Here is a 111130-nt window from a genome sequence, read left to right as displayed (position 1 = left end):
AACTCCTGCGCGATGCGGTTCAAGCGAGAACGGGTAAGGCCCGTTCTGGTTCCGGGCGCTGCCAAAGGGACCTTCCAGCCGTGCGCACGGAAATTTCGCTGGCGTCGCCGAAATTGAAACAGAAGCGCGCCCAAGCGACATCCAGACGAAACATATGTGATGCAAAAGTCACATTGGCCGGAAAGGACTCAAAAGGCTCTGAAAGACCCCGAAACAGCCGCATTCCGGCCACGAAGCGACGGGTTTTCGACCGAAGATTAACATCGTGTTCACCGACTATTCACGCCTCGACGTTATGATCCCCGCAATCGGACGGGACATCCGAAAATTGGGACAGGGACTTAAGAAAATGAAATTCTGGGGCCACATCGCCGGCTACGCCGCCGCCATCCGCGAATTCATCGCGCCGACCTATCGGCCGGAGCGCTATTACATGCGCGGCCCGGGCCCGGCCTGCGCCCGTCGCGGCAGTTCGCTCGGCGCGCACTGATCATGATGTTCGAAATGCGTCACGACAGCCGGATCTGCAGGCCGGCCGCCGACCACCGCGCAACCACCTACCGCGCCGAGCGCCCCGCGCTGGCCGCGAGAGGCCGTGCGACAACGCCGCGGCTTTGATCCCGCTGCCGGCAGGCTTAGTGTCGCCTGACATGAGCCACCGGATGTCCCGTGACTTCTTCTCCTGAACCCTTCGATGCCAACCAGCCATTGATCGTTTTCGATGGCGTCTGCGTGCTGTGCTCGGGCTTCGTGCGCACCGTGGTCAGGCTTGACCGCAAAAACCGTTTCCGCTTCGCCACGGCGCAGTCGCCCTTCGGCGAGGCGCTGTTCCACAAATACGGACTGCGCACCGACAGTTACGAGAACAATCTGGTCCTCATCGACGGCGCTCCTTTCGTGCGGCTGGACAGTTTCATTGCCGTGATGGCCGAGCTCGGCTGGCCGTGGCGCGCGGCGAGAGCCCTGCTGCTGTTGCCGCGCCCTTTGCGCGACTGGCTCTACGAACGCATCGCCAGAAACCGCTACGTCATCTTCGGCCGCAAGGACAGTTGCGACATCCCGTCCGCCGCGATGCGTGCGCGCATGATCGGCTAATCCCATGTCGCCCAAAAGTGACCTCGGTTTTGGGGAAACGACATGCATGGAGGCAACGGCGCAATGAGGCTCCTGGTCGTCGGCGGCTATGGCAAAGCTGAGCCTTTCCGCAGCCTCAGTCCGGAAGCGCCGCAACGGCGACGATCTCGATGACGATGTCGGCCTGGGCAAGCGCTGCGACGCCGATCACCTCCGAGGGCGGCGGATTGTTGTAGCTGCAATGCTTCGGACAATGCTCGGCGAAGAACGCGTCCAGCACGTCGAGGCGAAAATTGGGAGAGCTGAGGACGCCGCCATCGGGAAATGGCCCTCTGACGAAGAAGGTCAGCCTGATGAGGTGGTCGAGGCCGCTGCCCAGCTCCTCCAGATCCGATTTGATGTTGCCGAGAACTTCACGCCACTGCGCCGCCGCATCGCCGGCGAAGCCGCCGCCCTTCTTGCCGGCCGGATCGTAGTCGGCCGATGTCGCGGTGTTGCCGCAGAGATAGACGGTGCCTTTCGCGCCGCTGACGACTGTGCCTTTGCCCCACGGCATCAGCCGGCCGTTCTTGAACTTCTTGTGGGTTACGAGTTCCATTCTCTCCTCCCATGCCTCGCGTGACGCCCCCTGCCAACGCCAGAGGATAGTGCTGCGCAAAACTGCTGCCAGTCTGCTGGTCATTGTCCAGCAGACGGCCCTTGCGAAACCTCGTGGCGAAGGCGAAAGTTTTTTCAGGAGCCTTGTCGAAATCGGGCATGGCCGCGCGACATACGTTCGGCCCGCAACGGAGCGGCCCTCGAGAAAACGGGAGAAGACCATGCGATACATGCTTTTGATTTACGCAAACGAAGCCGCGATGGCGGCCGCGCCGAGCGACAAGACCTACGAGATCAGCGCCGCCTATGGCGCCTACACCGAAGCATTGAAGAAATCCGGAGCGTGGCTCGCCGGTGACCGGCTGAAGCCGACCCAGCTAGCCACCGCGGTGCGGACGGCCAACGGCAAGACCAATGTGCTCGATGGTCCCTATGCCGACACCAAGGAGCAGCTTGCCGGCTTCTACATGATCGAGGCTGACGACGCCGATGCGGCAATCGCGTGGGCAGCGCGCTGTCCGGGCGCCAGCGCCGGCACGATCGAGGTACGGCCGATCTGGGAAATGACCGAGTACATATCCGAGAAGTGACCCTGTGATGGACAGTCGCCCGGAGATCGTGCGGGCGGCGGCCGAGGCGGCCGCCCGGCAAGGCTACGGCAAACTGATTGCCTGGCTCGCGGCGCGCACGCGCGACGTGGCGGGGGCGGAGGATGCGTTGGCCGATGCCTTCGCGGCGGCGTTGGAGCGCTGGCCGCAGACCGGCGTGCCCGAGAAGCCTGAGGCATGGCTGCTGGCCGTCGCGCGCCGCCGTGGTGTCGATGCGGTGCGCCGTCGGCTGACCAGCGAGGCGAGCCGCGACCATCTCAAGCTGATGGCCGAGGAGATGGAGGCGAGCATGGAAGACGAAGACCTTCCCGACGAGCGTCTCAGGCTGATGTTTGCCTGCGCGCATCCGGTGATCGAAGCCAGCGTGCGGGCGCCGCTGATCCTGCAGACGGTTCTGGGTTTCGACGCGGCGACCATCGCCTCGGCCTTCCTGGTTTCGCCGGCAACGATGGGCCAGCGCCTGGTGCGCGCCAAGAGCCGCATCCGCGAGATCGGCATTCCGTTTCGCGTACCGGAGCGGGCCGAACTCAGCGAGCGGCTGGATACGGTGCTGGAGGCGATCTACGCCGCTTTCGCCGAAGGCTGGACCGACCCCGCCGGCACGGAGACCCGGACACGCAACCTGGCGACGGAAGGCATCTGGCTCGGACGGCTGGTGGCGTCGCTGATGCCGGACGAGCCGGAAGCGCTCGGCCTGCTGGCGCTGATGCTGTTTGCGGAGGCGCGGCGCGCGGCGCGGCGCAATGACGACGGCGACTATGTGCCGCTGGCCGATCAGGATTGCCGGCTTTGGGATCACGCCCTGATCGATGAAGCCGAAGCGCTGCTCGGCCATGCCGCGACCAAGGGGATCATCGGCCGCTACCAGCTCGAGGCCGCCGTGCAGTCGGTGCACGCGACGCGGCGGCGGACTGGCCAGACCGACTGGGCGGCGATCCGCAATTTCTACGATGCGCTGTCGGTGATATCAGGCTCGCCGGTGGTGGCGATCAACCGCGCCGTGGCGATCGCCGAGGCCGATGGGGCGACGGCGGGGCTGGCTGCGCTCTACGTGCTTGGCGACGACAAGCGGCTCGCCGACTATCAGCCCTACTGGGCGGCCCGCGCCGGACTGCTGGCCAGGCTCGGCAATGCGGCGCAGGCGGTCGAAGCCTACGACCGGGCGATCGGCCTCGAACGCGACCCGGCCGTGCGCCGATTTTTGCAGGCGAAACGGGCAATCCTGCAAAATTGAGCTTCGCCGCGCCCGCTCAGGCCGGCCACATCTCATGCGCCGTGTTGAGCCGCGTCATCAGCGGATGCGCCCGCAACACCGACCACAGGCGTTCGATGTTCGGCCAGCCCGTGCGGGCCTTGTCGATATCGGGGCGCCAGGCCACCAGCATGACGAGATAGATGTCGGCCAGCGACATCCCGCCGCCGACCAGCCAGTCTCGTCCCTCAAGTGCGGCATCGACAATGGTGAAGCCACGGTCCATCTCGGCAATGGCTGCCTGCTTGACGGCTTCCTTGCCATCGGCATCGGTGGTATAGCGATGGGCATAATACAGGCGCAGGATGGCCGGATAGAGCGCCGACGACATGAACGCCATCCAGCGCAGGAAGTCGGCGCGGTCCGGCGAACCTATAGCCGGTGCCAGACCCGCTTCCGGGTGACGCTCGGCAAGCAGGATGCAGATCGCCGCGGATTCGGTTATCGACTGACCGTTGGGCAAGGTCAGCACCGGAACCTGGTTCATCGGGCTGATGTCGAGAAACGCTGGATCGGGCCGGTCAGTCTTGGGGACGTCGATCTGCTCGAATGGCGCGTTTGCCAGCGCCAGAGCCGCCTCGACAACGAAGCCGGCGCTGCCCGGGCGCGTATAAAGTCTGTACATTAAAATCCTCCGCTGGCCGCACGAAGCAGGCCGGGGCGATTTGACCCGGAAGCCGTCCTCCGCTCAAGCCGGTGGCTGAAGCCACCAGCGGTTTTTCGGCTGTCCAGCGGGGACGGTCGTTTGCAGACGCGAGGCCTAAGCTCCCAACCCGTCGAACAGGATGGTCGAGAGATAGCGCTCGGCGAAGGACGGGATGATCACCACCAGGTTCTTGCCTTTGTTCTCCGGCCGCGAGCCGACGACGATGGCCGCCTGCAGCGCGGCGCCCGACGAGATACCGACGGGGACGCCTTCGAGGCGGGCGACGAGGCGGGCATTGGCGACCGAATCCTCATTGGAGACCTTGACGATCTCGTCATAGATCGAGGTGTCGAGGATCTTTGGCGCGAAGCCGGCGCCGATGCCCTGGATCTTGTGCGGGCCGGGCTGGCCGCCCGACAGAACGGGCGAGGCCTCCGGCTCGACGGCGACGACATGCACCGAAGGCTTGCGCTGCTTCAGCACCTGGCCGACGCCGGTGATGGTGCCGCCGGTGCCGATCCCGGCGACGAAGATGTCGACCCCGCCATCAGTGTCGTTCCAGATCTCTTCGGCCGTGGTGCGGCGGTGGATCTCCGGATTGGCCGGGTTCTCGAACTGCTGCGGAATGACGGCGTCGGGCAGAGTGGCGGCCAGTTCGTCGGCCTTGGCGATGGCGCCCTTCATGCCCTTGGGACCTTCGGTCAGCACCAGTTCGGCGCCGAGCAGCGCCAGCATCTTGCGGCGCTCCACCGACATGGTTTCGGGCATGGTCAGGATCAGCTTGTAGCCCTTGGCGGCTGCGGCGAAGGCGAGGGCGATGCCGGTATTCCCGGAGGTCGGCTCGATCAGCGTCGTCTTGCCGGGCTTGATGCGGCCCGACGCTTCCAGCGCCTCGATCATCGAAACGCCGATACGGTCCTTGACCGAGGCGATCGGGTTGAAGAATTCGAGTTTGGCCAGAAGGTTGGCGACGACGCCTTTCTCCCTGGCGAATTTGTCGAGCCGCACCAACGGCGTGTCGCCGATCGTCTCGGTGATCGAATTGTAGACGCGGCCGCGGCCGGGCACGCGCGGCGAAGAGACGGGCTTGTTCATTGGTTTCGCTCCCAGATCAGGCAATTGGCATCGGCGGACAGAATAGGGCTTTCGACCGCGCAAGATAGGCTGCCGGCCGAAAATATCGAGTGGGACGCTTGCTGAAAACGCTTGCCCTCCGGAAACGCATTTTCCGGATGGCCCGATTGGCGGAATGGATTGGCTGAAGCCGACCTATTGCCGGGCGGCAATGGCTGCCACGGCGCCAACCATGAAGCCGGCGGCGGTGCGGTTCAGCGCCTTCAGCGCGCGCGGCGATTTCAGGAACCAGCGCGCCTTGGCCGCCAGCGCCAGATAGGGCACCAGCACCACGAAGAGCACGATCACGGTGAGCATGACCAGGATGCCGTAGTCGGCAAGCGTGATGGTCTTCAGGTCGACGATGGTCGGCGTGATGGCGAGGTAGAAGATCATCGTCTTCGGATTGCCGAGCGTGACGGTGAGGCCGGCAAGGAAGCTCGACACCAGGCCGCCCTTGCCCTTGCGCGCCTCGACAGTCTCGGGGGTGATCCCGGCGGTCCAGAAACGCCAGCCGAGGAAGGCGAGATAGGCGACGCCCAGCCATTTGACGGCGAGGAAGACCATGCCGAATGTCTGGGCGACGAAGGCAAGGCCGAGCACCACGGCGGTGAGGTAGGTGAGGTCGCCGAGCATCAGGCCGAAGGACATGGCCAGCGACGAGCGAAAGCCGGAGCCCAGCGCCCGCGCCACAAGCGCGGTGACGCCAGGGCCGGGAATGGCGGCGGCGATGCCAAGTGCGGCGCTGTAGGCGAGAAAGCCGGTGAGGGTCATGACGGTTGCACCCCGTGAACGGACCCCTGATGCCATGAAAGCCGCCGGGGGCAAAACGGATTCGATTGCGCCAGAGGGTCGAACGGTCGTCCGGGCGCGGCCGACAACGAGAGATGGTTCACTTACGCGCCCGGGAAGAGCGGCTATCCCCCATCCGCCCCACCGCACGTTGCAATCCTTAATAGCTACGCTGTTGCGCGGCTACACCGGCAGGAGCCAGCCATGCTGGCGAAACGACTTCACATCCAGTTCATGCAATGGATGCCCAACAACTATTCGGAAGCGCGCGGTCACGTCCACGAGCTGGAATGGTACCTGTGGTTCGAGGGGCGGCAGGCTTTCAGCCTGTTCGACAAGGGCGCCAGCGATATCGTGCCTGCGCCCGGCTACTTCACCGACAGCCGGAACCCCTGCGCCCATCCGGTTCGTCCGATGATCTATCCGCTGGTCGTCAACAACCGCTTCAAGGTGCGGCTGGTCGCGTTGGAGCGCGACGCCCCGGACCCTGACGATTCCGCCAAGGGCGAATTCACCATCGACCTCGACACAAAATATCCGCCGGTGTCCGACTGGCGCATCATTGCTGCCGATCCGCGCAACACCGACCTCAACGTCGAAGCGTCGTTTCAGCTGCAATGGCTGGATTATGTCGACACCAATGAGATCCCCGACAGCGGCGTGCCGCGCATCGTCGACAAGTCCAACTATCCCTACCCGTGGGGCGCCGAGGTGATGGTATTCGAGCACTGGCTCGGGCTTGGCCGCAAGGCAGCGCTCAAGCTTGTCGACCGAAACCGCGCATCGCGCCGTGAATACTGGATGATCAACGGCAATGCGGCCCGGCGCATGGTGCAGGACGTCTATCGCTTCAACGTCAACCAGTTGGGCGTCGCCAACGACACGATCAGCAGTGTTTACGTGCCGAAGCTCAAGGATGGCCACGCCACGGTGACGCTCTACGAACACGACTTCAGCGACAGCCGCTTCGCGCAAGGGGCGAAGAAGTCGTTCGGCTCGGTCGGCCTCTTCAATCTCAGGGATACCGGTTTCGATGACCGCGTCTCATCGGCGGAGGTGATCCATACCTATCCCAAGGCGATCCATCGGGACGTGCACTGGGGCAGCGCTTTGCCAAATCAATCGGCTCAGGACGGCCCGTCGACATGAGTGATGCGCCAGATGGTGCCGTTTGCGTCCTCGGTGAGGATGAGCGCGCCGTCCCTGGCTACCGCCACGCCGACCGGTCGGCCCCAGACCGCATCATCGGAGAGGACGAAGCCGGTCATGAAATCCTGATATTCGCCGGTCGGCTTGCCGTCGCTGAATCTCAGCCGCACCACCTTGTAGCCGGTGCGCACACCACGGTTCCATGAGCCGTGCAGGGCGACGAAGGCATCGCCCCTATACTCGGCTGGAAAATTGCCGCCGTCATAGAAGGCGATGTTGAGCGGCGCCGAATGTGCCTGCATCAGCACGTCGGGCACGGTGACCGAGCCGGCGAGGTCAGGCCGCGCGCCCTTGTGGCGTGGATCCTCATTGGCGCCGATATAGTACCAGGGCCAGCCATAGAAGGCGCCGTCCTTGACCGAGGTGGCGTATTCGAACGGCACATTGTCGCCCAGCCCATCGCGCTCGTTGACGACGCACCAGAGCGCGCCGGTTGCCGGCTGCACAGTCATGCCCGAACAATTGCGCAGGCCGGTGGCGACGATGCGTCCATTCTTGCCGTCGGGATCGAAGGCCAGCACGTCGGCGCGGCCGCCCTCCCGGCCCCAGGCGGCGCCTGGAGGCATGGATTTGGCCCAGGCGTCGAGGCCGCCACGCGGTTCCTTCCCCATGCCCTCAGCGACATTCGATTTAGAACCGACCGAGACATACAGCGTCTTGCCGTCGGGCGAGAAGGCGATGTCGCGGGTCCAGTGGCCGCCCGGCGGGATCTCGGAGACGATTGTCTCCGCTTCGCCTGAGGCTTTCAGGTCGCCGTCGCGATAGGCAAAACGCACCACGCTGTCGGTGTTGGCGACATAGACCCATTGCGGCTTGTCGCCCGGCGGATAGAAGGCGATGCCGTAGGGCTGGTTGAGATCGCCGGCGAAAATGCTGTCCTCGGCCGGCTTCGCACTGCCCTTGGCCAGCCGATAGACGCGGACCTGGTTGGCATCGCTGTCGGCGACGAACAAATCACCATTCGGCGCCACGCACACGACGCGCGGATTGGCGATGCCGGAGGCGATCAATTCGGCCGAAAAGCCGGGCGGCAGGACAGGCTTGGCGCCTTCCGGCCGATCGCCAACGCCGGGGCCGTTGGAGGCGGATTCGGTGAGATAGGGCTTTTTCAGATCATCCGGTTTGATCAGACGGCGCACGCCCGGTCTGTCGGCCTTCCAATCGCCGAAAGCGTCCTTGCCGGTCAGCAACGGCTGGTCCTGGGCGAAGGCGCTGGTGGCCAGAAACAGGGCAAGGCCCGCCAAGCCGGCACTCCGGATCATGCTGTCCTCCTCGAATTCACACCGGTCGGCGCGTCATGCAAAGAGGAGATATTGTGCGTGTGCCGCAAATGAGAAGCGTGCGCGCACAGATTTGAGGTAGAGCCACTCAACTTTCCTCTTCGACGTCAAGGTCGTCATCGAGACGCTTTTCCAGCTTCACCAGATCGTCCGGCAGCGGCAGGCCCATGGCACGCATTTCGCGGAGCTTTTCACGCAGCTGCTCCTGGATTTCGTGCTCGTCCTCAGGCTGGTTGACCATTTCCTCGAGCAGCATACTGATCTGGGCCTTGAACGATTCAAGCGCCATTCTGCGCCCTCCTTTGCGGTGATCCCGGCTTTGGAATTATCTCAACATCCGGGTAATCAATTGGGCAGTGTAGTCGACCATCGGCACGATGCGGGCATAATTCAGCCTGGTCGGGCCGATGACGCCGAGCGCGCCGACGACGCGAGCGTCCTTGTCGCGGTAGGGCGCCACCACCAGCGACGAGCCGGAGAGCGAGAACAGCTTGTTTTCCGAACCGATGAAAATGCGCACGCCCGGCCCCTCTTCGGCGAGGTCGAGCAGCTGGATCAGTCCGTCCTGCGTCTCCAGATCCTCGAACAGGTGCCTGAGCAATTCGATGTCGGCCTGGGCGGTGACGTTTTCGAGCAGATTCGCGCGGCCGCGCACGATGAGGCGCGCCGGCAGGCCGCTGTCGGCCCCGGCCCACACCGCCAGGCCTTTCTCGACCAGATCCTGCGACAGCGTGTCGAGGGCGGCCCTGGTCTCGTCCTTGATGCGGGCGATCTCGATGCGCGCCTCGGCCAGCGTGCGGCCCCTGATATGGGCGTTGAGGAAATTGGAGGCCTCGTGCAGCTGCGAGACGGTGATGCCGGCCGGCAGGTCGACGACGCGGTTCTCGACATCGCCGTTCTGCGACACCATCACGGCCAGCGCCTTGGTCGCCTCGAGCTGGATGAACTCGATGTGCTTCAGCGCCACCTCGTTCTTGGTGGCGAGCACCAGGCCGGCGCCGCGCGACATGCCCGACAGCATCTGGCTGGCCTCGGTCAGCATGTGCTCCAGCGTGGCGCCCGAGCCGGAGGCGCGCACCTGCGCCTCGATGACACGGCGTTCCTCGTCGGAGAGATCGCCGAGCTCCATGAAGGCGTCGACGAAGAAGCGCAGGCCGGTCTGTGTCGGCAGGCGCCCGGCCGAGATGTGCGGGGCATAGATCAGGCCGAGATGTTCGAGGTCGCTCATCACGTTGCGGATGGTGGCCGGCGACAAAGACGACGGCAGGATGCGCGACAGGCTGCGCGATCCCACAGGTTCACCGTCCTTCAGATAGGACTCGACGATGCGCCGGAAGATGTCGCGCGAGCGCATGTCGAGCGACTGCAGCGCGGGCGCCAGCAGACTGGGTTCGGTGACTGCCTTGGTCATTCGGGCCAAAAACCTCCGCCCCAAGGATATAGACTTCCATCACCCCCGCGCAACCCGGTGCCGCACTTGCGGTCGCCAGTGTCGCTCTTGCGATCGCCCGGTGCCGCACTTGCGGTCACGGCGCGCCGCGCTTGCGGCCATTTTCCTTTGCGCCATGGCGTGCATGCGTCTACAAGCCGCCGACGCAACCGCAAAAAGAACAGAAAGAGGCCTCGATGCGCCCCTCCAAACGCCAAGCCGACGAAATGCGCGCCATCTCCTTCGAGCGCGGCGTGTCCAAGCACGCCGAAGGGTCGTGCCTGGTGAAATTCGGCGACACGCACGTCCTGTGCACGGCAAGCCTGGAGGAAAAAGTACCGGGCTGGATGCGCAATTCCGGCAAGGGCTGGGTGACCGCCGAATACGGCATGTTGCCGCGCTCGACCGGCGAACGCATGCGCCGCGAGGCTTCGGCCGGCAAGCAAGGCGGCCGCACGCTGGAAATCCAGCGGCTGATTGGCCGCAGCTTGCGCGCCGTCGTCGATTTGCAGGCGCTGGGCGAACAGCAGATCACCGTCGACTGCGATGTCATCCAGGCCGATGGCGGCACCCGCACGGCCTCGATCACCGGCGGCTGGGTGGCGCTTTACGATTGCCTGCGCTGGATGGAAGCGCGGCAGATGGCTAGCGTTGCCAAGGTGCTGAAGGACCATGTCGCGGCGATTTCCTGCGGTATCCATGACGGCCAGCCGGTCATCGACCTCGACTATGTCGAGGATTCGTCCGCCGGCACCGACGCCAATTTCGTCATGACCGGCAAGGGCGGCATCGTCGAGATCCAGGGCACCGCCGAGGGCGAGCCTTTCTCCGAAGGGCAGTTCGCGGAGCTGATGGGACTCGCGAAGAAGGGCATTCAGCGACTGGTCAGCTTGCAGCAGATGGCTGTTGCCTGACATTGAATGGGATGACGTTGGCGATCCTGCACACCCCCCTCTGGCCTGTCGGGCATCTCCCCCGCAAGGGGGGAGATCGGATGTCGCCTTGGGTTTCGCCAACCATTAACGTTGAAGCGTTGTCAGCGGGACTGCCAATCTCCCCCCTTGCGGGGGAGATGGCCGGCAGGCCAGAGGGGGGTGCCTGATGCAGCCCTCCGCTATTCTCGAATCGGCCCTCTACGTCACCGACTTGCATGCCGCCGAAACCTTCTACCGCGATGTGATAGGCCTCGAACCACTCGGCAAAGTCGAGAACCGTCACGTCTTCTTCCGCTGCGGCGCTGGCGTTCTCCTCCTCTTCAACGCCGAAGCCACAAAAATCCCTCCGGCGCCCGATGCGCGGCTGAAAGTGCCGCCGCATGGCACGGTCGGCGAGGGCCATCTTTGCTTTGCCGCGAGCGCCGACGAGCTTGCGGGCTGGAAGGAACACCTCCAGGCGAAAAAGATCGCCATCGAAAGCGAATTCGAATGGCCGCAAGGCGGACGCTCGATCTACATACGCGACCCCTCGGGCAATTCGATCGAATTCGCCGAGCCACGGATCTGGGGCCTTTGATGCATTCTCTCGATGGAAAAAAGATTGTCGTCGCGAGCCACAATGCAGGCAAGCTGCGTGAATTCGCCGATTTGATGGGTCCGTTCGGCTTCGAGGCGAAGTCGGCCAAGGACTTCGGCCTGCCGGAGCCGGACGAGACCGGCACAACTTTCGAGGAAAACGCCTACATCAAGGCTTTTGCGGCGGCTAAAGCCACAGGCCTGCCGGCGCTGTCGGACGATTCGGGCCTCTGCGTCGATGCGCTCGACGGCGCGCCCGGCGTCTACACCGCCAACTGGGCCGAAACCCCGGAAGGCACGCGCGATTTCGGCATGGCCATGCAGCGCACGGAAGTTGCCTTGCAGGAGGTTGGCGCCGCCCAGCCGGCGCAGCGCAAGGGCCGCTTCGTCGCCGTCATCTGCCTCGCCTTTCCCGATGGCGAGGCCGAATATTATCGCGGCGAGGCGGAAGGCACACTGGTCTGGCCGCCGCGCGGCGAACTCGGTTTCGGCTACGACCCGGTGTTTTTGCCCGACGGTTTCGACAAGACGTTTGGCGAGATGAGCGCTGAGAAAAAGCACGGCTGGAAGCCCGGCCAGCCGACCGCGCTGTCGCACCGCGCCCGCGCCTTCCAGAAGTTCGCCCGCGCGCGGCTTGGTTCGGTCTGAGATGCCGCTGGATCGCAGCCCGGGCTTCGGCGTCTATATCCATTGGCCGTTCTGCGCGGCCAAATGCCCGTATTGCGACTTCAACAGCCATGTCCGCCACCAGCCGGTCGACCAGGAACGCTTTGCCCGCGCCTTCGAAACGGAGCTTGCGACCATGCGGGCGCGCACCGGGCCACGCGACGTCACCAGCATCTTTCTCGGCGGCGGCACGCCGTCGCTGATGCAGCCGCGGACGGTGGCGGCGGTGCTGGACGCCGTGGCGAAGAACTGGACGGTCCCTGATGGCATCGAGGTGACGCTTGAAGCCAACCCGTCCTCGGTCGAGGCCGAGCGTTTTCGTGGCTATCGCGCCGCCGGCGTCAACCGTGTGTCGCTCGGCGTGCAGGCGCTGAACGACAAGGATTTGCGCTTCCTCGGCCGGCTGCACAATGTCGACGAAGCGTTGCATGCCATTGGACTGGCGCGCGAGATTTTTCCGCGCCTTTCCTTCGATCTGATCTACGCGCGCCCCGGCCAGACGCTCGACGCATGGCAGGCGGAGCTCGAGCAGGCGATCGGCCACGCCGCCGATCATCTGTCGCTCTACCAGCTGACCATCGAGGAAGGCACGCCGTTCCATGCGCTGCATGCGGCACACAAATTCACCATTCCCGACAATGACCGGGCGGCCGACCTCTATGCCCTGACGCAGGAGGTCACCGCCTCGCATGGCTTGCCGGCCTACGAGATTTCCAACCACGCCAGGCCGGGCGCCGAGAGCCGTCACAATCTGACTTACTGGCGCTACGGCGAATATGTCGGCGTGGGGCCGGGCGCACATGGCCGTTTCATCGAGAACGGCCACCGCACCGTCACCATCGCCGAGCGAATGCCGGAAACCTGGGCCAATCTGGTCGAAACCAAAGGCCATGGCGTCACCGGCGGCGAGGTCTTGACGCGCTCGGAGGAGGCCGACGAGTTCCTGCTGATGGGATTGCGACTGGCCGAGGGCATCGACCTTTCGCGCTACGAAGCGTTTTCCGGACGCGGCCTGTCGAGCGCGCGACTGACCGTGCTGCAGGATGAAGGGCTCGTGGCGCCGATCGGCAACGCCCGCCTGCGCGCCACGCCGGCCGGCATGATCGTGCTCGACGCCGTGGTGGCGGATCTGGCGCGGTAATCCCTTGAAGAACGTCCTCTTCGTCTGCAGCCAGAACCGCTTGCGCAGCCCGACCGCCGAGCAGGTGTTTTCCAAGCGCCCGGATGTCGCGGTTGCCTCGGCCGGGACCAATCACGACGCCGACACGCCGCTGACGCATGAACTGGTGGCCTGGGCCGACATCATCTTCGTCATGGAAAAGGCGCACCGCACCAAATTGCAGAAGAAGTTCAAGGTAAGCCTGAAGAAGGCGCGGGTGATCTGCCTCGACATTCCGGACGACTATGAATTCATGGATGCGGAGCTGGTCCGATTGCTCGAAGTGAGGGTAACGCGATTCCTGGGTTAGTGGGTTTCTTCCAGGCGGCGTATCAACCACGCGGTCGTCATCCTAGGGCGGAGCAGGAGCGAAGCTCCGTCGCGCAGACCCTAGGATCCATTCCGTTACATCAGCCGAAGAGTGCGGCGGTGCAGAATTCTGGATCGCCGCAACGCTTCAACGTCACGGAATGGATCCTCGGGTCTGCGCCGCGTCGCTACGCTCCTTGCTCCGCCCGTGGATGACGAAGGGCGCGGATGGCGAAGCCAATCGCCAAGCGTTGCAGATTGCGCTTCTGATGGTGCGCGTTTCTGTGCGATCAAGCGTCGTGCTTGAAGCGGCGCTTGCCGCGGTCCTTTTCGGCATGAGCGTCGCCTGGTCGGGCCGGCTTGGCGTCGGCCTTGTCGCGGCGGACGCTGTGCTGGTCGTTCATAGGATGCGGCTGCACGCCTTCTCTGGCGCTCTTGGTTTCAAGACGGGTGATGAAGATATCAAAGCGATTGGGCATCGTCCGGTCAGTGCTCCGTCGTGCTGCTCTGCAGGTTATCGGGCTGATTGTCGGAAAGCCTGACATTCGTCGGCAAAAGGGTGGTGGCCCTGGTGTCGCTCTTGGCAAGCAGACGCTTGTCCTTCGGTGTGGGCACGCGCTTGCGCCCGGCATAGTAGGGCTCGAAAACGTCCTGCAATTTCAGGCTGTCCATCCTGTCCTCCTCCTCAAGAGACTCAGGTATTCAATCCGCCGGCCACGGTTTCGTTCCCTACTATGGCAAAGACATGGCGGCCGGATTACATCGACGTGAGGTTCGGGCCCGGACGCCGGGCGTTTTGCAACCGCGCCTGCGCCATGCCAAACAGGGCTGAACGGAGATGTGAGCGGTGACCGGCGAAAAACGCAGCTATGTGATCGGCCAGACCGAGATGCCGGTCCGGCCGCTCGAGCCAGCGCTCTATCTGGTGGCGACGCCGATCGGCAATCTCGCCGACATCACGCTGCGCGCGCTGGAAACGCTGGCCGCCGCCGACATCGTCGCCTGCGAGGACACCCGCGTGTCGCGCGTGCTGCTCGACCGCTACGGCATCCGCCGCCGTACCACTGCCTATCACGAACACAATGCCGGCGAGGCCGGGCCGAAGCTGATCGCAGCGCTCGAGGCCGGACAGAGTGTGGCGCTGATTTCGGATGCCGGGACGCCGCTGATCTCCGATCCCGGCTACAGGCTGGTCGGCGAGGCTCAGGAGCGCGGCCTGCGCGTCGTGCCGATCCCCGGCCCATCGGCGCCGCTGGCGGCGCTGACGGCGTCTGGCCTGCCGTCGGACGCCTTCCTGTTCGCCGGCTTTCTGCCGGTGAAGACCGGGCAGCGGCTGACCAAGCTGGAAACGTTCAAGGCGGTGCCGGCGACGCTGATCTTCTTCGAATCGCCGCGCCGGCTGGCAGAGACGCTGGTCGCCATGGTCGAGGCGATGGGCGGTGAGCGGAAAGCCGCGATCGGCCGCGAGCTGACCAAGACCTTCGAGGAAATGCGCACCGGAACGTTGCAGGCGCTGGCCGACCACTATGCCGCGGCCGACACGCCGAAGGGCGAGATCGTCATTTGCGTCGGCCCGGCCGAGGCAAAGGCCGACCAACCCGCCGACATCGACCGGCTGCTTCTGTCGCTGGCCGCCGAAATGCCGGCCTCGAAGGCGGCGGCGGAAGCCGCGAAAATGACCGGCGGGCAGAAACAGGCGCTTTACCGGCGCTTGCTCGAACTCAAGGATGCCGGCGATGGCTAAGCGCCCGAGCGCCAGCCGCCAGAAAGCCTATCGGCGCGGCCATCGCGGCGAGTGGCTGGCAGCAGTGGCGCTGATGCTGAAGGGCTACCGGATTCTCGCGCGCCGCCATCGCACCCGCTTCGGCGAAATCGACCTGATCGCAAAGCGCGGCGATCTCGTGCTGTTCGTCGAGGTCAAGGCGCGGCGCACGCTGATGGAAGCAATGGAGGCGATCGGCCACGAATCCGAACGCCGCATCGAGGGCGCCGCCGACATCTGGCTGTCGCGGCAGCCGGACTATGGAAAACTGTCGATGCGGTTCGACATGGTGGCGGTGCTGCCCTGGCGCTGGCCGGTGCATGTCGAGAATGCGTTTTATGGAAGGGGTTGAGGGCGGCTTACTGACAAGCGTTGAACGCCCTTCGCTGGCTCAGGGCGTTCGTCGCTCGGAAAGCCAAGCAGTTGGCTTTCCGTCCGCTGCGCGGACCGCTCCTCACCCCCAAACCATCAACGCCACCAGCCCGACGCCGCCCACCACCAGGCGCCACCAGCCGAACAGCGCGTAGCCGTTGCGCGAGACGTAATCGAGCAGGAAGCGAACGACGAAGAGCGCGGTGACGAAGGCGGCGACGAAGCCGATGGCGATGATCGGCAGGTCGGCCGTGGTCAAGACGTTGCGGTTCTTGAAGAGGTCGAAGGCGAAGGCGCCGACCATGGTCGGTATGGCGAGGAAGAAGGAGAATTCCGCGGCCGCCCGCTTGTCGACGCCCAGAAGCAGCGCGCCGACGATGGTCGAGCCGGAACGCGACGTCCCGGGGATCAGCGACAGGCACTGGAACAGGCCGATCTGCAGATAAAGCCTTGTCGGGAAGCGCTCGACGTCGCGGTAGACCGGCTGCAGCTTCATGCGGTCGACGACCAGCAGCACGACGCCGCCGATGATCAGCATGATGCAGATCAGCCTTGGCGATTCGAACAGCACGGTCTTGATGAAATCATGCCCCAGCGCGCCGATGATGGCCGCCGGCAGGAAGGCGATCAGGATGCCGAGGACGAAATGCCGCGTCAGCCGGTCATGCGGCAGGTCGAGCAGCATCTGCCACAAGCGGCGGAAATAGACACTGAGGATCGCCAGGATGGCGCCGAGCTGGATCAGGATCTCGAAAGCTTTGCCTGTGGAATGGAAGCCGAGGAAATGGCCGGCGAGCAGGATGTGGCCTGTCGAGGAGACCGGGATGAACTCGGTCAGCCCCTCGAGCAGGCCGAGCAGCAGGGCTTCGACGATGGTGTGGCTATCCATGGCAACCTCGGCATTCAAATGACGGAAGGAAACGACTAGCAAAGGGCTTGCTTGTCACGGCGTGGAAGTCCCCCTATAGGTCGCAACACCGTGACGGTCGCATGACGGGCCGCCAAGACTTACCGGTGCGCCCTGCGATTCGCCAGTGCGCTTAATTATCGCGGAACCATGCTGACGCTTTTCCATCATCCGATGTTCGCCACCTGCCGCTTCGTTCGCCTCGCCTTTGGCGAGTATGGCGAGGAGCTGGCGCTGATCGAGGAAAAGCCGTGGACGCGGCGCAAGGAGTTTCTGGCGCTGAACCCGGCCGGCACCTTGCCGATCCTGCTTGCCGAGGGCGACGTGCCGATCGTCGGCGCCATGGTGATTGCCGAATATCTCGACGAGACGCGCGGCGTGCTGAAACGCGACAAACGGTTGTTTGCCGAGGACCCGATGCAACGCGCGGAAATCCGCCGGCTGACCGACTGGTATCTCAACAAGGCCGAGAGCGAAGTGACCCGGCATCTGGTGCGCGAGCGCGTGCTGAAGCCGGTCATGCCGGAAACGGCGGGCGGTGGCTCGCCCGATTCGGCGGCGATCCGTGCTGCCCGCGCCAACATCCGCCAACATATGAAATACACCAACTGGCTGGCCGGCACCCGCCACTGGCTGGCCGGCAACAAGGTGACCTATGCCGACCTCGCGGCAGCGGCGACGCTGTCGGTGCTGGATTATCTCGGCGAGATCGACTGGCGCGAGCACGCCGCCGCGCGCGAATGGTACACGCGGGTGAAATCGCGGCCGTCGTTTCGGCCGCTGCTTTCGGACCGGGTGCGCGGCCTGTCGCCGGTGTCGCATTATGCGGACCTCGACTTCTAAAAGCCAAACCTTGCGCGCGCTGATCGACGCCGAGGCGCGGCGCGCCGGCTTCGATGCGATCGCCGTCACCACCCCCCATGCAATCCCGCTGGCGCCCGCACGTCTGGCCGAATTCGTCGCCGACGGCTTTCATGGCTCGATGGCGTGGATTGCCGAGACGCTCGAGCGCCGCAGCGAACCCTCGGCGCTGTGGCCCGACGTGCGCTCGATCATCGTGCTGGCGATGAATTACGGCCCGGACCACGATCCGCGTGCGCTGCAGGCAAGACGCGATCGCGGCGCGATCTCGGTCTATGCGCAAAACCGCGACTATCACGAGGTGATGAAGGGCCGGCTGAAGGAGATCGCCGGCAAGATCGTGGCGCGGGCCGGCGGCGACGTGAAGGTTTTCGTCGATACCGCACCGGTGATGGAAAAGCCGCTGGCCGAGGCCGCCGGGCTCGGCTGGCAAGGCAAGCACACCAATCTGGTCAGCCGCGAGCACGGCTCGTGGCTGTTCCTCGGCACCATCTTCACCACAGCGGAATTGGCACCCGATGCAGCCGAGATAGACCATTGCGGCTCCTGCCGCGCCTGCCTCGATGCCTGCCCGACCGATGCCTTTCCGGCACCCTACCGGCTCGATGCCAGGCGCTGCATTTCCTACCTCACCATCGAGAGCAAAGGCCCGATCCCGCGCGAATTCCGCGAAAAGATGGGCAACCGTATCTATGGCTGCGACGATTGCCTGGCCGCCTGTCCATGGAACAAGTTCGCCCGCGCCGCCTCCGAAGCAAAGCTTGCCGCGCGCGACGAATTGCGCGAGCCGCCGCTGGCCGAGCTGCTGAGTCTGGACGACGCGGCGTTCAGGGCTTTCTTCTCGGGCTCGCCGATCAAGCGCATCGGCCGCGACCGCTTTGTCCGCAATGTGCTGACCGCCGCCGGCAATTCCGCCGATGTTTCGCTGGCCGATCCGGTCCGCGCCTTGCTGGACGATCCGTCGCCGCTGGTGCGGGGTGCTGCCATCTGGGCGCTGGCCCGGCTGGCGCCGGCTGACGAATTCAGGGAGCTGGCCGCCATCAGCTTGAAAAGCGAAACCGAGGCTACAGTGCGGGACGAATGGCTGTCCGCGCTGCCAATTGAGGCGCATGCATGAGCGAAAAGCAGATCTTCATCTTCGGCGCCGGCTATTCGGGCAAGGCGTTTGCCCGGGCGAACACGGAAACGGTGACGATTTTCGGCACCACGCGCTCGGCTGAAAAATTCGAATCGCTCAAACGGGCCGGCATTGCGCCGTTGCTGTTCGACGGCGCGCTGACGGGCGAAATCGGCGATGCGCTGGAGAAAACGACCCATCTCGTCATCTCGGTCGCCCCGGAAGAGGCCGGGGACCCCGTGCTCAATGCGGCGCGCCAGGCGATTGCGGCGATGCCGGCGCTTGAATGGATCGGCTATCTCTCGACCGTTGGCGTCTACGGCAATTATGACGGCGCCTGGGTCGATGAGACGGCCGCTTGCCGGCCGGTGTCGAAACGCTCGGCCATGCGGGTGGCGGCCGAGCAGGAGTGGCTGGAGCTTGGCGGGCAGATCGGCAAGCCGGTGGCAATCCTGCGGCTTTCCGGCATTTACGGGCCGGGCCGCAATGCGCTGATCAATCTGGAGAATGGCACCGCACGGCGGCTGGTCAAGCCCGACCAGGTCTTCAACCGCATCCATTGCGACGATATTGCCGGCGCGCTGTGGCATCTCGCCGAGGGCAACTTATCAGGCATTTTCAACGTCACCGATGATGAGCCGGCGCCACCGCAGGATGTCGTCACCTATGCCGCATCGCTGATGGGCGTCGAGCCGCCACCGGAAATTCCCTTCGAGACCGCCCAACTTTCGCCCATGGCGCGGTCCTTCTATGGCGAGAACAAGCGCGTCGCCAACACCGCGATCAAGGCCGAGGGCTATCGGTTCCGCTTTCCGGACTATCGCCAGGCATTCGACCGGATGTGGGCCGATGGGACCTGGCGCGACGGCGAGCCGCGCAGCCCTATGAAGCGACCGTGATCGAAACCAAGCGGCGGGCGTGGTATGATTCGCCCGGTAGCGCGGCTTGTTGCAGTGGGGGCTCATGACGATTTCGATGCGATCCTTGCCCGGCAGACGGCCGTTCCTGACGGCGACGCTGGCGATCGTTGCCTTGGCAGGGCTGGTGGCGGGTGCAATCACGGCCGAGCCGCGGGCAAAGGACCTGTTCGGGGCCAAGAAGCTGCCTGCGGTGGCGGCTGCGCAATCCTTCGGCTTCTATTCCAAGGGCTGCTTCACCGGCGGCGTCGCCATTCCGATGGACGGCCAGAACTGGGAAGTGATGCGTCCGTCGCGCAACCGCCGCTGGGGCCATCCGACGATGATCGCGCTGATCGAGAAACTGTCGCGCGATGCCGCCGCCGACGGCTGGCCCGGGCTTCTGATCGGCGACATCTCGCAGCCGCGCGGCGGGCCGATGCTGACCGGGCATGCCTCACACCAGATCGGCCTCGACGCCGACATCTGGCTGACGCCGATGCCCGACCGCAAGCTCACGACCCAGGAGCGCGAAAACATCAGCGCCACGTTGATGGTCGATGACAAGACGCATCTGGTGAAGGACCGGCTGTGGAAGCCGATGCATACGCAGCTGTTGAAGCGGGCGGCGAGCTATCCGGAAGTCGAGCGCATCCTGGTCAATCCCGGCATCAAGAAGAAGCTGTGCGACACCGTGACCGGCGACCGCTCATGGCTGCGCAAGATCCGGCCGTTCTGGGGCCATGACTACCATTTCCACATCCGCATCGGCTGCCAGCCGGGTTCGCCCAACTGCAAGGGACAGGAAGCGACGCCCGACGATGATGGCTGCGGCAAGCCCTTGGCCTGGTGGTTCACCGAGGAGCCGTGGCGTCCCAACAAGAACCCGGACGCGCCCAAGGCGCGCGACGTGATGACGATGGCGAACCTGCCGAAACAGTGCCAGTTCGTTCTCGACCAGCCCGACGCGGATTCGGCCGAAGCCGTCACCTATCGCAGCGGCGGCGGCGTTCCGATCGCCGCCAGGGCGCCCGAACCCGACACGCCTTCGCCGCCCGCCGTGAGCAACGCGGCCGCACTGCCAAGCGCCGTCAACGCTTTTGCCGAGACGCCGGAGATCGGCGTACCTTTGCCGAGACCACGGCCGTGAGGCTGACCGCTGCTTCACGTCTGACCACCGGCGCTTTACCGCCGGTCACTCAAGGTGCAATGATCCTGCCATAGCGCGGGCAGGAGGTACGGCATTGCAGACGGAGGATACCGGCCTTCTCCGCGTCGTCCGGCGGGTAGCTCTTCTCAATCTGGGATACTTCGTCGTCGAGTTCGCCGTGGCATCTGCGATCGGCTCCGTGTCGCTGTTCGCGGACAGTGTTGATTTCCTGGAAGATACCTCGGTCAATTTTCTTATTCTGGTTGCCCTGAGCTGGGCCGCACCTGGCCGTGCGAAGGTTGGCATGGCCCTGGCGGCCATTCTTCTGGTGCCTGGGTTGGCAACGCTCTGGACGGCCTGGGCCAAGTTCAGCCTGCCGGTCGCGCCGGCGCCGTTGCCGCTGTCCCTGACAGGCGCCGGCGCCTTGGCCGTGAACCTGTCTTGCGCGTTCATGTTGGCACCCTTCCGCCAGTCCAGCGGCAGCCTGACAAAGGCGGCGTTCCTTTCCGCGCGCAACGACGCCTTTGCCAACGTAGCCATTATCGGCGCTGGCCTTGTCACTGCTGTGATCTGGCATTCTGCTTGGCCCGACCTGATTGTCGGTCTGGGAATTGCCGCCATGAATGTCGATGCGGCTCGCGAAGTCTGGTCCGCGGCTCGCGAGGAGCACAAAGCGTCCGCCTAGTGGCGAGATCGTGGCCGTTTGGCCGCAGAGTCGACCTCAGTGCGCCGCTGGGCTCGAAAAGCGTTTCCCTTTTCAAACCCATGCGCTAGTCAATCGATTGAAACGGCGCAACGGCATCGCAAAGGGGACGACCAAGGCATGGCAGGCGACGACGACGACGCGTTGCGGTTTCCAGTGTTGATCGGCGACATCGGCGGAACGAATGCGCGCTTTTCGATCGTGCTCGACGCGAATTCGGACGGCGGCGAGCCGCATATCGTGCAGACGGCCAATTTCAACACCATAGACGAGGCAATCCAGGCGGCGGTGCTCGACCGCTCGTCCATCCGGCCGAATTCGGCGGTGCTGGCGATCGCCGGGCCGGTCGATGGCGACGAGATCCCGCTCACCAACTGTCCCTGGGTGGTGAAGCCGAAGCAGATGTTTTCCAATCTTGGCCTGAGCGACATCGTCGTGCTCAACGATTTTGAGGCGCAGGCGCTGGCAGTCGTGGCGCTCGGCGAAGAGCATATGGAAAAGATCGGCGGCGGCACGCCGGAGCCCAATGCCGGGCGCGTCGTGCTCGGCCCCGGCACCGGGCTTGGGGTGGCCGGTCTGGTTCATGCGCTGAACCACTGGATACCGGTGCCCGGCGAGGGCGGCCACATGGACATCGGCCCGCGCTCTCAGCGCGATTTCGAGGTGTTCCCACATATCGAGAAGCTCGAAGGCCGCATTTCGGGCGAGCAGATCCTGTGCGGGCGCGGCCTGGTCAATGTCTACCGCGCCGTGGCCAAGGCCGACGGCAAGCCGACGCCGTTCACCACGCCGGCCGAAATCACCGGCGCGGCGCTAGCCAAGACCGATGCGGTTGCCGAGGAAGCGCTGGCGCTGTTCGTCACCTGCCTTGGCCGCACCGCCGGTGACCTGGCGCTGGTGTTCATGAGCCGCGGCGGCGTGTTTTTGACCGGCGGCATTGCGCAAAAGATCGTGCCGGCGCTGAAGCAGGGCAATTTCCGCGCCGCCTTCGAGGACAAGGCGCCGCACAGCGCGCTGATGGCCTCGATGCCGGTCTATGTCATCACCCACCCGCTGGCGGCCCTTTCCGGCCTGGCCGCCTATGCCAGAAACCCGTCGCTGTTCGGCGTCCAGACGCAGGGACGGCGTTGGCGGGCGTGATCCGCACTGCAAAAAGTGGCGATCAACTCTAAATCGTGAACTAAGCCGCGACGAAGTTTCGCCGCCTTGGCCATAGGCAAGCCACGGCCGGAGCGTTAAGAGGAGGCCGAATTCCAGCCCGCCCTACGACGCGGAAACCGACGAAGTGCAGCAAATTTGACATTTCAAAGCCCAAACAGAGCCAAGGTGAGGCCGGCCGAGGTCACGGCCGTGCTGCGCCGCATCCTGGCTGAAAACAGCCGCGACTATCGCTCGTCCTATGCCGTCGCCATCATCTGCTCGCTGCTGGTTTCGGGCACCACAGCCTTCAGCGCCTGGATCATGGCGCCGATGGTCAACCAGATATTCTACGAACGGCAGGGCGGCGCCGTGGTGTGGATCTGCGCCGGTTTCATGGGCGCCTTCATGATCCGCGGCTTCGCCGGTTACGGCCAGGCAGTGGCGCTCGCCACAATTGGCAACAATCTGGTGGCGCGCTACCAGAGACGCATCTTCGACCACCTGATGAAGCTCGGTGTCGACTTCTTCAACGACACGCGTTCCGGCCGGCTGGCGGCACAGGTCAACGAGAATGTCGGCGGCATTCGCGACCTGCTGTCGCTGACCCTGGTCTCGATCACCCGCGACGCGGTCACGCTGGTCGGCCTTGTCGGCGTCATGATCTACCAGGATCCGGTGCTATCGCTGAGTTCGCTGCTGATCGGGCCGCCGCTGATCTGGGCTGTCGTCTACATCACGCGCCGGGTGCGCAAGATCAATCGCGAATCGGTGCTGATCAATGCGCGGCTGATCGGCGCCGTGCAGGAGGCGACCCAAGGCATCGCCATCGTCAAGGCCTTCACCATGGAGGACGAACTGTCGCGCCGCATCGGCGAGCTTGCCGCTACAGCGGAGCAGCGCAGCAACAAGATCGCCCGCGTCTCGGAACGGTTGTCGCCGATTTCCGACATGCTGGCTGGCCTCGCGGTCACCGCGGTCATCGGCTATTCCGGCTATCGGGCACTGGTCCTCGGCCAGCCTCCGGGTGCGGTGTTTTCGTTCATCACCGCGCTGATCCTGGCCTATGACCCGGCGCGCCGTCTGGCGCGCATGCAGGTCTCGATGGAGCGGGCACTGGTCAATGCGCGCATGATCTACGAGCTGCTCGACCGCGAGCCGAAGCAGGGCGACGCGCCAGGCGCCGCAGAGGCTCATTTCACCACCGGCGCCGTGCGGTTCAACAACGTGTCCTTCCGCTATGTCGAGGAAGTGCCGGTGCTGCAGGATCTGAGCTTCACCGCCGCCGCCGGCAAGATGACGGCCATCGTCGGCGCCTCGGGCGCCGGCAAGACGACGCTGGTGGCGCTGCTGCAGCGTTTCTACGATGTCGATGCAGGGACGATCGAAATCGACGGCCAGGACATTTCCAAAGTCACCAAACACTCGCTGCGCGGCTCGATCGCCTATGTCTCGCAGTCGCCCTATCTGTTCGAAGGCACCATCCGCGACAACATCAGGTATGGCCGGCTTTCGGCCACCGACGCCGAGATCGAACAGGCGGCGATCCTGGCCGCGGCCGACGACTTCATCCGCCAGCAGCCTGAAGGCTACGACACGCCGGTCGGCGAAGGCGGCTCGACGCTGTCGGGCGGCCAGCGCCAGCGCGTCTCGATCGCCCGCGCCATTGTGCGCAATGCGCCGATCCTGCTGCTCGACGAAGCGACCTCGGCGCTCGACAACGAGGCAGAGGCCCGCGTTCAGGAAGCGCTGAGCCATGTCATGCAAGGCCGCACGACGATCGTCATCGCGCACCGGCTGTCGACGGTCGTCAATGCCGACCATATCATCGTGCTCGAAGAGGGCCGGCTGGTCGAGGAAGGCACGCACGCCTCGCTTATGGCCGATCCGCACAGCGTCTATGCCCGCTTCCACCGGGTGCAGGGCAAGAAGGGGCTGGGGCTTGTCGACGACGCCAAGCCCATTCAAACTCCGCTGCCGCGTACGCGCGCAAAGAAGGTAGTGAGGAACGCATGAGCGAAACGGGCGATATGGGCCTGGTGGTGGTCGGAGCGGCCGGTCGCATGGGCCAGACGCTGATCCGTACCATCCATTCGATGCCGGGCGCGCGCGTGGTCGGCGCAGTCGAGCGGGCCGGATCGCCCTATCTCGGCAAGGATGCGGGTGAACTGGCAGGCATCGGTATCATCAACGTGGCGATATCGGACGATCCGCTGCCGGTCTTCGCCAAGGCCGACGGCGTGCTCGACTTCACCGCCCCGGCGGCCACCGTCGAATTCGCCGGCTATGCCGCGCAGGCGCGCATTGCCCATGTCATCGGCACCACGGGCTGCTCGGCGGACGACAATGCCAGGATAGAAGCGGCGGCACGCCATGCGACGATCGTCAAATCCGGCAATATGAGCCTCGGCGTCAATCTGCTGGCGGTGCTGGTCGAACAGGCCGCGCGCGCGCTCGACGCCGACGATTACGACATCGAGATCCTCGAAATGCACCACAAGCACAAGGTCGATGCGCCGTCGGGCACCGCATTGCTTCTCGGCGAAGCGGCTGCGGCGGGACGCGGCATTGCGCTTGCCGGCAACGATGTGCGGGTGCGCGATGGCCATACCGGCGTGCGCAAGCCTGGAACGATCGGTTTCGCCTCGCTTCGCGGCGGCTCGGTGGTCGGCGACCACAGCGTCATCCTGGCCGGCACCGGCGAGCGCATCACGCTGGCGCACCATGCCGAAGACCGCGCGATCTTTGCCCGCGGCGCGGTCAAGGCAGCCCTTTGGGCGCGCGGCAAAAAGCCCGGACTGTATTCCATGCGGGACGTGCTCGGCCTGAGCTGAGGCGTCTATTTTCTTACGCAATTCCGGAGGGAAAACCGCTATTTTCCTGGAATTGCTCAAATCCAACCCATCCCTGAAGGAGCAAACATGTCGGGAACTCTCGTGCTCGTGCGCCACGGCCAGAGCGAATGGAACCTGAAGAACCTGTTCACCGGCTGGCGTGATGTCGACCTGACCGAACAGGGCCACAAGGAGGCCAAGGAGGCCGGCCAGAAGCTCAAGGCGCGCGGCCTGAAATTCGACATCGCCTTTACTTCGGCGCTGATCCGGGCACAGAAGACCTGCCAGCACATTCTCGATGCCGTCGGCCAGAGCGATCTGAAGACGATCCGCGACCAGGCGCTGAACGAGCGTGACTATGGCGACCTCTCCGGCCTCAACAAGGACGATGCGCGCAAGAAATGGGGCGAGGACCAGGTGCATATCTGGCGCCGCTCCTACGACGTGCCGCCGCCCGGCGGCGAAAGCCTGAAGGACACCGGCGCCCGCGTCTGGCCCTATTATCTGCACGACATGCAGTCGCATGTGCTGAGGGGCGGCACCGTGCTGGTCGCCGCGCACGGCAATTCGCTGCGCGCGCTGATCATGGCGCTGGACGGCAAGAGCGGCGAGGAGATCGTCAAGCTCGAACTCGGCACCGGCGTACCGGTGATCTACAAGCTCAACGCCGATTCGACCGTGGCATCGAAGGACATGCTGGAAAACTGAGCCGGCGCGCCACTGCGGGTGTTTCTTGATTGAGCATGATCTTTTCCGAAAACCGGTTCCCACTTTTCGGGATCATGCTCTAAAACCGCGTTGACACCCGCCGCTTGCCCGCTTACATGAGCCCGCACCAGCCCAGATGGCGGAATTGGTAGACGCGCACGGTTCAGGTCCGTGTTCCGCAAGGAGTGGAGGTTCGAGTCCTCTTCTGGGCACCACCCTTCGCTCTTCGAGCTTCGGGTGGCAGGCCATCCGGAGCTCCAAGAGCGAAGGGTGTCCTCCGAAGCCTTGGCGAAGGAGGACAGTCAAAAAGCCCGGTTCGTCCGGGCTTTTTTGTTGCTCACATTCAGCTGCAGCAGGGTTTGCCGTCATTTGCCGGTTGGCAGCATGAGGCGCTGGCCTTCTGTTGCGCCTCGAGCCAGCGGTCGCGCGGCTTGCAGCTCGCCGGGCGTGGCGACAGCTCGACATGCACGGCGCCAGCAACGATCTCGGGCTGGGCTGCACGGTAGAGCTGCATCGGCCGTACGCCGTCACTAACCTCGAAGGTCAGCTTGGCCGAATGGTCGAGCCCGACATGCTCGGTGACCTTGCGGATGATGGCCGAGAATTTGGCGGCCGGCATATGCGTGCGGTCTTCGGTCACGTCCCATAGCTGCACAAAGATTTCCGACCAGGATTCCGGGTTGGCGCCGCAATCCAGCGCCGCGAACTGGCCGGCCTTCACCTCGGTGACGTGATAGCCAGGCTGAACGGCGCGGCCGTCATAGAAAAACACCAAAGGCTTTTCCTTGTGTGCCGCCAGGAACCCCAACAGGCTGTCAATGGTGATGTCGGCGGGATCTGGTATCGCGGCACGGTCAAATTCGGTGTTGTCAGCGGCGAGCATTTGCGATAATCCTCATTTCGATATTTTTAGGATTATTGAAATATGGATGAACGTCAAGCCCTTTCCGCCTTCGGGGCCCTGTCCCAGGAAACGCGGCTGAAGCTGCTGCGGCTGCTGGTTGTTGCCGGGCCCGACGGCATCGCCGCCGGCGCGCTGGCCGAGCAGGTGGAGGTCTCGGCCTCCAATGTCAGCTTTCACCTGAAGGAGCTGGAGCGGGCGGGCCTGGTCTCCACCCGGCGCGACTCGCGGTCGATTGTCTACAGCGCCGAATATGACGCGCTGACCGGCCTTATCCGGTTCCTGACGGAGGACTGCTGCTCGGGCCGGCCGGAAATCTGTTCGCCGGCGCTAAACCCGACATGCTGCGTGCCGAACAAGGGAAGCCGTGCCGATGCCTGAATACAGTGTGCCGCGCCGTGTCGCGGCCGAGGCGCTCGGCACTGCTTTCCTCGTCGCCACCGTGGTCGGCTCCGGCATCATGGCCGAGACGCTGACTGCGGACAAAGCGGTGGCGCTGCTTGGCAACACGCTGCCGACAGGCGCTATTCTCGTCGTGCTCATCACCATTCTCGGGCCAATTTCCGGGGCCCATTTCAACCCGGCGGTCACGCTGGTCTTCACGGTTTGGCGGCAGCTGCCGATGCGCTCGGCCGGGCTGTACATCGTGGCCCAGACCCTCGGCGGCATTGCCGGTACGATGACGGCGCACGCCATGTTCGGCCAGTCGCTCGTGCAGGCCTCAACGCACATACGCACCGGCGCGGCGCAGTGGCTCTCCGAAGGGATTGCCGCCTTCGGTCTGGTGGCCGTCATCCTGGCCGGCTTGCGCTTCGAGCGAAGCGCCATTCCATGGCTGGTCGGCCTCTACATCACGGCCGCGTACTGGTTCACGGCTTCGACTTCCTTCGCCAATCCGGCCGTGGCTGTCGCCCGCTCGCTGACCAACAGCTTTTCCGGCATCCGACCGGCCGACCTTCCCGGCTTCATCCTTGCCGAGATTGCCGGCGCACTCATCGCCGCCGCCGTAATGCGCTGGTTGCTCATTCCCGCCGACACCACATCACAGACCGAAAGGGCAGGGCCGTGACCGTCACCATCTATCACAACCCCGATTGCGGGACGTCGCGCAACACGCTTGCTCTCATCGTGGCGAGTGGCGAAACACCTGTCGTTATCGAGTATCTGAAAAATCCGCCGTCGCGATCTCGCCTGGTCGGCCTGCTCAAGGCCATGGGGATGTCGGCGCGGGCACTGTTGCGCGAAAAGGGCGCGCCCTATGCCGAGCTTGGCCTGGCCGACGAGCAATGGAGCGAGGAGAACCTGATCGACCAGATGCTCGCCCACCCCATCCTCATCAATCGGCCGATTGTCGAAACGCCGCGCGGAACGCGGCTTTGCCGGCCATCCGAGCTGGTGCTGGATCTGCTCGACCACCCTGTTCGGGATTTCGTGAAGGAAGACGGCGAGAAGGTCGCCTATCGGCCTAAAGCGGCAGATGCTTCATGAAATAGATGGAGACTTTCGGCTGGCCATGCGGGTCGACAAAGTGATGCGGGACAGAGCCAACCTCGTGCCAGTCGAGCCGCCTGTAGAGTCGCTCGCTGGCCCCGCCCTCGACCGTGTCGAGGAGGAGCAGAGACCGTTTTCTGCTGATGGCCTCACGCTCGACAGCCTGCATCAGAGCGAGACCGATGCCTTGCCGCTGGAAGTCGCGATGAACGAGGAGTTTGTAGACTTCGGCCCGGTGCGGCGCGTTCGGCTCCGGCGACAGATAAAGTTGAACCGTGCCGACGACACGGCCGTCGATATCGGCGCAGATGAGGAGCCGTTCGCCTTCACTCACCGAACGGAAAACATCCTCCCAATGTGCCAGCGCCTGGGGCTCATCGAAAGGCAGCACGAAGCCAACGAGCGCGCCGTCTTCGACGCTCTGGGCCAGCATCTCGGCAAGGGCTCGCACATGGAGCCTTGCCTCATTCTCATCAAACACGGCGATGCGCATCAGATCTTTCCTTTTGAGGGATCAGAAATAGCGGGCTTTGATGGGCGCGTGAAGGCACCGACGATGGCCGCTCCTCCCGTTTCCCGGGGGCATGCCTGAGTGGCTTCAATCCCAAGTCGACCTGTCATCGTCACAACGCTCGGCCTGACGCAAATCATGGCGTGGGGATCCTCCTACTATCTGCCGGCCGTCATTGGCCCTGCCGTGTCGGCTCAGAGCGGCTGGCCGTTTCCCTGGGTGATCGGCAGCCTGTCGCTCGGGCTTTTGGTCGCGGGCCTGATATCGCCGCATGTCGGGGCCGCAATCGAACGCCATGGCGGCCGCATGACGCTGGCCTTCAGCGCTGTCTGCCTCGGCATCGGCCAGGCGGTGGTGGCGGCGTCGCCGACCCTTTCCGTCTTCGTCGCCGGCTGGCTGATCATGGGTTTCGGCATGGGCGCCGGCCTTTATGACGCCGCCTTCGGCACGCTCGGACGGCTGTATGGGCGCAGCGCCCGTTCGACCATCACCAGCCTGACGCTGTTTGGCGGTTTCGCCAGCACCATCTGCTGGCCGATTTCGGCCTTTCTGCTCGACGCGTTCGGCTGGCGCGGCGTATGCCTGGCCTACGCGGCAATCCAGCTTCTGGTGGCATTGCCCGCCTATCTGCTTGTCCTGCCGCGCGGCATTCCCGCCGAAGCGTCTGCCCGGACGGCTGCTGCGCCGGAAACGGGCCAGGCGCCGCGCAGCCTGCCCCTGATGGCCACGCTGGCCGCAAGCATCACGCTGTCGGCGGTCATATCCTCGACCTTGTCTGTGCATCTGCTGACCGTGCTGCAATCCACCGGCCTGGCGCTGGGCGCGGCCGTCGGCCTCGGCGCCCTGGTCGGTCCTTTCCAGGTCGGCGCCCGCGCCGTCGAGATGGTCATCGCCCGCTACCACCATCCGATCTGGACCAAACTCGCCTCGGTGATTTTTGTGGTCATAGGTGTGGCGACGCTCTGGACCGGCCTGCCGGTTCTGCCGGTGGCTCTGATGTTTTACGGCGCCGGCATCGGCCTGGAATCGATCGCGCGCGGCACGCTGCCGCTCGCCCTGTTTGGCGCCACCGGCTATGCGAAACTGATGGGACGGCTCGCCATGCCGAGCCTGATCGCCCAAGCCGCGGCGCCGTCCGTCGGCGCGCTGCTCCTGCAACATACGGGTGAGCGCGGATTGCTGGCCGTACTGCTCGGACTCGCCCTGACAAACGTCGCGCTGGTCGGCGCGCTGTTTGCCTTGCAGCGCGGGGCCATGCGACGCATCCGCATCAGCTAGCGGCCGCCATGGGTTCGCCCGCGGGGAACAGCTCTGTCAGACCAAGGTCCGACAAGACGCCGATCAAAAGTCTAACCCCGCGCTTCTAAGGCCCGATGAGAGGAACACCGGTGTCGAGCGGGCGTTCATCGAATGGACTGAAAAGAGCACTGACTGGAGGGATGGCAAATGCACAAGCATTTCATCGTCAAGACGGGCTATGGGCCTGGAACTGCGATTGCCGTCCTGATGGTTGGCTTGGCGGCTATCGGGATCCTTTTCGGCGTTCTGGGCGGCGCCCTTTACCTCACTGAAAAGCCGGCGACGAGACAATCCCTCATGTCGGTTCCAGCACGAGCCTTCGTGCCGGACGAAAATGTCCGGACACGGTGAGGCGCGCGGAACCCAGCGCGCACCATAAAGGCGATCGACGATGAGACGTATCCTTGTAGCCGCGGTCCGCAGCCGCGAATTTCGGGGCTGACACGTGCCAGGGTCCCCTCGACTGCAGCGAAAGTTCCGGCCAACCGCCAGGACGTTTGCCAAAGCTGCAGTCTGGGTGGCAGCGATCGTTGTGCTTTATCTCATGACTGTCGGCAGCATCGGCGCTTAATCAGCCGCTGCAACCAAGCGTCCGCCGGTATGTACAGCAAAAAGCATAACAATTTTTGGATTCGGCAAGGCGCAGACTGTTTTGAGTTGGCCGTGGAGGCAGCGCTTGGCATCCGAACAGGCAGGGCGCCAATCAGCGTCGAAAATTGTTTCAGGTCAGTATCAGGCCGGCCAACAAGACCGCGAAGAGCACGGAAACCGGCACGGCAAGAAGCCACCGGGCTTCCAATACGCTGTTGTGTGGGTCATCCATTGTCTTGTTCCCCTTGATGAAAGCTGGCTCCAGCGCTCCTCCCGCGCTGGAGCCGCAGCCGATCGGCTCAACCGCCGTTGGCGGGAGCCGGGGCTGGTGCTGGAGCTGCCGGCTTTGGCGTTGAGGCCGGGGCCTCGACCTTGGGCACATCGACTTTCACGTTGATGTCCTTACCACCACCGCCACTGAGATCGATGATGCCGGTCACGAAAAGCAGGGCAAGGATTGCGACGACTGCAACAACGATCGCTATCGCCGTTCCCGCGCCCCCTCCTGCATTCACGACAGTTGGTCCGTCAGCCATTTCGTCCTCCTTGAAGTTTCCTGAGAAGGCAACGGGAGCCGTAAGCCTTTGTTCCTGCTCAGGGTCTTCAGTCGTATTGGCGTAGGACTTCGGTCTGACGATCGATGATCAGCGATTGCAGCGGTTTCTACTCCGTGTCCTTCGTCGCGGCAGGGGAAACGACGAATGCCAATCCGTGGGCGGACAACCTCCCCTCCTGGGCAGGCACTCAACAAACCGCTTCAAACCCGGCGCCCATGACGCTACGCTCCAACCATGGCCCCTTCCGCCCAGCCGATCACCGTCACCCGCCGCGACCAGATGTTTCCCGCCCTGGCCGACGCCGACATCGACCGCATGCGCCGCTTCGGCGAGGCGAGCTTCTATGCCGCAGGCGAGCACATCGTCACCGCCGGCTCCGTGGCGCCGGGGCTGGTCGTCATCCTGTCGGGTTCGGTCGACATCACCCAGGATGTCGGGCTTGGCCGGCGCGAGACCATCGTCACCCATGGTCCCGGCAATTTCATCGGCGAGCTGGCGCAGCTTTCAAGCCGGCCGTCGCTGGTCAATGCCGAGGCCAAGGAGCCCGTCGAGGCCTTCGTCATCCCCTCGCAGCGGCTGCGCGACCTGATGGTGCAGGAGGCAAGTCTCGGCGAGCGCATCATGCGGGCGCTGATCCTGCGCCGCGTCGGGTTGCTCGAAAGCGGCAGCAGCGGGCCGATCGTCATCGGCCCGGCCGGCAATGGCGATACGTTGAGGCTGCAAGGGTTTCTGCGCCGCAGCGGCCAGCCGCACCGGGCGCTCGATTCCGACAGCGATCCGTGTGCGAAAACACTGATCGAGCATTTCCATGTCGACCAGCACCATCTGCCGATCGTGCTCTGTCCCAACGGCAAGCTGATGCACAATCCCGGCGAAACCGAGCTCGCCCGCTGCATCGGCCTGCTGCGGCCCATCGACACCGACATGGTCTATGACGTCGCCATTGTCGGCGCCGGGCCGGCGGGGCTGGCGGCCGCGGTCTATGCGGCGTCCGAAGGGCTTTCGACCATCGTGCTCGATTGCCGCGCCTTCGGCGGCCAGGCGGGGGCCTCCTCGCGCATCGAAAACTATCTGGGTTTCCCCACCGGTATCTCCGGCATGGCGCTGATGGCGCGCGCCTACAACCAGGCGCAGAAATTCGGCGTCGAAATGGTCATCCCCGACGAAGCGAAGCTGCTCGGCGCAGCGAGCGTGGGCCACACGCTGGCCGTCGGCGACGGCGAGAGCGTCAAGGCGCGCACGGTGGTGATCGCCAGCGGTGCGCGCTACCGCCGCCTCGACATCGCCAATCTGGCCGAATTCGAGGGCACGTCGGTGCATTACTGGGCCTCGCCGATCGAGGCGCGGCTGTGCGCCGGCCAGGAGGTGGCTCTGGTCGGCGCCGGCAATTCGGCGGGGCAGGCTGCGGTCTATCTCGCAAGCCAGGTGCGCAAGGTGACGATGCTGGTGCGCCGCGGCCTCAGGGAAACCATGTCGCGCTATCTGGTCGAGCGCATCGAGGCGCAGCCCAACATCGAGGTTCTCCCCGAAACCGAGATCGAGGCGCTGGAAGGCGAAGGCGGCAATCTCACCCGGTTGCGCTGGCGCAACGGGGCGACCGGCGATGTCGTGACCCGCCCGATCCAGCATCTCTTCCTGTTCATCGGCGCCGACCCCAACACCGACTGGCTGGCTGAGTGCAATGTGGCGCTGGACGCCAGGGGTTTCGTGCGCACCGGCGCCGACGTGGCCGCGGGGCTGATGGAGACGAGCCGCAGCGGCGTGTTCGCCATCGGCGACGTGCGCTCCGGCTCGGTCAAGCGGGTCGCCGCCGCCGTCGGCGAAGGCGCCCAGGTGGTGGCGGCGTTGCATGCCTATCTCGCGCGACCCAACGCCGCGACATCAGAACTGGCCAGGAGAGCATGATGGACGAATGCAAACACACGACAGGCATTAAAAAAGTGACGCCGAGCACGCTCGGCTGCGAGGAATGCCTGAAGAGCGGCTCGATGTGGGTGCATCTCAGGCTCTGCCGCACCTGCGGCCATGTCGGCTGCTGCGACGACTCGCCCAACCGCCACGCCACCAAGCATTTCCACGCCACCAAGCACCCGGTCATCGAAGGCTACGACCCGCCGGAAGGCTGGGCCTGGTGCTTTGTCGACGAGGTGTTCATCGACCTCGACGGCGACGTGACGCCGCAGAGCGGCTCGATCCCGAAGTTTTTCTGAGGGGGCGCGGGGAGTCGCCCGAGCCTAAGGCTACGTCGTTACTTCACCGAGCCGGTGAGGGTGCCGTCGATGGCGGCGGGATCGCGGTCATTGCCGGCGAGCGTGGCTATCATCAAAAGACTGACGATGATTGGGACAAACAGGATCGCCACGCGGGCCTGCACATAAAATATGGCGCGCCATTCGCTGCGCTTTTCCCGGCTGTTGTCCATCACACTCACTCTGTCACGCCTCCCGAGAGGGACATAGCGGCGAACGGTTAAGCAAAGGCTTCCGATTGTGTTAACGGGCGTGTTCTGAGTGTACGGCGCATCATTGCGCGCCCTGTCCAGCTAGCCCCTCAGCGCCTGCTCCAGATCGGCGATCAGATCGTCGCCATCCTCGATACCCGCCGACAGTCGCACCAGCGAATCCGAGATGCCGATCGCTGCGCGCTTTTCCGCCGGGATCGAGCCATGCGTCATCAGCGCGGGGTGCTCGATCAGGCTTTCGACGCCCCCAAGGCTTTCGGCCAGGGTGAACAACTGCGTGCGTTCGAGGAAGCGCTTGGTGCCGGCGAGGTCGCGGTCGAGGTCGACCGAGATCATGCCGCCGAAGGCGTGCATCTGCTTTTTGGCGATGGCGTGCTGCGGATGGCTGGGCAGGCCGGGATAGACGACACGGCGCACGTCCTTGCGCGCCTCCAGCCATTGGGCGATCTTGAGGCCGTTCGCCGAATGGCGCTCCATCCTGAGCGCCAGCGTCTTGATGCCGCGCAGCGCCAGAAAACTGTCGAACGGGCCGGAGATGGCGCCGATGGCGTTCTGCAGGAATTTCAGCTGGGTGGCGAGATCCTTGTTGTCGCCGACGATGGCGACGCCACCGACCATGTCGGAATGGCCGTTGAGATACTTTGTTGTCGAATGGACGACGATGTCGATGCCGAGCTCCAGCGGCCGCTGGATGTAGGGGCTGCAAAAAGTGTTGTCGGCGACCGTCAGAACGCCCTTGCGCTTGGCAAGTGCGGCGAGGCCTTCGAGGTCGACGATGCGCAGCAGCGGGTTGGTTGGGGTCTCGACCCAGAGCAGTTTCGTCTCCGGGCGGATCGCCGCTTCGACGGCGGCAAGATCGGTGAAGTCGACGAAGCTCACCTGCAGATTGGCCGAGCGCTTGCGCACCCGCTCCATCAGCCGGAACGAGCCGCCATAGATGTCGTCGGTGGCGACGATGTGGGCGCCGCTGTCGAGCAGTTCGAGCACGGTCGAGATCGCCGCCAGGCCGGAGGCGAAGGCAAAGGCGGCCGAGCCGCTTTCGAGATCGGCCACCGCGCGCTCGAAGGCAAAGCGCGTCGGGTTCTGGCTGCGGGCGTATTCAAACCCCTTGTGAACGCCGGGCGACTGCTGGCCATAGGTCGACGTCGCGTAGATCGGCACCATCACCGCGCCGGTCAGCGGGTCCTGGCTCTGGCCGCCATGGATGGTGCGGGTGGAAAAGGCCAGGCGGTTCTTGCCTGCATTGCTGGTCATTTTGCGCGGCGCCTCAAATGATTGATCAGGTCGATACGGGTTATCAGGCCGACGAACTCGTCGCCATCGAAGATGATGGCGACTTCGTTGCGATCGAACACCGGCAGCAGGGCATCCAGCGTCTGGCTGGCCTGCAGCGTGTGCAGGTTGGAGGTCATCGCCGTGCGCACCGGACCGTTGAAACGGTCCCAGCGGCCGTCATAGGGACCGTCGACCTTGGCCAGTATGTCGCTCTCATCGACGATGCCGACCAGTTTGCCCTCGTCCAGAACCGGCAGCTGCGAGACATCGGAGCGGCGCATGCGGCCATAGGCGTTGAGCAGGCTTTCGTCCGGGCCGACATAAACAATGTCGCCGGTGCGTGGCGACCGGGTAACGAGATCGCGCAAATCGCCGTGCTGTTCATGGTCGGCGAGCCCTTGTTCGGCCAGCCAGATATCGTCGAAGACTTTCGACAGATACTTGTTGCCGCTGTCGCAGACGAAGGTGACGACGCGCTTTGCAACAGTCTGCTCGCGGCAATAGCGCAGCGCCGCCGACAGCAGCGTGCCCGAGGAGGAACCGGCCAGAATGCCTTCCTTCGACAGCAGGTCGCGCACCGCCAGCATGCTCTGCTTGTCGGGGATGGAATAGGCTTTCCTGACCAGCGACAGATCGGCATTGGGCGGCACGAAATCCTCGCCTATGCCCTCGACGGTCCAGCTGCCGGCCTCTTCCATCTTGCCGGTCTTGATCAGCGGCGCCAGCACCGATCCCACAGGGTCGGCCAGCACCATCTCGGTCTTCGGCGACACTTTGGCGAAGTAGCGCCCAAGCCCGGTCAGCGTGCCGCCGGAGCCGACGCCGACGACCACGGCGTCGACATTGCCGTCGAGCTGGGAAAAGATTTCCGGACCGGTGGTGGTCTCATGCGCCAGCGGGTTTGCCGGGTTGGCGAACTGGTTGGCATAAAAGGCGCCGGGCGTTTCCGCGGCGATCTTCTCGGCCATGTCCTGATAGTATTCGGGATGGCCCTTGCCGACATCGGAGCGCGTCATGCGCACTTCGGCGCCGAGTGCGCGCAGATGCTGGATCTTTTCGCGCGACATCTTGTCGGGCACGACGAGGATGATGCGGTAGCCCTTGGGGATACCAACCTGGGCAAGGCCAAGACCGGTGTTGCCGGCGGTCGCCTCGACAATGGTGCCGCCGCGTTTCAGCTTGCCCTGTTTCTCGGCTGCGGCGATCATCGACAGCGCGATGCGGTCCTTGATCGAGCCGCCGGGATTCTGGCTCTCCAGCTTGATGAACAGGCGGCATTTTCCGGTGTCGAATTTGGTCAGCTCGACGACAGGCGTCTGGCCGATGAGGTCGAGCACGGAGGCATAGGGCGGACGCAGGCGGGATTGGCCGTCCGAGGTTGTGCCGTCCGAGATCTTGTGCTCGCTCATGTCGAAGCTCCCTGATCAAGCAACCGCCAAGAGCAAAGTGCGGAGCGGTTTTCGGACGACATCATGCTCTACTTCTTTTGATTCAGCCGGCAGAGCGGCAACGTAGCTCCTTTTCCAGCCCTTTACAGACGGAAAGAAGATAGATCGTGCCAATCGACCGGCCAGATGCGGAATGAAATTCCACGAGCGCCAATCTCCCCCTCGAGGTGGAGATGTCGCCGAAGGCGGCAGAGGGGTCGCCGCGCGTGAAGCGCTAACCTCCATCTGTCGCACAAAGGTCGCGTCAGGTCGAACAGACGTGGGGGCCTTTCAACGCACCATCTTGTTCGTTGCCGCTGCCGATTCCGGCATGCTAGCCGATTGGCCTGCGGGGCAAACGCAAGGGAAAGCTCGATGAAGATCATCGCCTATGACAACTTCAAGCCCGGCGTCACGCTTGACGATCTGAAACCCTATCTGCGCGACGAGGTGTCGAATGTCTGGCGGCTGTGGAAGGCCGGCATCGTGCGGGAGAATTATGCGCGCGCCGATGTCGGCGGCGTCATCATCGTCTTCGAGCTCGACAGCGTCGAGGAAGCCCGGCGCTACACCGACGATTTTCCGCTGTCCAAGGCCGGGCTGCTGGAATGGGGTTTCCTGGCCTTCGATTCCGCACCCCTGCCGCTCGAATATCTGTTCGATCCGACCGTCGACATCGCCACCCCGTGGGACCGGACGGCAGCATGATCCGGTCGCGCGAAGGCATCGAAATCCCCACCAGCCTGGCGGAATGGTGCGACCCCAGGCGCATGGCGCTGGTGGTCTACGACATGCAGGTCGGCATCTGCCGCCAGGTGGCCGGCGCGGCTGATATCGTCGAGCGCACCGGCATCGTGCTCGAGGCGGCGCGTTCGGCCGGCATGCGGGTCGCGTTCACCCGTCATCTGTCGCTGCCGCTGAAATGGATGGGCGCCACCCAGCTGCGCGCCGCCATGGCCTGGCAGCGACGTGATAATCCCGACGCCGTCGAGCCGTGGTTTCTGCGCGACGCCGAGGCGACGCAGATTGTTCCTGAACTTGCGCCCCGCGCCGACGAGGCGGTGTTCGACAAGCTGGCCATGTCGGCCTTCGATTCCACCGCGCTCGGCTTTGCACTCGGCGATTGCGGCGTGCGTGCCTTCGCCATTGCCGGCATCGCCATGGAGATCGGCATCGAGCCGACCGTGCGCCAGGCGACCGACAATGGCTTCGCGGCGATAGTGATCGAGGATGCCTGCGGTTTCGGCAACAGCGAAGCCCGCGATCGCTCGATGGCGACGCTTCGCTTCCTTGGCGAGGCCGTCATCACCGACGTCGCCGGCTTTTGCGGTGCGCTCAAAGCCGGCGGGAGATAGGTCGATGTCAGGCGGCCGCGTCGATGTCGGCGCGGAAGCGTACGCCTTCGGCGCGGCCATGCACGCTGCCCCAGTCGTAGAGGGCCTGGAGGGCGCCGGCGAGATCATAGCCGCGCTTGGTCAGGGCATAGCGCGCCTTGCCGTCGGGCGATGTCTCGAGCACGACGAAGCCGATCTCGACAAGATCGGCCAGGCGCTGCGTCAGCATCTTGTCGGACAGCGAGGGGATCAGGCGGCGCAGTTCGGAATAGCGCAGCGGCCCTTGCTTGATGCGCGCGATGATCACCGTCTTCCACTTGCCGCCAAGCGCGTCGAGCGCGAACTCGACCGGGCAGCCATAGAGTCTTCCGCGTTGGGTCATGCGCCGATTTTAGGCAAGCCGCCGCCGAGACGGAAGCGGAATTTGCCCGGCCATCTGGCGGGGTTGGGGGTGGAATGGTGTCCAGGCTTTCGCCTACGGCAGGGACTTCAGTCTTAATTGAGCTATGGCTAATATGTGTGTAACGTGGCCAGTGCGGGGCGACGATCCCAAATCCAAGCTTAATCCCGCAATGGCCGGTGCGGTGCGCTTCCAACCCAAGCATCCCCCGCACCGGCCATTCTTTTGCCTGCCGCCGGGTGGCGCATGGCCAGCCTGAAATCGGATGCGCGATTCTAGCCCAGCAATTGCTTGCTCAGCCGCGCGCATTGGACGCGAATATCCGGGATCGCGTCGATCTCGAAGAAGGTGCCGCGGGTCAGCGGACCGACGGCGAGGATCTTGGCTGAAGCGGTCCCGTCGCCGGCGATGATCTCGCATTTGGCCGAGACATCGAGACCGAGCCGCAGCGGGTCCGGCCGCGCCAGGCCGCGGTCGACCAGCGAGCGCACGACGCTGTTCGAGGTGGTCGAGATGTCCCTGGCGATGCCGATGCAATCGTAGATGCGGGCGACCTCCAGCGTTTCCAGCGCCTGGGTGTGGCGGGACTGGATGTCGACGGCGAAGCCATCGCCCGCCTCGATGCCGACGACACGGCCGGCGACGGGCCGGATGCGGCCAGTGCGCACCGCCTCGGTGACGCGGGCATGCACCTCCGGCGCCAGGCGATGGCGGTGGATGTCCCACCAGGCTTTGGTGTGTTCGACGAAACGACGCTTGGCCGAGGACGGCCAGTTCTGCCAGATCTTCTGGTTGAAGGGTCTGAGACCATCGACGACGTCGCGCCAGTCGATGCCGGCTTTCTGGTTTTCGCGGATCAGGTCGCGGAACCAGCCGACGAAATAGGACAATTGGGTGCCGAGCGGAATGTCGGCGACATCGAGCTTGATCGGATTGCCCTTGCGGTGCGGCGACGGCAGCAGGCCGCGCCGCGATACGGCGACGATCTCGCCTTTGTGGCCGCGCTGCTCGAGCGACAGGAACGCATCGACCATGCTCAGCCCAGTGCCCAGCACCAGCACGCGGGCTTCAGGGTCGAGCGCGGTGTCGGCCTCGGTTCCCATGCGGATGGCGTGTCCCTGGCCTGCGCCGGGCTGCTCATCATGGCCGGTGGCGAGCACCGCCAGATGCGCAACCACGCTGGTGCCGTTGGCCAGCGTCACCTCGACGCCGGAAGAGGTCGGCCAGATCGACAAGCTTTCCTCGCGGATCAGCCTGAGACGGCCGGTTTCCTTTTCCCGCGCTTCGAGCTCGTCCAGCAGTTCCTTGAGATAGCGTGCATAGACACTGCGCGGCGCATAGAAGGGTGTCTGCGGCGTCTGCTCCTGGCTCACCAGGCCGCGGGCCTGCAGCCAGCGCCAGAAATTGCCGGGATCGTCGGCATAGGCGCTCATCCCGGCGGCGCTGACATTCAGCACATGCGCCGACAGCAGCGTCGAATAGGCGATGCCCTGACCGAAATGCGGGCGCTTTTCGATCAGCGTGACGCGCAGATCCGGATTTGCTGACTTCAACAGATGCGCGGCAAGCACGACGCCGCTGGCGCCACCGCCGACGATAATGATGGAGTTGGTGCGCGCGACACTCATGCGAGCACGCTGAGGATCAGGCGAGGACCTTTTGCGCCGGCGCCAAATCGTCGATGTCCTTCGCGACCGTAAGGTCGTCGAGGGCGATGTCGCGCATTTCCGCAAGCGAGCGCTGGTCGAGCACCTCGGCGATTGCCTGCCGGACCTCGAGCATCAGATGTCGGACTTGGCATGTCGCCTCATTGCAGTCTTCACAGCGCTGATACTGGGTGCGGCTTGCGCATGGGATGGGCGCGAGCGGCCCGTCGAGCACACGTACGACATGGCCGACCTTGATCTCGGCGGCCGGGCGCGCCAGGCGATAGCCGCCTTCCTTGCCCTTGCGGCTCTGAACGAATCCGGCATTGCGCAATTCGCCCAGAATGGCGTCGAGAAACTTCTTCGGGATGTTGTTGCCGCTGGCGATATCGCCGACGAAGGCGAGCTGCCCGACCGGCAATTGCGCCAGATGGACCAGCGCCTTGAGGCCGTACTTGCCTTTTTTAGTGAGCATAGAGCGAACGTTTCCCTGTCAGGCGATGGTTCAGAACCATCGGTTGCGAAACGCCTGACGTGCCTCCCCGCCGCGTGCAAGCTGCTTTGACACATAAATTCTAGTGACATGATGTACAAGCCGAGGGACCTTGATTTTGCTGTGTTTTCACGCCGGAGAGGCTACTTTAGCAGGGCTTTGTGCCGTTAAGGTCACAGGCTGGGCCGCAAAGGCAGGCGGATGCCGCCAGCGATCCATGGACGCAGAGTGGCCGCACATCGTCTCCTCCATCCTTAATGTCGATAAGATTACTATACTTACCCGCGAACCGGCGGAACGTGTTTTCAAATCAGCGGCTGTTTGCAGCATGGATTTGCTCGGCCATGGCACTGCGCGCAATCTCGTTCGCTGTCGGCATCCAAGATCGGTAAGGCGGGGACGAATGCCCAACCCTCCGCTCAGGATTGGGCGCCGTCGCGTTGCAACCGGTCGGCCTTGGCAGGCTTGGCCACCGGCACGCCGGTCGAACGCAGCATCCAGCGGTGGCCGTCGCTGCGGAAATCGGTGAGGCTCAACGGCTCGACATCGATCCTGCGGCAAGCCGAAAGCGGTGCGCCGAGAACGAGGACGATGGCCGCGCGGATGACGCTGGCGTGTGTGACCGCGACGGTGTGGCCGCTGGTCTGGATCAGTCCGTCGACGAGTCGGGAGGCGCGGCGCGCCACATCGGCCAGCGACTCGCCGCCATGCGGGGCGGCCTCGGCATCGCTGAGCCACGCGGCGACGCCATTGGGATCAAGCGCCTGCACCTCCGCGAAACTCTTGCTCACCCAGCGGCCAAAATCCTGCTCGGCCAGCAGCGGCTCGACGGAGGGTTTGAGCGCCATGGCCTCGGCGGTCTGGCGGGCGCGCCGCGCCGGGCTCGTCCAGACCCGGTCAGCGCGGCGCAGGGTCATCGTTGCCGCCAACGCCAGGGATCGCGGGTCCAGCGCCTCGTCGAGGGGAAACGACCCCTTGCGCGTGGCGGGCGTTGCGCCGCTGCAGATCATGGTCAGGCGTACCAGCATGATAAGACTGCCTCTTTCCGACCGACCGAGGCCGACGGATTTGCGTCGGCGCCGGCTAACACGATCGCATGTAACGGATCATGGTTCACCGAGCTGGAGCTGTCGCGCTCCGCCGGTCAACTGCGCGACCGGCTCGCCCACACCATCCCGACCAGGCCAACCAGCATGGTGACGATGCCAATATAGAGCCATTGCGACTGGCCTGTCATGAAGCTGCCGCCGACCCAGCCAATGCCTTGCAGCGACCACAGCAGGCCCATGGCCAGGACGATCAGTGCGAGCAAATACCTGAACAGTCTCATCGCCCGAATTCCTTCCCCCCAAGTCGATTGTCCGCTGCGCAACGGCCGTGATGAAAGAGCGAAAGGACGGTGTCCAATCGCGTGTGCCTTTACTTGCACTATAACGTCTTGTCTTGCTCAAGGCATCTGCAGTGAGGTTCGAAATGTCACGAGCGATACCGGCAGTTGGGTGCGTAATATCCCTAACAGACTGTTTCCCAGCGACTCCAAACGTGTGCCAGTGCCACGGAACCGCCAGATCCCTGCCGCATTTCCTGCCTTATTCGACACTTAACGGCTGGGGTCTGTCAAAGAACGGAGCCAATCCCCCAATATGAAGACAATAAACCAGACCGCGCTTGTCGCGGTAACGATCGCGGCTGGCCTGATGGTCGGCGCATCCGCCTCCTCCGCCGCCGGCCAATGCGGCCGTGCTTCCTGGTACGCGCTGCACTCCCGGACCGCCAATGGCGAGCGCATGAACCCGTCGGCAATGACCGCCGCGCATCGCAGCCTGCCCTTCGGCACCAGGCTGAAGGTGACCAACCAGAACAATGGCCGCAGCGTCGTCGTGCGCATCAACGACCGCGGCCCGTTCATCAAGGGTCGCATGCTCGACCTGTCGAAGGGCGCCGCCGGCCAGCTCGGCTTCATCGGCTCCGGCCATACCTCCGTCTGCGTGGCGCGCGTCTGATCTGTCCAAGTCCGGCCCATTCGGGCCGGACGCATCCTGCTCCCTATATCCACGGCCGCGCTTTCGCAGCTGCACAGTGAGCCGGCTGGCCCCGTTCGAAGCGGATTCTCAAGGCCTTGGACCAAAGAATTGCATATGTCACGCCACGTGACGTATTGCGTCGCAGCAATATCTTGTTAACCTCGGCGCGAGACATTCAAGGATCGGCGCTGCTCGTCGTCCCTTCGGTCACGGCAGCTGCGGAGTACCTGATGTTCTACCAGCTCTACGAAATGAACCATGCCGCCCTGCAGCCCGCGCGGCTCTACGCCGATGCGGTGCGGTTGTTCTACACCAACCCGCTCAATCCGTTTTCGCACACGCCATGGGGCCGCTCGGTGGCTGCGACCGCTGAATTGTTCGAGCGCACGACGCGCCGCTACAGCAAGCCGCATTTCGACCTGACCAAGACCGTGGTCGACTGGAAGAGCGTCGAGGTCAACGAAAAGACGGTGTGGTCGCGGCCCTTCTGCAACCTCACCCGCTTCGAACGGTCCGTGCCTGCCGGGCGCAAGGCCGACCCAAAGCTTCTGATCGTGGCGCCGATGTCGGGCCATTATGCGACGCTGCTGCGCGGCACCGTCGAGGCGATGCTGCCCTATGCCGACGTGCATATCACCGACTGGGTCGATGCCCGCATGGTGCCGCTGACCGACGGCCATTTCGACCTTGACGACTACATCGACTACATCATCGACATGCTGCATGCGCTGGGGCCGGACACCCATGTGATGGCGGTGTGCCAACCTTCGGTGCCGGTGCTGGCGGCGGTGGCGCTGATGGAAAAGCGCGGCGATCCCTTCGTGCCCTCGACGATGACGCTGATGGGCGGGCCGATCGACACCCGCCGCAACCCGACCGCGGTCAACCTTCTGGCCAAGGAAAAGGGCATAGACTGGTTCCGCGACAACGTCATCATGAACGCGCCCTGGCCGGTGCCGGGCTTCGGCCGCGAGGTCTATCCGGGCTTCCTGCAGCTGTCGGGCTTCATGAGCATGAACCTCGACCGCCACATCATCGCCCACAAGGACTTCTTCATGCACCTGGTCAAGCATGACGGCGACAATGCCGAGAAGCACCGCGATTTCTACGACGAATATCTGGCGGTGATGGACCTGACGGCGGAGTTCTACCTGCAGACCGTCGACACGGTGTTCGTGCGCCATGCGCTGCCCAAGGGCGAGATGATGCATCGCGGCGAAATCGTCGACACCAAGGCGATCCGCAACGTTGCGCTGTTCACGGTCGAGGGCGAGAACGACGACATTTCCGGGCTCGGCCAGACCCAGGCCGCGCATGACCTCTGCCCCAACATTCCGGCCGACCGGCATGCCCATTACATGCAGCCGGCCGTCGGCCATTACGGCGTCTTCAACGGCTCGCGGTTCCGCTCGGAAATCGTGCCGCGCATTGTCGATTTCATCACCAGCTACGGCCGCCAGAACCGCGTTGCTGTGAAACCGAGGCTGGTCCGCTCCGCCAAGGGTTGAGGCTCGATACGGCTGTGGCGTGCGTTGCCTGCAGAAGCGGGGCGATTTCGCACGCCAGAGGCGTTCTGTTGCACAATAGACGCTGTCGGGCGGGCGCGGGTAACCATGCCGGAGAATCTAGCTCCCCGCATAATTGACACGGACTGTAAATCCCCTTTAACCTTTCGTTAACAACAAGGGTGAACGGGGACAATGACTTCCTCAGCGATGGCACGGACGCTGCGCTTGTGTGCGGCAACAGGGCTTGCGGTTTTGGGATGCTGGGCGGCGCCGGCATCGGCGGGCGGCGCCATGGCGACCGGCGGCATGACGTCGCAGCCGATCGGCCACTATGATTTTTGCAAGTCGCATCCAGGCGAATGCTCGATCCGGCCAAGCAATCTCAACCCCGCCGCGATGACCGACGCGTTCATGCGCAAGCTGATCAACGTGACATCAAGGGTCAATGCCGCCGTCAAGCCGATGAGCGACTACGACATTTACGGCAAGGACGAAGTCTGGGCCTATCCCGACAAGGGCGTCGGCGACTGCGAGGACTATGTACTGGAAAAGCGCCGCCAGCTCTTCCGCTCGGGCGTGTCGCTGGCCGATCTCCTGATCACCGTCGTGCGCAAGCCGGACGGCGAAGGCCATGCCGTGCTGACGGTGCGCACCGACAAGGGCGACTACGTCCTCGACAACCTGACCGACAGGGTGAAGATCTGGGACGCCACCGGCTACCGCTTCCTCAAGCGGCAGGCGATCGACAACACCGGCCGCTGGGTCTCGATCCGCGGTGGCCAGCAGGTGCTGGTGGGCGCCGTCCAGTAGCGAACTGGGCTAAGGTGGCCTCGTCATCCCAGGGCGGAGCAGGAGCAGAGCTCCGTCGCGGAGACCCTGGGATCCATTGCCGTGACGTTGGGATAGACGTAGCGGTGCAGGAGCAAGCGTCGTCATCTTGATCCCCCGCATTGCCGGATTTTGCACCGTTGCGGCGCTCGTCGTCCGCGGCATGGATTCTCCGGTCTGCGCTTCCGCTCCGCCGTGGATGACGAAAGGCAGGCCCTCCGGACCGCCTCCCCAAAATTCTTTTCAGTCTCCGTGAACCAAACCGTCTGTGCCGGCGACACATTGCCGTAACCAGAACCCAATCACGGAGACTTCCAATGACTTCTTTCCTGCGTACTGCTTTCCTTGCCGCCGTCACGGTGTCGTCCCTGGCCGGGTCGGCCTTGGCCGATCAGACCATCACCTGCTCCGACACCAAGGCCAACGACTGGTGGGCTGGCCGTTGCTGCAGCGCCGGCACTGCGGATTGCCTTGGCCACGAGGGCCATGGCCGCGACCATCACGACAATGGCGGCCGGGGTAGCACTGCCGGCAAGAAGTGATGCAATGCCTCGCCGGCGATCGCCTCTGCAGTTGAGGCGGACGCCGGCAAGCGCCTCATGCCATCCTATCCAGTGCGTCCAAGTGCGGCCAGGATCGACGCGGTGATGCGGCGAAGCTCGGCTTCGTCCAGCTTCTCGATGTTTTCGGCCAGCAGATTGGCAAGTTCGGTGGCGGCGGGGCTGAGCCCCGACGTGTCGAGCTTTACGCGCGGGTGCGAGGCCTCGGCCAGCCGCGCCAGCTCTTCGGCATCGTCCCAGATGATGTTGAAATAGCCGATGATCTTCTGGATCAGCGTCCAGGTCGGCGCGCCGCGGCGACCGTGTTCCAGTGCCGACAGATAGGCGGCGCTGACGCCGATCGCCTGCGCCATGTCTTTCTGGCGGACGCCGCGCTCGGCGCGAAGGGCCCGCAGTTTTTCGCCGAATGGCGTCATCGGACCGACCCCATCAGCGGAGCCGCCTGAGCCGGACATAGAGCGCGCCCGAACCGCCATGGTTGCGGGCGGCGTGGTCGTGGCTGGAGACCAGTGGCCGGAAGGCCGGGGTCGACAGCCAGGCCGGCACGGCGCGCCGCAAGACGCCGTCGCCGCCCGACGACGAGCCCTTTCCGGTAATGATCAGGACATAGCGGATGCCGCCGGCATGCGCCCGGTGCAGGAACGAGAACAGCAACGAATAAGCCTCGTCCTGGGTCATGCCATGCAGGTCGACGCGGCCTTCGATCGGCAGCCGGCCCTTCTTCAGCTTGTCCAGCGTCGGCTCGTCCAGTGCATGCGAAACCTGTTGCGCCTTCGGTTTGGAGGCAGCGACCGGGCCGACAGCGACCGGCGTCCGTGCCGGCTCGGGGTCGACGACCATGTCGGGGATGTCGACCGCCATCCTGCCCTTCAATGGCCGCGCCGTGCGCGCCACCAGGTTCCACAACACGCGGTCGTCTTCACTGAGCTTATCGGGGCGCCGGCTCATCTAGCCGTCCCCGAAACGAGGCCACGCGGCAGCAGTGCATAGAAATCGGCGGAATTGCGCACGACCCCGGCGATCTCGCCGGCAGCATCGCCGGAACCAGCGAACAGATCGCCGCGCGCCGGCCCGGTGATGGCCGAGCCGGTGTCCTGCGCAATCATCAGCCGCCGGAACGGTTTTTGCTCGAAGGCGGTCAGCGTCGGTGCATCGATGTAGAAGGGCGTGCCGAATGTGTGCAGCAGCCGGTCGACGGCAAGCGAACGCCCCGGTGTGAGCGGCACCTTGGCGGCGGCGATCGGACCGAGCGCTGCGTCGTCGACCGCTGCTTCGCGGAAGAAGATGTAGGAGCGGTTCTGCCAGAGGATCTCGTCGATGCGGTCGGGATGTGCCCTGAACCAGGCGCGGATCGATTGCATCGTCACTTTTTCCAACGGGATCTCGCCGAGATCGGCGAGAATCTTGCCCGGACCGGTAAAACGCTGGCCGGATTTGGCGGCATAGGTGACGCGGCAGAGCCGGCCGTCGGTCATCTTCAGCCTGGCGGCGCCTTGCACATGGATGAAGAAGGCATCGACCTTTTCCGCAAGCCAGGCGATTTCAAGGCCTTTCCCGGTGAGCGCGCCGCGCTCGATCTGGCCGCGGTCGAAATACTCTACCGGCCCGTGCGGCGTCTCATGGGCGAAGGCCAGATACTCGTCCATGCCTTCTGGACGGTTGGCATCATCGATGTCGACGAGATCGCCCGGTCGCGTCAGCAGCGGCACCGTGAATTCATCCGTGCGCACCGGCGAGGCCTCGACCTCCGGCTCGTAGAAGCCGGTAACCAGGCCGGGGTTTTCAGACTGAATCCGGACCGGAACGAAATGGCGCTCGAAGAAGGCGCGAGCGTCGTTCCGATTCGCCGGCGAAACGGAGCGCGCCTCGTCATAGGCGCCGGCGAAGGCGTCGAACCGGACACCAAGCGCACCGGTGCGATAGGGCTTGGTCAGGACATGGAAGGCCGAACGGCGGAAGGCTTCGAATGCGGGCAGATGATCGTCGGCGCCCCAGCCGGGAAGCTCGTCAAAGGATGTCTCGACGAAAAGGGACGATAGCGACACCGCGGCCCCGCCACTGGCCATGTTTGCCTGCATGTCGATATCCCAAAAACCACTGCCCACTTTTGGGCGACATGCAAAGATTCAGTCTTCTTCCTCGGTGGCGACCAGCTTCCAGTTCGGATCGCGCGAGCGTGTGTCGCGGGCAAAGGTCCAGACATCCTTGACCTCGGCCACCGTCTCGGGATCGCCGTCGATGACGGCACCCGCCTTGTCGCGCGTCGCCGAGATCAGCTCGCTGACGATGCGCAGCGTGATGTGCGCCTCGCCGCCCTTCATCTCGGCCGAGACGATGTCGGCCTTGTCGATGCCGACGAAGGAGGACTGGATCTTTTCGGCTTTCGCCTCGCGATCGCCTATAGCGGCGACGAAACCATCAAAAACCTCACGCGACAAAAGGTTCTTCAGCGTTTTGCGGTCGCCATCGGCATAGGACATGACGATCATCTCATAGGCCATCTTGGCGCCGTCGACGAAACCCTTGGGGTCGAAGGACGGATCATTGTCCTTGATCGTGCGCAGGCCTTTGTTCAGGTCGGTGTCGGGCTTGGCGAAGGCGTCGATCGCCGCATAGGTTTCGGCAGCCGTTTCGCCTGGCAGGCGCTTGCGCGGCAGCGAAACCACATTTTCGGGTTTTTGGGTCGCGTCCTTCTCGCTGCGGCTGGCCGTATAGGGATCGAAGGGCGGGCGTTCGCTGCCCGTGCGGCGGCCGAGCACGTTGCGCAGCTGGAAAAAGATCACCACCGCGGCAATCAGAAAGAAAATGGTGCCGAAGTCGAAGAAACCCATATCTTTCGCCAATCAATCCCTGACCCGGCCGGGACCGCCGGCCAATCCGGGCCGCGGTCGCATAGCGTTCAACATGCAAAGCATATAGAACGCATGGCGCAATCATTCAAATCAAAGGCAGGCATACCTATCTAACGGCCTCAGTGCCAGCGGCGATTGTACGCCGCCCGGCAAAACATGGAAACGATCGGTCAAGACTTGCGCATTTCCTTTTTCCCTCTGTTCCTGCTTGCGCTGCCGCTGCTGGAAATCGCCGGTTTCGTCATTGTCGGGCGCGAGGTCGGGGCGCTGGCGACGGTCGGCCTGGTGCTGGCTTCCAGCATTGCCGGCGTGCTTCTGCTCCGGCACCAGGGCTTCGGCGTCATGGCGCGGGTGCGCGCCGAGATGGCCGGCGGCGGCGACCCCAGCCGCCAGCTCGCGCACGGCGCCATGATCGTGGTTGCCGCGATCCTTTTGATCATCCCCGGCTTCATCACCGACATCATCGGCCTGCTTCTGTTCCTGCCGCCGGTGCGCGACCTTGCCTGGCGCAGGCTCAAGGGCCGTATCGTCGTCGCCACCGATTTCACCGCCGGCGGTTTTCGGGGCAGGTCGCGCGACAAGGTCATCGATCTCGACGACGGCGACTATTCGCGCGAGGACGATTTCAAGCGCGGTCCCGACCACAATTCGCCCTGGCGGCGTTTGAAGGACGACTGACGTCGCGCCTTGAGGACGATTGAGACTGTGTCTTGATCTCTTCCGCCGCGAAGGCGGCAAACCTTGTCTTGTCATGCCGACCATGCTAGCCAACGCCCGATTTCAATTCGGTCAGCTCTGCTGCCCAGGCAAAAGGATCAAGGCTCATGGCCAGCAAAGATGACGCGCCGGTGGGCGCCGCCAACGGCGAAACGGCGCAGCCGTCGCTCAACGTACTGGCCCAGTATGTGAAGGACCTGTCCTTCGAAAGCCCCGGCGCGCCGAACTCGCTGCGTGGCCGCGACAAGGCCCCCGGCATCGCCATCAACGTCAATGTCAACGCCAATCCGCTGTCCGACAAGCAATTCGATGTCAATTTGACGTTGAACGCCAAGGCGTCCTTCGACCAGGAAGTGCTGTTCAATGTCGAGCTGGTCTATGGTGGCGTCTTTGCCATCTCCGGCTTCCCGCAGGAGCACATGCTGCCGATCCTGTTCATCGAATGCCCGCGGCTCTTGTTCCCGTTCGCCCGCCAGATCATCGCCGAAGCCACCCGCAATGGCGGCTTCCCGCCGCTGATGCTCGATCCGATCGATTTCGCCCAGATGTTCCAGCAGAAGCTGGCTGAAGACCAGGCGGCGTCGAAGGTCAAGGTGAGCTGAGAAGGCTATCACGGTAGCGTTTGAAGAGCCCGGCTTCGTGCCGGGCTTTTTGTTGGAGGCGTTGAGGCACCCCTTTGATGTTGGCCGAACCCTTGCGCCGTCAGGAGACTTTCAGCTGGCCCTCGCTCCCTGGCCCGCCACCACCTTCAGCCACAGCGCCTTTTCGCCCAGCGTCGCAACCAGCCCGGCATGGGCGGCGCGCTCGGCCTCGGTCAGCCGCGAGGGCAGGGTGATCGGCCTGGTGGTAATCGAGATGTCGATGTCGGCGACGTCACCATTGGCATTGACCTGCACCGCCACCGTTTCGAGGATCAGCGCCGCCTGCTTGCCGCCGATGAGCTCGATATAGACTTCGGCCAGCAGTTCGGAATCGAGCAGCGCGCCGTGCTTGGTGCGGTGGCCGTTGTCGATGCCGTAGCGGCGGCAGAGCGCATCGAGCGAATTGGGACCCATCGGGTGCTTGCGTCGAGCCAGAGCCAACGTATCGACGACACGCCCCGTGTCGATGACCGGCTGGCCGAGCCGGCCAAATTCGGTGTTGAGGAAGCCGATGTCGAAATTGGCGTTGTGGGCGACGAGCTTGGCGCCATCGGTGAAGGACAGCCATTCCTCGGCGATTTCGGCGAAGGTCGGCTTGCCGACCAGGTCGGCGGCGCTGATGCCGTGCACGGCCTGCGCCTCGTGGTGGACCGCGCGCCCTTGCGGATTGATGAACTTGTGGAAGGTGCGGCCGGTCGGGAAGCGGTTGACCAGCTCGACGCCGCCGAGCTCGATGATGCGGTCGTCGCGCATATCGAGGCCGGTTGTTTCCGTATCGAAAATAATCTCACGCATAGAATCAGCTCACTCCTGAGAGTGCAGAATCATACACCGGAACAAAATGGCAATGGGCAATGGCGACAGCCTGCCGTCAGGAGCCTGAGGTGTCGTACTTATCCCCCGGAGTTCAGCGCCCTGAGAGTTCGGCAACAATCGCCCGTACTGCGGCGCGGGCTGCATCCATCCCCTGCGCGGTGTCGATGACGAAATCTGCCTGGCGGCGTTTTTCGGCGTCGGGCACCTGCTTGGCCACGATCGCCGCCAGCTTTTCCTCGCTCATGCCGGGCCGCGCCAGCACACGGGCGCGCTGGATCCCGGCCGGCGCGGTGACGACGACAACTTTGTCGACGCGGTTGCGCCCGCCGGTCTCGAACAGCAGCGGGATGTCGAGCACGGCGAGCGGCGCACCGGCAACGCGGTGTTTGGCCAGGAAGTCGTCGGCATCGGCCCGCACCAGCGGGTGAATGATCGTTTCCAATGTTTTCAGCGCGCCCGCGTCGCCCAGCACCCGCGCGCCCAGTTTTGTGCGGTCAACCACACCTGAAACAGTCGTGCCGGGAAAAGCCGCCTCGACCAGAGGCGCCGCCTTGCCGGCATAGAGGCGATGCACGGTCTCGTCGGAATCATGCACCGGCACGCCGGCGTCGCTGAACATCTTCGCCGTCGTCGACTTGCCCATGCCGATCGATCCGGTGAGGCCGAGCACGATCATTGTTTTGCGCCCATCATTTGGCGACGATATCGGCGACGATCATCTGCCGCAATTCGGCGGTGACCTCAGGCCTTTTGCCGAACCAGCGTTCGAAGCCGGGCACGGCCTGATGCAGCAGCATGCCGAGACCGTCGACCGTCTTCAAATTGCGTGCCCGCGCCGCGGCGAGCAGCGGCGTTTCCAGCGGCACATAGACAATATCGGCGACAATGGCGTACCCCGGCAGGCCGGCGGGATCGGCGGCCAGCGTGGCGTCGCCATGCATGCCGAGCGCCGTGGTGTTGATGAGCAGGCCGGCATCGCCGAGCAAATCGCCCACCGCGCCATGCGCCGAGACGCCGGCGCCGAAGCGGTCGGCCAGTTCCCGCGCCCGCGCCAGGGTACGGTTGACGATGCGGATATCCCTCACGCCACGGACCTTCAGCGCTTGGATGACCGCGCGGGAAGCGCCGCCGGCGCCGAGCACCACGGCCGGGCCATTTTTGTCCCAGCCCGGCGCATGCTCGTCGAGATTGCCGGCAAAGCCGATCCAGTCCGAATTGCCGCCCCACAGCAGACCGTCTTCCAGCCACAGCATGTTGACCGCGCCGATCATCTCCGCCGCTTCGTCGCGGCGCTCGACCCGCGCAAAGGCCACCTCCTTGTGCGGGATGGTGACGTTGCCGCCCTGGTAGTCATTGGCCTGCAGCGATCTGAGAAATGCGGGAAAATCGGCCGGCGCGACATCGATGGCGCGGTAGCTGCCCTCGATGCCGTATTTCTTCAGCCAATAGCCATGGATCTTCGGCGAGCGCGAATGCGCGATCGGATGGCCGGTGACAAAAGCTTTTTTCTCAACCATCGATGGCTCCGAGCCCCCGCAATTCCTTCAGCACCGGCAACAGCGGCAGGCCGACAATGGTGAAATAATCGCCTTCGATCTTTTCGAACAGCTGGATGCCCTCGCCTTCGATCTGGTACGCGCCGACGCTGGCCAGCGCCCTGGCGCCGACGCGGGCGAGATGACGGCCAATGAAAGCAGGATCGAGCTTGCGCATGGTGAGGCTGGCGACGCCGACATGGCGCCACAGCACCTTGCCGTTACGGCACAGCACGGCGGCGCTGTTCAGCTGATGCGTCTTGCCCGACAGCGCCAACAGATGGCGGCGGGCACCTTCCATGTCGGCCGGCTTGTGGAACACCTCGTCGCCGAGCGACAGCGTCTGGTCGCAGCCGAGCACCAGAGCCCCCGGCCTGCGATCGCTGACCTCGGTGGCCTTGGCCTCGGCGAGGATGAGGGCGACATCTTCCGGCGACACGCCGCTGTCCTGCAACGGCGCCTCGAGCGCGCGCTCGTCGACCTCGGCCGGGACGGCTTCGATGTCGAGCCTGGCATTGACCAGCATGGCTTTTCGGAATGGGCTGCCGGAGGCGAGGATGATTTTTTCGGGCATGCTGACTCACCAGGGTTGGTGTTCCGTCGCGCACCCCTCATCCGTCCGAGCTGCGCTCGGCCACCTTCTCCCACAGGGGGAGAAGGGAAGTCCTGTACGGACGTCACTGCAAATCGCCAACGGATGCAATCTGCGGAGACGACGGCGCCGGGCTCTTCCTTCTCCCCTTGTGGGAGAAGGTGGCCTCGCGAAGCGAGGTCGGATGAGGGGTGCGCGACGGAGTGCTCACTTATCTCGTCTGCCCTACCGCGTCTTCCCCCTAAGGGCAACGATCGCCGCTGCCGTCTCCTCGATCGAGCGGCGGCTGACGTCGATCATCGGCCAGTTGTGGCGGGTGCAGATCTGGCGAGCATAGGCGAGCTCTTCGGTGATCATGGCGCGGTCGACATAATCCGTCGCTTCATAGGTGCTGCTGTTGCCCAGGATACGGTTCTGGCGGACATGCGAGATGCGCTCGGCGGTGGCGATCAGGCCGACGATCAGCGGCTTGCTGGCGGCGACCAGGCTTTCGGGCACCGGTACGCCGAGCACGATCGGAATGTTGGCGGTCTTGATGCCGCGGTTGGCGAGATAGATGCTGGTCGGCGTCTTCGATGTCCTGGAAATGCCGATCAGCACGATGTCGGCATCGTCCATATTGGCCGGCAGCTGGCCGTCATCGTGCTCCATGGTAAAGTTGAGCGCATCGATGCGGCGGAAATAGTCGGCGTCGAGCACGTGCTGGGCGCCGACGCGGCGGCCGGCCGGCGTGCCGAGGTACGACTGGAACACGGTCAGCACCGGCTCCAGCACTGAGACGCAAGGCAGGCCCATGGCGGCGCAACGCTCGTCAATACCGCGCGCCAACTTCTGGTCGACCACGGTGTAGAGGATGATGCCCGGTTCCTCCTCGATGTCCTCGAACACTTTCGCCACCTGCTTTTCGGTGCGGATGAGCGGGTAGATGTGCTCGATGGCGCGCGCATCCTTGTATTGCGCCGAAGCCGCCCGGCCGGCCGCCAGCAGCGTTTCGCCGGTGGCGTCGGAAATCAGGTGCAGGTGGAAGAAGCTCTGGGGTTTGTTCACAGGGGGCACCTGGGGCTGTGGGCTTGTGTGGATAAACAGGGACCGGAAAGGCGACCGGCCGGAGGCGACTGTATCAGAAGGCGGGTTGTCCACAATTCGATGCGCTGTCGGCTTCGTCGGAGGGCTGGGGACAAATCTGGGGACGGGCATTTTTGCCAGCGCGTCATCCACAGAGCCCGTTTTGCGATCCTGGCGTCAAGTCCTTGACTCCAGTCAGTGAATCCCGGTCGTCCACACTCTCCTACAATCCCGGATGGGAAGTGCGCGACAATATGCTGGCTGGTCTTTTCCGGGGCAAAGCGGGACAGGAGACAACCACCACAACCAACAGACTCTTAGAATCAGAAGATTCTTAGAAATAAGATATTTGATTTAGAAAGAGGGCTGGGAGAGGCGAGCGCCCCATGCGACGGATCATGCTGGACGTATTGAAGGGCAAGGCAGCGTTTCCGCCGCCACTCTGGATGATGCGTCAGGCCGGGCGCTATCTGCCGGAATATCGCGAGACCCGGAAGCGCGCCGGTTCCTTCCTCGATCTTTGCTACAATCCGGACCTTGCCGTCGAAGTGACGCTGCAGCCGATCGAGCGCTTCGGCTTCGATGCCTCGATCCTGTTTTCGGATATCCTCGTCGTGCCGCATGCGCTGGGCCGTGACGTGCGCTTCGAAGAGGGTCGCGGGCCGTTGTTGACGCCGATCACGGCGACGGAGATTTCAGCTCTAAGCAGCGAAACGTTTCACGTGAATCTCGAACCGGTCTACGAGACGGTTCGCCGGCTGCGGGCAAAACTGCCTGAGGAGACGACGCTGATCGGCTTTTGCGGCGCGCCGTGGACGGTGGCAACCTACATGATCGCCGGCCACGGCACGCCGGATCAGGCGCCGGCCAGATTGTTTGCCTATCGCGAGCCGGCCGCGTTCCAACAGCTCTTGAAAGTCTTGGCTGATCATTCAGCGGCCTATCTGATTCGCCAGATCGAAGCCGGCGCCGATGTGGTGCAGATTTTCGATTCCTGGTCCGGCGTGCTCGACGATGCATCGTTCGACCTGTTCTGCGTCCAGCCCGTGGCGGAGATCGTCCGGCAGGTTCGTGCCGTCCATCCTGATGTTCCGATCATCGGTTTTCCCAAAGGTGCCGGCGCCCGCTACGAGAGCTATCGCGAGAAGACCGGTGTTACGGGGCTGGGGATCGATTGGACCGTGCCGCTGACGTCAGCGAAGGTATTGCAGGCCGGTGGCGCCGTGCAGGGCAATCTCGATCCCTTGCGGCTGGTGGCTGGCGGCAAAGCCCTGTCCGATGGCGTCGATGCGATCCTGAGGGCGCTGGGTGACGGGCCGCTGATTTTCAATCTTGGCCACGGCATCACGCCGGAGACGCCGGTGGCGCATGTCGAAGCAATGGTGAAGCAGGTGCGGAGCGCGTCATGACCATGATGGGCAAAGAGCAAAGCGGCGCCATGCGCCGCGCGGCGATCGCGATTGCGGTGTTCCTGGTGCTGGCCGGGCTGCTGTTTCTGCTCGGGCCTGAGGATTTCTATCCCTGGGCCAAGGCGATCCATGTCATCGCCGTCATGTCATGGATGGCGGGCATGCTCTATCTTCCGCGGCTGCTGGTCTATCACGCCGATGCCGAGAAGGGCTCGGTGCAGTCGGAAACCTTCAAGGTGATGGAGCGCCGGCTGCTGCGTGGCATCATCAATCCGGCCATGGTCATCACCTGGGTGTTCGGCCTGTGGCTCGCCTGGAAAGGCTTTGGTTTCCAGGGCGGCTGGTTGCACGCCAAGATCGCGGCGGTGCTTGGCCTGTCGGCCGTTCATGGCTATCTGGCTGGCGCGGTGAGGAAATTTGCCGAGGATCGCAACGAAAAACCGGCAAGGCACTGGCGGATCGTCAACGAGATCCCCACATTGCTGATGATCGTCATCGTCGTGCTGGTCATCGTCAAGCCGTTCTGAGGCTTCGCGCACCGACCTGAAACCAGATTTGGTTTTCTAAAAAGCACGATGCGGAGGCCGGAAGGTCCTCCGCAAAAGGCGGCTTGCTCTTTCAACCGACCGACGATACAAGACGGGTCTTCCTTCCCGTCATGCGCCGCCCATTTCGCTTTTCGGCCGCGCCCGGCATTTGTCGCATCCAGCCGATATTTCCCTCAAAAAGCCTACTCAGAGTCCGTCTATGCAAGAAATGAAACTCGCAGAGTTCAAGAACAAGAAGCCGCCAGAGCTGATCGCCTATGCCGAATCGCTCGAGGTGGAAAACGCCAGCGTCATGCGCAAGCAGGAGCTGATGTTCGCCATCCTGAAGAAACTGGCCGCCCAGGAAATCGAGATCATCGGTGACGGTGTGGTCGAAGTGCTGCAGGACGGTTTCGGCTTCCTGCGCTCCGCCAATGCCAACTACCTGCCAGGTCCCGACGATATCTATATCTCGCCTTCGCAGATCCGCCGCTTCTCGCTGAAGACCGGCGATACGGTCGAAGGGCCGATCCGCAGCCCGAAAGAGGGCGAGCGCTATTTCGCGCTGCTCAAGGTCAACACCATCAATTTCGACGATCCCGAAAAGATCCGTCACAAGATCCACTTCGACAATCTGACGCCGCTCTATCCGACCAAGCGGCTGAAGATGGAGATCGACAATCCGACCTCGAAGGACATCTCGCCGCGCGTGATTGACCTGGTGGCGCCCATCGGCAAGGGACAGCGCGCGCTGATCAACGCGCAGCCACGCACCGGTAAAACCGTGCTGATGCAGAACATCGCGCATTCGATCACGGCCAATCATCCGGAATGCTATCTGATCGTACTGTTGATCGACGAACGGCCGGAGGAAGTGACCGACATGCAGCGCTCGGTGAAGGGCGAGGTTATCTCCTCGACTTTCGACGAGCCGGCGGTACGTCACGTCCAGGTCGCCGAAATGGTCATCGAGAAGGCCAAGCGCCTGGTCGAGCATGGTCGCGACGTCGTCATCTTGCTCGATTCGATCACCCGCCTCGGCCGCGCCTACAACACCGTGGTGCCGTCATCCGGCAAGGTGCTGACCGGCGGTGTCGACGCCAATGCGCTGCAGCGGCCGAAGCGCTTCTTCGGTGCCGCCCGCAACATCGAGGAAGGTGGCTCGCTGACCATCATCGCCACCGCGCTGATCGACACCGGCAGCCGGATGGACGAAGTCATCTTCGAAGAGTTCAAGGGTACCGGCAACTGCGAAATCCAGCTCGACCGCAAGGTGGCTGACAAGCGCATCTATCCGGCCATGGACATCTTGAAATCCGGCACCCGCAAAGAAGACCTGCTGGTCTCCAAGCAGGATCTGCAGAAGATCTTCGTGCTGCGCCGCATCCTGGCGCCGATGGGAACCACCGACGCGATCGAGTTCCTCATCGACAAGCTGAAGCAGACCAAGACGAATGCGGACTTCTTCGATTCGATGAACACCTAAGCAATCCGCCGGACCGACCGGTCATCCATCAAACCCCATTCCGGGAAGCCGGGATGGGGTTTTCTTTGAGGTGACAACCGAACCAATCAGCCTCAACCAAGCGGGCTTTCCGGAAACTTAACCTGCCGGGCGCAAATGGCGTTCGAGCTCTTCGGCGCTGGCAATGACCGGAAGGCAAAGCTGGCCGGTGCACAGCCAGGCCCCCGGTCTGTCGGTCGGCGGCAGGACTCCACCCGGCAATGTCGGTCGATTCGCTTCCGTTCCAATTGCTACGACAATATCGACGCGGCGTGGGTCAGGATTCCGATTCGCAACCGGAACGAGGTTTGGATCCTCTGGGGTATCGACCAATACGAGCTTCAGCGGTTCAAGCGCCAGCGCGCAGGCGTTGACGATGCCGGCCTGGCCATAGGACTGGTGCCCTGCCCGACCCATGGCGTGTTCGGCGACCCGCCATGCTCTCTCCTGCAGATCGAGATCGCCGGTGACCGAAGCCAACCGAACGAGCGCTTCGATGATCTGGCTGGTGGCGGAAGAAATCGCCTCGTCGACATCGCCGCGGATGCGGATCGGCACGTCGGTGCTGTCGGATGCCGTCAGATAGTAGCCGGTGCTGTCGCTATCCCGATGCCAGCGATCCAGCTGGTCGATGAATTCTGTTGCTTGCTCGATGTAGCCCGAATCGCCCGTGGCTTCGAATAGCGCAATCGCTGCATTGGTCATCGCGGCATAGTCGCTGGACAGTGCCGGAAACAGTTTCTTGGCGCCGAGCATGGAGTGCGGCAGGCGTCCGTCTTGGCCAGCCTCGGCGACATGGCTGAAGGCCTTTGCCGCCGCGTCGATCCAGTCGGGTCGGTTCAGTGCCCGGCCGGCCTCGGCGAGCGCCGTGATCATCAATCCGTTCCAGTCGGTCAGCGCCTTGCCGTCCCTGCCCGGGCGGACGCGCTGCTCTCGTGCCGCCAGCAGCTTTTCCTTCAGCGGGAGCAGTACCTCCCGATCAGGCACAGTTTGGTTTTGCTGCGCGTCGGTCTGATGGATGATCGGCTTGCCTTCCCAGCCATGTGGCGCGGAAAGCGTGAAGTAGTTGAAAAACAAGGTTGAATCATCGCCGAGCACGGCTTCGATCTCTTGCCGGTTCCAGGTGTAGAACAGCCCCTCCTCGCCGTCGCTGTCGGCATCGAGGCTGGCGGCGAAGGCATCGCCGTTGACGCGCATTTCGCGTAACAGCCAGGCGACGGTGTCTTCGATTCGTATCCGGAACAAATCATTGCCGGTCGCGGCAAAGGCCCAGTTACACAGGCGGATCAGCTGGGCATTGTCATAGAGCATCTTTTCGAAATGCGGCACCAGCCATTCGGCATCGGTGGAATAGCGGCTGAGCCCGCCACCGACATGGTCGTAGATGCCGCCGGCCAGCATCTTTTCCAGGCTGACGAGAACGGCGTCGCGATGCGACGGGACGCCGTCGCGCAGCCAGGACAGCCACAGCGTGGACATGAAGGGCGCGTTCGGAAACTTCGGTGCGCCGCGCAGGCCGCCGAGATCCCTGTCGATCATGCCGTCGATGCGGGCGGCGAGATCGCTGAGTGTTTCCTTGTCGAGCGCGGCCTTGGCGTGGACGCCGGCCAGCCGCGCCTCGACATGGCCGGTCAGGCCGTCGGCGCTCTGGTCGAGACTTTCCCGCTTGTCGCGCCAGGCTTTGTCGACGGCTTCCATCACCTGGATGAAGCCAGGGCGGCCATAACGCGCCTCGCGTGGAAAATAGGTTCCGCCCCAGAACGGTTTGCCGTCGGGGTTGAGGAACATGGTCAGCGGCCAGCCGCCCTGCTCACCCATCGACGACAGGGCAGCCATATAGATCTGGTCGATGTCCGGCCGCTCCTCACGATCGACCTTGATATTGACGAACAGCCGGTTCATGACGTCGGCGACGCTGTCGTTCTCAAAGCTTTCATGCGCCATGACATGGCACCAGTGGCAAGCGGCATAGCCGACCGAAAGCAGGATCGGCCGCTGCAACGCCTTGGCTTCGGCCAATGCCGCCGGCGACCAGGCCCGCCAATGCACCGGATTGCCGCTGTGCTGCTGCAGATAGGGGCTGGCTTCGTCGGCAAGCAGGTTTTGCGCAGGCAAGGTCACTGTGGGCGCTCGGTTTGGCGGGTGATGTTTTCAAGCTAGGGCTGTTCAGAAGAGCGGGCAAATGATTTCAGGCGATTCGATTGTAGCGCTGTCCAGCGGTCGGCTGCCCGCCGGCATCGCCGTCATCCGTATTTCCGGGCCGAAGACTCGATTCGTAGTCGAAACGATTGCCGGAAGCATGGTTAAGGACCGTGCTGCCACCTTGCGCAGGCTTCGGGCTGCCGACGGATCGCTGATCGACAACGGCCTGGTGCTGTTTTTTCCGGGGCCGAAGAGTTTTACCGGTGACGATGTCGCCGAATTCCATGTCCATGGCGGCCGCGCCGTTGCCGGCAAGATGCTGGAGACGATCGCCGGCTTGGATGGTGTGCGCCATGCCGAGCCGGGCGAATTCACGCGGCGCGCCTTTCTCAACGGGAAGCTGGATTTGGTCGAGACCGAGGCGCTGGCCGACCTGGTCAATGCTGAAACGGAGGCGCAACGCCGCTTTGCGGTGCAGAATGCGGAGGGCGTGCAGAGCGCGCTTTATCTTGGCTGGCGTCGGCGACTGATCCATGCGCGGGCGATGATCGAGGCGGAAATCGACTTTGCCGACGAGGACGACGTGCCGGGGTCGGTTTCGGACACGGTCTGGTCGGATGTCAAAGCGATGATTGGCGAGATCGGCCGGCATATCGACGGATTCCATGCCGCCGAAATCATCCGTGACGGTTTCGAGGTCGTGATTCTCGGGGCACCGAATGCCGGCAAGTCCAGCCTGTTCAACGCGCTGGCGCGGCGCGAGGCGGCGATCGTCACCGATGAACCCGGCACGACGCGCGATCTGCTCGAGGTGGTGCTGGACCTTAACGGGTTGCGGGTCCGGATCACGGACACGGCCGGGCTGCGCGAGGCGCCGGGAAAGGTCGAGGCGATTGGCATCGAGAAGGCGCGGGCCAAGGCGCATACGGCGGACCTGATGTTGCTACTGGAAGATCTGGCGAGCCCGACCGCTGTCGGCGAGATACCAGCCGACATCCCCGCTTTGCGGATTGGCACCAAGGTTGATCTGCTGAAGGGCCAACGGCCGTTGGCCACCTATGACGCGTTGATATCGACGGTGGAAGGCACCGGGCTGGCTGAACTGGTGGCCGAGATTGGCGGGCGCGCCGCTGCCGCGATTGGCGATGCCGGAGACATTCTGCCGTCACGGCTACGGCATGTGGAGCTGCTAAAGGAAACGAAGCTTTACCTGGCTTCGGCCTTGTCCGGAGCAGAGAGCGGTCAGGAACTGCGGGCCGAGGAGCTACGCCTTGCCGCGGACCGGCTAGGCCGCATCGTCGGCGCCGTCGATGTTGAGGACTTGCTCGACGTGATCTTCTCGCAGTTTTGTATCGGGAAGTGACTCACGTGAAACGCTGCAGCGGTGGACCGCGATTCACGTGAAACACTGACCGATCCCTGTTTCACGTGAAACGGATCGGGGCCGCAGGTCAGCGCGGCGCTGCCGCTACCCGCCTTGATTCACGTGAAACACTGCTACCGGGCAATCTCCATCAGTCCCACGTGATACGAATCGCCTTCCATCCTTGACAGCGCCGGCTCCCGGGGACATGTGTCGGGCAATCTCTGAAACTGGAACACAAAATGATCGATCACTATGATGTGGTTGTGGTGGGCGGCGGCCATGCCGGGTGCGAGGCGGCGAGCGCTGCCGCGCGTGCCGGCGCCAGGACGGCGTTGGTCACGCTGCGCTTCGACACGATCGGCGTCATGTCCTGCAATCCGGCGATCGGCGGGCTCGGCAAAGGCCATCTGGTGCGCGAGATCGACGCCATGGACGGGCTGATGGGCCGGGTCGCCGACGCGGCAGGCATCCAGTTCCGCCTGCTCAATCGCCGCAAGGGCCCGGCCGTGCGCGGGCCGCGCACGCAGGCTGATCGCAAGCTCTATCGGCAGGCCATGCAGGAAGCGATTCGGCAGCAGAACGATCTCGATGTCGTTGAGGGCGAAGTCCTAGATTTCGAGATCGCGGAAGGACGGATTGCCGCTGTGCTGCTGGCCGGCGGACGGCGACTGGCCTGTGGCGCCGTCGTGCTGACCACAGGCACCTTTTTGCGCGGGCTCATCCATATTGGCGAGAAGAAGATCGTCGCCGGGCGCATGAACGAACAGGCGAGCCTCGGTCTCTCGGCAACGATGAGCCGCGCCGGCTTTTCATTGGGACGACTGAAGACCGGGACGCCGCCGCGGCTCGATGGCCGCACCATCGACTGGGCGTCGCTGGAAAGCCAGGCTGCGGATGAGGATCCGGTTCCATTTTCGCTGCTAACCGACACGATCAAGAATCCGCAGATCCAATGCGGCATCACACGCACGACGCCGGCGACGCACGCACTGATCCGCTCGAATCTCGGCCGCTCGGCCATGTATTCCGGCTCTATCGAAGGCGTCGGGCCGCGCTATTGCCCATCGATCGAAGACAAGATCGTGAAGTTCGGGGATCGCGAGGGCCATCAGATCTTCCTCGAGCCGGAAGGCCTCGACGACGACACCGTCTACCCCAACGGCATTTCGACCTCCCTGCCCGAGGATGTGCAACTCGACATTCTGAAGACAATCCCCGGCCTCGAGCGCGCGACCATGCTGCAGCCGGGCTATGCCATCGAATACGACCACGTCGATCCGCGCGAACTCGAGCCGACGCTGGAAACCAGGCGCATCGCAGGCCTTTTCCTGGCCGGTCAGATCAATGGCACCACCGGTTATGAAGAAGCCGGCGCGCAAGGTCTGCTCGCCGGGCTGAATGCCGCGCGCAAGGCGTCGGCCGGCGAGCAAATCGTGCTTAGCAGGACCGAGGCTTATATCGGCGTGATGGTCGATGACCTCAACAGCCGCGGTATCACTGAGCCTTACCGCATGTTTACGTCGCGGGCCGAGTTCCGGCTGTCGTTGCGGGCCGACAATGCCGACGAGCGGCTGACGCCGCTGGCAATACGGCTGGGCATCGCCTCGCCTGAGCGGACGCTTCGGTTCAACCAAGTTACTGAGGATCTTGATAAGGCGCGCGGGCTGGCGACTGCCACGACGATGACGCCGAATGAAGCGGCGCGGCATGGGCTTGAGGTCAACAGGGATGGCGTGCGCCGATCCGCCTATGAGTTGCTGGCCTATCCCGGCGTCGATATCGCCTGGCTGATGCGGGTCGCGCCGGCATTCGGCGCCATCGGCGCCAAAACCGCTGAGCGGCTCGAAACGGAAGCGAAATATTCGGTCTATCTAGATCGGCAGCAGGCCGATGTCGCCCAGATCCGCCATGAGGAAAGTCGGCTGATCCCTGCCTCGGTCGATTTTGCCGATGTTCCTGGCCTCTCCAATGAGCTGAAGCAGAAGATGCGGACGCGCCAGCCGCGCTCGATTGCCGATGCCCAGCGCATGGAAGGCATGACCCCGGCGGCGCTGGCGATCATCGTCGCGCATGTCCGCAATGTCGAATCGGCAGCGCAAAGGGCCGTTGCGTGAGCGCAGCCTCATGGACGAGCCTGCAAGAGGCCGCAGGACCGGTTTCACGTGAAACATTCGAGCGCCTGGTGGCGTTCGAACAGCTGTTCCTGAAATGGAACCGCAGCATCAACCTGGCCGCACCGTCGACGCTGGACGATGTCTGGGGCCGTCATATTCTGGACAGCGCCCAGCTGGCGCGAATCGCTCCCGAGGCAAAACGCTGGGCCGATCTCGGTTCAGGCGGTGGTTTCCCCGGCCTGGTGCTGGCTTTCCTGCTGGTCGAACGTGACGGCGCGTCGATCGACCTGGTCGAGAGCAACCGCAAGAAAGCGTCGTTCCTGCAAGCTGTCATCGGCCAGTTCGGTTTGCCGGCTCGGGTCGTTGCTCGGCGCATCGACGACAGCTATGCGCTTGTTTCCTCACCGGAAATCGTCACCGCGAGAGCACTCGCCGCGTTACCCGCGCTGCTCGATCTGTCGGCGCCATGGCTGACCAAAGGGTCGCGCGCGCTGTTCCACAAAGGCCGGGATTACCGTGCCGAAGTGGAAGAAAGCACTCACCGCTGGGCCTTCGATCTGGTAGAACATCCGAGCATGACCGACGCCCATGGCGTCATCCTCGAAGTGACCGATCTGCGGGCCGCGTAAGCTTCCCTTCGCAACCGCTTTGACGACCCTTTTGGCGACCCGCGAAATGAATATTTGGCATAGACCCATGAAAACCGGACCCCGCATCATCACTGTCGCCAACCAGAAGGGCGGCGTCGGCAAGACCACCACCGCCATCAATCTGGCCACGGCGCTGGCCGCCATCGGCGAAAAGGTGCTGATCGTCGATCTCGATCCGCAAGGCAATGCCTCGACGGGCCTCGGCATCGACCGCAAGGACCGCACCGTATCGTCCTATGACGTGCTGACCGGCGAGCTGGGTCTGGAAGCGGCGGCGATACCGACGGCGGTGCCCGGCCTGTCGATCGTGCCGTCGACGCTCGACCTGCTCGGCATCGAGATGGAGATCGCATCGGCGCCCGACCGGGTGCTCAAGCTGCGCAATGCTTTGCGCGCCGCGACCGAACGCGGTGCGCCCTTCGGTTATGTGCTGATCGACTGCCCGCCATCGCTCAACCTTTTGACTTTGAATTCAATGGCGGCAGCCGATTCTGTTCTTGTGCCGCTGCAATGCGAGTTCTTCGCCCTGGAAGGCCTCAGCCAATTGCTGGAAACGGTCGAGCAGGTGCGCCGAACGATCAATCCGGAGCTGATCATCCAGGGCATCGTGCTGACCATGTATGACGGCCGCAACAATCTCGCGAACCAGGTGGTGCAGGATGTACGGGCGCATATGGGCGACAAGGTCTACGAGACCATCATCCCGCGCAATGTTCGGGTGTCGGAGGCGCCGTCCTACGGCAAGCCGGCGATCCTCTACGATCTCAAATGCTCAGGCAGCCAGGCCTATCTGCAACTGGCATCCGAAGTGATCCGCCGCGAGCGCAAATTGCGCGCCGCTTGATTAGGCTTGACTGAAGTACCAAGCCGATTCGATACCGAAACGATTCAAAGCCCTGGAATTAAGAATGAGCGAAGACCTTTCGAGAAAGAGACTGGGCCGCGGCCTCGCGGCGCTGATCGGCGAGATCGATCGCCCCGTGGCGCCGGAAAAGCCGTCCGCAAACGCCGACGGCAAGGTGCCGATCGAGTTCCTCAGCCCGAACCCGAAAAACCCGCGACGGCACTTTGGCGATTCCGACCTGACCGACCTCGCCCAGTCGATCCGCGAGCATGGCGTGGTGCAGCCGGTGGTGGCGCGGCCATCGCCGACCCAGGCCGGCCGCTACGAGATCATCGCCGGCGAACGGCGCTGGCGCGCGGCGCAGCGCGCCGGTCTGACCGAAATCCCGATTATCGTGCGCGACGTCAACGACCGCACGGCGCTCGAACTGGCGATCATCGAGAACGTCCAGCGCACGGACCTCAATCCGGTCGAGGAAGCGCTGGGTTACCAGCAGCTGATCGACGATCATGGCTACACGCAGGCCGACCTCGGCAATGTCATCGGCAAAAGCCGCAGCCATGTCGCCAACACGCTCAGGCTGCTCAAGCTGCCCGACGTCATCCGCGACATGCTGGTCGACGGTGCGCTGTCCGCCGGCCACGCCCGCACGCTGGTGACGGCTCAGGACCCGGCCGGGCTTGCCAAGCAGATCGTCGAAGAGGGGCTTTCGGTACGCCAGGCCGAAGCGCTGGCGCAGATGCCGGCGGCCGGCGCGCCGCCCAAGGCCAAGCCGGCGCAAGGCGCAGCCGACAAGGACGCCGATACGCTGGCGCTGGAAAAGCTGATGACGGATACGATCGGCATGATCGTGACCATCGAACACAAGGGCAAGGGCGGCGCGATCCGCGTGAATTACCGCAGCCTGGAGCAGCTGGATGAGTTGTGCCGGCGGTTGAAGGACGAGCGCTAGGCGATTGAGACGCCACTATATTTAGCCAGCAAATGATGTTCTGGCTTAAGCTCAGGTTTTTGCGCTGATATATCGGTGATAAACACGAGAGACAGCACGTCGACTGGCCGAGCTTCTGACGGGAACGCACGGACCTGGCCGATCAGTCAGCGATGCGAGTTATCGGGCCGCTACGAAGGGTCGACCGGTTCCCGGCGCTTTGCTATGCGTTGGCGAATGGCCGGGACGATGAAGCCGTTGCTTATAAACACGCCTATAGCGCCGCCCAAAACAACCCCCACCAGTCCACCTTCAGATTGGGCGAGGTATAATACATAAGGGTGGCCCCTATGGCAGGGTAAACCAAACAGCCCGCGCAAAATCCTGCCCAGGTCGCTAGATCTTTTGCGGGATACTTCATGCCACTAAACTACCACAGCTAAGGGCCGGCCGCTACGCACTGGTGGTGAAAGCAGCGAAGCTGCTGATATCTTCCCTTCGTGGGGAAGGTGCCCGGCAGGGCAGAGGGGGGCGAAAGGGATGCCATCATCTCTGTCGTCATTCTAGGGCGAAGCAAGGAGCGAAGCGACGCGCGCAGACCCTAGAATCCATGCCGTGACGCTAAGGCGTTGCTACGATTACAGAATTCTTCACGGCCGCATCTGCGTTGAAGGTCACGGAATGGATCCTCGGGTCAAGCCCGAGGATGACGAAGCGTCGGGATTAGCCAACCGCCTCTACCGCTGTCCCAGCCTCGCACTTTCCACCGCAATGCCAAGCAGCGCCTGGCGGGCCAGCGCTTCGGACAGGTCCGGCCGTTTGCGGGTCTGCAGCACCGCCGTCTGCAAGCGGTTCAGCGCGCGGCTCAGCGCCTCTACATTCCAACGCTCAAGTGCCTTCTCCACGAGCTTGCGTCGCGAGAAGAAAACCGGGGGACGGGCGCTGGCGACGGCCGAGGCGGCATTGCGGCCGGCGGAGTCCATCTGGCCGCGCATGACCTGGATCTGCTGCAATTGCCGCATGGCGGATGACAATACCAGGAAGGGGTGACCGCCGGACTGGCAGTGCCGGGTGTAGGCAATGTCGAAGTCGCCGATCTTGCCTTCGAGCACGGCATCGACGGCGTCGTCGAAGGAGGTGCCCGAGACATCGCCGCACATTGCCCTGACGTCGTCGAGGCCGATCTCCTTCTGGCCGTGGGCGTAGAGCAGCAGCTTGTCGATCTCGCCGCGCGAGGCCAGCCGGTCGCCGCCGAGATTACGGCGCAGCGCCTGGCGGGCGTCGAGCGTCATCGACATGCCGGCCTTGCGCAACTCGTCGTCGATGACGGTGTCGATGTCGCGGGCCACGTCGGCATAGCAGGGCAGCGCCATGGCGTTGTCGGCGGCCTCGACAAGGGCGCGCAGCCCGGTGCCCTTTTTGAGGTCACCGGCCTCGATCAGGATGATGGCGTCGTGCGCGGGCTCCGCCGTCAGCGCCTTGACGTCGTCGGCCAGCGCCTTCTGGCCGCTGGCATTGCGCACCCACAACAGCCGGCGGTCGGAAAACATCGGCACGGTGCGCGCTTCGTCAAGCAGCCGGCCCTGGTCGCGGTCGACCTCCGCGCCATCGAGCCTGACCACCGAAAAGGGATCGTCGAGCGGCAGGCCGGTCCTTTTCGCAAAGGCTTTTGCCCGTTCGGCGACGAGGCCGCGGTCGGGACCGTAAAGCAGGACGATGGCGAAGCGCGCGTCCGGCTTCGCCAGCCACGAATCGACTTCGTATCCTTTTTTCTGCGCCATGGAGGGTGGTTAGCATGGGGAGAGGGAACGGAGAAGCTAGCGGTTCTTCCCTTCCCCCCTTGTGGGGGAAGGTGGCCGAGCGAAGCTCGGTCGGATGAGGGGTGTTCCAGCGGAGTGGAACGCTGACGGTCCCTGGAACACCCCTCATCCGTCTTGCCGCTTCGCGGCAATCCACCTTCTCCCACAAGGGGAGAAGGCAAGGCCGCGCGAGCCTTCCTACCGCTCAATTGCCTTATGTGGCGGAAAACCCTGCGTAATCTTGTCCCTAATTGCGCGCCGCCCCAAAACATCGACAAGAAATTTCGTCGCCATATCTGCATCTTGGCGCCGCGTGGCACGTCGGCTTTCAAGGGCCGGCGATGCGGAGGAGCGGCCGCGCTCAGGGCTCACCGAATTGGCGCTGTGCCGGCGGCGCGGATGTGCAAATATCGCGCCAGGCAAATGGGAGGACCATGGTCATGACCGATGCTGGGATGTTGCGGTTTCATGTGCCGGAGCCGGAAGTGCGGCCGGGCGGGACGCCCGACTTCTCCAATGTGCCCATCCCCAAGGCCGGCTCGGCGCCGCGCCCCGAGATCGATGTCGATCCGCGCACCATCCGCGACATGGCGTTCTCGATCATCCGCGTGCTGAACCGCGACGGCGAGGCGGTCGGGCCATGGGCCGGGCTGCTGACCGACGCGGAGTTGCTCGAAGGTCTGCGCCATATGATGACGCTCAGGACCTTCGATGCGCGCATGCAGATGGCGCAGCGCCAGGGCAAGACCTCCTTCTACATGCAGCATCTCGGCGAAGAGGCGGTCAGCTGCGCCTTCCGCAAGGCGCTCGCCCCGGGCGACATGAACTTCCCGACCTATCGGCAGGCAGGCCTGCTCATCGCCGACGGCTATCCGATGGTCACGATGATGAACCAGATCTATTCCAACGAGGCCGACCCGCTGAAAGGGCGGCAGCTGCCGATCATGTATTCGTCGAAGGAGCACGGCTTCTTCTCGATCTCCGGCAATCTGGCGACGCAGTATATCCAGGCGGTCGGCTGGGCGATGGCCTCGGCGATCTCGAACGACACGCGCATTGCCGCGGCGTGGATCGGCGATGGTTCGACCGCCGAGTCCGATTTCCATTCCGCGCTTGTTTTCGCCTCGACCTACAAGGCGCCGGTGATCCTGAACGTTGTCAACAACCAGTGGGCGATCTCTACGTTTCAAGGCATCGCCCGCGGCGGCTCCGGCACCTTTGCCGCGCGCGGCCTCGGCTTCGGCATTCCGGCGCTGCGCGTCGACGGCAACGACTACCTCGCGGTGCATGCCGTCGCCAAATGGGCGGCCGAACGGGCGCGGAAGAATCTCGGGCCGACGCTAGTCGAATATGTCACCTACCGCGCCGGCGCGCATTCGAGCTCGGACGATCCATCGGCCTACCGGCCGAAGGCGGAATCCGACGCCTGGCCGCTCGGTGATCCGGTTATCCGGCTGAAGAACCACCTCATCCAAAAACGCGTCTGGTCGGACGAGCGCCATGCGCAGGCGGAAGCCGAAATCCTGGAGACGGTGATCGCGGCGCAGAAGGAAGCCGAAAGCCACGGCACGCTGCATGCCGGCGGCAAACCGTCGACGCGCGAAATGTTCGAGGGCGTGTTCGCAGAGATGCCGCCGCATCTCAGGCGTCAGCGCCAGCTGGCGGGAGTCTGACCATGCCCAGACGCACCATGATCGAGGCCATTCGCGACGCCATGGACGTGTCGATGGCGCGTGACGAACGCGTCATCGTCTATGGTGAGGATGTCGGCTTTTTCGGCGGCGTCTTCCGGGTCACGGCGGGCTTGCAGGCGAAATACGGCAAGAGCCGCTGCTTCGACGCACCGATCAACGAATCCGGCATTGTCGGCTCGGCCATCGGCATGGCCGCCTACGGGCTGAAGCCGTGCGTGGAAATTCAGTTTGCCGACTACATGTACCCGGCCTACGATCAGCTGACCCAGGAAGCGGCAAGGCTGCGCTACCGCTCGAATGGCGATTTCACCTGCCCGATCGTGGTGAGGATGCCAACCGGTGGCGGCATTTTCGGCGGCCAGACGCACAGCCAGAGTCCGGAAGCCTTGTTCACCCATGTGTCGGGACTGAAGACGGTGGTGCCGTCCAACCCGCATGACGCCAAGGGGTTGCTGATTGCGGCGATCGAGGACCCCGACCCGGTGATTTTTTTGGAGCCGAAGCGGCTCTACAACGGCCCGTTCGACGGCCATCACGACCGGCCGGTGACGCCATGGTCGAAGCATGAACTGGGCGAGGTCGCGGATGGCCATTATACGGTGCCGCTCGGCAAGGCGGCGATCCGCCGTCAGGGCTCCGCCGTCACCGTGCTTGCCTATGGCACCATGGTCTATGTCGCCCAGGCGGCCGCCGAGGAGACCGGCATCGATGCCGAGATCATCGATCTGCGGACGCTGCTGCCGCTCGACCTCGACACCATTGTCGCCTCGGTGAAGAAGACCGGGCGCTGCGTGGTCGTGCACGAGGCGACGCTGACCTCCGGCTTCGGCGCCGAGCTTTCGGCGCTGGTGCAGGAGAATTGCTTCTACCACCTCGAAGCGCCGGTGGCGCGCGTCACCGGTTGGGACACGCCCTATCCGCATGCGCAGGAATGGGAATACTTCCCCGGGCCGGCCCGTGTCGGCCGCGCGCTTCTCGAAACATTGCAAGCGTAAGAATTGGGGGAGCTCAAGATGGGTGAACATATCATCAAGCTGCCCGATGTCGGCGAAGGTGTCGCCGAGGCCGAACTTGTGGAATGGCACGTCAAGGTCGGCGATCTCGTCCGCGAGGACTCGGTGCTTGCCGCTGTCATGACCGACAAGGCGACCGTGGAGATCCCCTCGCCGGTCGACGGCGAGATCCTTTGGCTGGGTGCGGAGATCGGCGACACGGTAGCGATAGGCTCGCCGATCGTGCGGCTGAAGGTGGCCGGTGAGGGCAACGTGAGGCCCGATGCCGCCGGGCAGACGGCGAAGGCCGAAGCGCCGGCGCAGCCGGCCGAGGCCAAGGCAGAAGCAGCTCCCGTAGCGAAGCCGAAGCCGGCGGAGCATGTGGCGAAGGCCGCACCAACGCCCGCGCCCAAAAATGTGGAGCGGCCCTCCGGCGCGCAGCGCCCGGAGGGCGAAAAGCCCCTGGCGTCGCCGGCCATCCGGCTCAGGGCAAAAGAAGCCGGCATCGATCTTCGCCAGGTGTCGGGTACCGGTCCTGCCGGCCGCATCAGCCATGAGGACATCGAGGCGTTTCTGGCGCGCGGTCCGCAGGTCGCCAAGGCGTCGGGGCTTGCCCGCAACGACAGTGTCGAGGACATCAAGGTCATCGGGCTGCGGCGCAAGATCGCCGAAAAGATGTCGCTGGCCAAGTCGCGCATCCCGCACATCACCTATGTCGAGGAGATCGACGTCACAGCACTGGAAGAGCTGCGCGCCGCGCTCAACAAGGAGAAGCGCAAGGGCGTCGAGCGGCCGAAGCTGACGCTGCTGCCGTTCCTGATGCGGGCGATGGTCAAGGCCATCGCCGACCAGCCCAACATCAACGCGCTGTTCGACGACGAGGCCGGTATTATCCACCAGCATGGCGGCGTCCATATCGGCATTGCCGCGCAGACGCCGTCGGGACTGGTGGTGCCGGTGGTCAAGCATGCCGAGGCGCGCGATCTCTGGGATTGCGCCATCGAACTCAACCGCCTGGCCGAGGCGGCGAAGTCGGGCACGGCGAGCCGCGACGAGCTGTCCGGATCGACCATCACCATCACCTCGCTCGGCGCCATGGGCGGTGTGGCGACAACGCCGGTCATCAATCACCCGGAAGTGGCGATCGTCGGCGTCAACAAGATGATGGTGCGGCCGGTCTGGGACGGCACCCAGTTCATCCCGCGCAAGATGATGAACCTGTCGTCGAGCTTCGACCACCGGGTCGTCGACGGCTGGGATGCGGCGGTGTTCATCCAGCGCATCAAGGCGCTGCTGGAAACGCCGGCGCTGATTTTCGTGGATTGAGGGGGATAGGCTTGATCGCGACGCGCGAAATGGATCTCCCCCTTCTCCCCTTGTGGGAGAAGGTGTCGCCGAAGGCGACGGATGAGGGGTGTTCCAGCGGAGTGAGACGTTGGCGTTCCCTGGAGCACCCCTCATCCGTCTCGGCGCTGCGCGCCGATCCACCTTCTCCCACAGGGGGAGAAGGAAGAGGCCGCGGGGCAGCGTTCACCGAAAGAAAGCAGCCATCATGAAAGAAATCTCCTGCAAGCTGCTGGTCATCGGCGCCGGGCCTGGCGGCTATGTCTGCGCCATCCGTGCGGGTCAGCTCGGTGTCGACACGGTCATCGTCGAAGCCGGCAAACCGGGCGGCACCTGCCTCAATGTCGGCTGCATCCCGTCCAAGGCGATGATCCATGCGGCGGAAGAGTTCGAGGCGGTCTCGCATATGGCCGGCGGCACCAGCCCGCTCGGCATTTCGGTTGCCGCGCCGGAGTTCGATCTCGGCAAGACCGTCGCCTGGAAGGACGGCATTGTTAGCCGGCTGACCAGTGGCGTCGCCGGCTTGCTCAAGAAGGCCAAGGTCAAGACCGTCTATGGCTGGGCGACGTTCCGTGACGGCAAGACGGCCGCGGTCGAGACCGAGACCGGCACGCAGATCATCCGCGCCGAGACAGTGGTGATCGCCACCGGCTCGGCGTCGGTCGAGCTGCCGTTCCTGCCGTTTGGCGGACCGGTGATTTCGTCGACCGAGGCGCTGGCGCTCAGCGAGGTACCGGAGAAACTCGCCGTGGTCGGCGGCGGCTATATCGGGCTGGAGCTCGGCATGGCCTTTGCCAAAATGGGCGCCGCGGTGACCGTGGTCGAAGCCTTGCCGCGCGTGCTGGCGCAGTATGATGCGGAACTGACAAGGCCTGTCGTGAAACGGCTGGCCCAGCTCGGCGTCGAAGTCATGACGGGTGCCAAGGCCAAAGGGGTCAAGGGCGATGCGCTGCTGGTCGAGACATCGGACGGCAAGAGCGCGAAAGTCTCCGCGGACAAGATCCTGGTCACGGTCGGCCGCAAGCCGGTGACCGAGGGCTGGGGCCTCGACCAGATCGACCTAGACATGGCGGGAAAATTCATCAAGATCGACGACCAGTGCCGCACCTCGATGCGCGGCATCTATGCCATTGGCGACGTCACCGGCGAGCCGATGCTGGCGCACCGGGCGATGGCGCAGGGCGAAATGGTGGCCGAGATCGTCGCCGGCCACAAACGCAGCTGGGACAAGCGCTCGATCCCGGCCATCTGCTTCACCGATCCGGAACTGGTCACGGCTGGGCTGACGCCTGAAGAGGCGAAGGCGCTGGGCGAGATCAAGATCGGCCAGTTCCCCTTCGCCGCCAACGGCCGGGCGATGACGAAACTGGGCGAGGACGGGTTCGTGCGCGTCGTGGCGCGCGCGGACAATCATCTGGTGCTCGGAATCCAGGCAGTCGGGCAAGGCGTGTCGGAACTGGCGGCGGCGTTTGGCCTGGCGCTGGAAATGGGCGCGCGGCTGGAGGACATCGCCGGCACCATCCACGCGCATCCGACTCAGGGCGAGGGGTTCCAGGAAGCGGCGCTGAAAGCGCTTGGCCACGCGCTGCATATTTGAGTGCGGATAATCTCCCCCTCAAGGGGGGAGATCGCCCGGTCAGCCGGCGACGGGCCCTTGATTGTCGCTGATCGGCAGAATGTACTAAGTGTCTGTCGATGAGCACCGATGTGAAGAAATACGTCGCCATACGCTTCAACACCGCGACCGGATTCAAGCCGAGTCAGTGGGACGGAAAGGGCCGCGCCAATCTCGATCCTGTCTGGCTGGTCGAGCGGCTGGCGTTGTTCGACACTTATTGCGCACCGTCTCTCGAGGCCCAGTCGCTGAAGGATTTTACCGTTCTGGTGGCGTTCGATGCCGAGACCCACGAAAACTATGTTCGGACCGTCTGCGCTTGCGTGGCCGGGGTCGATGTCAGGCCGGTCCTCGTCGAGGCTGGCGAGAACCTCAATGCCCGCTTCAATGAAGTCGTCCTGGGCGATAGCGATGCCGAGTTCGTTTCAGTGACGCGGCTCGACAGCGACGACGCCCTGGCGCCGGGTTTCATGGAACGGGTCGAGCACTACGCGCGCAGGGAGATCGCCAAAGGCGAGGTGGACCTGCAACCGCTGTTCATCGCCTTCCCGGTCGGCCAGAATTTCGACGTGGCGAGCCACCGCTACACGCACCACGATTATACCACCTCGGCATTTGGCACGCTGGTCGAAAAGAGATCGCCGGAAATGAGCGGCATTTATAGCGACCACCACGCCAAGATGGCGACGCGCTTCAACACCGTCGTTGCGGCTTCGAAGGAGGCGCAATGGTGCATCGTTATTCACGACAACAACGCCGCCAATGTCCTGAGGGGCAAACCGATCGCGGAAGCGTATTTCAGCGTCGGCCGGCCGGGTGTCGAAACCAAAAAGCTGCAGCCTGCTAGAAAAGACAGCCCGCCGCTACAGATGTTGCGGAACGGCAAGGCGCCGCGAACCGCAGGCAATTTTATCCGGTTTCTGCTGGGACGACCGATGCTGTTGAGGGGGTAGGGATAGCTCCCCCTTCTCCCCTTGTGGGGCCCGAAGGGCGGGCGAGGCCCGCGACTCGCCCCGGGCGGTGTCGCCGAAGGCGACGGATGAGGGGTGTTCCAGCGGAGTGAGGCGTTGGTGCTTTCTGGAGCACCCCTCATCCGTCTCGGCGCTGACGCGCCGATCCACCTTCCCCCACAAGGGGGGAGGAAGAGGTGCTGCTCAGCTCGCGAGCCGGCTTACCATCTCGTGCTGGGCATACGCACGCCCAAACCGGTTGGCCAGGAATGCGTCGAGCGCGATGTCTTCCTGCTTGACGAAACCGGTCGCCGGCAAGGTGCCGTCGGCCAGCATGTCGAGCACGGCGCAGATGCCGGACGCGGTGGTGATCTGGATGGCGCTGCGCACCTGGTTGCCGACGCGCTGCGAATAGATCTTGTTGGCGTAGGTCTCCTGCAGCAGGCGCCCGTTGCGGCGGCCCGACACGGTGACGAAGACGATGACCACGTCCTGCAGCGTTGCCGGCAAGGCGCTCTCGAAAATGTCCTTCAGCACGTCGCGGCGGTGGCGCAGGCCGAGGTCGTTGAGCAGCGCCTTCATGATAGCGGCGTGGCCGGGATAGCGGATAGTGCGGTAGTTCAGCGTGCGCACCTTGCCCTTCAGCGTCTCCGCCAGAGTGCCGAGCCCGCCGGAGGTGTTGAAGGCTTCGTAGGTGACACCGTCGAGCGAGAATTCCTCGCGCTCCTCCAGCGGCGGCACTTCGATTAGCTCGCCTTCGACGATCGCCTCGCAGGGCTCGCAATATTCGTTGATGACGCCGTCGGTGCTCCAGGTCAGATTGTAGTTCAGCGCGTTGGACGGGTATTGCGGCAGCGCACCGACGCGCATGCGCACGCTTTCCAGCGAATCGAAACGGCTGGCGAGATCGTTGGCGACGATGGAGATGAAGCCGGGCGCCAGGCCGCATTGTGGAATGAAGGCGCTCTTGCCCGACCTAGCCAGTTCCTTGACGCGGCGAGTCGAAACGACGTCTTCGGTCAGGTCGAGATAGTGGACGCCGGTGGCGGCGGCCGCTTCGGCGATGCGCGTGGTCAAATGGAAGGGCGCGGCGCTCAGCACGGCGAAGGCGCCGGCAAGGGCCGTCTCGAGCGCGCCGGGAGCGGTGATGTCGAGCTCCAGCACCTCAACACCGGCAGGAAGTTCGGCCGCGGCCAGCTGTGCCGCCGCGCGGTCGACGACGGTGACGTGGTAGTCGCCGGTGTCGGCGAGCATGCCTGCAATGGTGGAGCCGATCTTGCCGGCGCCGACGACGATGATTTTCTTCATGACCTGTCCCTCATAAAAGCCTTTGGCCCGAACCGCTGCGCGGTCGGAGCACCATGACGCCAAGAATCGCAGCTTGCCTGTCGAAAGGAAGCGTGGAATTGTTCGAAACGAACCCTACGACTGAACGATGTGCCGACAAGGTTCGTCGAAATGCTCAGTGAGCCTGAACAAAAACTGCTTTCCCTGCTGCGCGCCAATGCCCGCGCCTCGACCGCCGAACTGGCGCGCCAGCTCGGTGTTTCGCGCACCACGGTGCAAAGCCGCATCGAGCGGCTGGAACAGCGCGGCATCATCACCGGCTACGGCGTGCGGCTGGCGCCGGACTATGAGCAGGGTCTGGTGCGGGCGCATGTGCTGCTCACCGTCACGCCCAAACTCGCCGACAAGGTGGTGCGCGCGCTGCAGGCACTGCCGCCGGTGAGGACGCTGCATTCGGTGAGCGGCAATTTCGACATGATCGTCATCGTCGACGCGCCGTCGATCAGGGATCTCGACGCGCTGCTGGACGAGATCGGGGCGATGGACGGGGTTGAGCGGACGGCGTCGTCGATAATTTTGTCGACAAGGATTGATCGCTAACAACCTAGATGCGTTGGCGGGACAGCGCCCCCCTCTGCCTTACCAGGCATCTCCCCCACGAGGGGGGAGATTGGCAGTTTCGGCGCCTCGACCCATTTCCACCATACAACGTTGAAAGTCGGCGAAAGCCAGCGTGACATCTGATCTCCCCACAAGTGGGGGAGATGGCCGGCAGGCCAGAGGGGGGCGCGAAGGAATGAGGCGTCTGTGGCCTCGCCTGATTAGCTAAGCCCGCCGCCTTTCCGGCCCTTCATCCAGCCACGCCAGATCATCAGCCGTCAGCGCTATATCCAGCGCCTTCAAACTGTCCTCCAGCTCGTCCAGCGTGCGCGGGCCGATCAAAGGCACGGACGGGAAGGGTTGCGCCAGCACATAGGCCAGCGCGACGTGGATCGGGCTTTTGCCCAGTCGTTGGGCCAGCTCGATCGCGCGATCGCGGCGGCCAAAATTTTTCTCGGAGTACCAGACCCGCACCAGCTCCTCATTGTCCTGCTTGTCGCGGCCGGCGCGGTCGGTGAAGAAGCCGCGGCCCTGGCTCGACCAGGCGAAGTTCGGCATCTGCCGCTTCGTCAGCCAGGCTTTCCACTCGTCGGTGGACGAGGTGATGCAGCCGGCCCAGATCGGCTCGAGCATTTCGGCTAGCGAGAAGTTGTTGGAGAGCGCGCCTGGCTTCTGCTTGCCGTTCTTTTCGGCATAGGCGATCGCCTCGTCCATGCGCGCCATGGTCCAGTTCGAGCCGCCGAAGGGGCCGCGGATGCGGCCGGCCTTGGCCTCCGCGTCCATGGCGTCGACGAACTCGCCGACCGGCACATCCGGATTGTCGCGGTGCATGAAATAGATGTCGACATGGTCGGTCTGCAGCCGGTCGAGCGACTGGGCGAGCTGCTTGCCGATGACATCGGGGTAGCAGAGCGGCGAGTGCGCGCCCTTGGCGATGATGACCGACTGCTCGCGCACGCCACGGTTTTTCAGCCACTGGCCGAGCAGCGTCTCGGTGTAGCCGCCGCCATAGACATAGCCGGTGTCGAACAGGTTGCCGCCGGCCTCGAAGAAGCCGTCGAGCAGGATCGAGCCAGAGGAGAAGGTGCGGAAATCCTCGAAGCCGAGCGCCACCACTGAGGCCGGCTTCGACAGGCCGGGAATAGTGCGCTTGCCGATGGCGGTGCCATCGGTGCGCAGCGGCCGGCCGGAGATCGTGTTGATGCGCTTAGCCGGCTTCTCGATCTCATACTCGAGCCCGACAGCGGCGCGCCATCGGTCGAGCACGCGCAACGTGCCGAGGCTGTCGGCCCAGGACATGCCCGGCCAGGCGAACTCTTGGCTCCCGGCCAGGATCGCGTCCCCGGCAGCATCGACCTCGAAGGAATAGAGATGGCGGCTCTCGTTGACACTGATAGTCTCGCGCCTGCCGTCGGCGTGCATAACGTCGATTTTGCCGAGGCCGGCATCGCGATTTCCGCCGGCGAACCAGAAGTCTGGCACCTCGATTCGGCCCTTGGTTCCGAGGATGCTCAGCACATTCTCCTGGTTGAGCGAAATGCTGCAGGACACCTGGGCGACGATGCCACCGGCAAAATGCAGCAGCGCCGAGGCCCATTCGTCGACGCCGGACTGGCCGAGATGGGCGGTACCGACGACCTTGTCCGGCTCGGCAAAGGGTCTTCCCACCGCCGCCCCGGCGATCAGCCGCACCATCGAGACGGGATAGCCGCCGACATCGAGAATGCCGCCGCCGGCGAGGTCGTTGGCGTAGAGACGGTGCTCCGGCATGAATCGAGGCATGGCGAAGCCGAAGCTCGACTTGATCATCCTGGCATCGCCGATAACGCCGGACTTGATCAGCTCGACCAGCTTCAGCGTCTGCGGGTGCAGCCGGTACATGAAGGCTTCGCCGAGAAAGGTTCCGGCCTTGCGCGCGGCATGGATCATGGCGTCGGCCTCGAAGGCGGTCAGCGCCAGCGGCTTTTCGCATAGCACATGCTTGCCGGCCTCCGCCGCCTTGATCGCCCATTCGGCGTGGCCGGGATGCGGGATGGCGATATAGACGGCGTCGACGTCCGGATCGGCGAGCAGCGCGTCATAGCCGTCGAGGATGCGGGCGCCGGGGAAAGTCCTGGCGAGACCTTCCTTGCCGGGATTGCGGGCACCGAGTGCAACGATCGTGCCGGTACGCGATCCTGCGAGGCCGCCGGCAAAGGCTTTGGCGATGTCGCCCGGCCCGAGTATCCCCCAGCGGATGGGCGCGGTTGAAGTCATGGTCATTCTCCTTGCAAGTCTGGAAAGGCTCAGCGCAGCCGCTGGCCGTTTTCGTCGAAGAGGTAGGATTTGCGGATGGAGACGGCGATCTCCGAGGTTTCGGGAACCTTTGCCGCGTCGCGCTGGATCACCAGGTCCTCGCCATGGGCGGTCCTGGCATAGATGAAGCTGGTGCCGCCGAGATGCTCGACCACGTCGATGCCGACGGTGAGGTCGGCATCGCCTTCGCCGGCGCTGCCGAAATGCTCCGGCCGCACGCCAACGATGACCCTGGCTCCGGTTTCCGGAACGGCGCCGGCCAGCGGCTGCACGATGCGGGCCTTTTCCTCGCCCACCAGCTCGACAGTGACGCTTCCCGTATCGCGGCCGACGACACGACCCTTGATGAAGTTCATCTTCGGCGAACCGACGAAGCCGGCGACGAACTGGTTGTCGGGATTGTCGTAGAGATCGAGCGGCCGGCCGATCTGTTCGACATGGCCGCCGCGCAGAACGACGATCCTGTCGGCCAAGGTCATCGCTTCGGTCTGGTCGTGAGTGACATAGATCATCGTCGTGCCGAGTTCCTTGTGCAGGCGCGAGATCTCGACCCGCATCTGGACCCTGAGCTCAGCGTCGAGATTGCTCAGCGGCTCATCGAACAGGAACACTTGCGGTTCGCGCACGATGGCGCGGCCGATGGCGACACGCTGGCGCTGGCCGCCGGAGAGTTGCTTGGGCCGACGTGCCATCAGCTCGCTGATGCGCAGGATCCCGGAAGCCCGCTTCACCCGCCGGTCGGTGTCCTCCTTGGGATTGCCCGTCATTCTGAGGCCAAAGCTCAGATTCTGCCCCACCGTCATGTGCGGGTAGAGCGCGTAGGACTGGAACACCATGGCGATGCCCCGGTCTGCCGGCTCGACATCGTTCATCACCTTGCCGCCAATGGCGATCTCGCCGCCGCTGATGTCCTCCAGCCCAGCGATCATCCGCAGCAGCGTCGATTTCCCGCAGCCGGACGGGCCGACAAAGACGACGAACTCGCCGTCGGCGATATCGATGTTGGCGCCATGGATAATCTCATAGACGCCGAAGCGCTTGATGACGTTGGTGAGGGTGACTGCCGCCATGTCTTTGTTATCCCTATTTGACGGCGCCGGCGGCGATGCCGGCGATGAAGTGGCGCTGCAGCTGCACGAAGACGACGAGCATCGGCACGGTCAGCATGACGGCGCCGACCATAAGGCCGCCCCAGGAGACCTTGGTCAGGCCGATCAGCGTGCCGAGCGCCACCGGTGCCGTCATCGCGCCGGGCTGGCTGTTGATCAGCAGTGGCCAGAGATAATTGTTCCACGAGGCGAGGAACAGGATGATGGCGAGTGCGGCCAGCATCGGCCGCGCCAAAGGCAGCGCGACGAACAGGAAGATGCGCCATTCCTTGACGCCTTCGACACGTGCCGCGTCGAACAGATCGTGCGGCATCATCGTGAAGGCCTGGCGCATGAACAGCACGCCGAGCGAATTGAACAGCGGCGGCACGATCAGCGCCACCCAGGTGTTGGCGAGCTGGAAGTCGCGCGCCACCATGATGAATTGCGGGATCAGCACCACCGCGTAAGGCAGTGTGATGGTGCCGAGGATGATGGCGACGACCAAACCTTTGCCGACGAAATGGTAGCGCGCCAGCGCCCAGCCGGCCATCGAGGTCAGCAGCACCGACAGCACGGTGTAGGTCACCGCCACCGAGACCGAGATACCGATAGCGCCGACAAAGTCGGTGTCGCGCTGCAGATTGTGGAAGTTTGCGAGGAAATTGTCGTGCGGCAAGAGCTCGATGCCGGGGCTGAAGATGCCGTTGTCGGGCATGGTCGAGAAGACGATCATCATCCACAGCGGAAACAGCCAGATCACCGCCAGCGGCGTCAGGAACAAATGCAGCAGCAGGCTGCGGCCGAGCCGGCGTTGCGAGAGCGAACTCATTTTCGGCTCCCCTGTCATTTCGGCTCTCTTGTCAGCCACAGCTGCACCAGCGTGATGGCGATGGCCAGCGCCGCCATGGTATAGGCGACGGCCGAGGCGTAGCCGAAATTGAGCGAGCGGAACCCCTGACGGTAAAGCAGCAGGCCGAGCGTCTCGGTGCCGCCGCCGGGCCCACCGCGTTCGGTGATCAGGAACGGCTCGGTGAACAATTGCATGGTGCCGATGATCGACAGCACGGCGCAAAAAACGATGACGGGCTTGAGCAGCGGCAGCGTGATGTAGAAGAATTGCTTGACCTTGCTGACGCGGTCGAGCGTCGCCGCCTCATAGACATCCTCTGGGATCGACTGCAGCCCGGCGAGCAGGATGATGGCGTTGTAGCCGGCCCAGCGCCAGGTCACCGCGATCATGATCAGCGCCATGGCCGGGGTGACGTTGGAGAACCAGTCGATCTTGGCCAGGCCGACGCTGGCCAGCAGCTTGTTGATGATGCCGAAATCGAGGTTGAACATCAGCCGGAACACCGCGGAATAGGCGACCTCGCCGACCACGACAGGGGCAAAGAAGGCAAAGCGGTAGAGGCCGCGGACTTTAAGCAGCGGCGAGTTCAGCAGCACCGCCATGACGATGGCCAGCGAGATCATCACCGGCACCTGGATGACGAGGATGAGCAGTGTGTTCTTCAGCGCATTGAAGAAAGCGGGGTCGCCGATCAGCCGGCCCCAGTTGAAGGTCGGCGCAAAGCGCCACGGCACGGTGCGGGTCGCCTGGAACGAGATCATGAACGAGGAGATGATCGGCCACACCCAGAAGATGGCGAAGATCAGGAGATAAGGCGTGAGGAAGCGATAGGCCGTGGCATTCTGGGTGCGCATGGTTTCCTCCTCCCTTTCCTTCTTGCCTTCTCCCCTTGTGGGGTGCGAAGCGGTTCGCGCAGCGAACGAAAAGCCAATTGCTTGGCTTTTCGAGTTTCGAACGCCCTGAGCCTGCGAAGGGCCGGGCGTGGTAGCGATCCACCCGGCCGGGTCCCCGCTGCTTCGCAGCGTCCCAGCGTTCGCCGGCCTTTCATCGTGCCACTGGCACGATGAATTTGCCTTCGGCGAACCAGCCGCTCACCCCACAAGGGGAGAGGCAAGACAGGGTGGCGCCTACTTGATCGGCAGGCCGGTCGCCGAGGCGATCTGGTTGGCGGCGTCGTCGAGGGCGGCCTTGGCGTCGGGGTAACCGCCGCCCAGATATTTGGTCTGCACCGCGCGCATGATGATTTCGGCATCGCTCTGGAACGGCGTGCCGCGGCTCGGCACCACCTTGGGCAGGGTGGCGAGAATGTCCTTCCACACCGCCTGGCCGCCCCAATAGGGCAGGCCTTGCGAAACGTAGGGATCGTCGAGCGCCGAGATCAGCGACGGCACCAGGCCGAACTCCTTCAGCATGGTGATCTGGCCCTCGTTCGTCTCCAGCGTGTATTTCAGATAGGCGTAGGCGGCTTCCTTGTTCTTCGAGGCCGAAGTGATGGCCAGCGACGAGCCGCCGAGATTGGCGGCGCGCGGGCCGTCGGCGGTCAGGCTCGGCATCAGATAGACGCCCCATTTGCCGTTTTCGCCGGCCGATTCGGTGCGAATAGTGCCCTCATACCAGCCGCCATAGACCTGGGTGGCGACGGTGCCGGCGGTGTTGTTGGTGATCTTGGTGCCCCAGTCGGCCGACGACATGATGCCGGCGTCCTTCATCTCCTTGATCTTGGTCAGCGTATCGACGCATTTCGGCTGGTTGACGGTGATCGACTGCCCGTCCTCGGCGAAATAACCGCAGCCCTGCTCGTTGGCGATCATGCGGAAGAATTCGGTGTCGCCGTTAAAATCGGCGTTGGTCATGGTGACGCCGGGATTGGCGGCCTGGATCTTCTTGCCGGCGGCAATGAAATCGTCCCAGGTCTTGATCGAGGCCGGATCGACACCCGCCTTCTCGTAGAAGTCGCGGCGGTAGAAGGCGGCGACCGGGCCGGAATCCCACGGCATGGCATAGGCCTTGTCGCCCACTTCCAGTTCGGTGCGCTTGAAATCGGGGAATTTCTTCTGGTCGTCGGCGCTGTAGCCCAGCGTGTGCAAATCGACGAAACAGTCGGGGAACTGGCTCCAGTAGTTCTCGGCCTCGCCGTTTTCGACGGAGACGATATCCGGCAGGCCGACGCCGCCGGCCGCGCAGCCGGCGATCGACTTGTCATAAGTCGGCTGGTTGCCGAGATCCTGAACGGTAACCTTGACGTCGGGATATTGCTTGTTGAAACCGGCTATTGTGGCCTTCAGCGACGAAGCGGCGATGTTCCAGCTCCAGATCGTGATTTCGCCGGACTGCGCAAAGGCCGGGGCTGAGCCCAGGGCAAGCGCCAGCGCGGCACAGGTGAGTGTCGTGCGCATTGAAATCCTCCCATTTCAGTTGCTCTCTGTTCGCGAGCATGGCTAGACTAGGCGGCGCGGAAGGCTTGTCCCCGACAACGGGAATATAAGATGGGCGGAAAGTAAGATGCCTGAACGGCCGTTTTACCAGCCTGGCGCCAGCAGCGTCGAAGGCCTGCCGATGGCCTTGCAGATGTTTCACAACCATCCGCTGGTGATGCTGAAGCCGCATTGGCACGCCCAGGTTGAGGTCAATTTCATCGTCCGCGGTAGCGTGCACTACCGCATGGCCGAACACGAGATCGCACTCTCGGCGGGCGAGATGTGTCTGTTCTGGGGCGGCCTGCCGCACCAGATGGACGATCTCTCGGACGACGCCATCTATGCCGGCGCGCATCTGCCGCTTGTGCATTTCTTCCGCTTGCATCTGCCGACGGACATCCGCCACCGGCTGATGACGGGCGCCACGCTGGTGACATCGGCCACCGACCCGGCGGACCATCACAATTTCGAGCGCTGGAACCGCTATTTCCGCTCCGGCGACCCGGCCATAACCGAGCACGCGGTGAATGAGCTGCTGCTGCGGCTGGAGCGGGTGCGGTTCGAGCCCTACCGGTTGGTGCCGGAAACCGCCGGCCAGGAAACCGGCGGCCCGTTCGACCAGCAGTCGCTGCGCAATGTCGGGCGCATGTGCGACTTCATCGCCGAGAATTTTCTCTATGACATAGACTGCGTCGACATCGCGGCGGCCGCCGACATCCATCCGAAATACGCCATGAGCATTTTCAAGAAGTCGACCGGCATGACGCTCAACGAGTATATGAACCTGTTGCGGCTGAGCTATGCGCAGGCGCTGCTGATGCATGAAGACGCCAATGTGCTGCGCGTCGCCATGGATTCAGGCTTCGGCTCGCTCAGCGCCTTCAACAAATCGTTCCGCAAGCTCGCCGGCATGTCGCCGTCGGACTTTCGCCGGGGTTTGCCCGGGCGCCAGATACTCACCTTGTAGTACCGGTCGGCCCTCGGATATAGGCGGTGATCACGCCGCCGGCTTCGCCTCGGGAAAAACGACAATCACCGCCAGGCCGGGGTGGCGGTCCTCGAGCGCGATGGATGCGCCATGCAAATCGGCAATCGCGCGCACCAGGCTGAGGCCCAGCCCGCTGCCGGGCGTGGTGCGGCTGGTTTCCAGCCGATAGAGCCGCTGGAACACTTTTTCACGCTCCTGCGCCGGGATGCCGGGGCCGTTGTCGGCGATCTCGGCGATCATGCGGTCGCCTTGCCGGGTTACCGACAGCTTGATGATTGTACCGCTCGGACAATGGCGCAGTGCGTTCTCGACCAGATTGGCGAAGAGCTGGGTCAGCAAATCGCGATCGCCATGGACCAGGTATCGGCAGTCTCGGGAAATATTCGCCGACAGCGACTTGCCGTCATCCTCGGCGACGTCGGCATAGATCTCGGCGATGCTTTCGACGATGTCGTTGAGGTCGAGATCGACGAAGCGCGCCTTGCGCGCGCCGGCCTCGATCTGGGCGATGCGCAACAGCGCATCGAAAGTCTCGTTGATCTGCAGGCTTTCTCCGCGCGCCTCCGCCAGATCATCGGCAACGGCCTCTCCCCGCGTCGTCTTCTCGGCGGCCGACTCGAGGATCATCTGCAGGCGGTTGAGCGGCGTCTTCAGGTCGTGGGCGATGTCGGCGCTGACCTGGCGCATGCCGTCGACAAGCGATGCCAGCCGCTCCAGCGCGGCGTTGACTTGGCGTGAGACACCGTCAATGTCGTCGCCATTGCCGAGCAGCGGGATGCGGGCGTCGAGCCGGCCATTGGAGACGTCGTCCATGGTGGCAGCGATTCCGTCGAGCCGGCGCTGCACGCGCGACGCCAGCAAGGCGCCGCCGGCCACCCCAAGGCCCGAAATGATCAGGGTGGCCCAGCCGAAGCTCATCAGCACGATCCTCTCCAGCTCCTCGGTTTCGGAGAGTGAGAAGGCGACGGTCAGGCTGTTTGGCCCGACCGAACCGGACCAGGCGCGGTACAGAGTCCCGGGCGGCACACCCGGCAGGGAGGCGGCAAAATCCGAAAAGCCATCAGGAAGGTCGGCGGCGGTGAAATTACCGGCCAGGCGATTGCCGTTGCTGTCGGTCAGCGAAAACAGCTGTTCTTTCTCGGGGCTGAGCGCGGCATGGCTGTCGATCGCCAGCACCAGGTCTTCCTGATCGCTTTGCGCATAGGTCACCGCGACCACCGAATAGGTCTCCTTGACCGACTCGTCGAGCCGCTCGGCAAGGTCGGCGCTCATCAGCTGATAGACGATGGCGCCCGACAGGATGAAGGCAAGCACGAACAGCAAGGCAAAGGTCAGCGCCAGCCGGAACGGCGTGCTGCGCAGCAGGCTGGCGCTTGTTTCAGTCACAGCGAGCTTCAATCATGCACACTGTAGCCGGTGCTGCGCACGGTGTGGATCAGTGGCGTTTCGAACGGCCGGTCGATCTTGGCCCGCAGCCGGCTGATATGGGTTTCGACGACGCTGGTCTTGGGGTCGAAGTGGAAATCCCAGACCCGCTCCAGCAGCATAGTGCGGGTGATGACGCGGCCGTCGCCGCGCATCAGCACTTCGAGCAGGCTGAATTCGCGGGGCTGCAGGTCGATCGCCTGGCCCTGCCTGGTGACGCGGCGCTGGATCAGGTCCATTTCGAGATCGGCAATGCGCAGCGTCGTTTTCTGCTCCTGCGCCGCCGGGCGGCGGCCAAGCGCGTTAATGCGGGCAAGCAGTTCGGAAAAAGCGAAAGGTTTTACGAGATAGTCGTCGCCACCGGCCTCGAGCCCCTCGACACGGTCGTCGACGCCGCCGACCGAGGTCAGAAAAATCGCCGGCGTGCGCACGCCCGCCGCCCGAACCGCCTTGATCATCGACAGGCCGTCGAGGCCAGGCAGCATGCGGTCGGCGACGATCACGTCATAGGCGTCGCGTGTCGCGGCAAACAGCCCGTCGCGGCCATCGCGCTTGAGGTCGCAGACATGGCCTGCCTGGGTCAGGCCGTTGACGACATAGTCGGCGGTCCTGGGGTCATCCTCGACGAGAAGAAGGCGCATTGAACGGTCCATTGGCCAGACCCTTGTCGGATTTCGCCGCCATTGGTCCGTTCTAGAATGCCGCCCAGCCGGCCTGTCTTGTTGCTTGAATTGGACTTTTTTCGGATGGCAGAGAGGCGGCGACGGCAGCCGCTATTTCTCTCTCAGTCTCGTAAGCGTGTCTAAGTCCGGATCATGCCCTCGATGTTCTGAGCGATTCGCTGTGCAGGGCGAAGTTTCGCTACCCGACACCGATGTTGACACTTGGCAAAGCCGCGCATTATCCTGTGGCGTAATCGGTTACGTAACCGATTACGGGTGGATCACTGAGGAGGAAATAATGAGCAAGAACACAATCATGGATGGGCTCGGCCCGTTCTCGCGCCGGCAGTTCCTGAAGACCGGCGCGCTGGCCGCCGGCGCGCTGGCGCTACCGCTCGGACCGGTCTTTGCCGCCGACAAGCCGAAGGTCGGGCTGGTCATGAAGTCGCTCGCCAACGAGTTCTTCAAGCAGATGCAGGCCGGCGCCGAGGAGTATGCCGCCAAGAACAAGGACAAGTTCGATTTCGCCGCCGTCGGCATGAAGGACGAACGCGACTTCGCCGCGCAGGTCGACGCCATCGAGAACTTCATCACCCAGAACTACAACATCATCGTCGTGGCGCCCGCCGATTCGAAGGCCATGGTGACGCCGATCGCCAAGGCGCTGCAGGCCGGCATCAAGGTCATCAACATCGACGTCGCGCTCGACACCGAAGCCAAGAAGAAGGCCGGCATCGACCTCGCCTTCTTCGGCCCGGACAATCGCGGCGGCGCCAAGCTTGCCGGCGATGCGCTCGGCAAGGCGCTCGGCAAGGGCGGCAAGGTCGTCATCCTCGAAGGCAATCCGGAAGCCGACAACGCCAAGGAGCGCAAGCTCGGCTTCGACGATGCGATCAAGGAGAACGGCCTTGAGCTGCTCGACTCCAAGACGGCGCATTGGGAGACCGAGGAAGCCAACACGCTGATGACCAACTTCCTCACCCAGTATCAGGACATACAGGGCGTGATGGCGGCCAATGATTCGATGGCGCTCGGTGTCGTCAAGGCGCTCGACGCGGCCGGCAAGTCGGGCCAGATCAAGGTCGTCGGCTTCGACAACATTCCGGCCGTCGGGCCGCTGCTCAAGGCGGGCAAGATGCTCGCCACCGTCGAGCAGTATGGCGCGCAGATGGCCGCCATGGGCATCGATTACGGCCTGCGCGAAATGGCCGGTGAAAAATTCTCCGGCTGGGTCAAGACCGACATCAAGCTGATCACCGGCTGAGCCGAGCGATAGCGCCGGTACTCCCTCCGGCCTTTCCGCTTGTCTCATCACCGCCGCCGGCAGACTGTCGGCGGCGGTGGCGACGCGCTCATAAATGCTTTGTCGAGAGCGCAATTCAGGATTCCGCTGCATGGACGATGCGATTCTCTCCCTTGAAGGGGTCGGGAAGATCTTTCCCGGCGCCGTTGCGCTCAGCGACGTGTCACTGTCGATCGCGCGCGGCGAAACCCACATCATCCTGGGCGAGAACGGCGCCGGCAAGTCGACACTGATCAAGCTCCTGGCCGGCATCTACCAGCCTGACTCAGGGTCGATCGCCTTCAACGGTGCGCCCTACCGGCCGAAGACGCCGCACGATGCGCAGCTCTCGGGCATCCGCATCGTGCATCAGGAACTCAACCTTTTGCCCTATCTCAGCATCGCCGAGAATCTGATGCTGGAGAACCTGCCGCGCCGCGCTTTCGGCATCGTCGACGGCAAGGCGCTCAACAGCCGCGCCGTCGCGCTGTTGAAGGAGGTCGGCCTCGACATCGACCCGCGCACCCGCGTCCAGGCGCTTGGCGTCGCACAGATGCAACTGGTCGAGATCGCCAAGGCGCTGAGCAATGACTCAAAGCTGCTGGTCCTCGATGAACCGACGGCGACGCTGACGCCGCCGGAGATCGAGCGGCTGTTTGCCATCATCAAGCGGCTGAAGGCCAAGGGCGTCACCATCATCTATATTTCGCACCGGCTGCACGAGGTATTCGAGATCGGCCACCGGGTGACGGTGCTGCGCAACGGAAAACTGGTCGCGACCCGCGACCTTAGGGGTCTCACCGTGCCGGACCTGGTGCGCATGATGATCGGCCGCGACATTGCCGACGAGTATGGCTTCGACGCTTCGATCGTGCCGGGCACGGTCGCGCTCAGCGTTGCCAACCTCAAGCGCAGCGCCGAGACGCCGGCCATTTCCTTTGCCGTCCACCATGGCGAGATCCTGGGCGTCGCCGGGCTGGTCGGCAGCGGCCGCACCGAAGCCATGCGGGCGCTGTTTGGGGCCGACCCGAAACTTGACGGCGTCGTCGAGATCGACGGCAGGCCGGTCGCGATCACCGCGCCCAAGGATGCGGTGCGGCACGGCTTGAGCCTGCTCACCGAAGACCGCAAGGGCCAGGGCCTGATGCTCGACTTGGCCGTAGACAAGAACATCACCATCACCGACCTGAGCAAAGTCTCGCGCAACGGCCTCATCAACCGCCGGGCGGAGAGTGCGGCGGCAAATGATCTCGTCGGCCAGCTCAGGGTCAAGGCGAGCTCGATCGAGCAGGCGGTGCGCAATCTCTCGGGGGGCAACCAGCAGAAGGTGGTGCTGGCCAAATGGCTGTTCAGGGGCACCTCGACGCTGATCCTCGACGAGCCGACGCGCGGCGTCGACATTGGTGCCCGGCGCGAGATCTACCAGCTGCTCTGGATGCTAGCGGCGGCAAAAAAGGGCATCATCATGGTGTCGTCCGACCTGCCCGAGCTGATGGGCATGTGCCACCGCATCATCGTCTTTTCCAAAAACAAGATCGTCGGCGACGTGCCGCGCGCCGCGTTCGACCAGGAGCACATCCTGTCGCTCGCCTATCAGGAGTATGTGCGACCATGAGCGAGACGTCCGAAACAACCGTGTCGGCGCCCGTTTCCCCGGGCCGTGCGAAATTCCTGCGCTTTCTGGTGCGCGATGCCGGCGTGCTGTTGGCGCTGGTGCTGATCACCGTGTTCTTCTCGGCGACGGCGCCCTACTTCGCCACATCCGGCAATGCGCTGAAGATCTTCGTGCAGATCGCCATCAACACGGTGCTCGCCGCCGGCATGACCTTCGTCATCCTAACCGGCGGCATCGACCTTTCGGTCGGCTCGGTGCTGGCGCTGTGCACGGTGGTCGGCGCCACGGTGATGATCGACGAGAGCCTGTCGCCGGGGGTGGCGATCCTGCTGGCGCTGCTGGCCTGCATGGCCACGGGCGCGGTCTGCGGTTTCCTCAATGGCTGGATCTCGACGCGCTGGAAAATCCCGTCCTTCATCGTCACGCTCGGCATGCTCAACATGGCCGCTGGTGCTGCCCGCGTCGTCAGCGACAATTCGACCATTACCGGCCTGCCGCAGGGTTTCGTCGATTTCGGCAATCTCATCATCGGCGGCTTCCTGCCGTCGATCTTCCTGGTCGCCGTGCTGGTGATCGCGGCCGGCTGGTTCGTGCTGCGCTTCACCGTCTTCGGCCGCATGATCTTCGCCGTCGGCACCAATGACGAAGCGGTGCGCCTGTCCGGCCATAATCCGGATTTCTACAAGGTCGCGGCCTTCACCATCAGCGGCCTGACCGCCGGCATCGCCGCCATGGTCTATCTGCTGCGCCTCAACATAGGCAGCCCGATCGCCGGCGTCGGCTACGAGCTCAACGCGATTGCCGCCGTCATCATCGGTGGCACCAGCCTCAGCGGCGGCAAGGGCTCGATCATCGGCACGCTGGTCGGCGCCTGCATCCTGCAGGTGCTGAGCACCGGGCTGCAGCTGCTTGGCGTCGGCGACAATTTCAAGCCGATCGTGATAGGTCTTGTCATTGTGCTTGCCGTCATCCTAGACGCATATCGGGAGCGGCTGTTGCGGGTCATCCGCTGAGGGGACAAGGGACGATGACGACGATTGCCGATGTCGCGCGCCATGCCGGAGTGTCGGTCGCAACCGTCTCGCATGTGATGAACCGCACGCGTCATGTCGAGCCCGAGACGGCCGAGCGCGTGCATTCGGCCATCGCCGCCCTGCGCTACCGTCCGAACACGCTGGCGCGCAGCCTCAGGCGCGGCGAGACCAAGACCATTGGCCTGCTCCTGCCGGACAATTCCAACCCGTTCTTCGCCAGCGTGGCGCGCCAGATCGAGGATGCCGGCTTCCTTGCCGGCTATACGGTGATCCTGTGCAATTCCGACGGCAGCGCCGAGAAAGAGGAGCGCTATCTCCAGGTGCTGATGGCCAAGCAGATCGACGGGCTGATCTTCGCCGGCTCGTCCGACCATGCGCGGGTGTTCTCCAACGTTCTGCCCGGCGTACCGGCGGTGCTGCTCGATCGCGAGATCCATTCGGTCAACGTCGATACCGTGCTGGTCGATCACGATCATGGCGGCTATCTCGCCGGCCGCTATCTTGTCGGCCTCGGGCACAAGAAGATCGGCGTCATCGGCGGCCCGCGCGATTCCAGCTCCAGCCCGGCTCGCCTGCGGGGCTTCGCCAGGGCGCTGCAGGAAGCCGGCCTCGACCTGCCGGCGAATGCCGTAGTCGATTCCGACTATCACTTCGCCGGCGGCCGCACCGCGATGGAACGGCTGATGACGCAGGCGCCAGACATCACGGCGCTTTTTGCCTGCAACGATCTGATGGCCATGGGCGCGCTGACGGTGTTGCGCGGGCGCGGCCTGCGCGTTCCCGACGACATGTCGATGATCGGCTTCGACGACATTCCCTATGCCGTCACCACCTGGCCGCCGCTGACGACGATTGCACAGCCGGTCGAGAAGATCGGCACGCGCGCCGTCAGCCTGCTGCTTGCGCGGGTTGCCGAGCCGGCGGCGCATTCGCGCCGCGAAGTGCTCACGCCGGTGCTCGTCGAACGGGAGAGCTGCGCGCTGTTGCGCGGATAGCTAGCGCTCGTCCGGATGCGTGGATTTCGCGGCTGCGCGTGGCATCAGGCCGCGATGCCTAAAACCTCAGGCCGCCGGCTGCAGCGCTGCCCGCAGCAGCATGCCGAACAGGTCGCGCGGCTCGTCGGGATCGGCGAGCAGGTCGAGCTCTTCATAGAGGCCGGTTGCCTGGAGCTGGTCGCGGACATAGCGCAGTGCGGAGAAATCCTCGGTGGCGAAGCCGACGGAATCGAACAGCGTGATCTGTTCCGCCGTCTTGCGACCTTGCGCCTGGCCGGTCATCACCTGCCACAGCTCGGTCACCGGATGGTCGGCGTCGAGCTGCTGGATCTCGCCCTCGATGCGCGTCTGCGGCGGAAACTCGACGAAGATGTCGGACCGCAGCAGGATGTCGCGGTGCAGCTCCGTCTTGCCGGGGCAGTCGCCGCCGACGGCGTTGATGTGCACGCCGGAACCGACCATGTTGTCGGTGAGAATGGTGGCGTACTGCTTGTCGGCGGTCACCGTGGTGATGATGTCGACGCCTTCCACCGCATCCTGTCCGGTCGTGCAGATGGTGATGTCGAAGCCCTGGCCGGCCAGGTTGCGGGCGCATTTTTCCGAAGCGGAGCGGTCGATGTCGTAGAGCCGCAGCCGGTCGACGCCGAGCAGTGCCTTGAAGGCGACGGCCTGGAATTCGGACTGGGCGCCGTTGCCGATGATGGCCATCGAGCGCGCGCCCCTGGGCGCCAGGTATTTGGCCGCGACAGCGGAGGTGGCCGCCGTGCGCAGCGCCGTCAGGATCGTCATTTCGGTGAGCAGCATCGGATAGCCGGAGCCGACATCGGCGAGCACACCGAAGGCGGTGACGGTCTGGCGGCCCTCGCGCATGTTCTTCGGGTGGCCGTTGACATATTTGAAGCCGTAGAGCCGGCCGTCGCTGGTCGGCATCAGCTCGATGACGCCGTCATGGCTGTGCGAGGCGATGCGCGGCGTCTTGTCGAACAGCTCCCAGCGGCGGAAATCCTCCTCGATATAGGCGGCGAGTTCGGTCAGGAACCGGTCGACGCCGATGGTCAGCACCAGCTTCATCATGCGGTCGACGCTGACGAAGGGAACGATGGCAAGGCGGGAAGGCTGGGTCATGCAATGCTTCCGGAATGGCTGCGGGTCGGGCGGTCCATGATGCGGCGGCCCATAAGGCTGGCGGCGAGGTCGACCATGAGGGTCGCGGTGCGGCCGCGCTCGTCGAGGAACGGGTTCAGCTCGACCAGGTCGAGGCTGGAGACCAGACCGCTGTCGGACAGCATCTCCATGACCAGATGCGCCTCGCGGAAGGTGGCGCCGCCGGGCACGGTGGTGCCGACGGCCGGCGCGATCGATGGGTCGAGGAAGTCGACGTCGAGGCTGACATGCAGCAGGCCGTTGGCCTCTTCGACCAGGGCCAGGAAAGCGCGCAGCAAAGGCGCGATGCCGTGCTCGTCAATGGTGCGCATGTCGTGCACGGTCACGCCGGCTTCGTTCAGCGCCCGGCGCTCGGCCGGGTCGACGCTGCGCAGGCCCATGACGCAGATGCGGGCGGGATCGACCGCGACAGGCAGATCCGGAAAATAGCCGTTGAAGCCCGGCCGGCCGCTGGCATAGGCGAGCGGCACGCCGTGCAGGTTGCCGCTGACGGTGGTGTCGAGCGTGTGGAAATCGGGATGCGCGTCGAGCCACAGCACGAAGAGCGGCCGGCCGCGCTCGGCCGCCCGGCGGGCTATGCCCGACACCGTGCCGGCGGATATAGCGTGGTCGCCGCCAAGGAAGATCGGCATGGCGTCTTGCGAAGCTGTGTAGGCGGTTTCGGCGATCGCCGTCGTCCAGGCGGAAATCTCCGGCAGCGCCTTCAGCGCAAGATTGCCGTGGACGATAGCCCGTGCCGGAGCCGGTTGCACCGCGCCCCAGTCCTCGACCTCATGCCCGAGTTCGGAGAGGACCGAGACAAGCCCTGCCGTTCGCAGCGCGCTCGGCCCCATCTCGCATCCCATCCTGCCCGCGCCGTCCTGCACCGGCGCGCCAACGATCCTGCAGCGCATGATTCTTTTGTCCTCACGATTGATGCGCGGAATGAACCACTCCGGCCCGGCGGTTTGAACAGGCGAAATTGGCATTTCGGAAAGATTGATTTATCATTCCGGGCAGTAAGATTGATCAAAGTGGATAGCAGTCATGGACGCGCTCGACGAAAGGCTGGTCACGCTGCTCAGGCACGATGCGCGGCGCAGCATCTCCGATCTCGCGGTCGATCTCGGCGTCTCGCGCGCCACGGTCAGGGCGCGCATGGAGCGGCTGGAAAAATCGGGTGAGATCATCGGCTACACCGTGGTGCTGCGCGCCGACGCCGTCGACCAGAGGATACGCGGCGTGATGATGATCGAGATCGAAGGTCACGCCGCGGACCGCGTGGTACGGGCGCTCGGCGGTCTGGCTGAGGTTTCGACCATCCACACCACCAATGGCCGCTGGGACCTGGTGGTCGAACTCGGCACGGCCTCGCTCACCGATTTCGATGCGGTGCTGCGCCGCATCAGGCTGATCCCGGGCATAACGGGCAGCGAGACCAGCCTGCTGCTGGCGACGCCGCGGACGACAAGGGCGCGGTTGGCTTAGTCAGGCCGGCCTGCTCACGCGAACCTTGGGCACGGAACCGGCGGACGGGTCGGATGCCTGATGAAGATTGTATTTTCCCGTTCAGCAATCTGCTCGGCTTCGCTACGCGTCAGCCCCGTCAGCAGTCTGCCTTCTATCTCTGCCGGCAGAGCTGAAATCAAATCGTAGACTATCCATTGGTCACATGGATCCTGCATGGCCGCGAATCTCATTGGCGCTCCTCTTGTCAGCGCATGCAAATTATCGAGCCGGAATGCGGCGTTGGTCAGAACAGCTTTGGCTGATCGGCTGCCGCAAGCTCGAAATGCATGTAATCCTTGGTGCCGGTGGCGCCGCCCAGCCAGCGCAGGCCGCCGCCGTCGCTGGCGGCCAACCCGGCCGCAGCTTGCGGCGCCAGATTGAAGAAGCCGAAGCGGACAACCGAAGCGTCGGTGCCGATGATCTTGGGTGAGCCGACCTTGGCGGCGCGGCGGGAGAGGTCGGCGGCATCGGCCAGGAGCTTGGCGGTCGACTTGGCCTTGGCCGGCGTGGCGCCGGCGCCTTGCAGCAGCGCGGCGAGATCGGTCTGCTTGGCCGGCACGGCGGTTGCCAACGCATGGGCCGTGGCCAGTTTCGCCGCCGGCAGTGTCACCCCGGCCAGGCGCTTTATGGCGTTGCCCATGGCGGCCTTGAGGCCATCGGCATTGGCGAATGCGGCAACGACAGCGGCGTTGGCCTTCGACAGCGCAACAGCCGCCGGCAGCAGCGTTTCATAGGGGCCGCCGGCGCGCAGCGTGGCGCTCTCGGCGCCGTAAAGGTCGACACCGGTGAAGGCGGCGATGATGGTCAGCGGCAAGACGGTCTTCTTGACGTTTGGATTGATCGCCGGATCGATGTCCACCGCCCAGCCGAAGGAATGATTGCTGAGCTGCGTGGGTGAGTTGACATTGGGCCTTATGTTGAAGCCGCCGACACTCTTGATCGGGTCCAGTGCTGCCAGCGCCTTCCTGGCGGTAAGCAGCTCGACGGTGTTGGCCAACCTGGTCCTGAGTGCGGGATGCACCGGCGACTTGAAGCTCGCCCTCGGGAAACCGGCCCCCAGCATCTGGTTGTAATAGGCGTTGACCCGGCCGATCGCCTTGGCCGGATCGCCGGACGCGCCGAACTTCGCATAGAGCCGGGTACGAATATTCTGAAATCCGGAAAAGCCATCGCTGATGTTGTTCCTGACGAAGGCCGAGAGCTTGTTCCATTCCGCCAGTATGTCGGCAGCACTTGCGGACGAGGCGGCCTCGAGAGGGCTGATCCGGTCCAGCGCCGTCAGCAGCGCCAGCCGTAGTGTGGCGGCCAGTTCGCGCCGGTCGAGCGCCTGCGCCAACGCCGTCACGGCCGGCGCCTCGAACCCGGGAAACAATGTCGTCTGCAGATGGCCGTCATAGGACGTCAGCTGCTTTTCGAGCTGCGGCCACAGCCAGATCAGCGCCTCGCGGTCCGTGACCCGCGCCGTGACAGCCGCGACGATCGCCTCGACGCCATCCCTGCTAAGCTGATCGACATAGGCATTGGCTGTCATGGCAAATCCCCCAGGATATGGCGCGACGCGGTCTGAAAGGCCGCAGTATCGCGCGCCTCCCATTTTGCCGGCCAGCGCTTGAAAGAAGACGAATCCACTGCACCCCCCGGTCAAGCAGTCGCAAACATCTGATGCGATACTACCGCATCCCGGTTTTCTTTCAACGGCGACCTGATGCTTTTGTCTCAGAACTACGACTTGTTCTGCGCAGGCGTCAAAGGTACGAAAAACTTGGGCTGTGACAGGTTGCAACCTTGTGACAATCCGCGTCACCGAAATCTGCGTTGACCGACCGGGCGGATCATCCACGCCCAACTGTTGGCCTTGGCCCAGGTGCGGCGGGCGCTATCCGGAATCCTCCACGTCAGGGAGGCTTGCTACCGGCCGAGGGTGATGGCAGGATAAAAGGCCGCAACGAGCGGCCTCTGGCGGTCGTTGCGTTCCAATGGATTTTGAAGCATTTTCCTAAGGTGCGGGGTTCTCCTCACAATGTGCGGCAACCTCGTTTCCTCTGGTCGCCCTTAACTTTTCGCTGTATGCGCTCTGCCTGCCTCAGGCCACAGGCCTGTAATTCCACGGGGTCAAGCCTCATGACAGAGATTTGTGCTCGGGTCGTATTTCGTCTGCGGAGACAAGGCGTCGCGTGCCCCTTGGCATTCGTGGCCAGGTGAAGAATGCCGTTGCGTACCTCACGCCCCCATGTTTCAAAACAGGTCGATAGGGCCGCGAAGATGAAAGCCTGCGGGGTTGCCGACGGCCCGGCGAGAATTCTAGAAGACGTTCAACAATGACCCAGCACGTAAAAGACGCTCGAATTCTCATGTACAGCCACGACACGTTCGGGCTCGGCCACCTGCAGCGGTGCCGAACGATCGCGCATTCGCTGGTCGGGGATTTCCGCGGACTGCAGGTGCTTATCATTTCCGGCGCCACCATCGCCGGCGCCTTCGATTACCGCGCCCGCGTAGACTTCGTGAAGATCCCCAGCGTCATCAAGCTGCGCAACGGCGAATACACCTCGCTGGAGAAGGATATCGACCTGCATGAGACGCTGAGGATGCGTCAGGCGATCATCCGCCACACAGCGGAGAGCTTCCGGCCGGATATCTTCATCGTCGACAAGGAACCGCTCGGCCTGCGCGGTGAGATCGAGGACACGCTGTCCTACCTCAAGACGCGGGGCACCACGCTCGTGCTTGGCCTGCGCGAGGTGATGGATGCGCCGCATCTGCTCGAAGCAGAGTGGGCGCGCAGGGATGTGATGCGCAAAATAGGCCTGTTCTACGACAAGGTCTGGGTCTATGGCCCGCCGGATTTCTACGACCCGCTGATCGGCCTGGATGTGCCGCCGGCGGTCAGGGCAAAGATGAAGTTCGTCGGTTTCCTGCAACGGAGCCTGCAGCAGAACGAGTTGCCCGGCCACCGGCCCGAGGGCGACTATATCCTGGTCACCACCGGTGGCGGCGGTGACGGCGGCGACCTGATCCACAACGTCATCGATGCCTATCAGCAGGATCCGCAATTGCAGCACAGGGCGCTGATCGTGCTTGGCCCCTACATGCCGGCGCGCAAGCGCAACAAGCTGGTCAGGAAGGGGGCCAAGATCCCCTATGTGAAGATCATCGAGTTCGACAACCGCATGGAAGAGCTGATTGCCGGCGCCAAGGCGGTGGTGGCGATGGGCGGTTACAACACCTATTGCGAGATATTGTCATTCGACAAGCCGGCGCTGATCGTGCCGCGCGTCACGCCCCGTGAGGAACAGCTTATCCGCGCACGGCGCGCAGCCGAACTCGGCCTCATCGAGATGCTTTTGCCGGAGGAAGCCGAGGATTCCCGGCGGTTTGCCGATGCATTGGAGGTGTTGCCGGATCGGCCCCGCCCGTCGCAAAGCAATCCGCATCTGACGCTGGAGGGGCTGCCTCATATCTCCGAAATCGTCGCGGAACTGCTGGAGCGGCGGGCCGGCCATCACCTTTCGGTCATCGAAGGCATGAACTGAGTTGCAAAACCGCAAAATCGTTGTGGTTCTGAAAGGCTATCCGCGGCTGTCGGAAACCTTCATCGCGCAGGAATTGCTTGGCCTGGAGCGTGCGGGGTTCGAGCTGATACTCTTTGCGCTCCGGCGGCCGACCGACACAAAGCGCCATCCCGTGCATGACGAGATCAAGGCGCCAGTCCATTATCTGCCGGAATATCTGCATCAGGAGCCGCTGCGCGTGCTTCGCTCGCTGTTTGCGTCTCTGCCGCGGCCGGGCTTCTGGCGCGCACTCGGGTCGCTGGCTGCCGACATCCGCCGCGACTTTACGCGCAACCGCGTGCGGCGCTTCGGGCAAGCGCTCGTGCTGGCCGCCGAGTGGCCGCAAGATGCGGGCTGGCTGCACGCCCATTTCGTGCACACACCGGCATCGGTGACGCGCTATGCAAGCCAGCTTCGTGGCCAACCCTGGAGCTGCTCGGCCCATGCGAAGGACATCTGGACGTCGGCGGACTGGGATCTGGCCGGCAAGCTTTCCTCGGCGCGCTGGACGGTCACCTGCACGCAAACCGGCTTCGACCGCCTGAAGAAACTCGCCAACGGCAGCTCGTCCGTGCATCTGAGCTATCATGGGCTCGATCTCGATCGCTTCGGCAGTTTCGGCGAGGCGCGAAAGCAGCATGACGGCTCGGCGCCGGACGAACCCGTCCTCATCCTGAGTGTCGGGCGCGCCGTTGCAAAGAAAGGTTACGACACCTTGCTGGAGGCTCTTGCCCTCCTGCCTGGCGATCTGGCCTGGCATTTCGAGCATATCGGCGGCGGCGAGGAACTGGAACGGCTCAAGGCGCTGGCGCGAAAGCTCGGACTGGAGGATCGCGTCTCCTGGAAAGGCGCGCTGGCGCAGAAGGAAGTGCTCGAACACTATCGCAGCGCCGACATCTTCGCGCTCGCCTGCAGGATCACCGCGGATGGCGACCGGGACGGTCTGCCGAATGTTCTGGTGGAGGCGGCCAGCCAGCGGCTTGCCTGCGTGTCGACCGATATTTCCGGCGTGCCGGAGCTTTTATCGTCGGATGAAACCGGGCTGCTGATTCCCTCGGAAAACCCAACCGCCCTGGCACAGGCGCTGGAGCGCCTGATCCGTGATCCCGCGCTGCGCGCCCGCCTCGGCGACGCCGCAGAGCAGCGCGTGCGCGGCAATTTCGATCATGTGGCAAGCATTGTACAGCTCAAGGACCTGTTCGAGCGGGAGTGGCGGGCCACCGAATGAAGCGGCTGCGCGCATTCTTCTATGTCCAGCACCTGCTTGGCATCGGCCATCTCGCGCGCGCCAGCCGCATCGCAGCGGCCCTGGCCGATGACGGGTTCGACGTAACCGTCGTGACCGGTGGAACGCCGGTCGCGGGCTTTCCGGGACCGGGCGTAAAATCCGTTACCCTGGCACCCGTCACCTCCGGCGACGAAGGATTTTCCGGCCTTGTCGACCTGCAGGGCAAACCCATCGACGACGATTTCAAGAAATCGCGTTCCGAGATGCTGCTGCAGGCGTTTAGGGATTGCCGGCCGGACATCGTCATTGTCGAGGCGTTTCCCTTTGGACGCCGGCAGATGCGTTTCGAACTCTTGCCGCTGATCGAGGCCATCGACGCGACGTCGCCCAGACCGCTGCTGGCGACGTCCGTGCGCGATATCCTGCAGGAACGCGTCAAGCCGAGCCGAAACGAGGAAACGGTCGATCTCGTCAACAGGCATTTCGACCTTGTCATGGTCCACGGCGATCCGGCTTTCGCAACCATCGACAAGACATTTCCACTGGCCGGGGCGATAGGGGCCGAAGTCGCCTACACAGGGCTCGTTGCCGCGCCGCCGGCGCCCGCGGCCTCCGAGCGTTTCGACATTCTGGTATCGGTTGGCGGCGGAGCTGCCGGAAAGGGCCTTGTCCGGTCCACCATCGCAGCAGCGCGCAATGCCGACAACGCCTGGAAATGGTGTTTGATCACCGGCCCAAACCTGCCGAATGACGAGTTTGACGCGATTTCACGCGATGCCACGCTGGGTCTGTCCATCTTCCGGTTCCGCGAGGATTTCGCCAGCCTGCTGACCGGCGCCCGGCTGTCGGTCTCGCAGGCGGGTTACAACACGGTCTGCGATGTCCTGCGCGCGGGTTGCCGCTCCCTGCTCGTTCCCTTTGCAGCCGGTGGGGAAACCGAACAGACGGTTCGCGCCCTGATGCTCGAAGAGCTCGGTCTGGCAACGGTGCTGACGGAAAAGGACCTGACGCCTGAAGGTCTGACGCAGGCGATCGAGCAGGCTCTTGCGGGACCGACGCCAGCCGCGCATCATCTCGATCTGGAAGGCGCGCACCGCTCGGCGCAAATCCTGCGCGAGCGGTATTTAACCTGGTCCCCGAAATCCTAGAACGGTTCGCGTCTGGGTAGATTCGCGCAAACGCGCTTCAAACAGTTCCGATCAGCATGAAGCGCGTATATTTTTTTGTCGGCAGTTCGCCGGAGAACCTGACCTCCCGCAACGCCGCCATTTCCTCGAAGGCTGCAAGCGAAGCGACGCAGTTGATGTGCGTCGGCTCGCTGAAATAATCGTTCGATTGCAGCAGCACATTGGTGCCCCGCGGAAGCAGGGCAAGCCAGGCGCCCAGGTCGGCTATGTGTTCGCAGCTCGTATTGACCACCAGGTCGGGCCGCCCGGCCGCATAGTCGAGTGCATACATGTCTGCCGTCAGCGCTTGAAACCGGTCGCCGGCTTCCCGGTTGAGTGTCCGGGCGACTGCGCCGACCTCAGGATCGATGTCGATGCTGTCGACCGTCGCGATGTCGAAACGGGCGTCGTTGAAAAACATTGCCGGCAATACGCCGTACCACCCACCCAGAACCCATATGCGCCCGAACCGGCCGCCGTCGCTTTCGAACAGCTTGTCGAGCGCCCACATCTTGCAGGCGACCTGCTTGTGGTTGAAGGCGTTGGCGATATCGGCCTGCGGATGCTTGGCGAGGACGCGCGCCAGCCCGGCCACGAGAGGGTGGTCGACATAGGCAGCAATTCCCCGCGTGAGGTCCAGGGCTTGCTCGTGCCCGTCCATGCCGGCATTGCGTGGTTGCGTGACATCCATCATATTCGTCTTCTATGTTGGGATTTCGGACGACACAACGCAATCTTGCCTCACGCAAGCCTATTCGACTTGCGGACGTATCCATGCCGCAAGCGGTTTCGCCATTGCCCGGTGCAGGAGACTGCCGGTTGCATCTGTCCGGACCGTTGGTGTCCTGCATGCAGTGCGGCTTCGAGTTTGTCGTTGGCGATGAAGACATTGCCGATACGCCCTTCGCCGGCAGATGCTTTTGCATCCTGCATCCTGCCCACTGAAGGACCGACAGTCGCATATGGAACCCAGCCTAGCCCGCTATATCTGGAAGCACACCAGGAAGCAGCAGATCTGGATATTGATGATCGTCTTGCTTTCGATGATCCCGTATTTCATGTCCTTCGACCTGCCGAAGCTGATCGTCAACGGCCCGATCCAGGGCAAGGGCTTCGAGCAACCCGGCGCGACCCTGCCATTCATGAGGCTGCACTATAACCTGCCGTTCATTGGCGAGGTCCAGTTCTTCTCCGGTTTTGAGCTCGACCGGACGGCAACGCTGCTTGCCCTGAGCCTTGTGTTCCTCTTGCTGGTCGTCATCAACGGCCTGTTCAAACTCTACATCAACACCTACAAGGGCCGCCTCGGCGAACGCATGCTGCGGCGTATCCGCTTCGATCTGATCGATCGTGTGCTGCGTTTTCCGCCGATTTACTTCAAGCGGGTGAAATCCGCCGAAGTGGCGACCATGGTGAAGGACGAGGTGGAGCCGCTGGGCGGCTTCATCGGCGATGCCTTCCTGCAGCCGGTGCTGCTCGGCGGCCAGGCGCTGACGGCCATGCTGTTCATCATGGTCCAGAACGTCTGGCTCGGCATGATCGCGGTCGTGATCGTGGTGATCCAGATCGTGCTCATCCCGCGAATGCGGCGGCGGCTGCTCGTGCTCGGGCGCCAACGGCAATTGACGGCGCGCGCGCTTTCGGGCCGGGTTGGCGAAATCGTCGACGGCATCGGCGCGGTTCACGTCCACGACACGTCGAACTACGAGCGCGCCGACATAGCTGCCCGGCTAGGGCTCATCTTCAAGATCCGCTTCGATCTTTACCAATGGAAATTCATGGTAAAGTTCCTCAACAATTTTCTCGCGCAGCTCACGCCGTTTCTGTTCTACATGCTCGGCGGCTATCTGGTCATCGCGGGCCGGCTCGACGTCGGCCAGCTGGTGGCCGTGATCGGCGCCTACAAGGACCTGCCCGGACCGATGAAGGAACTGATCGACTGGGATCAGGATCGGCAGGACGTCCAGGTCAAATACCAGCAGGTCGTCGAACAGTTCAGCGTCGACGATATCATTGCGCCTGATATCGGGGCATTGACGATCGACGATCCCGGTCGGATGACAAACCCGCTGTCGGCGGTAGGTCTGTCCATAGCAGACGATGGCGGTGCAGTGCTCCTCAACCGTATCTCCATGCAGGTCAAGCCGGCTGAGACGGTGGCGCTGGTCAGCACCTCAACAGGTGGCGCGGAGGCGCTGGCAGAAGCCTTCGCGCGGCTGAACTGGCCGGAAAGCGGAAAGGTCGCTTCGGGCGCCGACGATCTGCTTGAACTCCCCGAAGCAGTGACCGGCCGGCGCATGTCCTACGCCTCGTCGGATGTTTTCCTGTTCCAGGCAAGCCTGCGCGATAACCTGCTCTACGGGTTGAAGCATGCGCCGCTGACATCCGTGACTTATGACGGCGCCGCGGCAGACAAGCAGCGCTGGAACATCGACGAGGCACGCCGGTCGGGCAATCCGGATTTCGATATCCACAGCGACTGGATCGACTATGTTTCCGCCGGCGCCACCGGCCCGCACGACCTCTTTGAAGCCGTGCGCCGGGTGCTCGACGCGGTTCTTCTGTCGCGCGACATTCTGGATCTTGGCTTGCGCTCTTCGGCTGACCTCACGCGTCACACGAAGCTTGCCGGGCGGATCGTCGAACTGCGTGCAGCGCTGCGAACCCGGCTGGAACAGGAAGGGCTGCGCGAACTGGTGGTTCCTTTCGAGCCGGGCGCGTACAACACGGAAGCGACGATCGGCCAGAACCTGCTTTTCGGCGCCGCCGCCGGCCCCGAGCTGGCCGACAAGGCTTTGGCGGCCAATCCCTATTTTGCTTCCGTGTTGAAGCAGGCCGGCCTCGACCGCACGCTCTACGAAATGGGCATGGAGATCGCCGAACAGGCGATCGAGCTGTTTGCCGACCTTCCGCCCGATCACCAGTTCTTCCAGCAGCTCGCCTTCATGAGCGCCGAGGAGATACCCGCCTACGAGACCTTGCTGCAGCGGCTCAAGAACCGTCCCTACGAGGCGGTTTCGGAGACCGACCGCGCCATGATCATCACCTTGAGCTTTGCCTATATCGAGCCCCGGCACCGCTTCGGCCTGCTGACCGACGAGCTGATGGGCAAGATCGTCGCCGCGCGCAACCAGTTCTATGAAAACCTGCCGCCCGAGCTGCAAAACGCGATCGAACGGTATGAACCTGACAAATACATTGCCGCGGCCACCGTCATGGACAATGTCCTGTTCGGGCGTGTGGGCACCAACCATCCCGACGCGCCGGACCGCATACGCTCCATCGTCTATGACATTCTTGACGAACTGGGGCTTTATGCCGAGCTGCTGGATGTCGGCCTGGACTTCAACGTCGGCGCCGGCGGCAGGCGGCTGACCGGTGGACAGCGCCAGAAGCTCGACGTCGCCCGGGCCCTGCTCAAGCGTCCCGATTTTCTCATTCTCAACCGGCCGCTATCGGCGCTCGACCAGCGCATTCAGGACAAGGTGCTGCGAAACGTGCTCGAAGAAGCCAGACGCGACGGCCATTCGCCGGCAATCGTGTGGGTCGTGACGAGTCCGGCAATGGCGATGATGTTCGACCGCGTTATCGTCTTTGACTCTGGCCAATTGGTGGAAGACGGTACGCACGAGACACTTTTGGCAGGGAACGGTATCTTCAAGGAACTTCTGTCATAATCTGGCAGACGCGAATTTAGGAAGGTTTGCGACAATGCTGCTCAAGGATGAAGTTGGAATGCTGCAACGCGTTCCCTTGTTCTCTGGCATTGAGCCGGCAAAGCTCAAGCTGCTTGCGTTCACATCCGACCGCGTGAACTACAGCGCCGGCGAGATTCTTTTCCGGCAGGGCGACGAGGGAGACGCCGCCTATGTCATCCTTTCAGGCAAGGCGGATATTCTGGTCGATTCCGACAGCGGGCCGATAAAAGTTGCCGAACTGCTGCCAAATTCGATCGTTGGCGAGATCGCCATATTGTGCAACAGCTCCCGCACCGCCACGGTCAGGGCGGCAACTTCGCTGGAAGTCCTGAGAATCCGCAAGGATCATTTCCTGAGGCTTATGAGGGAGTTTCCGGAAATGACTATCGAGATGGTGCGGGTTCTTGCCGATCGGCTGAGCCATACGACCGCGGATCTGATCGATGCACGAAACGCCTGAAGCTACGGTAGGCAAAAGGTAGCATGGACGACGATCTTTTCTTGGTCAGGTTTTGGGGCGTCCGCGGCAGCATCGCGGTATCCGGGCCAGAATTCGCTCGCTATGGCGGCAACACGATCTGCATTGAAATGCGATGCGGCAAGCATACGATTCTGTTCGATGCGGGCTCCGGCCTGCGGCCTGCCGGCAAGGCGCTTCGGGCGTCGGGCGTCACCGATTTCGACCTGTTTTTCACCCATTGCCACTACGATCACATCATCGGGCTGCCGGCCTTCAAGCCGATGTATGAACGGGGCATCAAGCTTACGCTTTGGTCCGGGCATCTCGCTGGACACATGACGACCCGCCAGATGATCGACGAGTTCATTCGGCCGCCGTGGTTTCCGGTGAAACTGGATATCTGCAAGGCAAGTCTAGACTACCGCGATTTCGTATCCGGAGACGTGCTTCGGCCGCGCGAAGGGGTTGTGCTGCGAACCGGCAGTCTTACCCATCCGGGCGGCTGCATCGGCTACCGGGTCGAATGGGGCGGCCGCGTCGTGGCGGTGATCACCGACACCGAGCACGAGTCGGGCAAACTCGATCAGGCGGTGCTTCAGCTGATCGAAGGTGCCGACCTCGTCATCTACGATTGCACCTACACCGAGGAGGAAATGGAGCGCTACCGCGGCAACGGGCACTCGACATGGCAACAGGGCGTCAAGCTCTGCGAAGCCGCCGGTGCGCGGGGGCTTGCGCTGTTTCACCACGATCCGACACGCACCGACGAGCAACTGGACGAGATGGAGAAACTGGCCAAGGACAGGTTTGCCGGCGCCTTTGCCGCCCGGGATGGCCAGACGCTGCAATTCCCGGTCTTATCGCACAAAAAGCGCTGAGCTATTTTCCGGCGCTGCGCTCGATCAATGTCCTGATCGGGAGCCATGTGCAGGCTTTTGTCCTGGCAGTAACTGCGAACAGCCGTTCGAGGAAAAGCCAGGCCGATTCATCGTGGACGAGATGGTGGGTGAGCAGGCCGACCGGTTCGGCGCGGTCGGATGCATGCTGCAATTGCGCGATGATGGCCTGAACCAACAGGCCGTGATCGCGGCAGCCGCGGGTGCCATGCCAATCCATGATGTCGACATTGCTGTTGATGACCGCCAGGGAAGCCGGTTTCGGCGGGCCGAAGACCGACAATGCCGTAAATCCTATCGATCCAAGGTCGGATACCAGGCCGGGGTCGATCCTGTTCCAGGGCGGCACCAGCATGGGAACGGCACGTGCGCCATGCAGGCCGGCTACGTGCGACAGCCCGCGAGCCAGATCATCGAGCACCGCCTCGCGCGGCCGATGCGCGCCGAGCTCCTGTTTTTTCTGGTCCTCGGGCGCATGATTTCGGTGCGCCCAGCCATGGATGGCGACCGTGGCATGCGGCGCCTCGTCAAGCCGGACGACAAGCTTCCCGTCGGTCTGGGCCGGAATGACGGCCAGGGTGACCGGAACCGCGAATTCACCGGTGAGGTCGAGCAGCCGATCAAGCGCAGGCGTCGGATCCACCGCATCGTCGTCGCGCAGCCAGAACTCCGCCTTGCGGCCCGCCCGTTGCAGGCGCGCCAGCTCTTCCACCAGGGGCCGCCAGATCGGATCGGATGTCATGACACCGGAATCTTCCTGAGAAGTTCTGCCAGACGCGTCGCTGCACCACCGAGAGAGCGTTCTTCGAGGACGAAACGCCTGGCTTCTGCGGCCATGCTGGTTCTTTCGTCGCTACGGGTCAGAAGCCTTTCAATGGCGGAAGCGAACGCCGCCACATCGCCAGGCGGGGTGAGAAACCCGGTCTGGCCATCCCGCACGACCTCCGGCACACCGGCAATGTCCTGAGCCACCACCGCAAGGCCGGCGGCCTGCGCTTCAAGATAGGCAACGCCATAGGCCTCGCCATAACCCGGCCAGGCGTAAATTCCCCCGGTGGAGAGGATATCCGGCACGGCGGCCGGCTCGATCGCGCCAAGCCATTCGATACGATCGGCGGGCAAGCCGGCGAATTGCGCTTTGACCTCGTCGCGGGCAGGTCCGTCGCCGACGACCGACATGGTCCAGGGCAGGTGGCCGATCGAACCGAGCGCCTGCGCCAGCATGCGATAGCTTTCGACTTTGTCGCCCGGGCGCATCATGGCAACGGTGACGAGGCGCGTCGGACAACCCCGTGCCGGCATTTCCCGGAATGCCGATGTGTCGATGAAGGGCGAAAGCATGCCGAGGGCGGCGTCGGGAATTGCATCGGCCAGTCCCTGCCGATCCCTTTGCGTGAAGCAGATATTCAGCGCTGCCTGCTCGATGGCTCGCGCCACCAAGGCCTGGCTATCGGCCCACAGACCGGCGTTGCGCCGCCTGGAATAGGAGGCTTCCGCCGTCACATAGGGGACAGCAAAGGCCGACGCCAGCCCGGGCCCGATCAGGTCGGGCGCCTTGTAATAGGGATGATAGGAGAACCAGAGATCGGGCTTGCCGTCACGGTCCCAAAGCCTTGTCAGCCGCGCGGCTTCGTCCCGGGCCTCGATCTTGAGCGCATCGAAACTTTTCGCCTCCGGCTGGCGTAGATAGAAGCGCAACTCCGATGCCAGTTCGACGCTGTGCCCGCCATGCTGCAGCGCCTGGACCAGCATCCGTGCCATCTGGCGGTCGCCGGAGACAACGGGATGATTGGGCGACTTCAGCGGCGCGTAGAAGGCAATTCGCATTGGCGATCCTATCATCGCAAAGCCTGCGCAAGTCAATTTCGACGCATGATCGACTTCACCTTCAAGCGCTGGAATGTGCTATCTGATGCTCATGGAAACAACTGTCGCGTCCGACCCGTTTGTCGCTTCTTTGCCGGTCTTCGCAAAGTTCGAAAGCGTTGCCGATATCGACAACTATCGGCCTCTCCCCGATGGCTGGGCGCTGGCCACCGCCGACATCGTCGGCTCGACCAAGGCGATCGAGGCTGGGCGCTATAAAACCGTCAATATGGCCGGCGCCAGCGTCATTTCGGCGCTGCTCAATGCCCTGGGTCGGCAAGATCTTCCCTTTGTCTTCGGCGGCGACGGCGCACTGGTGGCGTTTCCCGGCACGGCGCTGGAGATCGCCCGTAACGCGCTGGCTGCTGTCCAGAGATGGGTGGCGGACGAACTGGACCTGACCTTGCGTGCGGCAATCGTGCCGATAAAGGACATAAGAGCGCACGGCTTCGACGTTCGCGTGGCGAGGTTCCAGGCCTCCGAAGCGGCCTTCTATGCCATGTTCGCCGGCGGCGGCGGCAGCTGGGCGGAAGCCGAGATGAAAGCTGGGCGCTACCGCATCGAGCCCGCGCCGGCCGGCGCGCGGCCGGATCTGACCGGCCTCTCCTGCCGCTGGAACCCGATCGAAGCCCGGCACGGCGAAATCGTCTCGATCATAGCCATACCGGGGGCATCGCGGGACTTGCGCGGGTTTCAGTTCCTGGCTTCCGACATCATCGCGCTTGCCAGCAGGCAGGAACGTGATGGCCACCCGGTGCCGGTAGACGGGCCCGCCTACAGCCTTCTGCCCGCCGGCCTCGATGTCGAGGCACGGGCCACCGCACAGCCTGGGCGGCGGTGGCTGACGAAGCTGTGGGTGATCTTCCTGATGACGCTTACGGCCGTCACCGACAGATTTGGCTGGACGATCGGCCGTTTCGATCCGAAGGTCTACAAACGCGAGGTGGCCAGCAACTCGGATTTCCGGAAATTCGATGACGGCTTGAAGATGACCATCGACGTTGACGCGGATGTGTTGCAACGGATCGAGAGCCGGCTGAAACAGGCGGAAGAGGCGGGCATCTGCAGCTATGGCCTGCATCGCCAGCAGTCGGCCTTGATGACATGCCTCGTCATCTCGCCGCTGCAACCCGATCACGTTCATTTCATCGATGGCGCCGACGGCGGCTATGCGATGGCTGCCACAAGCCTGAAGGCGAAGGCGCCGGTTTGATGACGGCTTGCGGAAATGGATTTTCGGCAATATGCCTCGGCCATGGTTCTCGGGACCCGGTGAGCCTCGCCATCGGCGCGGGTAGTCTGTCCGAATTGACGGGAAAGCAGATTTTTGGACGCCTCACGATCGACATATGACCGTCTTCTCAGCCGGATTTCGACGCGCGCCGCGCAAGTCGGTGTAATCGGACTGGGCTATGTCGGGTTGCCGCTGTCGATTGCGATTGCACGCGCCGGCTTCCCCGTTTCCGGTTTCGACATCGAAGCCCGGAAGGTCGAGAGCCTGAACAACGGCCAATCCTACATCGAGGCAGTGACGTCGACAGCCCTTGCCGGCCATGTGGCGAGCGGACGGTTCCGCGCCACCGCGGATTTTGCCGAACTGGCCGTCTGCGATGTCATCATCATCTGCGTTCCGACACCGCTGACGAAGCACCGTGAGCCGGACCTCTCCTTTGTCAGGAACACGGCAGCCACCATCGCCAGGCATCTTCGTCTCGGCCAGCTGATCGTGCTGGAATCAACCACCTATCCCGGCACCACCGACGATGTGATCAAGCCCATACTGGAAGAAACCGGCTTGCAGTCGATGACGGACTTCTTCCTCGGCTTCTCGCCTGAACGCGAGGATCCCGGCAATCGCAGTTTTGAAGTCGCGACGATCCCCAAGGTGGTGGCAGGCGACGGCGTCGAAGCAGCGACGCTGGTGCAGGCATTCTACCAAAGCGTGGTCGAGACCGTCGTTCCGGTTTCCAGTACGGCGACCGCCGAGGCGGTCAAGCTGACGGAAAACATCTTCCGCTCGGTCAACATAGCCCTCGTCAACGAGTTGAAGGTGGTGCTCGGTGCGATGGGAATCGATATCTGGGAGGTGATCGAGGCGGCAAAGAGCAAGCCCTTCGGTTACATGCCTTTCTATCCTGGCCCCGGACTTGGCGGGCACTGCGTCCCGATCGATCCCTTCTACCTGACGTGGAAGGCGCGCGAATATGAACTGCCGACCCGCTTCATCGAGCTGGCGGCGGAGATCAACACGGCCATGCCGCGTCATGTGGTCGATGAACTGGCGAAGGCGCTGGACCGGCGCTGCGGCAAGGCGCTCAGCCGCTCGCGCATTCTCATCATCGGGCTCGCCTATAAGAAGAACGTGCCCGACATCCGCGAAAGCCCGTCATTGCGGCTCATCGAACTCATCGAGGAATGGGGCGGCAAGGCGGAATTCCACGATCCGCATGTCACCGAGATACCGACCACACGCGAGCATATGGCGATCAAGGGGCGTCGCTCGGTCGAATTGACCGAGGCAGCCCTGAAGGAGTTCGATGCTGTCGTCATTGCAACCGACCACGAGGCGATCGACTATCAGGCGATCGCCGATCACGCACTTTTGATCGTCGACACACGCAATGTTTTTGGCCGCCTCGGGCTCGCCCGGGAGACCGTGGTGAAGGCCTGACGGCGTTTGAGCCGGCGAATTTTTGGCCCGATGTCAGGATCGGGATTGCACTCTGCCGGCAGCCTCGCCACATAATGTTGCAAGGTGATAGATGCAGGTTACGCCTGCCTGCTTCCTGCGAGGACAGCCATCAGGGACATTCTTTACCGGTTTTTGCCCCCGAAGCCGGCTTCATTGACTTCAAGGATTTGGCAGATCAAAGGAGATGGCTCGTCTTCGACGGGTTTCGAGATAGCATGAGCACAGCGCAAGCAGAAATTTCCACCATTCTCACGGATAAGGTTGCCGATTGGCTGACCCAGTCGGCGCTGGCGGGCGACGACCTGGAAGCATTGGTAAAGGGCTTTTGTGAACGGCTGGCTGCTGCCGGCCTGCCGCTGAAGCGAGTGCATTTGAGCTTTTCCATGCTTCATCCGCTTTATGACGCGCTTGGCTTCACCTGGCTTCGCGGCCAGGGCATGGAAGTGGAAGGCTTTCGCAGTGAGAACGGCGTTCACTCCGACAGATTCCTGACCAGCCCATACTATCATCTGCTCAACCACAAGCTTGACCATTTGCGGCGCCGGCTCGACCCGTCGGTGCCGTCGGAATTTCCCGTTTTCGACGACCTCAGGCTCATGGGCGTCACCGATTACATGGCTTTCGTCCATCCCTTCAACGGCGATACCAGTCAAGGCATGATGGGGTCCTGGTCGACCGATAGTGCTTCAGGCTTCAGCGACAGCATGATTTCGGCGCTGCTGCGGATCCAGAACCATCTCGCCATCGCAACCAAGATGGCGGTGCTCACCAAGCTCGCCGACAACATGATGACCACTTATCTCGGCGGCGACGCCGGCAGGCGCGTGCTGGACGGCCAGATCAAGCGCGGCGAGGGCGACACAATCCGGGCCGCACTGGTCATGGGCGATATGCGCGGGTCGACAAGGCTGGCCGAAACCTCCGGCCGCGAAATCTATATCGATACGCTGAACCAGTTTTTCGATGCCATTGCTGCACCTTTCAATCGCAAAGGCGGGCAGATCATGAGTTTCCTGGGGGATGGCTTCATTGCCGTCTACCCCTGCGAAAGGCATCGCGCCCAGTCCGAGATCGCCTGCCAGGCTGCTCTTGCGGCTGCGCACAAGGCCAGCGCGCGCATGATGGAGCTCAATCTGCGCAGGAAAGAGAAGGGGCTGGACGACATAAAATTTGGCATCGGCCTGCATGTCGGCAATGTGATGTTCGGCAATGTCGGGCTTACTGACCGGCTCACATTCTCCGTCTTCGGCTCGGCTGTAAACGAGGTCCAGCGCCTCCAGACCCTAACCAAGAAATATCCGCACAGCGTTCTGGCCAGCAAGGAGTTCGCCGGCTACTGCGGCGACAGCAGCTGGCTGACGCTCGGCAAGGAGGAACTTGCGGGCATCAAGCAGAAGCTGACGGTGCTTTCACCCGACCTGTCGGGTGCTCTCGCACTCGATGAAGACGCTGCGCTGAAGCCGTTTCACGACCGGATATCGGACGCCGAGCAGGTTATGCTGCTTCATCGCGATGCCGCGCGGCTGTTGGCGGGCGACCGGAGGAAGCTCCAGTAACCGCCACGATGATCCGAACGCCTTTGGTAAGTCCGGTCGGCGGCTCCGCCGGAGAATTCGTTTAGAATCCAAGTTGCTCTAGGCTGGCAATGCGCTAGTCTTGCTCTGGGCCTGCCGGCCGGCAGGGCCGCCAGGGTGGGGCTGGGGTGAGAATGAATTCAGACGTTGATCTGCTGCGGATCGAGGATGTTGGCATCTCTTTTGCCATTGTCGGGGGACCGTTGCATGCCGTCAGGCGCGCAAATCTTCGCGTCCTGCCGGGCAAGGTCACCGCGCTTGTGGGTGAGTCCGGTTCCGGAAAATCGGTTCTCAGCCAGGCGGTGATGGGCATTTTGCCCAACACTGCCCATGTTCGCGGCCGTATCCTGTTTTCCGATCCTGAAAAGCCCGGCACGACGCAGGATATCCTGACGATGCCGCGTGATGGCCCCGAAATCCGGGCGTTGAGAGGCAGCCGCATCGGCAAGATCTTTCAGGAGCCGATGACATCACTGTCGCCGCTGCACACGATCGGCAACCAGGTCAGCGAATCCCTGCAGATTCATACGCCCATGGCTCGAGCGGAGCGCAAGGCGCGGACCGAGGAAATGCTCGGCCTTGTCGGCTTTCCCAATCCCAAACGCGCCTATGAGATGTATCCGTTTGAACTTTCGGGAGGATTGCGGCAACGCGCCATGATCGCCATGGCTCTTATCTGCCGGCCCGCTCTGTTGATCGCCGACGAGCCGACAACTGCGTTGGACGTCACCATCCAGGCGCAAATCCTGCAATTGCTGCGCGGGCTGCAGACCAAGCTGAACATGGCGATGCTGCTGATCACACACGACCTCGGTGTGGTCGCCAATGTCGCCGACGAGGTCGTGGTCATGTACCATGGCGAGATCATGGAAGCGGGACCTGTGGAGGCGATATTCCGCCGGCCGGGTCACCCTTACCTGAAGGGCCTGATGGCAGCCGTTCCGCATTTCGACCTGAAGCCTGGCGAAAGGCTGAAGGCGCTCCGCGAGGTGCCGGTGAATGTCGAGAACCTGCTGGGCAAGCAGACGGCGGCGGCCTCGAAGGGCCCGGACGACATCCTGCTGTCGGTCAGGGATCTGAAAAAGATCTACACCACCCGCAAGTCCGCATGGTTCGGCGGGAGCCATCAAACCTCTGTTCGCGCCGTGGACGGCGTGAGCTTCGACATCAGGCGGGGTGAGTGCCTGGGTCTGGTCGGCGAAAGCGGCTGCGGCAAAACCACCGTCAGCAAGATCCTGATGCGGGCTGTCACCCCTAGCGGCGGCTCGGTGGTCTTCAACGGCCGCGAAGGACCGATCGACGTCCTGGA

Annotated in this window: 112 protein-coding genes and 1 tRNA gene (1 of these 113 running past the window's edge); 67 read left to right on the top strand and 46 right to left on the bottom strand. The window is 63.7% G+C overall.

Going from position 1 to position 111130, the window contains the following annotated elements:
• The first annotated feature begins 349 nt into the window (after positions 1–349).
• Both ACWGTO_RS15930 and ACWGTO_RS15925 read left to right on the top strand, forming a co-directional pair.
• Entirely contained in the window at positions 350–490 is a 141-nt protein-coding gene (locus tag ACWGTO_RS15930) for a hypothetical protein (protein ID WP_023672040.1), read from the top strand.
• 179 nt (positions 491–669) lie between these two features.
• Complete coding sequence (locus ACWGTO_RS15925; protein WP_454575772.1) at positions 670–1095, top strand: thiol-disulfide oxidoreductase DCC family protein; 426 nt, start codon at positions 670–672, stop codon at positions 1093–1095.
• Positions 1096–1210: 115 nt separating this feature from the next.
• On the opposite strand, the gene ACWGTO_RS15920 is transcribed toward ACWGTO_RS15925, so the two are convergent.
• Entirely contained in the window at positions 1211–1672 is a 462-nt protein-coding gene (locus ACWGTO_RS15920) for a RidA family protein (RefSeq protein ID WP_454575771.1), read from the bottom strand.
• 220 nt (positions 1673–1892) lie between these two features.
• Here ACWGTO_RS15920 and ACWGTO_RS15915 point away from each other — a divergent pair, with 220 nt between their 5' ends.
• A complete protein-coding gene (locus tag ACWGTO_RS15915; RefSeq protein WP_454575770.1) occupies positions 1893–2261 on the top strand; it encodes a YciI family protein in 369 nt (122 codons plus the stop codon).
• A 7-nt stretch (positions 2262–2268) separates the two neighbouring features.
• Positions 2269–3513 (top strand): RNA polymerase sigma factor, encoded by a 1245-nt coding sequence (locus ACWGTO_RS15910; RefSeq protein WP_454575769.1) that lies wholly within the window; start codon positions 2269–2271, stop codon positions 3511–3513.
• A 16-nt stretch (positions 3514–3529) separates the two neighbouring features.
• On the opposite strand, the gene ACWGTO_RS15905 is transcribed toward ACWGTO_RS15910, so the two are convergent.
• The 3 genes from ACWGTO_RS15905 to ACWGTO_RS15895 form a co-directional block, all read right to left on the bottom strand.
• On the bottom strand, positions 3530–4156 hold the full coding sequence (locus ACWGTO_RS15905; protein ID WP_454575768.1) for a glutathione S-transferase family protein: 627 nt from the start codon (positions 4154–4156) through the stop codon (positions 3530–3532).
• Between the two features lie 135 nt (positions 4157–4291).
• The gene (gene cysK, locus ACWGTO_RS15900) at positions 4292–5272 is read right to left on the bottom strand and encodes a cysteine synthase A (RefSeq protein ID WP_352674863.1); all 981 of its coding nucleotides are present in this window, start codon (positions 5270–5272) and stop codon (positions 4292–4294) included.
• Positions 5273–5446: 174 nt separating this feature from the next.
• Complete coding sequence (locus tag ACWGTO_RS15895) at positions 5447–6064, bottom strand: LysE family translocator (RefSeq protein ID WP_454575767.1); 618 nt, start codon at positions 6062–6064, stop codon at positions 5447–5449.
• 222 nt (positions 6065–6286) lie between these two features.
• Here ACWGTO_RS15895 and ACWGTO_RS15890 point away from each other — a divergent pair, with 222 nt between their 5' ends.
• Complete coding sequence (locus ACWGTO_RS15890; protein WP_454575766.1) at positions 6287–7231, top strand: hypothetical protein; 945 nt, start codon at positions 6287–6289, stop codon at positions 7229–7231.
• Here the strand turns inward: ACWGTO_RS15890 and ACWGTO_RS15885 are convergent.
• The 3 genes from ACWGTO_RS15885 to hrcA form a co-directional block, all read right to left on the bottom strand.
• A complete protein-coding gene (locus ACWGTO_RS15885) occupies positions 7210–8553 on the bottom strand; it encodes a PQQ-dependent sugar dehydrogenase (RefSeq protein WP_454575765.1) in 1344 nt (447 codons plus the stop codon). The two genes, ACWGTO_RS15890 and ACWGTO_RS15885, sit on opposite strands and share 22 nt — an antisense overlap.
• A gap of 106 nt (positions 8554–8659) precedes the next feature.
• Positions 8660–8860, bottom strand: coding sequence for a hypothetical protein (locus ACWGTO_RS15880; protein WP_181059937.1), 201 nt, complete (start codon positions 8858–8860; stop codon positions 8660–8662).
• 36 nt (positions 8861–8896) lie between these two features.
• On the bottom strand, positions 8897–9982 hold the full coding sequence (gene hrcA / locus ACWGTO_RS15875; RefSeq protein ID WP_454575764.1) for a heat-inducible transcriptional repressor HrcA: 1086 nt from the start codon (positions 9980–9982) through the stop codon (positions 8897–8899).
• A 215-nt stretch (positions 9983–10197) separates the two neighbouring features.
• Here hrcA and rph point away from each other — a divergent pair, with 215 nt between their 5' ends.
• The 5 genes from rph (at position 10198) to ACWGTO_RS15850 (ending at position 13646) form a co-directional block, all read left to right on the top strand.
• Entirely contained in the window at positions 10198–10914 is a 717-nt protein-coding gene (gene rph, locus ACWGTO_RS15870; protein ID WP_023687552.1) for a ribonuclease PH, read from the top strand.
• A gap of 187 nt (positions 10915–11101) precedes the next feature.
• Positions 11102–11512 (top strand): VOC family protein, encoded by a 411-nt coding sequence (locus tag ACWGTO_RS15865; protein ID WP_454575763.1) that lies wholly within the window; start codon positions 11102–11104, stop codon positions 11510–11512.
• Positions 11512–12159 carry an RdgB/HAM1 family non-canonical purine NTP pyrophosphatase gene (gene rdgB, locus ACWGTO_RS15860; protein WP_454575762.1) on the top strand — a complete coding sequence of 216 codons (648 nt, stop codon included), beginning with the start codon at positions 11512–11514 and terminating at the stop codon, positions 12157–12159. Before ACWGTO_RS15865 ends, rdgB begins: the two co-directional genes overlap by 1 nt.
• A gap of 1 nt (position 12160) precedes the next feature.
• Positions 12161–13318: a radical SAM family heme chaperone HemW gene (gene hemW / locus ACWGTO_RS15855; protein ID WP_454575761.1), complete on the top strand. Its 1158-nt coding sequence runs from the start codon at positions 12161–12163 to the stop codon at positions 13316–13318.
• Between the two features lie 4 nt (positions 13319–13322).
• Positions 13323–13646, top strand: a complete 324-nt coding sequence (locus tag ACWGTO_RS15850; protein ID WP_454575760.1) for a low molecular weight protein tyrosine phosphatase family protein — start codon at positions 13323–13325, stop codon at positions 13644–13646.
• A 289-nt stretch (positions 13647–13935) separates the two neighbouring features.
• Here the strand turns inward: ACWGTO_RS15850 and ACWGTO_RS15845 are convergent, their stop codons facing one another.
• Together ACWGTO_RS15845 and ACWGTO_RS15840 are read right to left on the bottom strand one after the other, a co-directional pair.
• Positions 13936–14124 carry a hypothetical protein gene (locus tag ACWGTO_RS15845; protein ID WP_454575759.1) on the bottom strand — a complete coding sequence of 63 codons (189 nt, stop codon included), beginning with the start codon at positions 14122–14124 and terminating at the stop codon, positions 13936–13938.
• 7 nt (positions 14125–14131) lie between these two features.
• On the bottom strand, positions 14132–14317 hold the full coding sequence (locus tag ACWGTO_RS15840; RefSeq protein ID WP_454575758.1) for a hypothetical protein: 186 nt from the start codon (positions 14315–14317) through the stop codon (positions 14132–14134).
• Between the two features lie 175 nt (positions 14318–14492).
• Here ACWGTO_RS15840 and rsmI point away from each other — a divergent pair, with 175 nt between their 5' ends.
• The gene (gene rsmI, locus ACWGTO_RS15835) at positions 14493–15389 is read left to right on the top strand and encodes a 16S rRNA (cytidine(1402)-2'-O)-methyltransferase (protein WP_454575757.1); all 897 of its coding nucleotides are present in this window, start codon (positions 14493–14495) and stop codon (positions 15387–15389) included.
• Positions 15382–15759, top strand: a complete 378-nt coding sequence (locus tag ACWGTO_RS15830; RefSeq protein WP_454575756.1) for a YraN family protein — start codon at positions 15382–15384, stop codon at positions 15757–15759. The genes rsmI and ACWGTO_RS15830 overlap by 8 nt, the downstream gene beginning before the upstream one ends.
• Positions 15760–15861: 102 nt before the next feature.
• Here ACWGTO_RS15830 and ACWGTO_RS15825 read toward each other — a convergent pair whose 3' ends face one another.
• Entirely contained in the window at positions 15862–16668 is an 807-nt protein-coding gene (locus ACWGTO_RS15825) for an undecaprenyl-diphosphate phosphatase (protein ID WP_454575755.1), read from the bottom strand.
• Positions 16669–16836: 168 nt separating this feature from the next.
• Between ACWGTO_RS15825 and ACWGTO_RS15820 the strand changes: the two genes are divergently transcribed.
• From ACWGTO_RS15820 to ACWGTO_RS15775, 10 genes are all read left to right on the top strand, one after another.
• Positions 16837–17529: a glutathione S-transferase family protein gene (locus ACWGTO_RS15820; RefSeq protein WP_454575754.1), complete on the top strand. Its 693-nt coding sequence runs from the start codon at positions 16837–16839 to the stop codon at positions 17527–17529.
• Positions 17510–18664, top strand: coding sequence for a tRNA epoxyqueuosine(34) reductase QueG (queG, locus tag ACWGTO_RS15815; RefSeq protein WP_454575753.1), 1155 nt, complete (start codon positions 17510–17512; stop codon positions 18662–18664). Before ACWGTO_RS15820 ends, queG begins: the two co-directional genes overlap by 20 nt.
• Positions 18661–19563 carry an SDR family oxidoreductase gene (locus tag ACWGTO_RS15810; RefSeq protein ID WP_454575752.1) on the top strand — a complete coding sequence of 301 codons (903 nt, stop codon included), beginning with the start codon at positions 18661–18663 and terminating at the stop codon, positions 19561–19563. Before queG ends, ACWGTO_RS15810 begins: the two co-directional genes overlap by 4 nt.
• Before the next feature lie 64 nt (positions 19564–19627).
• Positions 19628–20710, top strand: a complete 1083-nt coding sequence (mepA, locus tag ACWGTO_RS15805; protein ID WP_454575751.1) for a penicillin-insensitive murein endopeptidase — start codon at positions 19628–19630, stop codon at positions 20708–20710.
• 94 nt (positions 20711–20804) lie between these two features.
• The gene (locus ACWGTO_RS15800; protein ID WP_454575750.1) at positions 20805–21395 is read left to right on the top strand and encodes a cation transporter; all 591 of its coding nucleotides are present in this window, start codon (positions 20805–20807) and stop codon (positions 21393–21395) included.
• Between the two features lie 138 nt (positions 21396–21533).
• Positions 21534–22553, top strand: a complete 1020-nt coding sequence (locus tag ACWGTO_RS15795) for a glucokinase (protein ID WP_454575749.1) — start codon at positions 21534–21536, stop codon at positions 22551–22553.
• Between the two features lie 156 nt (positions 22554–22709).
• Complete coding sequence (locus ACWGTO_RS15790) at positions 22710–24566, top strand: ABC transporter ATP-binding protein (protein ID WP_454575748.1); 1857 nt, start codon at positions 22710–22712, stop codon at positions 24564–24566.
• A complete protein-coding gene (gene dapB, locus ACWGTO_RS15785) occupies positions 24563–25384 on the top strand; it encodes a 4-hydroxy-tetrahydrodipicolinate reductase (RefSeq protein WP_454575747.1) in 822 nt (273 codons plus the stop codon). The genes ACWGTO_RS15790 and dapB overlap by 4 nt, the downstream gene beginning before the upstream one ends.
• Positions 25385–25471: 87 nt before the next feature.
• The gene (locus ACWGTO_RS15780) at positions 25472–26092 is read left to right on the top strand and encodes a 2,3-bisphosphoglycerate-dependent phosphoglycerate mutase (RefSeq protein ID WP_454575746.1); all 621 of its coding nucleotides are present in this window, start codon (positions 25472–25474) and stop codon (positions 26090–26092) included.
• A 130-nt stretch (positions 26093–26222) separates the two neighbouring features.
• Positions 26223–26307: transfer RNA gene (locus tag ACWGTO_RS15775), tRNA-Leu, on the top strand.
• A gap of 128 nt (positions 26308–26435) precedes the next feature.
• Here ACWGTO_RS15775 and ACWGTO_RS15770 read toward each other — a convergent pair.
• Positions 26436–26975, bottom strand: a complete 540-nt coding sequence (locus tag ACWGTO_RS15770) for a DUF6428 family protein (protein WP_454575745.1) — start codon at positions 26973–26975, stop codon at positions 26436–26438.
• Between the two features lie 42 nt (positions 26976–27017).
• Between ACWGTO_RS15770 and ACWGTO_RS15765 the strand changes: the two genes are divergently transcribed.
• The 3 genes from ACWGTO_RS15765 to arsC are packed head-to-tail and all read left to right on the top strand — an operon-like array spanning position 27018 to position 28481.
• A complete protein-coding gene (locus tag ACWGTO_RS15765; RefSeq protein WP_454575744.1) occupies positions 27018–27374 on the top strand; it encodes an ArsR/SmtB family transcription factor in 357 nt (118 codons plus the stop codon).
• Positions 27367–28062: an aquaporin gene (locus ACWGTO_RS15760; protein WP_454575743.1), complete on the top strand. Its 696-nt coding sequence runs from the start codon at positions 27367–27369 to the stop codon at positions 28060–28062. Before ACWGTO_RS15765 ends, ACWGTO_RS15760 begins: the two co-directional genes overlap by 8 nt.
• Positions 28059–28481 (top strand): arsenate reductase (glutaredoxin), encoded by a 423-nt coding sequence (gene arsC, locus ACWGTO_RS15755; protein ID WP_454575742.1) that lies wholly within the window; start codon positions 28059–28061, stop codon positions 28479–28481. The genes ACWGTO_RS15760 and arsC overlap by 4 nt, the downstream gene beginning before the upstream one ends.
• On the opposite strand, the gene ACWGTO_RS15750 is transcribed toward arsC, so the two are convergent.
• Entirely contained in the window at positions 28459–28977 is a 519-nt protein-coding gene (locus tag ACWGTO_RS15750; protein ID WP_454575741.1) for an N-acetyltransferase family protein, read from the bottom strand. The two genes, arsC and ACWGTO_RS15750, sit on opposite strands and share 23 nt — an antisense overlap.
• A gap of 156 nt (positions 28978–29133) precedes the next feature.
• On the opposite strand from ACWGTO_RS15750, the gene ACWGTO_RS15745 reads away from it, so the two are divergent.
• The gene (locus ACWGTO_RS15745) at positions 29134–30273 is read left to right on the top strand and encodes an MFS transporter (RefSeq protein WP_454575740.1); all 1140 of its coding nucleotides are present in this window, start codon (positions 29134–29136) and stop codon (positions 30271–30273) included.
• A gap of 168 nt (positions 30274–30441) precedes the next feature.
• Positions 30442–30645, top strand: coding sequence for a hypothetical protein (locus tag ACWGTO_RS15740; RefSeq protein ID WP_454575739.1), 204 nt, complete (start codon positions 30442–30444; stop codon positions 30643–30645).
• Between the two features lie 539 nt (positions 30646–31184).
• On the opposite strand, the gene ACWGTO_RS15735 is transcribed toward ACWGTO_RS15740, so the two are convergent.
• Positions 31185–31421, bottom strand: a complete 237-nt coding sequence (locus ACWGTO_RS15735; RefSeq protein WP_454575738.1) for a hypothetical protein — start codon at positions 31419–31421, stop codon at positions 31185–31187.
• A 255-nt stretch (positions 31422–31676) separates the two neighbouring features.
• Here ACWGTO_RS15735 and ACWGTO_RS15730 point away from each other — a divergent pair, with 255 nt between their 5' ends.
• Together ACWGTO_RS15730 and ACWGTO_RS15725 are read left to right on the top strand one after the other, a co-directional pair.
• A complete protein-coding gene (locus ACWGTO_RS15730) occupies positions 31677–33347 on the top strand; it encodes an FAD-dependent oxidoreductase (RefSeq protein WP_454575737.1) in 1671 nt (556 codons plus the stop codon).
• Entirely contained in the window at positions 33344–33652 is a 309-nt protein-coding gene (locus ACWGTO_RS15725) for a UBP-type zinc finger domain-containing protein (protein ID WP_454575736.1), read from the top strand. The genes ACWGTO_RS15730 and ACWGTO_RS15725 overlap by 4 nt, the downstream gene beginning before the upstream one ends.
• Before the next feature lie 38 nt (positions 33653–33690).
• Here ACWGTO_RS15725 and ACWGTO_RS15720 read toward each other — a convergent pair whose 3' ends face one another.
• The 3 genes from ACWGTO_RS15720 to ACWGTO_RS15710 form a co-directional block, all read right to left on the bottom strand.
• The gene (locus ACWGTO_RS15720) at positions 33691–33873 is read right to left on the bottom strand and encodes a hypothetical protein (protein ID WP_454575790.1); all 183 of its coding nucleotides are present in this window, start codon (positions 33871–33873) and stop codon (positions 33691–33693) included.
• A 111-nt stretch (positions 33874–33984) separates the two neighbouring features.
• Positions 33985–35157, bottom strand: a complete 1173-nt coding sequence (locus ACWGTO_RS15715; protein ID WP_454575735.1) for a cystathionine gamma-synthase — start codon at positions 35155–35157, stop codon at positions 33985–33987.
• Positions 35154–36587, bottom strand: coding sequence for a pyridoxal-phosphate dependent enzyme (locus ACWGTO_RS15710; protein ID WP_454575734.1), 1434 nt, complete (start codon positions 36585–36587; stop codon positions 35154–35156). The genes ACWGTO_RS15715 and ACWGTO_RS15710 overlap by 4 nt, the downstream gene beginning before the upstream one ends.
• Before the next feature lie 393 nt (positions 36588–36980).
• Between ACWGTO_RS15710 and ACWGTO_RS15705 the strand changes: the two genes are divergently transcribed.
• Positions 36981–37313 (top strand): hypothetical protein, encoded by a 333-nt coding sequence (locus ACWGTO_RS15705; protein WP_454575733.1) that lies wholly within the window; start codon positions 36981–36983, stop codon positions 37311–37313.
• Positions 37310–37960: a cysteine hydrolase gene (locus ACWGTO_RS15700; RefSeq protein WP_454575732.1), complete on the top strand. Its 651-nt coding sequence runs from the start codon at positions 37310–37312 to the stop codon at positions 37958–37960. Before ACWGTO_RS15705 ends, ACWGTO_RS15700 begins: the two co-directional genes overlap by 4 nt.
• A 7-nt stretch (positions 37961–37967) precedes the next feature.
• Here ACWGTO_RS15700 and ACWGTO_RS15695 read toward each other — a convergent pair whose 3' ends face one another.
• From ACWGTO_RS15695 to ACWGTO_RS15675, 5 genes are all read right to left on the bottom strand, one after another.
• Positions 37968–38321: a winged helix-turn-helix transcriptional regulator gene (locus tag ACWGTO_RS15695; protein WP_454575731.1), complete on the bottom strand. Its 354-nt coding sequence runs from the start codon at positions 38319–38321 to the stop codon at positions 37968–37970.
• Between the two features lie 293 nt (positions 38322–38614).
• The gene (locus ACWGTO_RS15690) at positions 38615–39967 is read right to left on the bottom strand and encodes an FAD/NAD(P)-binding protein (protein ID WP_454575730.1); all 1353 of its coding nucleotides are present in this window, start codon (positions 39965–39967) and stop codon (positions 38615–38617) included.
• Positions 39968–39983: 16 nt separating this feature from the next.
• Positions 39984–40460: an RrF2 family transcriptional regulator gene (locus ACWGTO_RS15685; protein ID WP_454575729.1), complete on the bottom strand. Its 477-nt coding sequence runs from the start codon at positions 40458–40460 to the stop codon at positions 39984–39986.
• A 437-nt stretch (positions 40461–40897) separates the two neighbouring features.
• Entirely contained in the window at positions 40898–41506 is a 609-nt protein-coding gene (locus ACWGTO_RS15680) for a histidine phosphatase family protein (protein WP_454575728.1), read from the bottom strand.
• Between the two features lie 116 nt (positions 41507–41622).
• A complete protein-coding gene (locus ACWGTO_RS15675) occupies positions 41623–41808 on the bottom strand; it encodes a hypothetical protein (RefSeq protein WP_454575727.1) in 186 nt (61 codons plus the stop codon).
• 313 nt (positions 41809–42121) lie between these two features.
• On the opposite strand from ACWGTO_RS15675, the gene ACWGTO_RS15670 reads away from it, so the two are divergent.
• The 4 genes from ACWGTO_RS15670 (at position 42122) to ACWGTO_RS15655 (ending at position 45380) form a co-directional block, all read left to right on the top strand.
• Positions 42122–42481, top strand: coding sequence for a septal ring lytic transglycosylase RlpA family protein (locus ACWGTO_RS15670; protein WP_454575726.1), 360 nt, complete (start codon positions 42122–42124; stop codon positions 42479–42481).
• A 251-nt stretch (positions 42482–42732) separates the two neighbouring features.
• The gene (locus ACWGTO_RS15665; protein WP_454575725.1) at positions 42733–44010 is read left to right on the top strand and encodes a polyhydroxyalkanoate depolymerase; all 1278 of its coding nucleotides are present in this window, start codon (positions 42733–42735) and stop codon (positions 44008–44010) included.
• Between the two features lie 192 nt (positions 44011–44202).
• A complete protein-coding gene (locus tag ACWGTO_RS15660; protein ID WP_454575724.1) occupies positions 44203–44820 on the top strand; it encodes a transglutaminase-like cysteine peptidase in 618 nt (205 codons plus the stop codon).
• Between the two features lie 335 nt (positions 44821–45155).
• Positions 45156–45380: a hypothetical protein gene (locus ACWGTO_RS15655; RefSeq protein ID WP_454575723.1), complete on the top strand. Its 225-nt coding sequence runs from the start codon at positions 45156–45158 to the stop codon at positions 45378–45380.
• Positions 45381–45445: 65 nt separating this feature from the next.
• Here ACWGTO_RS15655 and ACWGTO_RS15650 read toward each other — a convergent pair whose 3' ends face one another.
• The 4 genes from ACWGTO_RS15650 to ACWGTO_RS15635 form a co-directional block, all read right to left on the bottom strand.
• Positions 45446–45814 carry a helix-turn-helix domain-containing protein gene (locus ACWGTO_RS15650; protein ID WP_454575722.1) on the bottom strand — a complete coding sequence of 123 codons (369 nt, stop codon included), beginning with the start codon at positions 45812–45814 and terminating at the stop codon, positions 45446–45448.
• A 13-nt stretch (positions 45815–45827) separates the two neighbouring features.
• Complete coding sequence (locus ACWGTO_RS15645) at positions 45828–46346, bottom strand: Smr/MutS family protein (protein ID WP_454575721.1); 519 nt, start codon at positions 46344–46346, stop codon at positions 45828–45830.
• On the bottom strand, positions 46343–47443 hold the full coding sequence (gene mltA / locus ACWGTO_RS15640) for a murein transglycosylase A (protein WP_454575787.1): 1101 nt from the start codon (positions 47441–47443) through the stop codon (positions 46343–46345). Before mltA ends, ACWGTO_RS15645 begins: the two co-directional genes overlap by 4 nt.
• Positions 47444–47524: 81 nt before the next feature.
• Positions 47525–48229, bottom strand: coding sequence for a Tim44/TimA family putative adaptor protein (locus ACWGTO_RS15635; RefSeq protein WP_454575720.1), 705 nt, complete (start codon positions 48227–48229; stop codon positions 47525–47527).
• A 198-nt stretch (positions 48230–48427) separates the two neighbouring features.
• On the opposite strand from ACWGTO_RS15635, the gene ACWGTO_RS15630 reads away from it, so the two are divergent.
• The gene (locus tag ACWGTO_RS15630) at positions 48428–48928 is read left to right on the top strand and encodes an FxsA family protein (protein ID WP_454575719.1); all 501 of its coding nucleotides are present in this window, start codon (positions 48428–48430) and stop codon (positions 48926–48928) included.
• 146 nt (positions 48929–49074) lie between these two features.
• A complete protein-coding gene (gene secB / locus ACWGTO_RS15625) occupies positions 49075–49569 on the top strand; it encodes a protein-export chaperone SecB (protein WP_454575718.1) in 495 nt (164 codons plus the stop codon).
• Positions 49570–49680: 111 nt separating this feature from the next.
• Here the strand turns inward: secB and dnaQ are convergent, their stop codons facing one another.
• From dnaQ to ACWGTO_RS15600, 5 genes are all read right to left on the bottom strand, one after another.
• Positions 49681–50403 (bottom strand): DNA polymerase III subunit epsilon, encoded by a 723-nt coding sequence (gene dnaQ, locus ACWGTO_RS15620; RefSeq protein ID WP_454575717.1) that lies wholly within the window; start codon positions 50401–50403, stop codon positions 49681–49683.
• Between the two features lie 112 nt (positions 50404–50515).
• Positions 50516–51100, bottom strand: coding sequence for a dephospho-CoA kinase (gene coaE / locus ACWGTO_RS15615; protein ID WP_454575716.1), 585 nt, complete (start codon positions 51098–51100; stop codon positions 50516–50518).
• 13 nt (positions 51101–51113) lie between these two features.
• On the bottom strand, positions 51114–51941 hold the full coding sequence (locus tag ACWGTO_RS15610; protein ID WP_454575715.1) for a shikimate dehydrogenase: 828 nt from the start codon (positions 51939–51941) through the stop codon (positions 51114–51116).
• Positions 51934–52533, bottom strand: a complete 600-nt coding sequence (locus ACWGTO_RS15605) for a Maf-like protein (RefSeq protein ID WP_454575714.1) — start codon at positions 52531–52533, stop codon at positions 51934–51936. The genes ACWGTO_RS15610 and ACWGTO_RS15605 overlap by 8 nt, the downstream gene beginning before the upstream one ends.
• Before the next feature lie 243 nt (positions 52534–52776).
• Positions 52777–53748 (bottom strand): pyruvate, water dikinase regulatory protein, encoded by a 972-nt coding sequence (locus ACWGTO_RS15600; protein WP_454575713.1) that lies wholly within the window; start codon positions 53746–53748, stop codon positions 52777–52779.
• A 254-nt stretch (positions 53749–54002) separates the two neighbouring features.
• Here ACWGTO_RS15600 and hemE point away from each other — a divergent pair, with 254 nt between their 5' ends.
• The 3 genes from hemE (at position 54003) to rho (ending at position 57038) form a co-directional block, all read left to right on the top strand.
• Complete coding sequence (gene hemE / locus ACWGTO_RS15595) at positions 54003–55025, top strand: uroporphyrinogen decarboxylase (RefSeq protein ID WP_454575712.1); 1023 nt, start codon at positions 54003–54005, stop codon at positions 55023–55025.
• Positions 55022–55552 (top strand): protoporphyrinogen oxidase HemJ, encoded by a 531-nt coding sequence (gene hemJ, locus ACWGTO_RS15590; RefSeq protein WP_454575711.1) that lies wholly within the window; start codon positions 55022–55024, stop codon positions 55550–55552. Before hemE ends, hemJ begins: the two co-directional genes overlap by 4 nt.
• A gap of 220 nt (positions 55553–55772) precedes the next feature.
• Positions 55773–57038 (top strand): transcription termination factor Rho, encoded by a 1266-nt coding sequence (rho, locus tag ACWGTO_RS15585; protein ID WP_112560220.1) that lies wholly within the window; start codon positions 55773–55775, stop codon positions 57036–57038.
• Positions 57039–57155: 117 nt separating this feature from the next.
• Here the strand turns inward: rho and ACWGTO_RS15580 are convergent, their stop codons facing one another.
• Complete coding sequence (locus tag ACWGTO_RS15580; RefSeq protein WP_454575710.1) at positions 57156–59177, bottom strand: thioredoxin domain-containing protein; 2022 nt, start codon at positions 59175–59177, stop codon at positions 57156–57158.
• Between the two features lie 61 nt (positions 59178–59238).
• On the opposite strand from ACWGTO_RS15580, the gene mnmE reads away from it, so the two are divergent.
• The 5 genes from mnmE to ACWGTO_RS15555 all read left to right on the top strand — a co-directional run bounded on the left by mnmE (position 59239) and on the right by ACWGTO_RS15555 (position 65124).
• Positions 59239–60561, top strand: a complete 1323-nt coding sequence (gene mnmE / locus ACWGTO_RS15575; protein WP_454575709.1) for a tRNA uridine-5-carboxymethylaminomethyl(34) synthesis GTPase MnmE — start codon at positions 59239–59241, stop codon at positions 60559–60561.
• 242 nt (positions 60562–60803) lie between these two features.
• Entirely contained in the window at positions 60804–62678 is a 1875-nt protein-coding gene (gene mnmG / locus ACWGTO_RS15570) for a tRNA uridine-5-carboxymethylaminomethyl(34) synthesis enzyme MnmG (RefSeq protein ID WP_454575708.1), read from the top strand.
• The gene (rsmG, locus tag ACWGTO_RS15565) at positions 62675–63307 is read left to right on the top strand and encodes a 16S rRNA (guanine(527)-N(7))-methyltransferase RsmG (RefSeq protein WP_454575707.1); all 633 of its coding nucleotides are present in this window, start codon (positions 62675–62677) and stop codon (positions 63305–63307) included. Before mnmG ends, rsmG begins: the two co-directional genes overlap by 4 nt.
• Before the next feature lie 67 nt (positions 63308–63374).
• Positions 63375–64172 carry a ParA family protein gene (locus tag ACWGTO_RS15560; protein ID WP_454575706.1) on the top strand — a complete coding sequence of 266 codons (798 nt, stop codon included), beginning with the start codon at positions 63375–63377 and terminating at the stop codon, positions 64170–64172.
• Between the two features lie 64 nt (positions 64173–64236).
• A complete protein-coding gene (locus tag ACWGTO_RS15555) occupies positions 64237–65124 on the top strand; it encodes a ParB/RepB/Spo0J family partition protein (protein WP_454575705.1) in 888 nt (295 codons plus the stop codon).
• A 716-nt stretch (positions 65125–65840) separates the two neighbouring features.
• Here ACWGTO_RS15555 and holA read toward each other — a convergent pair.
• Positions 65841–66884 carry a DNA polymerase III subunit delta gene (gene holA, locus ACWGTO_RS15550; RefSeq protein WP_454575704.1) on the bottom strand — a complete coding sequence of 348 codons (1044 nt, stop codon included), beginning with the start codon at positions 66882–66884 and terminating at the stop codon, positions 65841–65843.
• 458 nt (positions 66885–67342) lie between these two features.
• Here holA and ACWGTO_RS15545 point away from each other — a divergent pair, with 458 nt between their 5' ends.
• The 5 genes from ACWGTO_RS15545 (at position 67343) to ACWGTO_RS15525 (ending at position 73500) form a co-directional block, all read left to right on the top strand.
• Complete coding sequence (locus tag ACWGTO_RS15545; protein WP_454575703.1) at positions 67343–68575, top strand: thiamine pyrophosphate-dependent enzyme; 1233 nt, start codon at positions 67343–67345, stop codon at positions 68573–68575.
• A 2-nt stretch (positions 68576–68577) separates the two neighbouring features.
• The gene (locus ACWGTO_RS15540; protein WP_454575702.1) at positions 68578–69591 is read left to right on the top strand and encodes an alpha-ketoacid dehydrogenase subunit beta; all 1014 of its coding nucleotides are present in this window, start codon (positions 68578–68580) and stop codon (positions 69589–69591) included.
• A gap of 18 nt (positions 69592–69609) precedes the next feature.
• The gene (locus ACWGTO_RS15535; protein WP_454575701.1) at positions 69610–70914 is read left to right on the top strand and encodes a dihydrolipoamide acetyltransferase family protein; all 1305 of its coding nucleotides are present in this window, start codon (positions 69610–69612) and stop codon (positions 70912–70914) included.
• A gap of 226 nt (positions 70915–71140) precedes the next feature.
• Positions 71141–72529, top strand: a complete 1389-nt coding sequence (gene lpdA / locus ACWGTO_RS15530; RefSeq protein ID WP_454575700.1) for a dihydrolipoyl dehydrogenase — start codon at positions 71141–71143, stop codon at positions 72527–72529.
• A 98-nt stretch (positions 72530–72627) separates the two neighbouring features.
• Positions 72628–73500 (top strand): glycosyltransferase, encoded by an 873-nt coding sequence (locus ACWGTO_RS15525; protein WP_454575699.1) that lies wholly within the window; start codon positions 72628–72630, stop codon positions 73498–73500.
• A 201-nt stretch (positions 73501–73701) separates the two neighbouring features.
• Here ACWGTO_RS15525 and ACWGTO_RS15520 read toward each other — a convergent pair whose 3' ends face one another.
• Complete coding sequence (locus ACWGTO_RS15520) at positions 73702–74805, bottom strand: saccharopine dehydrogenase C-terminal domain-containing protein (protein ID WP_454575698.1); 1104 nt, start codon at positions 74803–74805, stop codon at positions 73702–73704.
• A gap of 150 nt (positions 74806–74955) precedes the next feature.
• Between ACWGTO_RS15520 and ACWGTO_RS15515 the strand changes: the two genes are divergently transcribed.
• The gene (locus ACWGTO_RS15515) at positions 74956–75384 is read left to right on the top strand and encodes an Lrp/AsnC family transcriptional regulator (RefSeq protein ID WP_454575697.1); all 429 of its coding nucleotides are present in this window, start codon (positions 74956–74958) and stop codon (positions 75382–75384) included.
• Between the two features lie 225 nt (positions 75385–75609).
• On the opposite strand, the gene ACWGTO_RS15510 is transcribed toward ACWGTO_RS15515, so the two are convergent.
• From ACWGTO_RS15510 to ACWGTO_RS15490, 5 genes are all read right to left on the bottom strand, one after another.
• Entirely contained in the window at positions 75610–77640 is a 2031-nt protein-coding gene (locus ACWGTO_RS15510) for an aldo/keto reductase (RefSeq protein WP_454575696.1), read from the bottom strand.
• A gap of 29 nt (positions 77641–77669) precedes the next feature.
• Positions 77670–78749, bottom strand: a complete 1080-nt coding sequence (locus tag ACWGTO_RS15505; RefSeq protein WP_454575695.1) for an ABC transporter ATP-binding protein — start codon at positions 78747–78749, stop codon at positions 77670–77672.
• Between the two features lie 13 nt (positions 78750–78762).
• The gene (locus tag ACWGTO_RS15500; RefSeq protein ID WP_454575694.1) at positions 78763–79599 is read right to left on the bottom strand and encodes a carbohydrate ABC transporter permease; all 837 of its coding nucleotides are present in this window, start codon (positions 79597–79599) and stop codon (positions 78763–78765) included.
• 14 nt (positions 79600–79613) lie between these two features.
• The gene (locus ACWGTO_RS15495; RefSeq protein ID WP_454575693.1) at positions 79614–80474 is read right to left on the bottom strand and encodes a carbohydrate ABC transporter permease; all 861 of its coding nucleotides are present in this window, start codon (positions 80472–80474) and stop codon (positions 79614–79616) included.
• A gap of 273 nt (positions 80475–80747) precedes the next feature.
• A complete protein-coding gene (locus ACWGTO_RS15490; RefSeq protein WP_454575692.1) occupies positions 80748–82016 on the bottom strand; it encodes an extracellular solute-binding protein in 1269 nt (422 codons plus the stop codon).
• 106 nt (positions 82017–82122) lie between these two features.
• Between ACWGTO_RS15490 and ACWGTO_RS15485 the strand changes: the two genes are divergently transcribed.
• Positions 82123–83004, top strand: coding sequence for a helix-turn-helix domain-containing protein (locus tag ACWGTO_RS15485; protein ID WP_454575691.1), 882 nt, complete (start codon positions 82123–82125; stop codon positions 83002–83004).
• A gap of 30 nt (positions 83005–83034) precedes the next feature.
• Here ACWGTO_RS15485 and ACWGTO_RS15480 read toward each other — a convergent pair whose 3' ends face one another.
• Together ACWGTO_RS15480 and ACWGTO_RS15475 are read right to left on the bottom strand one after the other, a co-directional pair.
• Entirely contained in the window at positions 83035–84411 is a 1377-nt protein-coding gene (locus tag ACWGTO_RS15480; RefSeq protein ID WP_454575690.1) for an ATP-binding protein, read from the bottom strand.
• A gap of 8 nt (positions 84412–84419) precedes the next feature.
• On the bottom strand, positions 84420–85091 hold the full coding sequence (locus ACWGTO_RS15475; protein WP_454575689.1) for a winged helix-turn-helix domain-containing protein: 672 nt from the start codon (positions 85089–85091) through the stop codon (positions 84420–84422).
• A 319-nt stretch (positions 85092–85410) separates the two neighbouring features.
• On the opposite strand from ACWGTO_RS15475, the gene ACWGTO_RS15470 reads away from it, so the two are divergent.
• From ACWGTO_RS15470 to ACWGTO_RS15455, 4 genes are all read left to right on the top strand, one after another.
• Positions 85411–86376 carry a substrate-binding domain-containing protein gene (locus ACWGTO_RS15470; protein WP_454575688.1) on the top strand — a complete coding sequence of 322 codons (966 nt, stop codon included), beginning with the start codon at positions 85411–85413 and terminating at the stop codon, positions 86374–86376.
• A 130-nt stretch (positions 86377–86506) separates the two neighbouring features.
• A complete protein-coding gene (locus ACWGTO_RS15465; protein WP_454575687.1) occupies positions 86507–88009 on the top strand; it encodes a sugar ABC transporter ATP-binding protein in 1503 nt (500 codons plus the stop codon).
• Positions 88006–89022: an ABC transporter permease gene (locus ACWGTO_RS15460; RefSeq protein ID WP_454575686.1), complete on the top strand. Its 1017-nt coding sequence runs from the start codon at positions 88006–88008 to the stop codon at positions 89020–89022. The genes ACWGTO_RS15465 and ACWGTO_RS15460 overlap by 4 nt, the downstream gene beginning before the upstream one ends.
• Before the next feature lie 14 nt (positions 89023–89036).
• On the top strand, positions 89037–90038 hold the full coding sequence (locus ACWGTO_RS15455) for a LacI family DNA-binding transcriptional regulator (protein ID WP_454575685.1): 1002 nt from the start codon (positions 89037–89039) through the stop codon (positions 90036–90038).
• A gap of 66 nt (positions 90039–90104) precedes the next feature.
• Here the strand turns inward: ACWGTO_RS15455 and ACWGTO_RS15450 are convergent, their stop codons facing one another.
• Positions 90105–91163 (bottom strand): ornithine cyclodeaminase, encoded by a 1059-nt coding sequence (locus ACWGTO_RS15450; protein ID WP_454575684.1) that lies wholly within the window; start codon positions 91161–91163, stop codon positions 90105–90107.
• Positions 91160–92095 carry an arginase gene (rocF, locus tag ACWGTO_RS15445; protein ID WP_454575683.1) on the bottom strand — a complete coding sequence of 312 codons (936 nt, stop codon included), beginning with the start codon at positions 92093–92095 and terminating at the stop codon, positions 91160–91162. The genes ACWGTO_RS15450 and rocF overlap by 4 nt, the downstream gene beginning before the upstream one ends.
• A gap of 133 nt (positions 92096–92228) precedes the next feature.
• On the opposite strand from rocF, the gene ACWGTO_RS15440 reads away from it, so the two are divergent.
• Positions 92229–92669: an Lrp/AsnC family transcriptional regulator gene (locus ACWGTO_RS15440; protein ID WP_112560188.1), complete on the top strand. Its 441-nt coding sequence runs from the start codon at positions 92229–92231 to the stop codon at positions 92667–92669.
• A 265-nt stretch (positions 92670–92934) separates the two neighbouring features.
• Here the strand turns inward: ACWGTO_RS15440 and ACWGTO_RS15435 are convergent, their stop codons facing one another.
• Entirely contained in the window at positions 92935–94221 is a 1287-nt protein-coding gene (locus tag ACWGTO_RS15435; RefSeq protein WP_454575682.1) for a M15 family metallopeptidase, read from the bottom strand.
• Positions 94222–95008: 787 nt separating this feature from the next.
• Here ACWGTO_RS15435 and ACWGTO_RS15430 point away from each other — a divergent pair.
• From ACWGTO_RS15430 to ACWGTO_RS15420, 3 genes are read left to right on the top strand one after another with little or no spacing between them, the layout of a single operon-like run.
• Positions 95009–96223, top strand: a complete 1215-nt coding sequence (locus tag ACWGTO_RS15430) for a glycosyltransferase family protein (RefSeq protein ID WP_454575681.1) — start codon at positions 95009–95011, stop codon at positions 96221–96223.
• Between the two features lies 1 nt (position 96224).
• A complete protein-coding gene (locus ACWGTO_RS15425; protein ID WP_454575680.1) occupies positions 96225–97469 on the top strand; it encodes a glycosyltransferase in 1245 nt (414 codons plus the stop codon).
• A complete protein-coding gene (locus ACWGTO_RS15420; protein ID WP_454575679.1) occupies positions 97466–98617 on the top strand; it encodes a glycosyltransferase family protein in 1152 nt (383 codons plus the stop codon). Before ACWGTO_RS15425 ends, ACWGTO_RS15420 begins: the two co-directional genes overlap by 4 nt.
• 37 nt (positions 98618–98654) lie before the next feature.
• Here ACWGTO_RS15420 and ACWGTO_RS15415 read toward each other — a convergent pair whose 3' ends face one another.
• Complete coding sequence (locus ACWGTO_RS15415; protein ID WP_454575678.1) at positions 98655–99329, bottom strand: class I SAM-dependent methyltransferase; 675 nt, start codon at positions 99327–99329, stop codon at positions 98655–98657.
• A 268-nt stretch (positions 99330–99597) separates the two neighbouring features.
• On the opposite strand from ACWGTO_RS15415, the gene ACWGTO_RS15410 reads away from it, so the two are divergent.
• Genes ACWGTO_RS15410 through ACWGTO_RS15400 form a run of 3 tightly spaced genes read left to right on the top strand, consistent with a single transcriptional unit; the run spans position 99598 to position 103671 of the window.
• On the top strand, positions 99598–102312 hold the full coding sequence (locus tag ACWGTO_RS15410; RefSeq protein ID WP_454575677.1) for an ABC transporter transmembrane domain-containing protein: 2715 nt from the start codon (positions 99598–99600) through the stop codon (positions 102310–102312).
• Between the two features lie 34 nt (positions 102313–102346).
• Positions 102347–102793, top strand: a complete 447-nt coding sequence (locus tag ACWGTO_RS15405; protein WP_454575676.1) for a cyclic nucleotide-binding domain-containing protein — start codon at positions 102347–102349, stop codon at positions 102791–102793.
• A gap of 23 nt (positions 102794–102816) precedes the next feature.
• The gene (locus ACWGTO_RS15400) at positions 102817–103671 is read left to right on the top strand and encodes an MBL fold metallo-hydrolase (RefSeq protein WP_454575675.1); all 855 of its coding nucleotides are present in this window, start codon (positions 102817–102819) and stop codon (positions 103669–103671) included.
• 1 nt (position 103672) lies between these two features.
• Here the strand turns inward: ACWGTO_RS15400 and ACWGTO_RS15395 are convergent, their stop codons facing one another.
• Positions 103673–104431, bottom strand: a complete 759-nt coding sequence (locus tag ACWGTO_RS15395) for a polysaccharide deacetylase family protein (protein ID WP_454575674.1) — start codon at positions 104429–104431, stop codon at positions 103673–103675.
• On the bottom strand, positions 104428–105516 hold the full coding sequence (locus tag ACWGTO_RS15390) for a glycosyltransferase family 4 protein (protein WP_454575673.1): 1089 nt from the start codon (positions 105514–105516) through the stop codon (positions 104428–104430). The genes ACWGTO_RS15395 and ACWGTO_RS15390 overlap by 4 nt, the downstream gene beginning before the upstream one ends.
• Positions 105517–105589: 73 nt before the next feature.
• On the opposite strand from ACWGTO_RS15390, the gene ACWGTO_RS15385 reads away from it, so the two are divergent.
• The 4 genes from ACWGTO_RS15385 to ACWGTO_RS15370 all read left to right on the top strand — a co-directional run.
• Positions 105590–106768 carry a DUF3095 domain-containing protein gene (locus ACWGTO_RS15385; RefSeq protein WP_454575672.1) on the top strand — a complete coding sequence of 393 codons (1179 nt, stop codon included), beginning with the start codon at positions 105590–105592 and terminating at the stop codon, positions 106766–106768.
• 114 nt (positions 106769–106882) lie between these two features.
• On the top strand, positions 106883–108226 hold the full coding sequence (locus ACWGTO_RS15380; protein WP_454575671.1) for a nucleotide sugar dehydrogenase: 1344 nt from the start codon (positions 106883–106885) through the stop codon (positions 108224–108226).
• A gap of 236 nt (positions 108227–108462) precedes the next feature.
• Entirely contained in the window at positions 108463–109803 is a 1341-nt protein-coding gene (locus ACWGTO_RS15375) for an adenylate/guanylate cyclase domain-containing protein (protein WP_454575670.1), read from the top strand.
• Positions 109804–109955: 152 nt separating this feature from the next.
• Positions 109956–111130: the 5' portion of an ABC transporter ATP-binding protein gene (locus tag ACWGTO_RS15370; RefSeq protein ID WP_454575669.1), read on the top strand. 721 nt of this gene lie beyond the right edge of the window; only the first 1175 of its 1896 coding nucleotides appear in the window; its start codon is at positions 109956–109958; the stop codon falls past the right edge of the window.

The sequence above is a fragment of the Mesorhizobium sp. PL10 genome, from assembly GCF_053714315.1.
Note: the sequence above shows the minus strand (reverse complement) of the source record. Positions and strands in the feature narration are given on the sequence as shown.

Coding starts and splice junctions, on each gene's coding strand:
- ACWGTO_RS15930 (WP_023672040.1), top strand. CDS start 350: ATGAAATTCTGGGGCCACATCGCCGGCTACGCCGCCGCCATCCGCGAA.
- ACWGTO_RS15920 (WP_454575771.1), bottom strand. CDS start 1,672: ATGGAACTCGTAACCCACAAGAAGTTCAAGAACGGCCGGCTGATGCCG.
- ACWGTO_RS15915 (WP_454575770.1), top strand. CDS start 1,893: ATGCGATACATGCTTTTGATTTACGCAAACGAAGCCGCGATGGCGGCC.
- ACWGTO_RS15910 (WP_454575769.1), top strand. CDS start 2,269: ATGGACAGTCGCCCGGAGATCGTGCGGGCGGCGGCCGAGGCGGCCGCC.
- ACWGTO_RS15905 (WP_454575768.1), bottom strand. CDS start 4,156: ATGTACAGACTTTATACGCGCCCGGGCAGCGCCGGCTTCGTTGTCGAG.
- cysK (WP_352674863.1), bottom strand. CDS start 5,272: ATGAACAAGCCCGTCTCTTCGCCGCGCGTGCCCGGCCGCGGCCGCGTC.
- ACWGTO_RS15895 (WP_454575767.1), bottom strand. CDS start 6,064: ATGACCCTCACCGGCTTTCTCGCCTACAGCGCCGCACTTGGCATCGCC.
- ACWGTO_RS15890 (WP_454575766.1), top strand. CDS start 6,287: ATGCTGGCGAAACGACTTCACATCCAGTTCATGCAATGGATGCCCAAC.
- ACWGTO_RS15885 (WP_454575765.1), bottom strand. CDS start 8,553: ATGATCCGGAGTGCCGGCTTGGCGGGCCTTGCCCTGTTTCTGGCCACC.
- ACWGTO_RS15880 (WP_181059937.1), bottom strand. CDS start 8,860: ATGGCGCTTGAATCGTTCAAGGCCCAGATCAGTATGCTGCTCGAGGAA.
- hrcA (WP_454575764.1), bottom strand. CDS start 9,982: ATGACCAAGGCAGTCACCGAACCCAGTCTGCTGGCGCCCGCGCTGCAG.
- rph (WP_023687552.1), top strand. CDS start 10,198: ATGCGCCCCTCCAAACGCCAAGCCGACGAAATGCGCGCCATCTCCTTC.
- ACWGTO_RS15865 (WP_454575763.1), top strand. CDS start 11,102: ATGCAGCCCTCCGCTATTCTCGAATCGGCCCTCTACGTCACCGACTTG.
- rdgB (WP_454575762.1), top strand. CDS start 11,512: ATGCATTCTCTCGATGGAAAAAAGATTGTCGTCGCGAGCCACAATGCA.
- hemW (WP_454575761.1), top strand. CDS start 12,161: ATGCCGCTGGATCGCAGCCCGGGCTTCGGCGTCTATATCCATTGGCCG.
- ACWGTO_RS15845 (WP_454575759.1), bottom strand. CDS start 14,124: ATGCCCAATCGCTTTGATATCTTCATCACCCGTCTTGAAACCAAGAGC.
- ACWGTO_RS15840 (WP_454575758.1), bottom strand. CDS start 14,317: ATGGACAGCCTGAAATTGCAGGACGTTTTCGAGCCCTACTATGCCGGG.
- ACWGTO_RS15830 (WP_454575756.1), top strand. CDS start 15,382: ATGGCTAAGCGCCCGAGCGCCAGCCGCCAGAAAGCCTATCGGCGCGGC.
- ACWGTO_RS15825 (WP_454575755.1), bottom strand. CDS start 16,668: ATGGATAGCCACACCATCGTCGAAGCCCTGCTGCTCGGCCTGCTCGAG.
- ACWGTO_RS15820 (WP_454575754.1), top strand. CDS start 16,837: ATGCTGACGCTTTTCCATCATCCGATGTTCGCCACCTGCCGCTTCGTT.
- queG (WP_454575753.1), top strand. CDS start 17,510: ATGCGGACCTCGACTTCTAAAAGCCAAACCTTGCGCGCGCTGATCGAC.
- ACWGTO_RS15810 (WP_454575752.1), top strand. CDS start 18,661: ATGAGCGAAAAGCAGATCTTCATCTTCGGCGCCGGCTATTCGGGCAAG.
- mepA (WP_454575751.1), top strand. CDS start 19,628: ATGACGATTTCGATGCGATCCTTGCCCGGCAGACGGCCGTTCCTGACG.
- ACWGTO_RS15795 (WP_454575749.1), top strand. CDS start 21,534: ATGGCAGGCGACGACGACGACGCGTTGCGGTTTCCAGTGTTGATCGGC.
- dapB (WP_454575747.1), top strand. CDS start 24,563: ATGAGCGAAACGGGCGATATGGGCCTGGTGGTGGTCGGAGCGGCCGGT.
- ACWGTO_RS15780 (WP_454575746.1), top strand. CDS start 25,472: ATGTCGGGAACTCTCGTGCTCGTGCGCCACGGCCAGAGCGAATGGAAC.
- ACWGTO_RS15770 (WP_454575745.1), bottom strand. CDS start 26,975: ATGCTCGCCGCTGACAACACCGAATTTGACCGTGCCGCGATACCAGAT.
- ACWGTO_RS15765 (WP_454575744.1), top strand. CDS start 27,018: ATGGATGAACGTCAAGCCCTTTCCGCCTTCGGGGCCCTGTCCCAGGAA.
- ACWGTO_RS15760 (WP_454575743.1), top strand. CDS start 27,367: ATGCCTGAATACAGTGTGCCGCGCCGTGTCGCGGCCGAGGCGCTCGGC.
- ACWGTO_RS15750 (WP_454575741.1), bottom strand. CDS start 28,977: ATGCGCATCGCCGTGTTTGATGAGAATGAGGCAAGGCTCCATGTGCGA.
- ACWGTO_RS15745 (WP_454575740.1), top strand. CDS start 29,134: ATGGCGTGGGGATCCTCCTACTATCTGCCGGCCGTCATTGGCCCTGCC.
- ACWGTO_RS15740 (WP_454575739.1), top strand. CDS start 30,442: ATGCACAAGCATTTCATCGTCAAGACGGGCTATGGGCCTGGAACTGCG.
- ACWGTO_RS15735 (WP_454575738.1), bottom strand. CDS start 31,421: ATGGCTGACGGACCAACTGTCGTGAATGCAGGAGGGGGCGCGGGAACG.
- ACWGTO_RS15730 (WP_454575737.1), top strand. CDS start 31,677: ATGGCCCCTTCCGCCCAGCCGATCACCGTCACCCGCCGCGACCAGATG.
- ACWGTO_RS15725 (WP_454575736.1), top strand. CDS start 33,344: ATGATGGACGAATGCAAACACACGACAGGCATTAAAAAAGTGACGCCG.
- ACWGTO_RS15715 (WP_454575735.1), bottom strand. CDS start 35,157: ATGACCAGCAATGCAGGCAAGAACCGCCTGGCCTTTTCCACCCGCACC.
- ACWGTO_RS15710 (WP_454575734.1), bottom strand. CDS start 36,587: ATGAGCGAGCACAAGATCTCGGACGGCACAACCTCGGACGGCCAATCC.
- ACWGTO_RS15705 (WP_454575733.1), top strand. CDS start 36,981: ATGAAGATCATCGCCTATGACAACTTCAAGCCCGGCGTCACGCTTGAC.
- ACWGTO_RS15700 (WP_454575732.1), top strand. CDS start 37,310: ATGATCCGGTCGCGCGAAGGCATCGAAATCCCCACCAGCCTGGCGGAA.
- ACWGTO_RS15695 (WP_454575731.1), bottom strand. CDS start 38,321: ATGACCCAACGCGGAAGACTCTATGGCTGCCCGGTCGAGTTCGCGCTC.
- ACWGTO_RS15690 (WP_454575730.1), bottom strand. CDS start 39,967: ATGAGTGTCGCGCGCACCAACTCCATCATTATCGTCGGCGGTGGCGCC.
- ACWGTO_RS15685 (WP_454575729.1), bottom strand. CDS start 40,460: ATGCTCACTAAAAAAGGCAAGTACGGCCTCAAGGCGCTGGTCCATCTG.
- ACWGTO_RS15680 (WP_454575728.1), bottom strand. CDS start 41,506: ATGCTGGTACGCCTGACCATGATCTGCAGCGGCGCAACGCCCGCCACG.
- ACWGTO_RS15675 (WP_454575727.1), bottom strand. CDS start 41,808: ATGAGACTGTTCAGGTATTTGCTCGCACTGATCGTCCTGGCCATGGGC.
- ACWGTO_RS15670 (WP_454575726.1), top strand. CDS start 42,122: ATGAAGACAATAAACCAGACCGCGCTTGTCGCGGTAACGATCGCGGCT.
- ACWGTO_RS15665 (WP_454575725.1), top strand. CDS start 42,733: ATGTTCTACCAGCTCTACGAAATGAACCATGCCGCCCTGCAGCCCGCG.
- ACWGTO_RS15660 (WP_454575724.1), top strand. CDS start 44,203: ATGACTTCCTCAGCGATGGCACGGACGCTGCGCTTGTGTGCGGCAACA.
- ACWGTO_RS15655 (WP_454575723.1), top strand. CDS start 45,156: ATGACTTCTTTCCTGCGTACTGCTTTCCTTGCCGCCGTCACGGTGTCG.
- ACWGTO_RS15650 (WP_454575722.1), bottom strand. CDS start 45,814: ATGACGCCATTCGGCGAAAAACTGCGGGCCCTTCGCGCCGAGCGCGGC.
- ACWGTO_RS15645 (WP_454575721.1), bottom strand. CDS start 46,346: ATGAGCCGGCGCCCCGATAAGCTCAGTGAAGACGACCGCGTGTTGTGG.
- ACWGTO_RS15635 (WP_454575720.1), bottom strand. CDS start 48,229: ATGGGTTTCTTCGACTTCGGCACCATTTTCTTTCTGATTGCCGCGGTG.
- secB (WP_454575718.1), top strand. CDS start 49,075: ATGGCCAGCAAAGATGACGCGCCGGTGGGCGCCGCCAACGGCGAAACG.
- dnaQ (WP_454575717.1), bottom strand. CDS start 50,403: ATGCGTGAGATTATTTTCGATACGGAAACAACCGGCCTCGATATGCGC.
- coaE (WP_454575716.1), bottom strand. CDS start 51,100: ATGATCGTGCTCGGCCTCACCGGATCGATCGGCATGGGCAAGTCGACG.
- ACWGTO_RS15610 (WP_454575715.1), bottom strand. CDS start 51,941: ATGGTTGAGAAAAAAGCTTTTGTCACCGGCCATCCGATCGCGCATTCG.
- ACWGTO_RS15605 (WP_454575714.1), bottom strand. CDS start 52,533: ATGCCCGAAAAAATCATCCTCGCCTCCGGCAGCCCATTCCGAAAAGCC.
- ACWGTO_RS15600 (WP_454575713.1), bottom strand. CDS start 53,748: ATGCCCGTCCCCAGATTTGTCCCCAGCCCTCCGACGAAGCCGACAGCG.
- hemE (WP_454575712.1), top strand. CDS start 54,003: ATGCGACGGATCATGCTGGACGTATTGAAGGGCAAGGCAGCGTTTCCG.
- hemJ (WP_454575711.1), top strand. CDS start 55,022: ATGACCATGATGGGCAAAGAGCAAAGCGGCGCCATGCGCCGCGCGGCG.
- rho (WP_112560220.1), top strand. CDS start 55,773: ATGCAAGAAATGAAACTCGCAGAGTTCAAGAACAAGAAGCCGCCAGAG.
- mnmE (WP_454575709.1), top strand. CDS start 59,239: ATGATTTCAGGCGATTCGATTGTAGCGCTGTCCAGCGGTCGGCTGCCC.
- mnmG (WP_454575708.1), top strand. CDS start 60,804: ATGATCGATCACTATGATGTGGTTGTGGTGGGCGGCGGCCATGCCGGG.
- ACWGTO_RS15560 (WP_454575706.1), top strand. CDS start 63,375: ATGAAAACCGGACCCCGCATCATCACTGTCGCCAACCAGAAGGGCGGC.
- ACWGTO_RS15555 (WP_454575705.1), top strand. CDS start 64,237: ATGAGCGAAGACCTTTCGAGAAAGAGACTGGGCCGCGGCCTCGCGGCG.
- holA (WP_454575704.1), bottom strand. CDS start 66,884: ATGGCGCAGAAAAAAGGATACGAAGTCGATTCGTGGCTGGCGAAGCCG.
- ACWGTO_RS15545 (WP_454575703.1), top strand. CDS start 67,343: ATGACCGATGCTGGGATGTTGCGGTTTCATGTGCCGGAGCCGGAAGTG.
- ACWGTO_RS15540 (WP_454575702.1), top strand. CDS start 68,578: ATGCCCAGACGCACCATGATCGAGGCCATTCGCGACGCCATGGACGTG.
- ACWGTO_RS15535 (WP_454575701.1), top strand. CDS start 69,610: ATGGGTGAACATATCATCAAGCTGCCCGATGTCGGCGAAGGTGTCGCC.
- lpdA (WP_454575700.1), top strand. CDS start 71,141: ATGAAAGAAATCTCCTGCAAGCTGCTGGTCATCGGCGCCGGGCCTGGC.
- ACWGTO_RS15525 (WP_454575699.1), top strand. CDS start 72,628: ATGAGCACCGATGTGAAGAAATACGTCGCCATACGCTTCAACACCGCG.
- ACWGTO_RS15520 (WP_454575698.1), bottom strand. CDS start 74,805: ATGAAGAAAATCATCGTCGTCGGCGCCGGCAAGATCGGCTCCACCATT.
- ACWGTO_RS15515 (WP_454575697.1), top strand. CDS start 74,956: ATGCTCAGTGAGCCTGAACAAAAACTGCTTTCCCTGCTGCGCGCCAAT.
- ACWGTO_RS15510 (WP_454575696.1), bottom strand. CDS start 77,640: ATGACTTCAACCGCGCCCATCCGCTGGGGGATACTCGGGCCGGGCGAC.
- ACWGTO_RS15505 (WP_454575695.1), bottom strand. CDS start 78,749: ATGGCGGCAGTCACCCTCACCAACGTCATCAAGCGCTTCGGCGTCTAT.
- ACWGTO_RS15500 (WP_454575694.1), bottom strand. CDS start 79,599: ATGAGTTCGCTCTCGCAACGCCGGCTCGGCCGCAGCCTGCTGCTGCAT.
- ACWGTO_RS15495 (WP_454575693.1), bottom strand. CDS start 80,474: ATGCGCACCCAGAATGCCACGGCCTATCGCTTCCTCACGCCTTATCTC.
- ACWGTO_RS15490 (WP_454575692.1), bottom strand. CDS start 82,016: ATGCGCACGACACTCACCTGTGCCGCGCTGGCGCTTGCCCTGGGCTCA.
- ACWGTO_RS15485 (WP_454575691.1), top strand. CDS start 82,123: ATGCCTGAACGGCCGTTTTACCAGCCTGGCGCCAGCAGCGTCGAAGGC.
- ACWGTO_RS15475 (WP_454575689.1), bottom strand. CDS start 85,091: ATGCGCCTTCTTCTCGTCGAGGATGACCCCAGGACCGCCGACTATGTC.
- ACWGTO_RS15470 (WP_454575688.1), top strand. CDS start 85,411: ATGAGCAAGAACACAATCATGGATGGGCTCGGCCCGTTCTCGCGCCGG.
- ACWGTO_RS15465 (WP_454575687.1), top strand. CDS start 86,507: ATGGACGATGCGATTCTCTCCCTTGAAGGGGTCGGGAAGATCTTTCCC.
- ACWGTO_RS15460 (WP_454575686.1), top strand. CDS start 88,006: ATGAGCGAGACGTCCGAAACAACCGTGTCGGCGCCCGTTTCCCCGGGC.
- ACWGTO_RS15455 (WP_454575685.1), top strand. CDS start 89,037: ATGACGACGATTGCCGATGTCGCGCGCCATGCCGGAGTGTCGGTCGCA.
- ACWGTO_RS15450 (WP_454575684.1), bottom strand. CDS start 91,163: ATGACCCAGCCTTCCCGCCTTGCCATCGTTCCCTTCGTCAGCGTCGAC.
- rocF (WP_454575683.1), bottom strand. CDS start 92,095: ATGCGCTGCAGGATCGTTGGCGCGCCGGTGCAGGACGGCGCGGGCAGG.
- ACWGTO_RS15440 (WP_112560188.1), top strand. CDS start 92,229: ATGGACGCGCTCGACGAAAGGCTGGTCACGCTGCTCAGGCACGATGCG.
- ACWGTO_RS15435 (WP_454575682.1), bottom strand. CDS start 94,221: ATGACAGCCAATGCCTATGTCGATCAGCTTAGCAGGGATGGCGTCGAG.
- ACWGTO_RS15430 (WP_454575681.1), top strand. CDS start 95,009: ATGACCCAGCACGTAAAAGACGCTCGAATTCTCATGTACAGCCACGAC.
- ACWGTO_RS15420 (WP_454575679.1), top strand. CDS start 97,466: ATGAAGCGGCTGCGCGCATTCTTCTATGTCCAGCACCTGCTTGGCATC.
- ACWGTO_RS15415 (WP_454575678.1), bottom strand. CDS start 99,329: ATGATGGATGTCACGCAACCACGCAATGCCGGCATGGACGGGCACGAG.
- ACWGTO_RS15410 (WP_454575677.1), top strand. CDS start 99,598: ATGGAACCCAGCCTAGCCCGCTATATCTGGAAGCACACCAGGAAGCAG.
- ACWGTO_RS15405 (WP_454575676.1), top strand. CDS start 102,347: ATGCTGCTCAAGGATGAAGTTGGAATGCTGCAACGCGTTCCCTTGTTC.
- ACWGTO_RS15400 (WP_454575675.1), top strand. CDS start 102,817: ATGGACGACGATCTTTTCTTGGTCAGGTTTTGGGGCGTCCGCGGCAGC.
- ACWGTO_RS15395 (WP_454575674.1), bottom strand. CDS start 104,431: ATGACATCCGATCCGATCTGGCGGCCCCTGGTGGAAGAGCTGGCGCGC.
- ACWGTO_RS15390 (WP_454575673.1), bottom strand. CDS start 105,516: ATGCGAATTGCCTTCTACGCGCCGCTGAAGTCGCCCAATCATCCCGTT.
- ACWGTO_RS15385 (WP_454575672.1), top strand. CDS start 105,590: ATGTGCTATCTGATGCTCATGGAAACAACTGTCGCGTCCGACCCGTTT.
- ACWGTO_RS15375 (WP_454575670.1), top strand. CDS start 108,463: ATGAGCACAGCGCAAGCAGAAATTTCCACCATTCTCACGGATAAGGTT.